Genomic DNA, 115343 nt, shown 5'->3' on the forward strand with positions numbered 1-115343 from the left:
CGCGACACGCGCCGGCGCGCCGCGGCCCCAGGCGCGCGCGGCCGGCGCGGCCGCGGGAACGATGCCTCGCGCGCCTTCGACTATTCGCCGCGCGCCTTGATGTAGGCCGCCAGTACCTGTTCGATCTGGCGCTTCTCCTGCAGGCTCAGGCGTGCATAAGTGGCGTACGACACCGTTTCGAAGGGCCAGGGCGGCGCTTCGGCGCGGCCGTCGGCGCTGGCGACGGTTTCGGCATGACCGGCGTCGAGCATCGGCCCCTCGCCGGTGCTGAGCCACATGGGATTGACCCTCAGCGCGCGGGTCAGCTTGATGAGCGCATCGCTGGAGGGTTGCAGGCGCTGGCCGCTTTCATAGTTGCCGATGGCGCTTTGCGACAGGTTGCTCGCGACTGCCAGGTCCTTCTGTGTCCATCCCTGAAGCATTCTTGCATTGCGCAGACGATGGCTAAACGTGTCCAATCGATCAACCTGAGACATTAATATGAATTTATTTATTTGATTAAAACATCTCAATACTGCCGTCAAATAAACGGATTACACCCCAATTCCGTGGCTAATCCGTAAATCGCGGCAAGCCCCGCGGCCCACGCCCGTCCCCACCGCCGCGCCATCGCGACCCGCTTCGCGGCACCGCAAAAAAAACCATTGCTATCATCGGCTTGCGTCCATGCCCGCGATGCGCGCCCGAGCTCTCCTCGCGCGCCCGATGGCCGCACGGCGGGGATAAATCCGGGCGAGTTTATGTGCTTTCCGGGATTGAAAATAGAAAATAATGTATCGGTAATACTTAATATCTTATTGTCGCAGCGGCACAAACGAACAGCGTTTCAAGCGCTTCGCGGCAATACGCTCCACCGCCACTGTTACCAGCAGAAACTACAGAAACTTATCTTCACAAAAAAACACGCCCGTGTTTAAATGAAACACGGGCGTGACTTCCATGCGGAATCGGATCCTCGGCGGCCAGGGCGCAACGCGCCCGAGCCAAGCGCCGCCCAGACCCCGACCGCCGCCGCGGCCCAGACGCGGATCAACACAGTTCAGACCTTCGCCCGCCACCAGACAACACCGCCAGATGCCGCCACATCATGGCGCAGCACAGGGAGAGGGGCATGACACGCAGGAATCACGCGGTCGCAGGCGCAGGCTGGCATCCATGAACAACACCCTCGATGTCATCTTTCTCGGCCGCGACGGCGCCCACCACATCGGGCTGGTCGAGGCCCTGTCGCATCTGGGCTTCAGCGTGCGGCGCTGCCACGACCTGGCCGACGTCTACGACCGCTATTCGCGCCGCCCCAGTCCGCTGGTCATCCTGGAAGCGCCCCTGCCGGACATCCACAACGCCGCCGTGCGGCTGCGCGCCATCGACCGCAGCCTGGGCATCGTCGCCATCGCGCCGTTCGGTTCCCAGGAAAACCGCATCCGCACCCTGCTGTGCGGCGCCGATGCCTGCCTGCCGCCGGAGGTGACGGGACTGGAGCTGGCGGCGGTGCTGCAGGCGCTGGTGCGGCGCGCCGTCGGCCTGGACCTGTCCGACCCGGTGGTCGAGCCGGCGCACGACGAACCGCAACAGGAAACCTGGCGGTTGGCCAACAAGGGCTGGACCCTGATCAGCCCCGTCGGCCGCAGCCTGGGGCTGACCACGGGCGAACGGGACTTCCTGACACGGCTGGTCAAGGCGCCCGACCGCAAGGTCAGCCGCGATGCCTTCTATCCAGACGGGGCCGAGGATGCCGACGGCGTCATCACGCGGCGCCGCTTCGTCGATGTGATGATCAGCCGCCTGCGGCGCAAGGCGACCGCCCACCACATGACGCTGCCGATCCGCGCCGTGCATGGCTGGGGCTACATGTTCGCGGCGGATATCGCGCTGGAACTGGATCCGCGGGAGGCTGGGGAGGAAGGTCGTCCGGAAGGACAGGAGGATTGGCGCCGCGACACGGTGGATGCGAACGCGCCATCTTATTGATACGCTATGGGGCGGCTGGCGCGAGGCGAAAAAAACGCGGCGCTGCCCCGAAGGTAAGACGCCGCGCTAAAACAACACGTGAGCCTGGAGTCATCAGCCGGCACTGATGCCTTCTACCTAGATCACGCGATTCCAACATTCGTGCCTCATACTACTCACGCACGGACTGGCCGTGAGCCCGGCCGGGGTCTCTAGTCCCCACCCAAGCTGCAGCGTGATAACGCCCGGGGATTTGTCCGCCCTGGCTGCTGGCGGGCTTATCGCCCGTATCAGCGGCGTTCCTTTCGGATAGCCGCGTGATGAAAGAAGTTTAGGACGTCGGGCCCGATTCAAGTAATTCTTTGTTGATAGCCTTCTATACATATTGGATATAGCAAGCTCCACGCGGGCGCCTATAGAATGCAGGCAAAGGATGCCCCCGCCATGTTCAATCCCCTGCCCGGTCTCGCGCGCCGCGTGCGCCGTGTGTTCTCCCTGGTTCCGCCCAACTGGTGCCTTGCCATCCTGGTGGCTCTGGATGGGTATGCCTTCATGCATCCGGTGCTGCGCGAAGTGCGCGCGCGCGAATATTCCTTCTGGCTGGCGCTGGACAACTGGCATGACGTGATGCAGGTGGTGGGCCTGCTGGAGATCCCGCGACTGGTGCTGGGCGTGGGCCTGCAGATCATCGCCATCGGGCTGATCCTGAAGGCGCGCATCGCGTGGGCCTTCTCGCTGGTGCTGCTGATCGGCATCGGCACCTTCGCCATCCTGGGCGAGGGCGGACGGGCCGGGCTGGGCATCTATACCTTGGTGCTGGTGGTCGCGCTGGTCGCCTACTGGCGCCGCTTCGACCGCGCCAGCGTGACCGCGGGTTCGCTCTTCGCCCTGGTCAGCATCGTGTCGCTGCTGATCTACGCGGTGTTCGGCACGCTGTACCTGGGCGAGGAATTCAACCCGCCCATCAAGGACGCGGCGACCGCGTTGTATTTCTCCATCGTCTCGATGTCGACGGTGGGCTATGGCGACATCACGCCGCACAGCAACGCGGCGCGGCTGTTCACCGCGTCGATTATCATTCTTGGCATCACCGTCTTCGCCACCTCCGTCAGCGCGATCGCCGGCCCGGTGATCGGCGGCAACCTGAAGCGGCTGGTCAAGGGCCGGTTTTCCAACGCCATGAGAAAAAACCACATCATCATCGCCGGCGCCACGCCACTGGCCCTGAGCGTCTACGACGGCCTGCGCCGCCGCGGCGACGAGGTCACGGTCATCGTGCCCGCCGGCGCGCCGCAGGAATACCCGGCGGCCACGGACCTGATCGAAGGCGATCCGTCCAGCGTCGAGGTGCTGCGCAGCGCGGGCGTGGCCCGCGCGCGCTATGTGCTGGCGCTGCGCGAGGACGACGCCGAAAACGCCTTCATCGTGCTGGCCGCCAAGGAGGCCACCGGCGAACAGGGCGCCAAGACCGTGGCCCTGGTCAACACCAGCAAGCACCTCGAAAAAATCCGCCGGGTGCAGCCCGACCTGGTGTTCTCGGTGCAATTGCTGGGCGCGGAATTGCTGACGCGCACCATCAACGGCGAACCCCTGGACAGCCAGTCCATCACTGACCTGTTCTTCGCCAAGGCCGCGCCGCAGGCCAAGGCCGGCTGATCCGGCCGGCGCGGCGCGCCGTTCCCCACGGCGTCAACCACAGCGGTAGACGTTGCCCGACAGCGTGACGTTAGTCTGCTCCAGGTGATCCTTGCCGCCGGTCTGGCCGGCACGCTGCGTCAACAGATACACCACGTTGCCACCCATCGCCGCGGCGCGGTTCTTCAAGTCGTCGCGCGCGCCCGTCTCAAGATCGGCGTTGGAGGTGATCGCCCCCGCCAGGAAATTGCCCTGGCTGCCGGTGACGTCGCCCAGGAATACGCACTCCTTGCCGGGTTCGTTGTGGGTGATGCGCACGCTGGCGGCGGCGCCTGGCGCCAGCGCGGTTGGCGCGCAGGCCGCCAGCGTGGCGACGCAGGCCAGGAGGGAAGCGAGGCGCAACGTATCGCGGGACAGCGCGGACAGAGTTTGCATGACAGCAGGCATCCATCAAAAGGACGTGGAAAGCCGGCGCCTGGCCGCAAACCGGGCGCTGGAACGGAAAGCCACAAAAGGGGAATGACGTCAGTCGGGCTCTGCATCGCCCGGCCCCGGGCCGGGTTGGTATTCGAGCAGGTCGCCGGGTTGGCATTGCAGCACTTCGCAGATGCGCTCCAGCGTATCGAAACGCATGCCCTTGACCTTGCCCGACTTGAGCAGCGACAGGTTCGGCTCGGTAATACCGATCTCCTGGGCCAGCTGGCGCGCTTTCATCTTGCGCTGCGCCAGCATCACGTCCAGCCGTACGATGATCGCCATCAGATGAAACCCCGATTCTCTTCCGCGACCCGGGCCGCCTCTTCCATGGCCCAGGCCAGCGAGAACAACAGGCCGCCGAGCAGGGCCAGCAGGATGTCGCTGACATCGATGTCGATGAGCATGTGGCGTCCGCCCGGCCCATTGGCCAGCGTCAGGGCCAGCACCAGCACCGTCTTGAGCACCGGCACGGCCGCGCTGAACACGGTGACCAACACGGCGATGCCGCGCAGGCGGCGCGCGCTGGCGACGGTCAGCACGTCGCCGCGACCGAAGTCGGCGAACATGGCATAGGCATGGGCGATGCCGCGCAAGGCCAGCCCCGCCAGCACGCCGAACAGCGCGAAACCCAGCACCCGGTAGCCCGGCCCCAACTGCAGGCGCGGCACGCTGGCCGGCGAGGCCAGCCCGATGTGCACGCCCTCGGACGCCGGCACCGCCGCCGTGACACCGAGGAAAGAATAGATGCCCCGGGCCAGTACGGCCTCGGAGGTGAAGAACCACATGGCGACCAGAGCGGTCACCAGCAGCACCGCGGCCGCGATCAGCAGGCCGCGCATCCAACGCGACAGGCGGCGGATGCGGTCGAGCCGTGCGCCGCCCTCGGCGGCAATGGCGGATTCATGGGTCGGCGAGGAAGTCAGCGCTGCGGCCAAGGGAGGCTCCGGAACACGTTGCTCGGATGATTAGGTTGCTGTAGTGTAGCAATAAATTATCGTTTTACAATAATTTTTTATCACGACAGATAAATCATGAAACTCACTCTCGCGGCGCTGGCGCTGCTCGCCGCGCTACTGCTGTTGGGGGTGGCGGTGGCTTGCGCCTGTGGCAATGGCGATGATGCGCGCGAGCACGCGTGCCGGTGCGACGCCCAGGCCGACGCGCCGCGCGCGGCCGGCCCGTGGTCGTTCAGCAATCGCTTCTCGCTGCTGACCCTGCCGCGCCTGACGGTGCCGTTCGTCCACGATGGCGCGGACTGCGCCTGCTGGCGCTAGCGCCTCAACCGGGCGGCGCGCCGCGCATGCGCGGCGCGCCCGCATTCTCGGCATACCAGCGCACGAAATCGGCCGACCGCATGGGTCGCGCGAACAGGTAGCCCTGGATGAAGGCCACACCGCGGCTGGTCAGGTAATCGAACTGCTGCGGCGTTTCCACCCCTTCGGCCACCACCGCCAGGCCCAGCCGGTGCGACAGCATGATGATCACGTCCAGCACCGGCGCCTCTTCGCCATCGGCCTGGATGGCCTGCACGAAGCCTTTGTCGATCTTGAGATAGTCGACCGGAAATTTCTGCAGGTACGACAGGGAGCAATGGCCCGTGCCGAAATCGTCGATGGCCACGAATACGCCCTGTCCGCGCAGCGCGTCGATGTTGGCGCGGGCCTGGCCGTTGTCGGTGATCAGGCTGCGCTCGGTGATTTCCAGCACCATCAACGACGGCCGGATGGCGGCGCGAAAGGCCTGCACGTCCGCCACCAGCGTCGGGCAGGACAGGTGCTCGGGCGCCACGTTCACGGCGATATGGAAGTCCGGCGGCGTCGCCCAGCCTTGCATGTCGCGCTGGATCAGCTTGAGCAGATGCTGCGTCAGCGGCACGATCATGTCCTCGGCCTCCGCCGCCGCGATGAAGATGTCGGGCCGCACCGCCCCCACGCCGGGCCGGTCCCAGCGCATCAGGGCCTCGGCGCCCTCGCAGCGGCCGGTGGCCTGGCCATACACCGGCTGGTACTCGACATGGAACTCGTCGGCCAGCATGGCGCGGCGCAGCTGTTCCTTGAACGATTGCCGGTTCACCTGCAGCCGGTAGGCGCCGAAGGCCAGCAATGCGCCGCACAGCATGGCGACGGGCAGATACGTGAGCAGCAGCTGCTGCCAGGCGCGCACCACGGTTTCGGCTGGCGCCATCACCCTGACGACCAGGTCGCCGTGGCCGGCCACCGGCTCGGCCGACTCGAACAAGCGCTCGACGGCGGCCGCTCCCCATGCGTCATTGCGGATGGGCGCGCCGCCGCCCAACGAGACCTCCAGCTGGTAAGCCCCCAGCGACGACACTGCGTTGAGCAGGTCTTGGACGTAGCGTCCGTCGACGACCACCACGCCGCCCCGGCCGTCCTCGCCGGCCATGCCCAGCAGCAGGGCCGACCGCTCCGGCGCCAGCGGTGTGCCGGCCACGCTGACGAACCATTGCGTCGGCGGCGTGCCGACAGGCCAGCGGTGGAACGCGCCGGTCTCGTAGTCCACCTCGCCCAGGGCCGACGAGCAATAGATGTGTTCTTGCTTGACCAGCAACAGCGAACGGAAATACGGATTGAGCGTGCCCCAGCGGTACAGGTCGGCGCGCGCGGTCTGGCAGGGCTGCGCCGACAGGGCCGTGACGCGCGGCAGGATATCGAGGGCGCGGGCCAGGATCTGCTCGGTCTGCACCCGCACGATCCGCCCCGCCGTGGCGGCCTCGGCGCGTTCGGTGCTCAACGCGTGCAGCCAGGTCCAGCCGATGCAGCCGAGCACGGGCAGCACCAGGGCCAGCGCCACCGGAAAATAGCGCCAGGACGGCACGCGGACCGTCATTCCTGAAGTGGGCACATCGTCCTCGCAGCGTCAGTCGTGGGGGTGACGCAAGGATACAGGGAGGCCGCACCCCGCGCATCATGACGGCGCCGTCGCTCGGCGGCCATGCCGGGCGGATTTCCGTGCGTGTCGCTACAGCAGATCGCAGATCAGCGCCACGTGCGCCTCGCGCCGCTGCGGCAGGTTGAGGCGTTCATCCGGTCCCAGCAGGATCGCCATGAAGATGGCGTGGACCACCGGCGACAACAGCAGCCAAGGGTGCCGCAGCGCAGCGCCATCACCGCACAGGCCGCGCGCGCGGGCCAGTTCCAGCAATTGCGCGATGTCGGCCTGGTGGGCGTCGGCGGTCTGTTCGCGCCAGCGGCGCGCCAGGTGCGGCACGCGCAGGCTTTCGGCCAGCAGCAGGCGCATGGCGGCGATCATGGCGGGGTTGGCGAGGCTGGCATAGAGATGATTGACGAGCCGCTCGGCCAGGTGGCGGGGGCTGGAGGAGCCTTCGACCAGGGCGCGGGCATCGAGACGGGGCGGACAGAGGTAGCGCGCCAGCAGCGCCTCGAAGACCTCTTCCTTGCTGGCGAAGTGCGCGTACAGGCCTCCCTTGGACAACCCCGCGCGCAAGGCGATGTCGTCCATGCGGGCGCCGGCATAGCCGGCGGCCGAGAACTCCTGCAGCGCGGCGTCGAGGATCTGCCCGACGCGCACGGTCGGAGGGAGACGCAGACGTTGCGTGCTCATCACCACTGCTCCCTGTGCGAATTGGCGCGCGGACGCACCGCCGGCCAACCGCTCCATTAAAAACCGACCGGTCAGTCGTTAGCTTGATCCTGATCAAGGATTGATCAGGCCAGCGGCGGCACAATGGTTTCGAAGTCGGATTTGTCCGACGCCAGGCCACAAGCCCGGTTGCGCGACGATCCGTCCCCACGCGAGGCAATCCCGCCCCCGTGCGCCCCGGAGCCCTCATGCCGATCACGCCCCCGCCAGCCCCCCAGCAGAATGCGGCGCACGCAGGCCGGTTCGATGACGACGCCTGGCGGCAGTGGCCCTTTGCGCTGTGGTGCCAGGGCTTCATGCAGGCCGAGCAGGCCTGGGACACGTTTGCCCGCGCCCTGCCCCTGGCCGACCCGCACCAGCGCGCGCTGGCGGCCTTCGCCGCGCGCCAGTGGCTGGAACCGCTCGCTCCCGACAACAATCCCTATACCAATCCCCTGGTGTGGCGCCGGACGCTGGAAGAAAGCGGCGCCAACCTGCTGCGCGGCGCCTGCCACGCCTGGGAGGACGGCCTGCGCCAGTGGGCCGGGCTGCCGCCCGCCGGCGCCGAACACTTCCGCCCTGGCCACGAGGTTGCCGCCACCCCCGGCAAGGTAATTCTGCGCAATCACCTGGCCGAGCTGATCCAGTACCGGCCCGCGACCGGCCGGGTGCGGCCCGAGCCGATCCTCATCGTGCCGGCCTGGATCATGAAGTACTACGTGCTCGATCTGTCGCCCCACAACTCGCTGATCCGCTATCTGGTCGGCCAGGGCTACACGGTGTTCTGCGTGTCATGGAAGAACCCCACGGCGGCCGATCGCGACCTGGGCCTGGAGGATTACCTGCGCCTGGGCGTGCGCGAGCCTCTGGCGGCGATCGAGGCCATCATGCCCGGCGCCAGGGTACATGCGACGGGCTACTGCCTGGGCGGCACCCTGCTCGCCATGGCCGCCAGCGCCATGGCGCGCGACGGCGACCGCCGCCTGGCCAGCCTGAGCCTGCTGGCGGCGCAGACCGACTTCAGCGAACCCGGCGAGCTGGGCCTGTTCATCGATGCCTTCCAGGTTGCGCTGATGGAGGCCGAAATGACGGCGCTGGGCTATTTCCCGGCGCGCCAGATGAGCGGCGCGTTCCAACTGTTGCGCGCACGCCAGTTGGTGTGGTCGCGCATGACCAGCGAATACCTGCTGGGCCAGCGCCGCCCCATGACCGACCTGCAGGCCTGGAACGCCGACGCCACCCGCATGCCCGCGCGCATGCACGGCCAGTACCTGCGCCACCTGTACCTGGACAACGACCTGGCCGCCGGCCGCTTCGCCGTGGATGGCCGACCGGTGCGACTGGCGGACCTGAGCCTGCCGATCTTCTGCGTCGGCACCGAGACGGACCATGTGGCGCCGTGGCGTTCGGTCTACAAGCTGCACGGCCTGTCGCCGGCCGCGCTGACGTTCGTGCTGACCAGCGGCGGCCACAACGCCGGCATCGTCAGCGAACCGGGCCATCCGCGGCGGCGCTTTCGCAGCCTGCTGCGCGCGGCGGGACAGCCCGCGCTGACCCCGGAGGCCTGGCTGGCGGCGGCCACGCCGCATGAAGGCTCGTGGTGGCCGCACTGGCGCGGCTGGCTCGACGCGCTGTCCGGCCAGCCGGTCCGCCCTCCCGCCCTGGGCGCCGCGCGCAAAGGCTATCCCGCGCTGGACGACGCGCCCGGCGCTTATGTGATGGAGAAATGAGCATGACCCGCCGCCCCCTTTCGCGATGGCGCGCCGCCCGGCTGGCGCCGGCCGCCCTGGCCGTGCTGCTGGCGCAGGGCTGCGTGTCGATGGCGCCACAATACGCGCGGCCCGCGGCGCCGGTGGCCGCCGCCTACCCCGACCAGGCCGCCACGCCCGGGGGCGCGGCGCTGAGCGCGGCCCGGGTCGACTGGCGCGGCTACTTCACCGATCCCGTGCTGCAAGGGCTGATCGGCGACGCCCTGGCCCACAACCGCGACCTGCGCGTGGCCCTGCTGCGCGTCGAGGAAGCGCGCGCGCTCTATGGCATTCAACGCGCCGACCAGTTTCCCACCATCGGCCTGCGCGCGGACGGCACCCGCGCCCGCACGCCGGGCGACCTGAACATCACCGGCCAGCCGCAAGTGGCCAGCCAATACCAGGCCGGCGTCGGCATGGCGGCATGGGAGCTGGACTTCTGGGGCCGCGTGCGCAGCCTCAAGGACGCCGCGCTGGAGAACTACCTGGCGTCCGACGCCGCCGCCGAAGCCGCCACGCTGACCCTGATCGCGCAGGTTGCCGACAGCTATCTGTCGCTGCGCGAACTGGATGAGCGACTGGCGCTGACGCGCGCGACGATCGCCTCGCGCGAGGAGTCGCTGCGCATATTCCGCCGGCGCTACGAAGTCGGCTCGATCTCGAAGCTGGACCTGACGCAGGTCGAGACGCTGTGGCAGCAGGCCCGGGCGCTGGGCGCCGATCTGGAACAGGCCCGCGCCACCCAGGCCCATGCGCTGGAGCTGCTGACCGGCCAGCCCCTGACGCTGCCGCTGCCGCGCGCCGGCCTGGACGACGACAGCGTCATGCGCGACCTGCCGGCGGGGCTGCCGTCGGACCTGCTGACCAACCGGCCCGACATCGTCGCCGCCGAACACCAGCTGCGCGCGGCCAACGCCAACATCGGCGCGGCCCGCGCCGCCTTCTTTCCGCGCATCACGCTGACCGGCGCATTCGGCACCGCCAGCGCCGAGCTGGATGGCCTGTTCGGCAGCGGCAGCCGCGCCTGGAATTTCGCGCCCAGCATTGACCTGCCGATCTTCGACGCCGGACGCCGCGGCGCCAATCTCGACCTGGCCGAAGTCCGGCGCGATCAGGCCGTGGCCAGCTACGAGCGCGCCATCCAGGGCGCCTTCAAGGACGTTGCCGACGCCTTGTCGGCGCGCCGGTGGCTGGCCGAACAGGTCCAGGTATTGCGCGCCACCGTGGACGCGCAGGCCGACCGCGCGCGCCTGGCCAAGCTGCGCTACGACCACGGCGCCTCGCCCTATCTGGAAGTCCTGGACGCGCAGCGCGACCTGCTGGCCGCGCAGCAGACGCTGGTGCAGACCCGCCGCGCGCTGCTGTCTGCCCGCGTCGGCCTGTATGCCGCGCTGGGCGGCGGCACGCAGGCGCGCGCCGCCGCCCAGCCCGCGACCCCGCCTGGCCCCCTGCCGCTCAACACAGGATCCGCATCATGAAGTTGCCCACCCGAAAACTGATTCCCCTGCTCGCGATCGTGGCCGTGGCGGCCGCCGGCTACTACGGCTGGCGCCTGCTGTCCGACACCGGCCCCGGCGCCGGCTTCGTCAGCGGCAATGGCCGCATCGAGGCCACCGAGGTCGACGTCGCCACCAAGCTGGCCGGACGGGTCCAGGACGTGCTGGTGGCCGAGGGCGATTTCGTCAGCGCCGGCCAGCCGCTGGCCCGCATGCAGATCGACACGCTGCAGGCCCAGCGCGAGGAAGCGCGCGCGCAGCACCAGCAGGCCATCAACAACGCCGCCAGCGCCAGCGCCCAGATCGCGCAGCGCGAGAGCGACAAGCTGGCGGCCGAGGCCGTGGTGGCGCAGCGCGAAAGCGAGCTGGACGCCGCGCGCCGACGCCTGGCGCGCTCCGAGACCCTGTCCAGGGAGGGCGCCTCGTCGATCCAGGAACTGGATGACGACCGCGCCCGCATGCGCAGCGCGCAGGCCGCCGTCAACGCCGCGCGCGCCCAGGTCAAGGCGGCGCAGGCGGCCATCGACGCCGCCAAGGCGGCGCAGGTGGGCGCCCAGTCGGCGGTCAACGCGGCGCTGGCCACCATCGCCCGCATCGAGGCCGACATCGCCGACAGCGAACTGCGCGCCCCGCGCGACGGCCGGGTGCAGTACCGCGTGGCGCAGGCCGGCGAAGTGCTGGGCGCGGGCGGCAAGGTGCTGAACATGGTCGACCTGGCCGATGTCTACATGACCTTCTTCCTGCCGGAACAGGCGGCCGGCCGCGTCGCGCTGGGCCAGGACGTGCGCATCGTGCTGGACGCGGCGCCGCAGTATGTGATTCCCGCCAAGGTGTCGTTCGTGGCCAGCACCGCGCAGTTCACCCCCAAGACCGTCGAGACCGCCACCGAGCGCCAGAAGCTGATGTTCCGCGTCAAGGCGCAGATCGATCCCGAACTGCTGCGCCAGCACCTGCAACAGGTCAAGACCGGCCTGCCCGGCGTGGCCTGGCTGAAACTGGATGCCGACGCGCAGTGGCCCGCCAACCTTGAAGTCAAGGTGCCGTGATGGCCGCGACCACGACGGCCTCCCCCGCTCCGGTGGTCAAGCTGTCGGGGGTATCGCTGCGCTACGGCAAGACGCTGGCGCTGGACGCCATTTCGCTGGACATCCCCGCCGGCCGCATGGTCGGCCTGATCGGCCCGGACGGCGTGGGCAAGTCGAGCCTGCTGGCGCTGATCGCGGGATCGCGCGCGGTGCAGGAAGGCGCCGTCGAGGTGCTGGGCGGCGACATGGCCGACAAGCGCCACCGCGATGACGTCTGCCCGCGCATCGCCTACATGCCGCAAGGCCTGGGCAAGAATCTCTACCCCACCCTGTCGGTGGAAGAGAACCTGCAATTCTTCGGCCGCCTGTTCGGCCATGGGGAGGCCGAGCGCCGCCGCCGCATCGACAGCCTGACGCGCAGCACTGGCATGGCCGCGTTCCTGTCGCGCCCGGCGGGCAAGCTGTCCGGCGGCATGAAGCAGAAGCTGGGCCTGTGCTGCGCGCTGATCCACGACCCCGACCTGTTGATCCTGGACGAACCCACCACCGGCGTCGACCCGCTGGCGCGGGCCCAGTTCTGGGACCTGATCAATCAGATCCGGCGCGAACGCCCGGGCATGAGCGTGATCGTCGCCACCGCCTACATGGACGAGGCGCAGCGCTTCGACTGGCTCATCGCCATGGACGACGGCCGGGTGCTGGCCACCGGCACGCCCGACGAACTGCGCCAGCGGACCGGGGCCGACTCGCTGGAGGCCGCCTTCATCGCGCTGCTGCCCGAAGAGAAGCGGCGCGGGCACAAGCCCGTCGAGATCACGCCGCTGGCGCTGGGCGATGACGCGCCCATCGCCATCGAGGCGCGCGACCTGACCATGCGCTTCGGTGATTTCGTCGCCGTGGACCATGTCAACTTCCGCATCCGCAAGGGCGAGATCTTCGGCTTTCTGGGCTCCAACGGCTGCGGCAAGTCCACCACCATGAAGATGCTGACCGGCCTGTTGCCGGCCAGCGAAGGCCAGGCCTGGCTGTTCGGCGCCGAGGTCGATCCGCGCAACCTCGACACGCGCCGCCGGGTCGGCTACATGTCGCAGGCGTTTTCGTTGTACGGCGAGCTGACCGTGCGCCAGAACCTGGTGCTGCACGCGCGCCTGTTCCACGTGCCCGAAGCGGACATCCCCGGCCGCGTGGACGAAATGGTGGCGCGCTTCGAGTTGGGCGAAGCGCTGGACGATCTGCCCGAGAAGCTGCCGATGGGCGTGCGCCAGCGCCTGTCGCTGGCGGTGGCCATGGTGCACAAGCCCGAGCTGCTGATCCTGGACGAGCCGACCTCGGGCGTGGACCCGGTGGCGCGCGACAACTTCTGGCGCCTGCTGATCGCACTGGCGCGGCAGGACCAGGTCACCATCTTCATCTCGACCCATTTCATGAACGAGGCGCAGCGCTGCGACCGCATGTCGCTGATGCACGCCGGCAAGGTACTGGTGAGCGCCGCCCCCGACGAAATCACCCGCATGCGCGGCGCGAAGACGCTGGAGGAAGCCTTCATCGCCTACCTGATCGACGCGGGCGCGGGCACGGCGCCCGACGCGTCGCCGGCAATCGAACCGGCGCCCGTCGCGCCAGTACCGGAACCGGTGCACGCGCCGCGCGGCTTCAGCCTGCAGCGCATGTTCAGCTACATGTGGCGCGAGGCGCTGGAACTGCGCCGCGATCCGGTGCGCGCCACGCTGGCGCTGGCCGGCTCGCTGCTGCTGATGTTCGTGATCGGCTTTGGCATCAGCCTGGACGTGGAAGACCTGCGCTACGCGGTGATGGACCGCGACCAGACCGCGCTGAGCCAGAACTACAGCCTGAACCTGGCCGGCTCGCGCTACTTCATCGAGCAGCCGCCGATCACCAGCTACCAGGACATGGATGCCCGCATGCGCAGCGGCGAACTGTCGCTGGCGATCGAGATTCCGCAGGGTTTCGCGCGCGACGCCGCGCGCGGCCGCGATGCCCAGATCGGCGTCTGGATCGACGGCGCCATGCCGCAGCGCGCCGAGACCATCCGCGGCTATGTGCTGGGCATGCACCAGGGCTGGCTGCAGCAGCAGGCGCGCGAACGGCTGGGGGCCGGCGCCACGCAGCAGGTCGGCATCGAGACGCGCTTTCGCTACAACCCCGACGTGCGCAGCCTGCCGGCCATGGTGCCAGCCGTGATCCCGCTGCTGTTGCTGATGATGCCGGCCATGCTGACCGCGCTGGCGGTGGTGCGCGAAAAGGAGCTGGGTTCGATCATCAACCTGTACGTCACGCCGGTGACGCGGCTGGAATTCCTGCTGGGCAAGCAGGCGCCCTACGTGGCGCTGGCGATGCTGAACTTCCTGCTGATGACGCTGCTGGCGGTGACGCTGTTCGGCGTGCCGATCACCGGCAGCTTCCTCACGCTGCTGGCGGCCGCGCTGATCTACAACGTGGTGGCCACCGCCATCGGCCTGCTGGCCTCGACCTTCACCCGCAGCCAGATCGCGGCGCTGTTCTTTACCATGATCGGCACGCTGGTGCCGGCGGTGCAGTTCGCCGGCCTGCTCAACCCGGTGTCGTCGCTGGAAGGCGGCGGCAAGCTGATCGGCCAGGTCTACCCCGCCACCCACATGCTCACCATCAGCCGCGGCGTGTTCAGCAAGGCGCTGGATTTCTCCAACCTGCAGGGGTCGTTCTGGCCCCTGATCGTCGCGATCCCCGTGATCCTGGGCGCGTCGGTGCTGCTTCTGAGAAAGCAGGAGACCTGAACCATGCCGCGACATGCCGCCAATATTTTCCGCCTGGGCGTCAAGGAACTGTGGAGCCTGGCGCGCGATCCCATGATGCTGGCGCTGATCTTCGTGTCGTTCACGCTGATGATCTACACGGCCGCCACCGCCGTGCCCGAGTCGCTGCACAACGCGGCCATCGCGGTCGTGGACGAGGACGTCTCGCCGCTGTCCGCGCGCATCACCTCGGCGTTCTACCCGCCGCACTTCACGCGACCGGCGATGGTCACCTCGGCCGAGGCCGACGCCGGCATGGACGCCGGGCGCTACACCTTCGTGGTCAACGTGCCGCCGAACTTCCAGCGCGACGTGCTGGCCGGCAGGCCGGCCGAGATCCAGTTGAACGTGGACGCCACCCGCATGAGCCAGGCGTTCACCGGCAGCAGTTACATCCAGCAGATCATTACCGACGAGATCAACGAATTCGTCAAGCGCTACCGCAAGCCGACCGAGCTGCCGGTGGACCTGGCGGTGCGCATGCGCTTCAACCCCAACCTGACACAGGCCTGGTTCGGCAGCCTGATGGAGATCATCAACAACGTCACGATGCTGTCCATCATCCTGACCGGCGCGGCGCTGATCCGCGAGCGCGAGCATGGCACCATCGAGCACCTGCTGGTCATGCCGGTTACGCCGACCGAGATCATGCTGGCGAAAGTCTGGTCCATGGGGCTGGTCGTCCTGGTGTCGGCTGCGCTATCGTTGACATTCGTCGTGCGTGGCCTGCTGCAGGTGCCGGTCGAGGGATCGGTGGCGCTGTTCCTGGCCGGGGTGGCGCTGCACCTGTTCGCGACCACCTCCATGGGCATCTTCATGGCCACCCTCGCGCGCAGCATGCCGCAATTCGGCATGCTGCTGGTGCTGGTGCTGCTGCCGCTGCAGATGCTGTCCGGCGGCACCACGCCGCGCGAGAGCATGCCGGACTTCGTGCAGAACATCATGCTGGCCGCGCCCACCACCCATTTCGTGGAACTCGGCCAGGCAATTCTCTTTCGTGGCGCCGGCCTTGGCGTCGTATGGCAACCGTTCCTGGCGCTGGCGCTGATCGGCAGCGTCCTGTTCGCCTTCTCGTTGACCCGTTTCCGCAAGACCCTCAGCCAGATGGCGTGAGGCCTGTGCATTCGTTGCCCCTTACCACTCTTTTAAAAGGACGCATCATGAAGAAGACCACCGCTTCCACGCCCCAGGACCTCGCTGGCGCCAATGCCGCCTACTGCCAGCGCCTGGGCGAACTGGCGCGCGAAAGCCAGCAGCGCTGGCTGCAGCTGGGCCAGCGCCTGGCCAGCGACGGCACCGGCCAGTACCTGTCGACCCTGGCGCCGCTCAAGCTTGACGGCAACTGGCAGAACATCGCGCCCGCGCTGGGCGAGGTCACGCGCAAGCAATGGCAGTGTCAACTCGAGGCCAGCCAGGCCATCACCCACGCCGCGCTGGAAGACCAGGCGGCGCTGGCCGCGGGCGTCAGCGAGGCGGTGAGCGGCTGGCTGCGCAACGCCTCGGCCGCGGCCAGCGGCGGCCTGGCGGAGTCGCCGCTGACGCGCATGTGGTCGTCGTATTGCGACCAGATGACCTCGGCCTGCTCGGCCATGCGGGAAGCCAGCCAGTTCGGAGCGCGCCATGGCGAATAAACGCACCGCGCTCGTGACTGGCGGCACCGGCTGCCTGGGACGCGCCATCGCCCGGGCCCTGCTCGACGCCGGCCATGACGTCATCGTTACCTGCCACTCCAACGAGGCGGCCACGCGCGAATGGCTCGACGAGGAGGCGGCCGCCGGCCGCCGCTACGACATGGCCAAGGTCGACGTGGCCGACTACGACTCGTGCCAGGCGTTGGCCCAGCGCCTGGCGGACGAGGGCCGCCAGATCGACATCCTGGTCAACAACGCCGGCATCACCCGCGACGCCAGCCTGCGCAAGATGAGCTACGCGGACTGGAACGACGTGCTGCGCAGCAATCTCGATTCGATGTTCAACATGACGCAACCGCTGTGCGGGCCGATGGCCGACCGCGGCTGGGGACGCATCGTCAACATCTCGTCGGTGAATGGCTCCAAGGGTGCCTTCGGGCAGACCAACTACGCCGCGTCCAAGGCCGGCATCCACGGCTTCACCAAATCGCTGGCGCTGGAACTGGCCAGGAAGGGCGTCACGGTCAACACGGTGTCGCCGGGCTACCTGGCCACGCGCATGGTCGAGGCCGTGCCGGAAGACGTGCTCAAGGAGAAGATCCTGCCGCAGATTCCGCTGGGCCGGCTGGGCCAGCCCGACGAAATCGCCGCGCTGGTGGCGTTCATCTGCAGCGATGCGGCGGCGTTCATGACGGGAAGCAATGTCGCCATGAACGGCGGACAGCACATGTATTGAAGCGGATCGCGCGCTGCGGCGCCGCCGGCGGTTCAGGCCACCGGCGGCGCCAGTTCCTCGACCAGGAAGTCCACCAGCGCCCGCACTTTCGCCACCATATGGCGCCGCGACGGATACACCACGTACACGTCCGTCTCCACCGGCGTCCAATCAGTCAGCACCTGGCGCAAGGCGCCGATCTCCAGGTCGGCCTGCACGTAGACCCGCGGCACCAGGCTCACGCCCAGGCCGGCGCGCAACGCGTCGCGCACCGCCAGGCTGGAATTGACCTTGTAGCGCCCGCGCACCTGCACGCGTTCGACCTGGCCGGCGCGCTGGAAGGTCCATTCGTCGGCATGCCCCGACAGGGTGAAGCGCACGCATTCCAGGCGTCTCAGGTCGGCGGGCGCCTGTGGCTCGCCATGTTGGCGCAGGTAGGCCGGCGCGCCGCACAGCACATGCTCCAGCGTCATCAGCTTGCGCGCCACCAGGCTGGATTCCTCCAGCCTGTCGCTGCCGCGGATGGCCACGTCGAAGCCTTCCCGGATCAGGTCGATGCGGCGATCCTCCAGGTGCAGGTCCAGCGACAGACGCGGATGGCGCGCCAGGAAACGCGGCATGGCGGTCGCCAGCAGCGTCAGGCTCAGGGACATGGGCGCGCTGACCCGCAGCGTGCCAGTGGGTTCCTGCTGCAGCGGCCCCATCGACATGTCGGCATCGTGCAGGTCATCGAGGATGCGCGCGACCTGCTCGTAGTACTGCCGCCCCGCCTCGGTCAGGCTCATGCGGCGGGTGGTACGGTTCAGCAGGCGCACCGCCACATGCGCCTCCAGTTCGGCGATGTTCTTGCTGACGGCGGCGGGCGACAGCCCGAGCTGGCGCGAGGCCGCGGCGAAGCCGCCTTGCTCGACCACTTGGCGAAAGACCTTGAGCGCGGTGAGGTGGTCCATGAACGGGCCGCTTATTGTTTACCAGCAGTGAATGATGTCACCATCAGAATGGATATTATCGTATCGACGCTAATCAATTAGCCTGTCGGTTTCGAAGTCGTCGGCCGGCCATCGTGGCGACCGACGGCCGCCAGGAACCCGCAATGAGCCGCAGCACCGACCTGCTTCTGACCGCCACTGCCCCCGCCATCTGGGGCAGCACCTACGTCGTCACCACCCTGATGCTGCCGCAGGGCTATCCCCTGACCGTGGCGATGCTGCGCGCCCTGCCGGCCGGCCTCCTGCTGCTGCTGGCGGTGCGCCAGATCCCGCACGGCATCTGGTGGCTGCGCAGCGCGACCCTGGGCGCGCTGAACTTCTCCATCTTCTGGGCGCTGCTGTTCGTGGCCGCCTACCGCCTGCCGGGCGGCGTGGCGGCGACGCTGGGCGCGATCCAGCCGCTCATCGTGATCCTGCTGGCGCGCGCCCTGCTGGGTACGCCCGTGCGCGGCCTGGCGGTGCTGGCGGCGCTGGCCGGCATCGGCGGCGTGGCGCTGCTGGTGCTGGGCCCCAAGGCGGCGCTGGATCCGGTGGGCGTGGTCGCAGGCCTGGCCAGCGCCGCGTCGATGGCGCTGGGCACCGTGCTGAGTCGCCGCTGGCAGCCGCCGGTGTCGGCGCTGGCCTTCACGTCCTGGCAATTGACCGCCGGCGGCGCGCTGCTCCTGCCCATCGCCTTGCTGGCCGAGCCGGCGCTGCCGCCGGTGACCACGCTGAATGTGCTGGGCATCGCCTATCTGGGGCTCATCGGCGCGGCGCTGACCTATGTGATCTGGTTCCGGGGATTGGCGCGGCTGGAACCCGCGGTGGTGTCGTCGCTGGGCTTCCTGAGCCCGGTATCGGCCGTTCTGCTGGGCTGGGCCTTGCTCGACCAGCGCCTGAGCGCGGCGCAAATGGCGGGGATGGTGATCGTGGTGGGCAGCGTGTGGCTGAGCCAGCGGGTGCAGCGGCGGGCGCTGGCAACGCGCTGACCCTATGCTCAACGCCTGCCAGCCTCACAATCGACATAGTGGTATCCATCGATAACAAACGCGCGAAATCCCGTGACGGGGCGCCCCGCGCCGTAGCATGATCGTGGCTCCTCTACTTCGGGAGATCCACCATGGGCAGCACACCAACCATCATCCTGGCGCATGGATTCTGGGGCGGCGCCGCCCACTGGAGCCGGGTCATCCTGGCCCTGGCCAAACTGGGACACAAGGATCTGCACGCGGTCGAACTGCCGCTCTCCTCGCTGGCCGACGACGCCGAACGCACCCGCAAGATGGTTGCGCAACAGGCGGGCCCGGTGCTGCTGGTGGGCCACTCCTACGGCGGCGCGGTCATCTCCGAAGCGGGCAACCAGCCCAACGTGACCGGGCTGGTCTACATTGCCGCGTTCGCGCCCGATGCCGGCGAAAGCCCTGGCGGCATCACCGAACAGCATCCGCCCGTCGCGGCACCCAACCTGGCGCCCGACAGCGATGGCTATCTATGGCTACGCGCCGATAAATTCCACGAGAGCTTCTGCCAGGACCTGGACGCCGACGACGCGCTGGTCATGGCGGTGACGCAGAAGGCGCCGCTGGCCAGCACCTTTGCCGACCAGGTCAGCGACCCCGCCTGGCGCCACAAGCCGTCGTGGTATCAGTTGTCCACCCAGGACCGCATGATCGCCCCGGCGAACCAGGAAAGGATGTCGGCCCGGATGCAGCCGCGCAAGGTGCTGAAGCTGGACGCCAGCCACGCGTCGCTGGCCTCCCGGGCACAGGAGGTCGCGGCGCTGATCGACGAGGCCGCGCGCGCCTGACCCCCGCCGGGGCCGGCATCCACCCTTGCCCCGCCATGACGGCAGGATCAGGCAGCACAGCGCTTTCGCTGTGCTGCTTTTTTTGTAACGACGGGATCTGGCCCTTTTCTTGCGAAGAGCCAGTTTTCCCTATGGCGAGAGGCACGCCGCTTGCGGAAGGCCGGCAAACTGATCCGCTTTTTCCTGACGCTTCTGAATCTGTACTGCGCAGCGCCACCGGCCTATCTTGGCGCTACAGGCACCAGCCTGTCCGCGCGCGCCGCCCGGTGGCGGCAGGAACGCGCGGGCCTTGAAGTCAGGAATCACCCGCCATGGATAGCGACGCGCTACTGCTTGCCCGAATACAGTTCGGATTCACCATTTCCTTCCACATCATCTTTCCGGCCATCACCATCGGCCTGGCCAGCTACCTGGCCGTGCTCGAAGGCTGCTGGCTGCGCACCCGCAACACCGTCTACCGCGACCTCTACCACTTCTGGACCAAGATCTTCGCCGTCAATTTCGGCATGGGCGTGGTGTCCGGACTGGTGATGGCGTACCAGTTCGGCACCAACTGGAGCTTCTTTTCCGATTTTGCCGGCAGCGTCACCGGGCCCCTGCTGGCCTACGAGGTGCTGACGGCCTTCTTCCTGGAAGCCGGCTTTCTCGGCGTGATGCTGTTCGGCTGGTCGCGCGTCGGCCCGGGGCTGCACTTCTTCTCGACCATCATGGTGGCGCTGGGCACGCTGGTGTCGGCCACCTGGATCCTGGCGTCCAACAGCTGGATGCAGACCCCCGCGGGCTACGAGATCCTGGACGGCCGCGTGGTGCCGACCGACTGGCTGGCGGTGATCTTCAATCCCTCGTTCCCCTACCGGCTGGCGCACATGGGCATCGCGGCGTTCCTGGCCACCGCGCTGATGGTGGGCGCGTCCGGCGCCTGGCACCTGCTGCGCGGCGACCGCAGCCCGGCGGTGAAAAAGATGTTCGCGATGGCGATGGCCATGCTGGCGATCTCGGCGCCGCTGCAGGCGGTGGTGGGCGACTTCCATGGCCTGAACACGCTCAAGCACCAGCCCGCCAAGATCGCCGCGATCGAAGGCCATTGGGAAAACGAGCCGGGCGCGGGCGTGCCGCTGACGCTGTTCGGCATTCCCGACATGGAGCGCGAAGAGACCCGCTACGCGCTCAACGTGCCGCGCCTGGGCAGCCTGATCCTCACGCATAGCTGGGATGGCCAGTTCCCCGGCCTGAAGTCGTATCCGCCCGAAGACCGCCCCAACGCCACCGTGGTGTTCTGGTCGTTCCGCGTGATGGCGGGGCTGGGCATGCTGATGATCCTGCTGGCCGGCTGGGCGCTGTGGGCGCGCTGGCGCGGACGGCTGTACCAGTCGCGCGCGCTGCAGCGTTTCGCGCTGTGGATGGGGCCGTCGGGGCTGGTGGCGATCCTGGCCGGCTGGTACGTGACCGAGATCGGCCGCCAGCCATGGGTCGTCTATGGCGTGATGCGCACCGCCGACGCCGCCACCCGCCACGGCCTGGGCGAATTGACGCTGACGCTGGCGCTGTTCGTGGCGGTGTACCTGTTCGTGTTCGGCGCCGGCGTGTCGTACATGCTGCGCCTGATCCGCATGGGCCCGACGCCGGCGCCCGGCCACGCGCCGCTGTCCGGCGGCCCGGGCGAACCGCGCCAGCCGTCGCGGCCGCTGTCGGCCGCCTCCACCTCGGCGGACGCCCCGTCCGCGCAACCTGGATTCAAAGGAGCCTGAGGCCATGGGCATCGACCTTGCATTGATATGGGCCGTCATCATCCTGTTCGGCGTGATGATGTACGTGGTGATGGACGGCTTCGACCTGGGCATCGGCATCCTCTTTCCGCTGATCGGCGACGCCGAGGAGCGCGACGCCATGGTCAACACCGTCGCCCCCGTGTGGGACGGCAACGAGACCTGGCTGGTGCTGGGCGGCGCGGGGCTGCTGGCCGCGTTTCCGCTGGCGTATTCGGTGATCCTGAGCGCGCTGCACCTGCCGCTGGTGTTCATGCTGCTGGGCCTGATCTTCCGCGGCGTGGCGTTCGAGTTCCGCTTCAAGGCCGACCCGCGCCACCGCGCGATGTGGGACCGCGCTTTCGTGCTCGGCTCGCTCTGCGCCACCTTCTTCCAGGGCGTGACGCTGGGCGCCTACATCGAAGGCATCCCGGTGGTCGACCGCGTCTACCAGGGCGGGCCGTGGGACTGGATCAGCCCGTTCTCGCTGTTCACCGGCGTCGGCCTGGTGGTGGCGTATGCGCTGCTGGGCTGCACCTGGCTCATCATGAAGACCGAGGGCCGCCTGCATCGCCACATGTGCGCGCTGGCGCGGCCGCTGACGCTGGCGCTGCTGGCGGTGATCGCCGCGCTCAGCGTGTGGACGCCGCTGGCGCAGCCGCATATCGCCCAGCGCTGGTTCAGCCTGCCCAACATGTTCTGGTTCCTGCCGGTGCCGCTGCTGGTGGCGGCCGCCGGCATCGACCTGATGCGCCGCGTGCGCGGCGCGCCCGCCGCGGGGCCGTTCGTGCTGGCGCTGTGCCTGGTGTTCCTGGGCTACAGCGGCCTGGGCATCAGCATCTGGCCGGCCGTGATCCCGCCGGACGTGTCGATCTGGACCGCGGCCGCGCCGCCGCAGAGCCTGGGCTTCGCCCTGGTCGGCGCGCTCGCCATCATTCCGATTATCCTGATGTACACCGCCTGGTCCTATTACGTGTTCCGCGGCAAGGTGCGCACCGGCGAGGCGTTTCACTGATGGCCGCGCCGACCTCCCTGCCCTCCTGGCGCAGCCGGCTGCTGTGGCTGCTGTTGATCTGGGCCGGCGGCGTGGCGTCGCTGGGCCTGGCCGCCGGCGCGCTGCGGCTGGTGATGCGCGCCATCGGCATGTCGACATGAACCGCCGTCTTCCACGGATCCCCCATGAAGCGCTATGAACGGCTGACCGAAGAAATCACCGCCTCGATCCTGTCGGGCCTGCTGCAGGCGGGCGACCGGCTGCCCTCGGTGCGCCAGACCAGCGCCAGCCGTGGCGTCAGCCCGTCGACGGTGTTCAAGGCCTATTACCTGCTGGAAGCGCGCGGCCTGATCCGCGCGCGCGACCGCTCGGGCTACTACGTGCTGCGCGCCTCGCAGGCCGCGCTGCCCGAGCCCGACGGCCTGTCCAGCGCCGCCGCCGGCCGCCATCCGGTCGATGTCAGCGATAACGTGCTGCAAGTGCTCAACGCCACCCTGCGGCGCGACATGCTGCCGTTCGGCTCGGCCTTTCCCAGCCCGTCGCTGCTGCCCTACGGCCGGCTGGCGCGCTACATGGCGACCACGGTGCAGCAACTGGACCCGTGGGGGTCGATCGACGATCTCAGCCCCGGCGACCCCGCGCTGCGCCGCGCCATCGCGCTGCGTTACCTGGCCGACGGACTGACGGTGCCGGTGGACGACATCATCATCACCAACGGCGCGCTCGACGCGCTCAACCTGTGCCTGAGCGCGGTCACGCGGCCCGGCGACGCGGTGATCGTCGAATCGCCGACGTTCTACGCCGCCCTGCAGTCGCTCGAACGCAACCAGCTGCACGCCATCGAGGTGGCCACGCATCCGCGCGAAGGCATCGACCTGCAGGCGCTGGAGCGGGCCATCGTGCAGCACCAGCCGCGCGCCTGCTGGCTGATGACGACCTTCCAGAATCCGCTGGGCAGCCTGATGCCCGAGGCCAAGAAGGAAGCGCTGGTCAAGCTGCTGGCGCGCCACGGCGTGGCGCTGATCGAGGACGACGTCTACGGCGAACTGTACTTCGGCGCCACGCGGCCGCGTCCCGCCAAGGCCTTCGACACCGAGGGCATGGTGATGCACTGCTCGTCGTTCTCGAAGACGCTGGCGCCGGGCTATCGCGTCGGCTGGGTCGCGGCCGGGCGCTACACCCGCGCCATCATGCGCAACAAGCTCACCACCAGCCTGGCCACCGCCGCGCCGACGCAGGCGGCGATTGCCGCCTATCTGGCGCAGGGCGGCTACGACCGCCACCTGCGCCAGTTCCGCCAGACGCTGGCCTTGCAGCAGGGCGAGATGCTGCAGGCGGTGGCGCGCTACTTCCCCAAGGGCACGCGCGCCACACGGCCGCTGGGCGGCTACTTCACCTGGGTCGAGCTTCCGGCGCGCGTCGACACCCTGCGCTTGCACCGCGCCGCGCTCGACCATGGCATCAGCATCGCGCCGGGACCGTTGTTCTCCAGCTCAGGCGCGTTCGGCAACTTCCTGCGGCTGAACTGCGGCCATCCCTGGAACGAGGCGATGGAGCAAGGCATGGCGACGCTGGGCAAGCTGATGGCGACATGACGGGCGCGTGCGGGCGGCGTTGCGAGCCCATGCCGATGGCCTGCCGCTCCCATTCGGAACCCGTGACGCCCACCGCCCGCTTTCAGTGACTGATCATCCACGGCCGCGCGCCGGCGAAGGTCTTGCCGCCGTCGGCCGTCTGGCGGGTCCGGCCGGCGGCCTTGGCGCCGGCGCAGCAACCGCAACCCATGCCGTGACCGCCACGGGTGCTGCGCGGCTCGTGGGCGGCGCGTTCGTTGGCGGCGCGGGCGCGGTTCATGGCCGAGGACAGCGCCGAGACCGCCGGCGCACCGCTGACGAAGCGCTCGCAGGCACCGCCGCATTCGGGGCAAGGCGCGGGGTCGCGCCATTGCGACAAAGGTCTCAGCACGGAGAACTCGCCGCAATCCTGGCAGCGGTAGTCATAGAGCGGCATGGCGGCTCCTCACAGGTCTTTGGCGATGGGCATGTCCATGCCGCGCGTTATCTGCGGCACGTCGCCCAGCGCGTTGGGCTGGATGTCGATCTCGAAGATCTCCGTGGGCAGCCACAACGTGGCGCAGGCGTTGGGAATGTCCACCACGCCGCTGATGTGCCCCTGCACCGGCGCCGTGCCCAGGATCGAATACGCCTGCGCCCCCGAATAGCCGAACTTCTTCAGGTATTCGATGGCGTTCAGGCAGGCCTGGCGATAGGCGATGTGCACGTCCAGATAGTGCTGCTTGCCGCCTTCATCGACCGAAATGCCCTCGAAGATCAGGTAGTCCTTGTAGTTGGGCGTGATGGGGCTGGGCTTGAAGATGGGATTGCGGATGCCGTACTTGGCCATGCCGCCCTTGATGAGCGACACCCGCATATGCACCCAGCCGGCCATTTCGATGGCGCCGCAGAAGGTAATCTCGCCGTCGCCCTGCGAAAAATGCAGGTCGCCGACCGACAGGCCGCCGCCCTTGACGTAGACGGGAAAGAACACCCGGGACCCTCGCGACAGGTCCTTGATGTCGCAATTGCCGCCATGCTCGCGCGGCGGCACGGTGCGCGCGCCGGTGGCGGCCGCGCGATCGCGCTCGGCTCCCTTGAGCTTGCCCATGTGCGCCGTCTTGGGCGCCGGCGGATTGGCCAGGGGCGGCACACGCTCGGGGTCGCTGTCGATCAGCTTCTGCTCGCGCGCATTCCACTTGTCCAGAAGCGCCTGGTCGGGCAGGCAGCCGATCAGGCCCGGATGGATCAGGCCGGCGAAGCGCACGCCCGGGATATGGCGCGAGGTGGTGAACATGCCTTCGAAATCCCAGATCGACTTTTGCGCCGACGGGAAGTGCTCGGTCAGAAAGCCGCCACCGTTGTTCTTGCTGAAAAAGCCATTGAAGCCCCACAGGCTCTCCGGCTTGGCGCCGATATCGAGCAAGTCCACCACCAGCAGGTCGCCGGGTTCAGCGCCTTCGACGCCGACGGGGCCGGACAGGAAGTGCACCGTGGACAGGTCCACATCACGCACATCGGAGGCATCGTCATCGTTCTTGATCGCGCCGCCGGTCCAGTCGTAGGTTTCGAGCACGAAGTCATCGCCCGGCCTGACCCACGTCGCCATGGGGATGTCGGGATGCCAGCGATTGTGCACGCCTTCGTTTTCGTAGGGGGATTGGGCCAGGTCGACCTTGATCAGGGTGTCAGGCATGTCATGCTCCTTTGAGATGGACAATGAATTCAGACAGACAGGTATTTGCTGATCGTCTGCTCATCAACGCGCGCGCGCGGGTCTTCGTGCACGAAGCGGCCCTTGTCGATCACGATGAGGCGGTCGGCGATCTGCATGGTGAAACTCAAGACCTGCTCGGACACCACGATGGCCAGGTTGCGCAGCTTGCGGATCTCCAGCAGGCTGCGGGCGATGTCCTTGATGATGGACGGCTGAATGCCCTCGGTGGGTTCGTCCAGCAGCAGCACGCGCGGGTTGGTGACCAGGGCGCGGGCGATGGCGAGCTGCTGTTGCTGGCCGCCCGACAGATCGCCGCCGCGCCGGCCGCGCATTTCGTGCAGCACCGGAAACAGGGCGTAGATGTCTTCCGGGATGGTGTTGCGCAGCGCCCGCCCGCGCATGCCGGTGCGGATGTTCTCCTCCACGGTCAGCGTCGGAAAGATCATGCGGCCCTGCGGCACGTAGGCCACCCCGTTGCGCACGCGCTGATGGCTCTCCAGGCGCTCGAGCGCCTTGCCCTCCAGCGAGATCGAGCCCTGCATGGCGGGCAGCAGGCCCATCATGGTCTTGAATAGCGTGGTCTTGCCCATGCCGTTGCGGCCCATGACGGCGACGATTTCACCGGCCGCCACCGCAAGGTCGACGCCATGGATGACTTTGCTTTGGCCATAGCCTGACACCAGGCCAGCGATATTGAACATGTTGCCTCCCGGCTTCAATGACCCAGATAGACCTCAACCACCCGCGGATCGGACTGCACCTTGTCCATGCTGCCCTCGGCCAGCACACGGCCCTGGTGCAGCACCGTGACCTTGTGCGCGATGTTCTTGACGAATTCCATGTCATGCTCGATCACGATGAGCGATCGGTTGCGGCTGATCCGATTGAGCAGTTCGGCGGTGCGCTCGCGTTCGGAGACGCTCATGCCGGCCACCGGTTCGTCCAGCATCATCAGCTCGGGCTCCTGCATCAACAGCATGCCGATCTCCAGCCATTGCTTCTGGCCGTGCGAGAGCAACTCCGCCGAGCGGTCGAGCTGGTCCGCCAGGAAGATCTCTTCGGCCACCTGCTCGACCCGTTCAAGCACCGCCGGACTGCGCCTGAATGTCAACGCGCCGAGCACGCTGCGCCCGGCCGGGTACGACACTTCCAGGTTTTCGCGCACGGACAGGGTTTCGTAGATGGAGGGGGTCTGGAACTTGCGGCCCACGCCGGCGCGCACGATTTCGTACTCGGCCAGGCCGGTCAGCTCCGTGTCCTTGAAGCGGATCGAGCCGCTGGTGGCCTTGGTGCGGCCGCAGATCAGATCCAGCAGCGTGGTCTTGCCGGCGCCATTGGGGCCGATGACCACGCGCAGCTCTCCCTGGTCGACATACAGGTTGAGGTCATTGACGGCGACAAAGCCATTGAACGAGACGGTCAGGCCTTCGATGTACAGGGCGAACGCTGAGGGGTTCATGCTGCCTCCGTGGCGCCATCCGCCTCGCGCCGCGAGGTTCTGCGCGCCAGGCGTTTCTGGATGTATTGGTTGTACAGGCCGGCCAGCCCGTTGGGGAACGCCATCACGACGGCAATGAACAGGCCGCCCATCAGGAACAGCCAGAGCTGCGGAAAACTCTCGGAGAAATAGCTTTTGCCGAAGTTGACCAGCAGCGTGCCGTAGACCGCGCCCAGCAGGGACAGGCGGCCGCCGACCGCGGCGAAGATGACCATTTCAATGGAAGGCACGATGCCCACGAACGACGGCGACATGAAGCCTACCTGCAAGGTGAACATGGCTCCGCCGATGGCCGAGAAGACGGCGGCCACGCAGAAGACGAACACCTTGAAGCTGGCGACGTCATAGCCCGAGAAGCGCACGCGCTCTTCCTTGTCGCGCATCGCCATCAGGAGCTTGCCCAGCTTGGAGGACAGCAGGTAGCGGCCGAACAGGATGCAGGCAAACAACAGCGCGCCGTTGATGAAGTACAGCGCCAGCCGGGCGCTGTCCGTGCGGATGTCCCAGCCCAGCAGCGTCTTCAGGTCGGTGATGCCATTGACGCCGCCGGTCCACCCCTGCTGGCCGATGATGAGCACCGAGAGAATCAGGGCCACGGCCTGCGTCACGATGGCGAAATAGGTGTCGCCCACGCGGCGCTTGAACATCGCCGCGCCCAGGATCAACGCCAGCAGGCAAGGCAACACCGGCACCGCCAACAAGGTGAACCAGAAGCTCTTGAAGGGCACCCAGAACCAGGGAAGCGAGGTTAGCTGGTTCCAGTCCATGAAGTCCGGGATGCCGGGCGTGGACTGGATTTTGGTGGCGTCCGGCGTGGAAGCTTCCAGCTTCAGGAACATGGCCATGCAATAGCCGCCCAGGCCGAAGAACACGCCCTGGCCCAGGCTCAGGATGCCGCCATAGCCCCAGCACAGCACCAGCCCCAGCGCGACAAAGGCATAGGACAGGTATTTGCCGATGAGATTGAGCCGGAAGACGTCCAGGGCCAGCGGAAACACCACGAAAAGCAGCAGCGCCAGGATCGCCAGCCCGGCCAGCCCTTCGCGCCCGCCCACGACATTGCGGAAGAATTTCTGCATGATGCGCCCCTACCTGCGTACCTTGATGCTGAACAGGCCTTGCGGGCGCAGCATCAGAATGATCACGATGGCCGACAGGGTCAGCACTTTCGCCATTGAGCCGGTCATGAAGAACTCCGAGATCGATTGCGTCTGCGCGATGACGAAGGCCGATGCGATGGTGCCGAAAAGGCTGGCCGCGCCGCCGAACACCACGGTCAGGAAGGTGTCGACGATGTAGAGCGAGCCGCTGGTGGGCCCGGTGGAGCCGATGGTGGTGAAGGCCGCGCCGGCAATGCCGGCGATGCCGCAGCCCAGCGAGAACGTCACGCGGTCCACGCGCTTGGTGTCGATGCCGACCGCGCCGCTCATGGCCCGGTTCTGCACCGTGGCGCGCACATGCAGGCCCCAGGTCGAGCGGAACAGCGCCAGCAGCAGCGCGCCGGTCAGCAGGATGCTGATGGACATGACAAACAGGCCGTTGATAGGGATGTCCACGCCGTCCAGCGGTTGCCAGGAGCCCATCAGCCAGTCGGGCAGCGTGGGGCTGACTTCACGCGGACCGAACAGCGAGCGCAGCGTCTGCTGCAGCACCAGGGACAAGCCCCAGGTCGCCAGCAGCGTGTCCAGCGGCCGGCGGTAGAGATGGCGGATCATCAACCACTCGACCAGCCAGCCCAGGCCGAAGGTCACGGCAAAGGCCAGCAGGATGGCGATGAAGAAATAGGCCGGCATCAGGCCGGGCGCGTATTGCTGCACCAGCTCGGAACAGAGGTAAGTGCAATAGGCGCCCACCGCCAGGAACTCGCCATGGGCCATGTTGATGACGCCCATCTGGCCGAAGATGATCGCCAGGCCCAAGGCCATCAGCAGCAACACGCTGAAGACCGATAGACCGTTGAAGCCCTGCATCAGCAGGATGGCCCCGAGATCGGAGAAGGATTCCATGGATGGCTCCCGGCAGTGGCAAGGGCGCCGCGCGCGGCGCCCGGATCGAGGGGATTACTGATAACCCTTGGGGAAGGGATCGGGCTTGATCAGTTCCGGGGTTTCGAAGATCACGTCGAACTGGCCGTCCTTGCGGATCTGGCCGATGCGGGTCTTGCTCCACAGGTGATGATTGGGATCGATCTTGACGTAGCCTTCTGGCGCTTCCTTGAACTCCAGCCCGGCCGAGGCGGCGACCACCTTGTCGACATCGAAGCTGCCGGCTTTCTCCACCGCCATCTTCCACAGCCAGGGGCCCAGATACGCCGCCTGGGTCACGTCGCCGATCACGGCATTGGCGCCGTACCTGGCCTTGAATGCCTCGACGAATTTCTTGTTGTTGGCGTTGTCCAGGCTCTGGAAATACTTCATGCAGGACCAGAAGCCCTCGGCGTTTTCCCCGCCGATGCCCAGCAGTTCATCTTCGGTCACCGAGATGGTCAGGAGCTTTTGCTTGCCGCTGGTGACGCCGGCCGCCTTGAGTTGCTTGTAGAACGACACATTGCTGCCGCCCACCACCACGGCGAAGACAACGTCGGGCTTTTTCAGTTTGATCTTGTTGATCAGCGAACCGAACTGCGTGTGGCCCAGCGGGTAGTATTCCTCGCCCACCACTTCGCCCTTGAGCACGTTCTCGATATGCTTGCGGGCGATCTTGTTGGAGGTGCGCGGCCAGATGTAGTCGGAGCCGATCAGGTAGAAGGAGCGCGCCTTCTTCTCGCGCGCCAGCCAGTCCAGGCTGGACAGGATCTGCTGCGTGGCCTCCTGGCCGGTGTAGAAGACGTTCTTGGACTGCTCCAGGCCTTCATAGAAGGTCGGGTAGTAGAGCAGGCCGTTTTCCTTCTCGAACACCGGCAGCACCGCCTTGCGCGAGGCCGAAGTCCAGCAGCCGAACACGGTGGCGACCTTGTCGCTGACCAGCAGTTTTCGCGCCTTCTCGGCAAAGGTCGGCCAATCGGAGGCGCCGTCTTCCTGGATGATCTTGATCTTGCGGCCCAGAATGCCGCCCATGGCATTGATCTGCTCGATGGCCAGGCGCTCGGATTGAATCGACCCCGTTTCGCTGATGGCCATGGTGCCGGTCGCCGAGTGCAACTGGCCCACCGTGACTTCGGTGTCGGTAATGGCCAGGCCGGTGCTGTTGATGGCCGAGGTGGCCGGGGCGGCCGCGCGCGACAGGGCCGGTATGCCCAACAACGGCAGGGAGGCAAAAGCCAGGGCCAGGCGCCGGCGCGAGGGCAGTTCCGGCGCGGTGTCAAAAGGGGGTTTGCCAGACATCGATGGCTCCTCAATGGATCACGACCAGGGAAACCGAGCATGCGCGGCGCATGCCACGGCCCGGCGGGTGAAGGCATACTAGGAGCCCATGACGCAGCGCAACATACGTTGATTGACGTACAGGCAGGCCCGCCCCCGGGCGTTACAACGGCAACTACGTTCAATGACGTATCCCCTACCCCCCCGGAGCCCGACTTGTCCGCCAGCGCGCCCCAACGCATCGTCAAGATCCGCCGTGACTACAACACCTGGGTCGCCAATGAGACGCTGGAAGACTACGCCCTGCGTTTCACGCCGGTGTCGTTTCGCAAATGGTCGGAGTTCCGCGTCGCCAATACCGCCCTGGGCGCGGTGTCTTTCCTGGCGCTGGAAGCCATCGGCGGCGCGCTGGCGCTGAACTATGGGTTCATCAATGCCTTCTGGGCCATCATCGCCGTGGCCCTGGTCACCTTTCTGACCGGCCTGCCGATCGCCTATTACGCGGCGCGCCATGGCCTGGACATGGACCTGCTGACACGGGGGGCCGGCTTCGGCTATATCGGCTCGACCATCACCTCGCTGATCTACGCCTCATTCACCTTCATCTTCTTTGCGCTGGAGGCGGCCATCATGGCGCTGGCCATCGAGCTGGCCACCGGCCTGCCGCTGTCCATCGGCTACCTCCTGTGCGCCGTGGTCATCCTGCCCATGGTGGCCTACGGCATCACCTTCATCAGCCGGTTGCAGTCATGGACGCAGCCGATATGGCTGGTGCTGCTGCTCCTGCCCTATGCCTTCGTCGCCTTCCGCGACCCGGGCACGTTGCAGGAGTTCCTGCGGTTTCCGGGCCATGACGGCCGGGGCGGCGGTTTCAATCTGCTGATGTTCGGCTCGGCGGTGGCGGTGGCCGCTTCGCTGGTGACGCAGATCGGCGAACAGGTCGACTTCCTGCGCTTTCTGCCCGAACGCACGGCGGCCAACCGCCGGCGCTGGTGGCTCGCCCTGGTCTGCGCGGGCCCGGGCTGGATCCTGCCGGGCGCGGCCAAGATTCTGGGCGGCGCCTTCCTGGCCTGGCTGGCGCTGTCCCGGGGCGCGCCAGCCGACAAGGCTGGCGACCCGACCCACATGTATCTGGCGGCCTACACCTATGTCGTCAGCGATCCCGGCCTGGCGCTGGCGCTGGTCACCGCTTTTGTGGTGGTGTCGCAGGTCAAGATCAATGTGACCAACGCCTATGCCGGCTCGCTGGCCTGGTCCAACTTCTTTGCCCGCATCACGCACAGCCATCCGGGCCGGGTGGTGTGGCTGGTGTTCAACGTGCTGATCGCCGTGGTCCTGATGGAGATGGGCGTGTTTGGCGCGCTGGAGCATGTGCTGGCGGTGTTCTCGCACGTTGCGCTGGCCTGGATCGGCGCGCTGGTGGCCGACCTGGTGATCAACAAGCCCCTGGGACTGTCGCCGAAGCGGATCGAGTTCCGCCGCGCCTATTTGTACGACATCAATCCGGTCGGCGTGGGCAGCATGCTGATCGCCATGACGCTGGGCCTGCTGGCTTTCGCCGGCGTGTTCCCCGGCACGGCGGGCGCGCTGGCGCAGGCATTGTCGCCTTTTGTGGCGTTGCTGGCGGCGTTCGTCTGCGCGCCTGTCATCGCCTGGCGCACGCGGGGACGCTACAACCTGGCGCGCAAGCCGGTCGACGTGGCGGGCTCGGATCATGTCTGCGTGATCTGCGCCAACCGTTTTGAACAGCCCGACATGGCGCATTGCCCGGCCTACAACGGGCCCATCTGTTCCTTGTGCTGCACGCTGGATGCCCGCTGCCAGGATCGCTGCAAGCAGCAGGGACGGCTGAAGGATCAGGTGCGGGCGGTCCTGGGCCGACTGTTGCCGGCGCGGGTCACGCCGCTGCTGCATAGCCGCCTGGGCCACTACCTCTTGATCGTGGCGGGGATGGGGACGCTGCTGGCGGGCATCCTGGGCCTGATCTACTACCAGGAGTACGCCAGCCACATACGGGCCGGCCTGGACCCCTCGGGCTTGCGGCCCACCTTCTTAAAACTCTACGCCGCGTTGTTGCTGATCGGCGGCGTGTTGGCCTGGTGGCTGGTGCTGGCCCATGAAAGCCGGCGCGTGGCGCAAGAGGAATCGGATCGCCAGACGCATTTGCTGCTGCGCGAGATCGAGGCGCACAAACAGACCGACGCGCAGTTGCAGCAGGCCAAGGAAGCGGCTGAAAGCGCCAATCTGGCCAAGAGCCGCTTCATGGGCGGTCTGAGCCATGAATTGCGCGCGCCGCTGAACAGCATGATGGGCTATGCGCAGATTCTGCAGCGCGACCCGGGCTTGCCGCCCGCGCGGCGCGAGGCCATCGACGTGATTCATCGCAGCGGCAAGCATTTGATCGGCCTGATCGATGGCCTGCTGGACATCGCGCGCATCGAGGCGGGCAGGCTGCGGCTGGAGAACAGCGAACTGCGCCTGCCGGAGTTTCTGGAGCAGATCGTGCAGATGTTCCGGCCGCAGAGCGCCCTCAAAGGGCTGGCCTTCCGCTATGAGGCGACGGAACTGCCTTCCATCGTGCATATCGACGAGAAGCGGCTGCGGCAGATCCTGATCAACCTGCTGAGCAACGCGCTGAAATTCACCTCGGCCGGGCAGGTGTCGATGCGCGTGAAGTCTGCCGCGGACATGGTGCTGTTCGAAGTGCAGGACAGCGGCCGAGGCATACCGGCCGAGGATCTGGAACGCATCTTTCTGCCCTTCGAGCGCAGTTGGGCGGCGGCGGAAGAGGCGGAATCCGGCACGGGCCTGGGCCTGACCATCTGCCGCATGCTGACCGGCATCATGGGCGGCGAGCTGACGGTGCGCAGCGCCGTCGGCCGCGGCAGTGTGTTCACGCTCAAGCTGTTTCTGCCGGAAGTGCGCTCGCCGCGCAGCGACGCCCGGCCGTCGGGACTGGTGGTGGGGTATCGCGGCGAGCGGCTGCGGATCCTGACGGTGGACGACCAGCCGTCACAGCGGCGGCTGGTGCGCGACCTGCTCGAGCCCCTGGGCTTCGAGGTGCACGAAGCGCCGCATGGCGCAGCCTGCCTGGCCTGCGTGCATACGCTGCGGCCGGCCCTGATATTGATGGACGTCTCGATGCCGGAGATGACCGGATGGGAGGCGCTGCGGCGCTTGCGGGATGAAGGCGTGGCCGTGCCGATTGTGATGCTGTCGGCCAATATCCTGGGGCTGGATCCGAAAGATCCGACGCAGAGCGGGCATGACGCGTTCATTGCCAAGCCCGTGATATACGAGGACTTGCTGAGCCAGTTGGGCCGTCTGCTCAAGCTGGACTGGCAGGTGGCGCAGGTGGAAGCGGCCCTGCCGGCAGGGGATCTGCACCGGGTGGCGCTGGAGCGCGAGGATGCCGAAGCGCTGCTGGAGCTGGGGGCCATGGGCTACATCAAGGGCATCCAGGCGAAGCTGGAAGAAATACAGGGCCGCCGGGCCGAAGCGCGGGATTTGACGGCGCATCTGCGGATGCTGGCCGGCGAATTTCAACTGAGCGAATTCAATCAAATGCTTAAACACCATGTACAGCGTCACCATGCCCACGCCCGATAAGAACCTCGTCATGCTGGTCGATGACGCCCCGGACAATCTGAAAATGCTCTCCACCGCATTGGATGAAGCGGGGTATCAGGTGCTGGTGGCAACCGACGGCCAGTCGGCCATAGAACGGGTGGATTTCGTGGTGCCGGACATCGTGCTGCTCGATGCGGTGATGCCGGGAATGGACGGGTTCGAGACCTGCGCGCGCCTGAAAGCGCATCCGGCGGCCGGGGAGGTGCCGGTGGTGTTCATGACGGGCCTGACCGAGCCCGAGCACGTGTTGAAGGGGTTTCGGGTGGGCGGCGTGGATTACGTGACCAAGCCGCTGGATCCGGATGTGGTGGTGGCCAGGCTGCAGACGCATTTGCGCAATGCGCGCAGCCTGTCGGCGGCCTTTGACGCGATCGATGCGGCGGCGCGAGCGGTGGTGGCGCTGGACGCTCGCGGGCTGCCGATCTGGAAGACCGGCAAGGCGCGGCTCTGGCTGGCGGCGTATTTCGGTTGCGCCGAGGATGCGACGGAGCTGCCGGCGCCCCTGGCGGATTGGGTGGCGGACAATCTGGCGGCCGGGCCGGCGGCTGAACCCCTGGTGATCACCCGCGCGGGGGGACGCCTGACCCTGAGTCTGTCGGCATCGCGCCGTAGCGGCGAGACCTTGCTGCTATTGCAGGAGACGGCGCCGTTGGCCGCGGCCTACGGCCTGACGCCGCGCGAGGCCGATGTGCTGCGCTGGTTGGCCAAGGGCAAGACCAATCGGGATATCGCCGAGATCCTGGGCATGGCGCCACGGACGGTGAACAAACACCTGGAGCACCTCTACGTCAAGCTTGGCGTGGAAACGCGCGCGGCGGCGGCGGCGCTGGCGGTGCGGCGGGGCGAGTTCTTTTGAACCGCTCCGCGCCTGGGCCGGGCAAGCCGGTGGCGACATGAAATACGCGATATTGATACAGATGGAAACCCCGGCCCGCCGGACATCGCCTTAGAGTGCCAAGCCTTCAAAGTTCAGGACGGTGCCGCGTCGCGGCCCGCTGCTCGCATGACGGCTTCCTTTCCTCGCATCCTGCCGCGCTACGCGCTGGGCTGCTACCTCGGCGCGGCTGCGCTGCTCTACCTGTTCGCCGCGCAACTGCTGGCCACCGTCGACATCTGGCTGCTGCCGCGCCGGCTGCTGGTCGAGATGCTGCGTTATCGCGCCATGTGGCTGATCTTCTTCCTGACCCTGCCGACCGTGGGCTACCTGTTGTGGCGCGGCTCGGACCTGGTCGCCTGGTGGCGCGCGCCCGCCACGCTGACGCTGGATGAGCGGGCGCTGCATCTGGGCGCGCTCACGGCGCCCTACGCCGACATCGTTTCGATGCGCCATCGGCACAACCGTGATCACCTGCTGCTGACGCTGGGCAATGGCCGGCGCGTGCGGCTGCGGCTGGCCATCTGGGACCATGCCGACGCATTGCTCGACCTGCTGGACGCGCGCGTGGGCAGCCATCTCGAAGCCGACGTCCGGCGCCGCATCGATGCCGGCGCCACGGTCTCCTTCGGCGCGCTGGGCATGAACGCGGCCGGCCTGGTCCACAAGGGCCGGCCGATTCCGTGGGCCAGCATCGACACCATCCGCACGCAATCGGACAGCGAAGGCATGGAGACCGACGAGACGCTGATCATCGTCGCGCGCGGCAAGACCCACAAGGTCGACCGCTCCGGCATCGACAACGAGCCGGTGCTGCTGGCCTGCCTGCGGCATTACCTGCCCGCCTGATTCCAACGCCCGCCCGCATGGCGGCCATTCACCCTTAGCCCTTCAACCCAGACATGGAAATCTACAGCTCCGCCTCGCACCAAGCCCAGACCCTGGCCGATCGCCCGGTCTACCACTCGCGCAACCGCCTCATCGCCGGCGCCGTCATCTGGACAGTGGCCGCGGTGGCATTCGGCGCGCTGGCCGCGCGCGCCCGCGGCAATCTGGGCGGCATGGCGTTCTTCGCCGCCATCGCGGCCATCGGCGTGTGGCTGGTGATCCGCTGCCTGATGCGCGCCTTCGGCGCCCCCAAGCCCGTCATCACCTTCACCCGCGAAGGCCTGCGCGTGACCGACGGCACGCTCATCCCGTGGCACGCCATCAACGAGAACACCTACGTCAACCAGACCTATGTCGGCATTCCGATCGGCCGCCAGATCCAGCTTAAGACCTCGCTGCCGGATCGCAAGCGCGTGCTGATCCCGGCCATGGCGCTGGCGATCAGCGGCGACGAATACCTGGCCCTGTGCGACGCCTACCAGGCGGGTTGAAGCCTCACCGCCGAGGCGGGGCGCCGCCGCGCAACGCGCTCAGTTCGCGGTGGCGCCGGAATCCTTCACGGCCTGAGCCCAGGCCGCGATCTCCCGCTCGATGAACGCGCCGAATGCGGCCGTATGCAGGGTCGATGCCTGCGCCCCCTCTTCCATCAGGCGCTGCCGGACCGTTGGCGCGGCCAAGGCCCCGCCCAAGGCTTCGTTCAAGCGCGCCACCACCGCGTCCGGCGTGCCCGCCGGCGCCACCACGCCGTGCCACGACAGCGCCTGGAACCCCGCCAGGCCCGACTCCGCCATGGTCGGAATCTCGGGCAATGCCGGCGAGCGCTGCGGCGAGGTCACCGCCAGCGCGCGCAGCGTGCCCGCCTTGACGTGCGGCAGCACGCCCGGAATGGTGGTGAACATGAAGTCGATCTGACCGCCGATCAGGTCGGTGATGGCCGGACTGCCGCCCTTGTACGGCACATGCGTGAACTGCAGGCCAGCGGCCCGTTTGAACATCTCGCCGGCCAGGTGGCCCGGCGTTCCCGCCCCGGCAGAACCCATGTTGCTGCGATCGCCCTGCGCCTTGACGTAGGCGATCAGCTCGGACACGGTCGCGGCCTTCACGTGGGGACCGACCACCAGCACGTTGGGCACGGTGGCCAGCAGCGTGACCGGCGCGAAGTCCTTGACCGCGTCATACGAGATGCGCGAATACAGCGACGGGTTGATGCCGTGCGTGCTGGCGGTCGCCAGCAGCAGCGTATAGCCGTCGGGCGCGGCCGATGCCACCTGCTTGGCGGCGATGGTGCCGTTGGCGCCGCCCTTGTTGTCGATCACGATGGTCTGCCCCAGCGTCTTCGCCGCCTCGGCCGCCACCGTGCGGGCCAGGATGTCGGAGGTGCCGCCGGCCGAATGCGGCACGACCAGCGTGATGGGCTTGGCGGGAAAGGTCTGCGCGTGCGCGGCCGGCAGCGCCGGCAGCAGACAGGCGGCGGCGAATGCCGCGCGGGCAAGGCGATGAGGGATCATGCAAGTCTCCTGGGGAATATTGGGATCGCGGCGTCTTCGAGGACGCCGTCATGCGCGGAGCGGCCGGCGGACGGCCGCTCCACGGCTCAATCGGCGCCTAACTGCAGCTTGTCGGGCTGCCGCTTCTCGATCGACCACTTCAACAGCGCGGCCGAGCGATAGATGCCATGGGCGAACTTGCCGTAGGGCAGGGTCAGGAACAGCGCCATCACCACGCCCAGGTGCACTGCCAGCAGCAGGGCCATGGCGCCGGTATCGCGGCCGGCCAGCAGCGCCAGGCCGGTGGCGCTGGTCAGCAGCAGCAACGCGATGAAACCCCGGTCCATCGGTTTCTGCGCCGCGTCGCCCTGCAGCGGATGGCGCTTCAGGTTCAGCCACAGCAGCCCCGCCGGCCCGATCAACAGGCCGATGCCGCCCGCCGTGCCCAGCAGCACCGGCGCGCTCCAGAACGGATAAGGCGCCTGCTGCCCCAGCAGGTAGTGATACAGCGTGGCCACGCAGGTCGCGGCAAAGCACAGCATGAAGCCGTAGAACGTGAAATGGTGGAAGCGCCGGCGCCACAGGGTGAAGGCATCATCGGCGTTGTTGCAGCCCTTGCCGTGGCCGCCGTCCAGGTAGCGCAGGCGCAGCGCATCGTGCGCGGCCTCGGCCACCGCCGCGCCGCTGGCCGCGCCCGGGCTGACGTCGCGCCAGAAGCGCGCCGCGCCGATGGCCAGCGCCAGCATGGCGAAGCCGAACACCGCGCCGAACATCAGCGCCAGCGTGTTGTGCGGGAACACCGCATAGAAATTGCCCGCCATGGGCGCGTGGAACAGCCCGCCCGTCAGCATCACCGTCAAGGCCAGAAACAATGCCAGTCCCGCCGCCGTGGCCAGCGACAGCGCCAGCCCGTTGCGCCGGTACAGTTTGCCCAGCACGGCCGGAAACGCGTACTCGGTGTAGGTCTGCAGCCGCACCTTGGCCATGGCCCGCGGCACGTTCACCGCGAACTCATGCGGCGGCGCGTACTGACAGGCGTGCAGACAGGCGCCGCAGTTGTGGCACAGGTTGGCCAGGTAGTTCAGGTCGGCCTTGCCGAATTCCAGCCGCCGGGTCATGGCCGGGAAGACGGCGCAAAAGCCTTCGCAGTAGCGGCAGGCATTGCAGATCTGCATGACGCGCGCCACTTCGGCTTCGTCGGTGCTGAGCGCGGCGCCACGGCCATGCCAGCGCACCGGCTGTTCGACCATTGCCGGCGCGGCCTGCGGGAACGATTGGGCCTCGCGGGCCAGGGCTTCAAGCTGCCGCATGCTGTGCTCCTGCGTGATGCGATTGGCGCGCGGCGGCCGCGGCGCGCGTGCCGGCAATCCGGCCGAACGCGGTGCCGATGGACATGCCGACGCCCGCCGTGTAACCCTTGCCCAGCACGTTGCCCGCCATCATCTCGCCGGCCACGAACAGGTTGTCGCTGGGCACGCCGTTGAAACGGACCGCGGCGGTCTCGTCCACCTTCAGGCCCAGATAGGTGAAGGTGATGCCGGGCCGCAGCGCGTAGCCGTAGAACGGCGCGGTGTCGATGGGCCGGGCCCAGTGGGTCTTGGCGGGCGCCAGGCCCTCGGTGCGGCAGTCGTCCAGCGTCGTGTGGTCGAAGGTGCCGGTTCTACAGGCCTGGTTGTATGCGCGGATGGTGTGCTCGAACGCCACCGGGTCCAGTCCCAGCCGCCGCCCCAGCTCCGGCACGGAATCGGCGGTGACGCCGGGAAACACCGGCGGCATGAAACGGCCCACGGCCTTGGCGTCGATGATCGAGTAGGCGATCTGCCCCGGCTGCATGGCCGTCAGGCGGCCCCAGATGGCGTAGCGCTTGGGCCAGAAATCCTCGCCCTCGTCGTAGAAGCGTTGCGCGTCGCGGTTGACCACCACGCCCAGCGAGACGCAGTCGATGCGGGTGCAGATGCCGCCGTCGTACAGCGGCGCGCGCGCGTCGATGGCCACGCAATGCGACTGTGACGGATCGCCGATGCGGTCGGCGCCGGCGTCCAGCATGAACTTGAGCAGCACGCCCTGGTTGTAGCGGGTGCCGCGGATGAGGAAATTGTCGGCCGGCCATTCGCCGCGCTCGTTGCGGCCCCAGGCCTCGCGCAGCCAGTCGCGGTTGGACTCGAAACCGCCCGCCGCCAGCACGCAGGCGCGCGCCTCGATGCGCTCGGCGCCGATGCGGGCGGCCTTGAAGCGGCCGTCCCGCAGTTCCAGCGCGTCCACCGGCGCGTCGTAGCGGATGCGCACGCCCAAGGCCTCGGCGCTGCGGTAATAGGCATTGACCAGCGCCTTGCCGCCGCCCATGAAGAAGGCATTGGTGCGGGCCACGTGCAGCGCGCCCGACAGCGGCGGCTGGAAATTGACGCCATGGCGCCGCATCCAGTCGCGACAGGTGGCGGATTCGCGGATCACCAGCCGCGCCAGTTTCTCGTCGGTCTGGCCGCCGGTGACCTTGAGCAGGTCCTGCCAGTATTCCTCTTCCGGATAGGCGTCCACCAGCACGTCCTGCGGCGCGTCGTGCATGCAGCGCAGGTTGCGCGTGTGCTGCGAGTTGCCGCCGCGCCATTCGCGCGGCGCGGCTTCCAGCAGCAACACGCTGGCGCCCGCCTCGCGCGCCATCAGGGCCGCGCACAGCGCCGCGTTGCCTCCGCCTATCACCAATACATCGACCATGTCATCGTTCCCGGATCAAGGAACGGACTGTAGGCCGACGCCGCGCGCCGCGATATCAGCGCGCCGTCAACGGGTCTTCATGATTCGTGAAGGGCGGTATTGCGCCGGTGCGTGGCATCGCGCATGGGCGGAAAGCGCCGCCCGCTCATGACGCATGCAGCGCGGTCACCGCCCATTTGCCGTCGCGCGCCAGGGTGCGCGAGACGTCGGCCAGCACCAACCTCGCGGCCAGCGCCGCCGGCGACAATTCGTCGTCCGACAGGCTGGCCAGCAGGTTGGGCCGGAACAGGTCGGCGTCGTCGATCCGTGCCATGGCCAACTGCCCCGGCGCGATGCGGGCGGTGGCGGAACTGGGCTGGATGGTGGCGGCATAGCCCAGTTGCACCACCTCCATCAACAACGCCAGGCCATCGACTTCGGCCACCACCCGGGGCGTCAACCCGCGCTGCTGGAATCCCCGGCTGACCAGGGCACGCAGCCCGTGGCGGCCGCTGGGCAGCACCAGCGGCAGGCCCGCGATCTCCTCCAGGCGGGTGGCGGGGCCGGCGGGCAGGCCCGTCATGCCGCGCCCGGCGCACAGGTACAGGGGCTCGTCCAGCAACGGCGTCACGCTCCAGCGGCGCGCCGCTTCGGCATGGAACACGATGGCCAGGTCGAGCTGGCGGCCGTTGAGCATGTCGGCCAGGTGGCCCGACAACGCCTCGACCAGGTGCAGGCGGATGTCCGGATAGCGCGCGTTCATGGCCTGCACGAACGGCGCCCCCAGGATGGAGGCGGTCGTGGACGACAGGCCGACGCTGACGTGGCCGGCCAGGCGCGCCTGCTGCGCGGCTTGGACGGCGTCGTCGGCATGGCGCAACGCCAGCTGGGCCTGGCGGAAAAACGCCAGCCCGGCATCGGTGGGCACCACGCCGCTGGCGCTGCGTTGCAGCAGCCGGGTGGCCAGCTCGCCTTCGAGCCGGCTGATCTGCTGGCTGAGCGCCGACGTCACCATGCCCAGCGACATGGCCGCGCGGCCGATGCTGCCGGCTTCGACGACGCGAACGAAATAACGAAGCTGGCGCAGTTCCATGGCGGGCCCGGGACGATCACGAGGGAAGACTCGCCGATTGTAGGGCGTGGAGCGCGCCATCACCCGGCCCGGATCCGGGCCGCCCCGGACGGGGCAGGCCCGCGCGTCCGGCTCGGTTGCTCAATAGCGCGCGTCCTTGGGCTTCTTGCCGTCCGGCCAGTCCTTGTCCTTGGGCGGGAAGTCCGGCCGCGGCATGTGGGTGAAGTACTCGGCCACGTCGACCGCGTCCTGGTCCGACAGCACCTTGCCCTCGCCCCAGTTGCCATGAGTGTTCACGCCCATCGGCATGCTGTTGCGGATGAAGGCCGCCGCCTTGTAGGTGCGGGCCAGTCCGGCGCCGATGTTGAACGATTCCTCGCCCCACAACGGCGGGAACACGATATTGCCGGCGCCGTCGCGCTTGCCTTCGCCATTGGCGCCGTGGCAGGCGGCGCACTGCGCCGCGTACAGGGTCTTGCCGCGCGCCGCGTCGGGCACCAGCTTGGTGTCGATGGGCCAGGCATTCTTGATCTGCACCTGGGCACCGTGCGGCACGTCCTGCGCCAGCCACTTCATGTAGGCCAGCATCGCCAGCATTTCCGGCGACTCCTTGTCCAGCGGCTTGCCGTTCATCGAGCGTTGGAAACAGCCGTTGATGCGGTCCGCCAGCGTCACTTCGCGGCCCGCGCGCGGATTGAACTGCGGGAACGAATTGACCGAATTGATGTAGGGCGCGCCCAGCGGCTTCTTGCCCTGCTGAACATGGCAGCTGCTGCAATTGAGGCTGGCGCCGGTGTTATCCGGCAGCAGCCGGCGGGTCTCGTTGAGCAGGCGCTGGCCATACCGGATCTGCTCGGCGTTGGGCGCCTTGTCGATCAGGGTGTCGGACGGAATGGTGTAGTCGGCCAGCCGCTTGCCGTCTTTGTCGAGCACGGCGAAGGTTCTGGTTTCGCCGGCCGGCGCCGGCGGCGCCGCCAGCGCGGCCAGGCCGCCCCCGGCCAGCAGCGCCGCCGCGGCGGCGATCTTGTACAGCTTATTCATGCTTGCCTCCCGACACGATGTTCGGCTTCTTGCTGGCCAGGAAACCACGGATGTGCGCGACCTCGTCGCTGGCGATCGGCGGCGCCTGGTTGGTCCAGGCCGTGCGGATGAAATTGATGACGTCGGTGATGTCCTGGTCGCTCAGGTGGTTGAAGCGCGGCATCGCGAAGGCCATGGCATCATGGTCGTTGGCGGGCATCTTGCCGCCTTCCAGCGTGATCTGGATGATGGACTGCGGGTTCTGCGCGAAGATCGCGGAGTTGCCCGCCAGCGCCGGGAAGATGCGCGGCATGCCCTGGCCATCGGCGCGGTGGCAGATGACGCAATGCTCCATGTAGATCACCGCGCCGCGCGAGTCGTAGCGGCCGGCCAGCAGCGACGCGGTGGTGTTGTCCGCCTTGGCCGGGAACGCCGGCGCCTTGCCGGGCACCGGCGGCAGCTGCTTCAGGTAAGCGGCGATGCTGGCCAGGTCGTCATCGGTGAAATAGCGCGTGCTGTGCTCGACCACGTCGGCCATGGCGCCGAACACCGCGACCCTGTCGGTGCGGCCGGTCTTCAGGAACAGGGCGATGTCGTCCGCGCTCCAGGACGCCAGGCCGCGGGCTTCGCCGCGCAGGCTCTTGGCGCGCCAGCCGTCGATCACGGCGCCGGACAGGAAGGCGTCGCCGTCCGCCATGGACAGCGCCTTTTCCTGGTAGGCCAGGCCGCGCGGCGTGTGGCAGGCGCCGCAATGGCCCGGACCTTCCACCAGGTACGCGCCGCGCCGGACCTGCTCGTCCGCGCCTGCCGGCGCGGCGAAGTCGCGCTTGCCGGCGAACACCAGCTGCCACCAGGCCATGGGCCAGCGCATGTTCAAGGGCCACGGAATGGTGGAGTCGGCGCTGGGCTTGTCCACGGGCTCGACCTGCGACATGAAATACGCGTAGAGCGCCTGGATGTCCGCGTCGGGCATGATGGCGTACGACGGATACGGCATGGCCGGGTAGAGCGTGGCGCCATCCTTGCGGATGCCGTATTGCACCGCGTTCTTGAAGTCGGCGTAGCTGTAGGCGCCGATGCCGGTGCGCTTGTCGGGCGTGATGTTGGAGGAGTAGATGGTGCCCACCGGCGTCTGCATCGCCAGGCCGCCCGAGAACGGCTTGTCGCCCGGCGCGCTATGACAGGCGATACAGTCGGCGGTGCGCGCGATGTAGGCGCCGGCTTCGGCCAGCCGGCGGTCCTGCGGATCGACGACCGCCGTGCTGTCCGACTTGCGGACGGCGGTCAACAGGTGGGCGCCGCCGATACCGCCGCCCAGGCCCGCCAGCGCCAATAGCGCCACCGCCTTGATCCCGAAGTGCTTCATTCCATCCCTCCGTTGCTGCCGGCCAGCGCGCACGTCGGGGTGTTCGTACTGCGTGGTCCAGCTTATGGAGGCAGCTTACGCTTTTTGGTAATAAGCATATGACCGAAAAGAATGAAAGTATCGGCGTTGTTTGATGCGGCGCAAACCGGCCCGATCCCTCAGACTAATTAACAGGGGAACGATCTCCTGAATACGCGGATCGGGCCGCTCCGGCGGGCCGCGATGAGCCGCCGGACCGGCACCAATTGAGGGCCGTCAGGCCGGGATCGCCAGGCCCTTCACCACGGCCGGACGCGCCACGAAGGTTTCCAGCACGCGGGCCACGTTCCTGAACTGCGGAAAGTCGACCAGATCGCCCGCGCCGTAGAAGCCGATAAGGTTGCGCACCCACGGCAGGATGGCGATATCGGCAATGGTGTATTGCTCGCCCATGACCCAGTCGCGCCCTTCCAGGCGCTTGTCCAGCACGCCCAACAGGCGCTCGGATTCGGCCACGTAGCGGTCGCGGGGACGCTTGTCCTCGTAGTCCTTGCCGGCGAACTTGTGGAAGAAGCCCAACTGGCCGAACATCGGGCCGATGCCGCCCATCTGGAACATCACCCATTGCAGGGTCTCGTAGCGGCCGGCGGTGTCGGCCGGGATGAACTGGCCGGTCTTGCTGGCCAGGTACACCAGGATGGCGCCGGACTCGAACAGCGCCAGCGGCTTGCCGTCCGGGCCGTTGGGGTCGAGGATGGCCGGGATCTTGTTGTTCGGGCTGAGCGACAGGAATTCCGGCGAGAACTGGTCCTGCGAGTCGAAACTGACCCGATGCGGCTCATAGGGCAGGCCCAGCTCTTCCAGCAGGATCGACACCTTGACGCCGTTGGGCGTGGGCAGCGAATACAACTGGATGCGGTCGGGATGCTGGGCCGGCCATTTCCGGGTGATGGCGAACGCGTCGAGGGAGGACATGCGGGGGAGCTCCTGGAGATCCGGTGGCGGTAAGGGATGACGATTGTGACAGGCGCGGCGCCTGGCTGGCGCCCCGCGCGCGTCGGGCAAATGTAGCGCAAATCGCCCGCCGGAAAGCGCCCCCCGGCCACCGCGCGGGCGATGGCGGCGCAACGCACTGTTCCACGGGAAAAACCGCGCGCACGCCCGGGCGCATTTCCGCCGGGCGCGAGCCGATTTCCGCTGGCCGCGGCTCAGCGCGCCGTGTCGGCGCGCGCCCAGGCCGATTGGCCGCCTCGCGCCTGGCGCAGAAAGGCCGTGGCGGTGATGACATCGGTATCGTTGCGCCGGTCTTCGGCCATGTAAGGCACCTGCTTGCGGAAATCCCGCCACAGGCTGGCGGTGCCCTGCCCCAGCGCCGCCGCCGGGCCTTGCGGATAGCGCAGGTCGACCGCCTGGGCGCCGTGCATCAGTTCCACCGCCAGCAGCCGGGTCAGGGCCGCGATCTGGCCGGTCACGCGCAGCCCGGTCAGCGGCGCGTTGGTGCCGACGTCCTCGATATTGCCGGCCTGCGGCTGCACGTCGGTCACGACCGGCCCGGCCAGGGCGCGCACGTCCGCCGCCAGCGACGACACGGTCTTCTGGATCGGGCCGTAGCCGATGGCGCCATTGCCCGGACTGAGAAAGCGCGGCAATCGCGTGAAGGCCGGGTCCGTCAGCCGCAAGGTGCGTTGCGCCGACAGTTGCGCCACCTGCGACAGCGCCACGCCGGCGCCTTGCAGCGGCAGGACCCAGGCGCTGGGATCGAACCCGGCGCTGGGCATGACCGCGCCGCGCACCGGCCCCTCGGTCACGTAATACTGGGTTTCATAGTCGGGCGCGCCGGCCGCCGGCGCGGCGTCCAGCACCACCGTCGGGTTGTCGTCGGAACTGTTGATCTGCACCTGCAGCTGCCGGTCCAGTAGCGCCAGCAGGTCGCGCGCCGCGCCGTGCACCTGGCTCACCGTGCGAAAACTCAGCGGGTCCTGCAAGGGTCGCTGCGGATCGCGCTTCCACAACGCGCTGCCGCGCAGCAGGTCCAGCATGCGCTCGGCGGTCTGGCGCTGGCCGGCGTAAGGCCGTTGCGATTGCGCGGGCGCCAGCAAGGGCGCCAGGTTGCCGTCCAGGCCTTCGAGCGACAGCGCCGCCACCGCGTCGGCCTGCGCCAGCAGCGCGCGCGCATCGTGCGCGGCCAGCACCGCCAGCGCGGCGCCGTAGGCGTTCGAGCTGACCATCGACAGCGCGTCCTTGCCGAACGGACGCACCGCCGTCAGGCCGGCCTCGCGCAGGGCCTGCCCGGCGCTCATGCGATGGCCGCCACGCCAGGCCTCGCCCTCGCCCATCATCACCAGGCCGATCTGCGGCAGGATGGTGATATCGGCCTGGCCGACCGAGCCTTCGCCCAGCATCACCGGCGTCACGTCGCGGTTGAGAAACGCGGCGTATTGCTCCAGCACCGCCGGTTGCATGCCGGCGCCACCGAACAGCGCCGTGTTCAGGCGGATCAGCATGGCGGCGCGGGTCACGTCGCGCGGCGCCTCGGCGCCGTAGGCCGCGCTGTGCGAATGCAGCAGGTTGCGGTTGAACTGTTCGGACAGGCGCCGCACCTCGGGCGAGATCTCGCCGCCCTGGAAGATGGTCTGGTCCTTGTTCAGGCCAACGCCCCGGTTCAGGCCATAGACCGGCTTGTCCAGGCGCGCGTAGGCCAGCAGCAGGTCGTAGGCGCGCGCCGCGCGCTGGGCAGCGGCCGGCGCGATGGCAACGGCGCAATCCTGCCGCGCCACCGCCAGCACCTGCGCCGCGGTCAGCGATTTGCCGTCCAGCGTCACGCTGCAATCGGCTGCCGCCTGCGCGGCCGCGCCCAGCAGCAGCGACGCCAGCAGCGCCATCCGGCCGCACGCGCGCGCCGCGCGTCGGTGGGTATCAACACGCAAAGACTTCATCTCGCCTCCGACGATGCTTAGGGTTGCTTCAGGGGAATACGCATCAAATCCTGGCCCAGCACCACCGGCCCCTTGAAGGTCTCGCGGGCATGCAGCCAATGCTCGGCCGGCGCGTCGCCGGGCACCAGGTGCGACAGCACCAGCTTGCGCACACCGGCCCGCGTGGCTGCCTCGCCCGCCTGCTGCGGCGTGGTGTGCGCCTCCAGCAGCTGCCGCGCCAGCGCCTGCTGGCGCGCGTCCCATGGCTTGGGGCCGACGATGTGGTCGACCCAGGCGGGATCGATCGCCTCGTGCACCAGGATGTCGGCGCCGCGCGCCAGCTTGACCAGGTTGGGACTGAACGCGGTGTCGCCGGAGAACACCACCGATCCCGACGCGGTGTCGAAGCGGTAGGCGAAGTTGGGATACACCAGCCCGTGCGGCACCAGGATGGCGCTGACCGTCACGCGTTCGTCGCGCCAGACCTCGAAGGGCTCCATCGGCGGCGCGGGATCGGCGTTCGGGTCTTTCACCACCCCGGCCGGCACGACGATGTCGTGGGCCAGGAAGAAACCGCGCACATCGGGCACGCCCTCGCTGCGCACGCGGATGTTCAGGTCGGCGGCCATGCCCGCCACCACCGAGTCCACAAGGTCCGCCGTGCCGGCTCCGGGGTTCTCGGCATGGATCACCGGATCGCCCGCCAGGCCCGGCGCCAGCGGCGGCAAAGCGCCGCGGCGGCCCGGCCCGTAGATCTGCAACGACGCCTTGGCGCGGCGGCGCGCGCTGGGGTCGTACATCAGCAGGCTGGCCAGGTCGATGATGTGATCGGTGTGCAGGTGCGTGAGAAACACGGCCTGCTCAGCGCCGGGCTTGATGCCGGCGCGGCGCAATTGCCGGTAGGCGCCCGAGCCCAGGTCCACCAGGTAGGCCTTGCCGTCCACCACCAGCGCCGATGAGATGCCGTGGGGCGCGTCGTTGCCGTACCAGGTCGGGCCGCCGGCCACGCCCAACAGCACCAGTTCGGCGCCATCCGCCGCCTGCGCGGCGGGCGCGGCCAGCATCGCCGCCACGCCCAGCGCAGCGGCGGCGCGGCCGAACCAGCGGCGCAGGCCGCCGGCGGCCAACCGGCGCGCCGGCAAGCTTGCTGGCGCCACATTCGCGAACCGCATGTGGGCCTCAGACATGATTCTTCTGCGGCAGCACGGTCAACGCCACCAACGCCACCACGCAGACGCCCATCACATACAGCGCCGGCGCGAAGGCCACGCCGGTGGTGTACGTGATCCAGGTCAGGATGGCCGGCGCGAAGCCGCCCAGCACCGTCACCGCGGTGTTGTAGGCCAGGGACATGCCGGACGAGCGCACCGCCGTCGGGAACACCTCCGACAGCGCCGACGGCGCGGTGCCGACGTACAACGCCACCAGCAGGCAGAACGACGACTGCACCACGATCAGCGCGAACTGAGTGTGGTTGGCCTGCAACCACATCATCAGCGGATACACCGCGATCAGCAGCAACAGCGCCGAGGCCCGCAACACGGTGCGACGGCCATAGCGGTCGGACAGGGTGCCCGAGAAGAAGCAGCCGCCGATCAGGAACAGGTTGCCGATCAGCGCGCCCAGGAAGGCCTGCGAGCTGGTGAAACCCATGCTCTTTTGCACGTAGATCGGCATGAAGATGATCAGCGCGTACGGGCCGATAGCCCACAGCACCGACATGCACAGGCCGGTGAACAGCTCGCGCGGATAGTCGCGCAGCACGCTCAAGAGCGGCGCCTTGACGGGCTTGCCGCTGGCGGCCTGGCGCTGCTGCTCTTCGCGGAAATGCGGCGTCTCGTCCAGCGTGCGGCGCATCCACAGCCCCACCGGCGCGATCGACAGGCCGACGATGAACGGAATGCGCCAACCCCATTCGCCCACCTGGTCTTCCGTCAGCAACGTGGTCACCAGCGTGGCGACCAGCGCGCCCAGCAGGTTGGAGATGCCCATGCTGGCCTGCAGCCACGAGGCATACTGGCCGCGCTTGCCGGCCGGCGCGTGCTCGACCAGGAAGGCGGTGGCGCCGCCCACTTCGCCGCCGGCCGAGAAGCCCTGCAGCATGCGGCCGCACACGATCAGCAGCGGCGCGCCCACGCCGATGGCGGCGTACGGCGGCGCGATGGCGATCAGCAGCGTGCCCAGCGCCATCAGCATGATGGTCAGCGTCAGCGCGGCCTTGCGGCCGGCGCGGTCGCCGTACGCCCCCAGCATCAGCGCGCCCAGAGGCCGCACCACGAAGCCCAGCCCGAAGGCCAGGAACGAGGCCATCAGCTGCACCGTCGGATCTTCGTTGTGGAAGAAGTTCTGCCCGATGTACACCGCGAACAGCGCGTAGACCGAAAAGTCGTACCACTCCAGGGCGTTGCCGATGGAAGCGGCGATGACCGCCTTCTTGGCGCCCTTGTGCTCGTCGGCGCCCGCGTGGGCGGCATTGCCCCCCACCATCCCCGCGCCCGGGTTGATTGCGATGTTTTTCATTGACGTTCCCGTTGATTCGCCCCGTATCCGGGGCTGTTATGTATTGCCTTTCAAACCTGCGTCGCCGTCGTGTCGATACGGTCGATACCCTTCCTGCCCACTTCGTCCAGCGCCTCTTCGTAGCCGGCGTCGGCATAGCGCAGCACGCCGCTGGCGGTGTCGTTGGTCAGCGACAGCGACAGGCGCTGCGCCGCCGCGTCGGTGCCATCGGCCACCACCGTCACGCCGGCGCTGGTCATATAGCCGCTGTAGCCGCCGCCGCCCGAGTGGATCGCCACCAGGTCGGCGCTGGACGAACAGTTGATCATCGCGTTCAGCAGCGGCCAGTCGGCGATGGCGTCGGAGCCGTCGCGCATGTTCTCGGTCATGATGTTCGGATGCGCCATGGCGCCTGCGTCCAGGTGGTCGCGGGTGAAGGCCACCGGCGCGGCCAGGATGCCGGCGCGCACCATGCGGTTCACCTCCAGCGCCAGCTCGGTGCGCTCGCCATGGCCAAGCCAGGCGATGCGCGCGGGCAGGCCCTCGAACGGCACCGATTCGCGCGCCAGCCGGATCCAGTTGGACACGATCAGGTTGTCGGGGAAGCGCCGCAGCAGGAAATCGTCGATCTTGCGGATGTCATCGGGGTCGTTGGACAGCGCGATCCAGCGGAACGGGCCGATGGCGCGCGCGAACAGCGGGCGCAGGAAGGCCTCGGTGAACACCGGGATCTCGAAGGCGCGCTCGACGCCGCCCTGCTTCGCATGGGTGCGGATCAGGTTGCCGTTGTCGAACACCACCGCGCCGCGGTCCTTGAAACCCAGCATCGCGGTGACGTGGCGCACGATCGAGCGGCGGCTGGCGTCCATCAGGCCGGCCATGTCGTCGCGGCGCATGCGCGCGACCTGTTCCAGCGTGTGGCCGGCCGGCACGTAGCCGTAGACCAGGTCATGCGCCGAGGTCTGGTCGGTGACGATGTCGGGTACGATGCCGCGCGCCAGGATCTCGGGATACACGTCGGCGGCGTTGCCGAGCAGGCCCACCGACAGCGGACGGCGCGCCGCCTGCGCGTCGCGGATCAGCGCCAGCGCCTCGTCCAGCGAGTCGGCGCGGCACTCCAGGAAGCCGGCCTTGATGCGTTTCTCGATGCGTTCCGGATCGATCTCGACCGTCAGGATGGCGGCGTTGGCCATGCGGCCCGCCAGCGGCTGGGCGCCGCCCATGCCGCCCATGCCCGCCGTCAGGATGAAGCGGCCGCGCAGGTCGTTGTCGAAATGGCGCTCGGCGATGCGCGAGAAGATCTCGTAAGTGCCCTGGATCACGCCCTGCGAGCCGATGTACTGCCAGTCGCCGGCGGTCAGGCCGCCCCAGCAGATCAGGTTGTCGTCCTGCATGCGGTAGAAATTCTCGGCATGCGCCCACTGCCCCACCATGTTGCAGTTGGCCATGATCACGATCGGCGCCTGCGGATGGGTGCGCAGCACGCCGATGGGCTTGCCGGACTGCACGATCAGGGTCTGGTCCTCTTCCAGCGTCATCAGCGCGCGCACGATGGCGTCGTGCGACGGCCAGTCGCGCGCGGCACGGCCCAGCGCCGCGTAGACCACCAGGTTGGCGGGATCCTCGCCCACCGCCAGCACGTTCTCCAGGAGGCGCAGCAGCGCTTCCTGGCGCCAGCCCTTGCAACGCAGCGTGGCGCCGCCCGGCACCTTGAATTCACGTTTCATCGCTGCCCCCTCAACGATCCAACCCGCGACCCAGCGCGTAGCCGGTGAAATCCATGCCCAGCGCCTTTTCGACGATCGGGTAGACCGAGGCGTCGGTGACGCTGGAGGACAGCGGGATGTGCTGCTTGGACACGTGCAGGATGGACACCTGCAGGCCCTCGCGCAGCTTGCCGGCGCTGACCGGATTACCGTCGGCGTCCAGCGTGGTGATCACGTCCGGATAGCAGGCGATGCGCTCGCCCTGCCCGTCGGTCACCGCCATGTGTTCGTTCATGACGTGGATGACGCGCTTGCCCGCGCCCTCGCCGATCTCGACCGTGCCGATGTCGAAGGCTTCCTCGGTGTACTTGAGCGTGTTGCGCGCCACCTTGCCGGAGCCAATGATCTCGCCCTGCGTGGCCTTGCAGATGGCGTCGATCACGGCGCTGCCGCCCTTGGGCTGCGCCGCCAGGATGGCTTCGCCCAGCGCCAGCGCGCGGCTGATGCCGCCCAGCGCGGCGTGGCGCCGCACGTAGGACGCGCGGATCGGATTGCGGCAGCTGGCGATGAAGCCGCCGGCCATGTCGGCTGCGCGGCGCAGCACCGGCGAGACCTTGCCGGTGGCGCCGTGCACTGTCAATTCCATATAGGCGTTGTTGGCGCGGTTGCCGCCCACGGCGCACTGGATCATCGGCTCGGGGCTGCCGGCCAGGCCCAGCGAGCCCATGTCGCCGGTGGGATGGGCGCGGATGTCGCCCACCGCGTCCACCACCTTGGTGCCCAGCACCGCCGACGGCAGCCAGCCGTTGAGCGTGCTGGACATGCCGTTCTGGCCGATGATGAGGCCATACAGGCGCTCGCCCAGCGCGTCCTGCAAGCGCTCGGCCGCCTTGACGTAGTCGATGCCCAGCATCTGCCAGTCGGTCAGCCCGCCCGGCGCGCCGATGGCGGCGGCGGTGGCGATCCAGGCGTCATCGGGCACTTCGTCCATCGACACCAACTCGGGCCGGCCGATGGTCACGGCCAGCGATCCCAGTTCGCGGCCATGCTCGGCCCAGCCGCCCCCGCCACAGGCAAACACCGAACCGCCCCTGACCGCGGCTTCGACATCCTGCATCGTCAAGATTCTTCCCATTGCTGCGCCCTTCCTTTCCCGATTGCGTTTAGCGGCTCCAGCGGCGTTTTGCGCTGGACGGACGAGGGCATCATAGGAACCAATCCTGTTAATGTCGTATTACCTTTTATGCCTTGTTCATAACATTGGGTTAATAGCGGGGTGCGCCCCCAGAGAGGGGCAATCCGGGGGCAGAACGGACCTAGGGATATCCCCAGGCGCCAACAGGGGAAAAGATCAGGCGCCGGCGGGCTGGTCCACCCTCACCAGCACGTCGATGAAGGCCTGCGCCAGCCGCGACAGCGGCTGCAATTGCAGGTGGAACACGTTGACCGGCGCGTTGACCGTGTCGGCGATCGGCACCGTCACCACATCCGACCAGATCGGCCCGGCCACGGTGATCTCGTCCGCCAGCGCCACGCCGGCGCCGGCCTGCACCAGGGCACAGGCCACGTGCGCCTGCTGCACCTCGATGCGCGGCTCGGGCTGCGCGTCCTCGGCGCCGAACAGCTTGTGCACCAGCATGCCGAAGGGAATGTCTGCGCTGTAGCCGATCAGCGGCTCGCGCGCCAGCTCGGCGGCGGTGACCTGGCGGCGTCCGGCCAGCGGATGGCCGGCGGGCAGCACCGCCACGATGCGGTTCTCATATAGCGGCCGGGTCGCCAGGCTGGGATGGTTCACCGGCATGTAGGCCACGCCCAGCTCGACCTGCTGGGTCAGCAGCGACTGTTCCATCGCCGCCGGAATCTGCGTCTGCAGCACGATGCGGATTTCCGGATGCAGCTGGCGAAAACGGGCGATGGCGCGCGGCAGCAGCGACTGGCCCAGGCTCGGGCTACAGGCCAGGCGCAATTGGCCCTCGCGGTTCTCGGCCAGGTTGTCGGCCACCTCGTTGACGCGCTGCACATTCTGGTAGAGCGCGGTCACTTCGACGAACAGCCGACGCGCCTCCGGCGTGGGGTAGAGCCGCCCCTTGATGCGCTCGAACAGCATCAGGCCCAGGCGCTGCTCGGTGTAGGCGATCAGCCGGCTGACGGCCGGCTGCGACACGAACAGCAGCTTGGAAGCGCCGCTGATCGAGCCGCTCAACATGATGGCGCGGAAGACCTCGATCTGGCGCAGATTCAATTTCATATGCTTAACCTGATGTTAATTCCCATGCACATATAAGCATAAGACGTTTTGAATCGCGCTTACTACACTGCCCTACAGTTCTTCATTGGATGGAAGGGGTCATGAGCGATTTCGATTGGGTGGTGCGCGGCAATATCGTCGATCCGCACGGCATCGTGGAAAACGGCTGGCTGGCCGTGCGGGACGGCAGGATCGCCGCGCGCGGCATCGGCGCGCCCCCCGCGGCGCGTGACAGCGTCGACGCCAGCGGGCAGTGGATCATCCCCGGCGTAGTCGACGGCCAGGTGCATTCCGGCAGCCAGGCCAACCAGGAAGGCCTGGGCTGGGCCTCGCGCGCCGCCGCCGCCGGCGGCGTCACGGTCATGGTCGACATGCCCTACGACGATCCCGAGCCGGTCGCCTCGCGCCCGCACCTGGACGCCAAGATCGCCGAGGTCGAGCGCGACTGCCACGTGGACGTGGGGCTGTTCGGCACCCTGAACAAGGAACACGGCCTGGCGGCCGCCGCCGGCCTGATCGAAGGCGGCGTCTGTGCCTTCAAGTTCTCCACCTTCGAAGCCACCCCGGGCCGCTTCCCGCGCATCGAGGAAGACGACCTGTACGAGGCCTTCCGCCTGATCGCGCCGTCCGGCCTGGTGTGCGGCGTGCACAACCAGATGCAGGAGATGACGCGCAAGAACATCGCCCGCCTGATCGAGGCCGACGACACCGGCTGGGACGCCTTCATGCGCGCCCACACGCCGCTGATCGAGAACCTGGCCACCGCGCTGATCTACGAGATCGGCGCCGAGACCGGCGCCCGCGCCCACGCGGTGCACGTGTCGACCTCGCGCGGCTTCGAGATCTGCAACATGTACCGCCGCAACGGCCACCGCGCCAGCATCGAGACCTGCGTGCAGTACCTGATGCTGAACCACGAGGAGCACACGCGCCGCTTCGGCGCCAAGACCAAGCACTACCCGCCGATCCGTCCCAAGGCCGAGGTCGACCTGCTGTGGACCCACATCGCCAACGACGAATGCACCTTCGTGTCGTCGGATCACGTCAGCTGGGGCCTGGAGCGCAAGCAGAACCCCAACGTCTTCAAGAACTCGTCCGGCGGCCCGGGCCTGGAAACGCTGCTGCCGGCCTTCTGGACCGGTTGCGAGGAACACGGCATCTCGCCGTCGATGGTGGTGCGCCAGCTGTGCGACAACCCCGCGCGCCACTTCCTGCTGGACGACCGCAAGGGCACGCTGGAGGTCGGCAAGGACGCCGACATCGTCATCCTGACGCCGGAACGCCATGCCTACGATCCGTCCACCAGCCTGTCGGCGGTGCAATGGAGTTCGTTCGAGGGCCGCGAGTTCACCGTGCGCGTGGCCGGCACCTGGTGCCGCGGCCAGCAGGTCTATGATGGCCGCCGCATCGTCAACAACCCGGGCGACGGCCGCTTCCTGCGTCCGCGCAAGGTGTGAACGACATGGCCGTGTCCTTGCCCCCATTGAACGCCGAACGCCTCTGGTCGCGCGTCGAAACCCTGTCGCGCTACACCCTGCCCGACCAACCCTGGACCCGGCGCGCCTTTTCGCCGCTGTTCCTGCAAGCGCGCGAGTGGCTGCGCGGTGAATTCGAGGCCGCTGGCCTGGCCACCCGCCTGGACGCCGGCGGCAACCTCATCGGCACGCGCGCCGGCCGCAACGCGCACCGCAAGCCCATTGCCACCGGCTCGCACTGCGACACCGTGATGAGCGGCGGCCGCTTTGACGGCATCATCGGGGTCCTGGCCGGCATCGAGGTCGCCCACACGATGCGGAAACACGGCATCGAACTGGAGCACCCGTTCGAGGTCATCGACTTCCTGTCGGAAGAACCCAGCGACTACGGCATCTCCTGCGTCGGCAGCCGCGCCCTGAGCGGCCAGTTGAGCGCCGACATGCTGGCCGCGCGCAACGCCGACGGCGAGACGCTGGCGCAGGGCATCGCCCGCATCGGCGGCGATCCGACCGCGCTGACCCAGCCCCTGCGCGGCCCGGACGGCACCGCCGCCTTCGTCGAACTGCACATCGAGCAAGGCCCCGTGCTGGAAAGCCGCCAGTTGCCCATCGGCGTGGTCACCAACATCGTCGGCATCCGCCGCGTGCTGATCACGGTGGAAGGCCAGCCCGATCACGCCGGCACCACGCCCATGGACATCCGCCGCGACGCCCTGGTCGGCGCGGCCCGCATCATCGACGCCGCCAGCCGCCAGGCCAGCGCCGCCAGCGGCAAGCCGCACTACGTGGTCGCCACCGTCGGCAAGCTCGCCATGACGCCCAACGCCGCCAACGCCGTGCCCGGCCGCGTCGAGCTGACGCTGGAAATGCGCAGCGACAGCAACGCGGTGCTGGACGCCTTCCCCGAAACCCTGATGGCCGGCGTGGCCGCCGACCTGAAGGCGCTGCGCCTGACCGCCGGCTTCGTCCAGTTGAGCCGGGCCCAACCCACCGACTGCACGCCGCTGGTGATGGACGCGGTGCAGGCCGCCGCCGACCAGCTCGGCTACGCCAGCATGCGCCTGCCCAGCGGCGCCGGCCACGACGCCGTCTACATGGCGCCCACCGGCCCCATCGGCATGATCTTCATCCCCTGCCTGAACGGGCGCAGCCACTGCCCCGAGGAGTGGATCGAGCCGGCGCAGTTGCTGCACGGCACCCGCGTGCTGTATCAGACCGTGCTGGAACTGGATCGCAGGTTGCGCGGCTAGCGCGGCGATCCAGCCGCCCCGCGCAGCACGCCGCGCACGGCCGCGGCGGCCAGCGCCAGCGGCAGCGCGATATCCCACTGGCCCAGGAACAACTCGAAGGTCGCCTCCCAGCGCGCCCAGGTGGCGCCGAATACCTGTGGGTCCGGCGGCCCGAGATAGATGGCGAGCAATGCGGCCACCGCGACGAGCACGGCGCGTCCAAGCGCCGGGAGACGGCTGCGCGCCAATCGCTCCGCCAGCGCCAGGGCCGCCGTCGCGGCCAGCCCAGCGAATGCCGCGTGCAGGAAGAAATCGACGCGCTCGTACATATAGGGCGCCTCGGGAATTTCCAACCCATAGCTGCCCGTGCGCAATTTGGCGGTCAGGCAGGCGCCGAACAAAGACGCGGTGGCGAAGAACAACAGGAAATCGCACAGGCGCGACAGGAATCTGGACATGCGTGATGGTCGGGAGACAGCGGGCAGCCCACAGCATGCCACAGAGCCGCCCCGCGTCGCCCACGCATGCGCCGGCCGGGCTACATTACCCGGCATCCCGACCACCCGCGCCACCGCCATGTCCGCCCTCCGCCTGTTCTGCCTGCTTGCGCTGCTCTGCCTGCCGCCCGGTTTGGCGTCGGCCGTCACGCTCACGGACCAGCGTTACGGTCCGGACGCCGCGCAAATGGCCGACGTCTATCTGCCCGCCGCGCCCGCCGCGCCCGGCGCGCCGCTTGCCCCGATCCTGGTGCTGGTGCATGGCGGCTCCTGGCTGCAGGGCGACAAGTCAGAACCCGATTTCATCCGGGACAAGCTGGCGCGCTGGCTGCCGCTGGGCTTCGTGGTCGTCTCCGTCAATACCCGCCTGCTGCCCGACGCGGGACCGCGGGAACAGGCCGGCGACCTGGGCCTGGCCCTCGCCTGGATCCAGCGCCAGGCCGCCGCCTGGCGGGCCGATCCGGCGCGCATCCTGCTCATGGGCCACTCCTCGGGCGGCCATCTGCTGGCACTGCTGGCAGCCGACGCCCCGCTGCGCGAACGCACCGGCGCCCGGCCCTGGCTGGCCAACATCATCCTGGACGGCACGCCCTTCGACCTGCCGCGCGTCATGGCCGCCGAGCACGCGCCGTTCTATGACAAGGCATTCGGCAGCGATCCGGCCTATTGGCGCGCCGCCTCGCCCGCCGCGCAACTGAGCGGCCCCAATCCGCCGACGCTGCTGGTCTGCTCGTCCTTGCGGCCGCAGTCGTGCCAGCGTTCGCGCGACTATGCGCAGCGGTTGATCGAGCACGGCGGCCAGGCGCAGGTGCTGCCGGTGGCGCGCAATCACGGGCAAATCAATACCGATGTCGGCGGCGACAACGAACAGACCCGGGCGATCATCGCATTCATCGATGCGCAATTGCGGCGCCAGCCCGCCCGCGCGGACACCCATGGACAATAGACGGGCAAACCCGCAACGCTGGCGCATCGGCGCCTGGCTGGCCTTGGGCGACGGCGTGCTGCTGGCCGGCGGCGCGGCGCTGTGCGCGCTGCCGCTGCTGGCCTGGGCGCTGCTGCCGGGCGCGGCCGCCCTGGCGGGCGTGGCGCTCACGCTGCCCGCGCTCGTGTCCGGCGTCATCATGCTCAGGACGCCGTTCAGCGCCGCCCCCGACACCCGCGAGGAAGGCCTGCCGCTGCGGCCTGACGACGCGCCCGGCCTGTTCGAAGCGCTCGACGGCATTCGCGACGCGATGGCCGCGCCGCCGCTGGATGCGATCTATCTCGACGGCGAATTCAACGCCGCCATCCGCCAGCACCGCAGGCTGGGCGGCAAGACCCGCAACGTCCTGTGGCTGGGGCTGCCGCTGCTCGACATGCTGTCGCCATCGGCCTGCCGCGCCATCCTGGCGCATGAATACGCCCACATCGCGCAACGTCATGGCCGCTACGCCAGCCGCGTGTATTTCGCGCGCCTGCAATGGCAGGAAGTCGCCCGCCGGCTGGACCGGCGCCGGCGCCTGTCCAGCGCGCCGCTGCGGCTGTTCGTGGCCTGGTACGTGCCGCGCTTCCTGGCGGTCAGCCTGGACTTCGCCCGGCAGTGCGAAGTCCAGGCCGATGCCGAAGCCGCGCGCGTCTGCGGCCAGCCCGCCATGGCCGAGGCGCTGTCGGCCATGGCGCTGCAATGGCGGGCGTTGCGCGACGCCTGGCCGGCGCTGCTCGCCGCCAGCGATCCGCCGCGGCCCTACGCGGCGTTGGCGGCGCGGGACGCGCTGGCCGCGCCTGCCGACGAAGCCGAAGCCCGCGTCTGGCTGCACGCCGCCCTCTGCGCCACGACCGGCGACGGCGATACACACCCGTCACTGGCGGATCGCCTGGCCGCGCTGGCGGCCGATCCGGCCCGGCCGTTGCCGTGGCGCCGCGCCGCCCCCACCGCCGCGCAGGCCTGGTTGTCCGGCCAGCGCGCGTCCCTGGCGGCCCGGCTCGACGCGTGCTGCGCGGCGCAATCGGCTGACGAGGCCGCGCAGGTCCGCCAGGAGCGGGAAGCGCTCACCGCCCAGTACCACGACCTGCTGCGCAAACGCCGCATCCGCGCCTTGTCGGCCGACGAGACCGCGCGCTGCGCCTGGTTGCGGGGCACCCTGGACGACGACGTCGCGGGCGCCGCCCTGCTGGCCGAAGACGGGCTGCGGCTGGCGCCCGGCCATCCCGCCCTGCTGGCCCAATTGGCGCGCTGCCGCCAGCGCGAGGGGCATCCACGGGAAGCCGCGGACCTCTGGCTTCGCGTCGCGGACCACGCCGGCCCGGAACAACTGCCCAGCCTGCGCCAGCTCAGCCTGGCGGCCCTGCGCGCGGGCGACCACGCACTGGCCGAGGACTACCGCCGCCGGGCCGACGCCCTGCAGCAATCCCCCCCGCGCGCGGACGCGGCGGACGGCTACCATCCGCACGACCTGTCGCCCGCCGAGCTCGGCAAGCTGGCCGACACGCTCGACCCGTTGCTGCGCATCGCCACCGGCGCCTGGCTGCTGCGCCCGGCCGCCGGCGGCCGCTATCGGCTGCTGGTGCTGGCGCGCGATGCCGCCCTGCTGCGCCTCATCGGCCGCCTCACCGGCGAACCCAGCTACCTGCGGCGCGACTGCGAACAACTGCTGGGCCGGCTGCTGCCGCGCCTGCGCCTGGACGTGGAGGCCGACATCATGGCCGCCGGCGATCCCCGGCTGGCGTGGTGCGTCGAGCAGGCGCGCGTGCGCCGTCCCGCCTGACGTCCACCTGAAGCCCGACTGACACGCGGGGCGCTTTGCAACTTTCCGCCCGGCGCGCGGTCGATTCACCACACCACACCACGCCCTCCGGCAGGCCGGCGGTCGCCACCTCCCCCCGGCAGGCGCGTGAACGGCAATCGGCCCGACCAGGCAAAGGCACCCGCGATGCGTTCTCTTTCCTCCCCCTTCCGTGGCGGCGCCCTGCCCGCCGCCGCGCGCTGGCGCTACGCCGCCTGCCTGCCGCTGATGCTGCTGTGCGCCCAGGCGCTGGCCGCGCCGCGGCAGTGCGACACGCCGCCGCCCGGCCCGCGCGATCTGGAAGGCACCGGCTACTACACCGACGCCGCCCACTCGAAGATCGACCCCGCGCTGCAGGCCCGCAACCAGGCCCAGACCCAGCCCCTGAACGACTACGCCCGGCGCATCGCCGACCTGTCGGACGCCTACCTGGCCGACGGCGATACCGCCGCCGGCCGCTGCGCGCTGACCTGGCTGGCGGCGTGGGCCGGCGACGGCGCCATGCTCGGCCGCATGATCCACGGCAACAACGACCAGGCCGACTACCTGCGCCAATGGACCCACGGCGCCGCCGCGCTGGCCTATCTGAAGACGCTGCCGCTGGCCACGCCGGCGCAACGCGGCATCATCGGGCCCTGGCTCGAACAGCTGTCGCGCGCCAACCTCGCTTACTGGGACGACCCCCGGCACAAACGTAACAACCACTACTACTGGACCGGCGTCGGCATCCTGGCCACCGCCATCGCCAACAACGACGCCGGCCTGCGCCACAGCGCGCAGGCGATCTACCGTAAAGGCGTCGATGACATCCAGGCCGACGGCAGCCTGCCCATGGAAATGGCGCGCGGCGCCCGCGCGCTGCACTATCACGACTACGCCGCCGCGCCGCTGGTGATGATGGCGCAGCTCGCCAATGAAAGCGGCCAGGACTGGTATGCGTACCGCGAAGGCGCGCTGGGCCGGCTGGCGCGGCGCGTGGCCGACGGCTACCGCGACAGCGCCTGGTTCGCCCAACAGGCCGGCGTGGCGCAGCAGGACCGCCAACCGCATGGCTTCAGCGGCTGGATCGAGTTCTACCGCCTGCACGCGCCCGACACGCCGGCCTTCGCCGCCCTGCATGCCGCCGGCCCCTTCGACGATCCCCGCCTGGGCGGCAACCTGACCCTGATGGCCGCCCAGGGCATCGTGCCGCGGCACTGATATCGACCCGCCCGGTGGAGGATGCCGCCGGGCCGCGTCAGGCGTAAACTCAATTCATACCCATATGCTGCATGCGGCCGCCGAGGGGCAGCCGCCGGAGATCACCATGCGTACCACCGCCACTCGCGCACTCGCCTTGCTGGCCGCCTTGCTGATACTGGGCGGCTGTTCCTCCCTGGGCCCCGGCGGCCCGCCGCACCCGGGCGCGGCCAACCCCTACAGCAGCGGCGGCTTCCGCGACGCCGGCCCGAACTATCCCGACACCGGTCCCTGAGCGCCCTGGCCGGCGGCCACGCCCAACGCGGCCGCCGGATCGTTCGCCAGCCTGAACCAGCGTTGCACGCGCTGCCAATGCGCGTCGCCGTAAAGCCGGCGAAAGCGCAGATTCTCTTCGGTCTGCGGGTCCGCCATCGCCGCCAGGCGCTGCGCGATGAAGGTCGGGGTCAGCGCAATGCCGCAGTCGACCGTGATGCAGCGATGCCATTGCGCGTAGGTGTCAGGGATCACGCTCATTGCTCCGGGTCATCGGATGAAGGCGCGCGCCTATTTGTGCTTGGCCCCGCCCTGGCGTGCCTTGAAGCGCGGATTGGATTTGCAGATCACATAGATGCGTCCGCGGCGCTTGACCACCTGGCAGTCGCGGTGGCGGGTCTTGGCGTCTTTGAGGGAGGAAAGGACTTTCATGCGGACTCCGGCAATGGGCAAAGGGAAAACCGACCGCGCGCAGCGCGGGTCAACGCAAATGATATGTAATAACATTGCTTTTGTCACGCAAAGCCGGGCAGTGACGCTTGCGCCAGGATCAGACGGAAGGTAAATTGTTGACAATCAATCGCTAACGCGCGATTTGAACCGGTTTTTCACCGGAAAAATCATCAGATTGTTGACACAATGAGCAAAGTGCTGACGCTTCCCGGCGCCACCTCCGGCGATAGCGAGACCCTGGCGGAACACATCTTCCGCAAGATCCAGTCCGCCATCGTCAAGGGCGAGATCGCCCCCGGCAGCAAGATCTCCGAACCGGAACTGGCGCGCATCCACGGCGTCAGCCGCGGCCCGCTGCGCGAGGCCCTGCACCGGCTCGAAGGCCAACGGCTGCTGGTGCGCGTGCCGCACGCCGGCGCCCGCGTGGTCTCGCTCAGCCCGCAGGAACTGGCCGAACTCTACGAAATCCGCGAATCGCTCGAAGGCATGGCCTGCCGCCTGGCGGCCGAGCGCATGGCGCCGGCCGAAGTCGAGCAGGTGCGCCAGGTGCTGCACGCCCACGAAAAGGACGAGGCCTTCCAGGCCGGCACCGGCTATTACCAGCAGGAGGGCGACTACGATTTCCACTACCGCATCGTCAAAGGCAGCGGCAACCAGATGCTGTTCCGCATGCTGTGCGACGAGCTCTACCAGCTGGCGCGGATGTACCGTATCCAGTACTCGACCACTCCCAACCGCCCGCGGCAGTCGTATGCCGAGCATCACCGCATTCTCGACGCCATCGCCGACCGCGATGGCGAGCTGGCTGAACTCCTGATGCGCCGCCACATCCGCGCATCCCGTCTCAACATTGAAAAACAGATCGCTCAGGGCAACCTGAAGCGCACCGAGGCATGAACAAATCCTATCGCAAGCCCCTGCAAGGCACCCGCCTGGACTATTTCGACGCGCGCGCCGCCGTGGACGCCATCGCCCCCGGCGCCTACGACCGCCTGCCCTACACCTCGCGCGTGCACGCCGAGAACCTGGTGCGCCGCTGCGATCCGGCGCTGCTGACCGACGCCCTCAAGCAGCTGATCGAACGCCGCCGCGACCTCGACTTCCCGTGGTATCCAGCGCGGGTGGTCTGTCATGACATCCTCGGCCAGACCGCGCTGGTCGACCTGGCCGGCCTGCGCGACGCCATCGCCGACAAGGGCGGCGACCCCGCCAAGGTCAACCCGGTGGTGCCGGTGCAGCTGATCGTCGACCACTCGCTGGCCGTGGAATACGGCGGCAACGACCCCGACGCCTTCGCCATGAACCGCGCGGTGGAAGACCGCCGCAACGAAGACCGCTTCCACTTCATCGACTGGACCAAGCAGGCCTTCCGCAACATCGAAGTGGTGCCCCCGGGCAACGGCATCATGCACCAGATCAACCTGGAACGGATGTCGCCGGTGATCTACACGCAGGATGGCGTGGCCTTCCCCGACACGCTGGTCGGCACCGACAGCCACACCCCGCACGTGGACGCGCTGGGCGTCATCGCCATCGGCGTGGGTGGCCTGGAAGCCGAGAACGTGATGCTGGGCCGCGCCTCGTGGATGCGCCTGCCCGACATCATCGGCGTCGAACTGACCGGCCGCGCCGGCCCCGGCATCACCGCCACCGACGTGGTGCTGACGCTGACCGAATTCCTGCGCAAGGAAAAAGTCGTGGGCGCCTACCTGGAGTTCCACGGCGAAGGCGCCGCCAGCCTGACGCTGGGCGACCGCGCCACCATCTCGAACATGGCGCCCGAGTACGGCGCCACCGCCGCGATGTTCGCCATCGACCAGCAGACCATCGACTACCTGCGCCTGACCGGCCGCGAGGACGAGCAGATCGCGCTGGTGGAAACCTACGCCAAGACCGCCGGCCTGTGGGCCGACAGCCTCAAGACCGCCGAATACGAGCGCGTGCTGCGCTTTGACCTGTCGACCGTGGTGCGCACCCTGGCCGGCCCGTCCAACCCGCACCGCCGCCTGCCGGTTTCCGACCTGGCCGAGCGCGGCATCGCCGGCACGGTCGAGAACCAGCCGGGCCTGATGCCCGACGGCGCCGTCATCATCGCCGCCATCACCAGCTGCACCAACACCAGCAATCCGCGCAACGTCATCGCCGCCGGCCTGCTGGCGCGCAACGCCAACCGCGCCGGCCTGACGCGCAAGCCGTGGGTCAAGAGCTCGCTGGCGCCCGGCTCCAAGGCCGTGGCCCTGTACCTGGACGAAGCCGGCCTGACCGAAGACCTGGAGAAACTCGGCTTCGGCGTCGTGGCGTTTGCCTGTACCACCTGCAACGGCATGTCGGGCGCGCTCGATCCCGTGATCCAGCAGGAGATCATCGACCGCGATCTGTACGCCACCGCCGTGCTGTCCGGCAACCGCAATTTCGACGGCCGCATCCACCCCTACGCCAAGCAGGCCTTCCTGGCCTCGCCGCCGCTGGTGGTGGCCTACGCCATCGCCGGCACTATCCGCTTCGACATCGAGCGCGACGTGCTTGGCACCGACGCCAGCGGCCGCGAGATCCGCCTGAAGGATATCTGGCCGAGCGACGAAGAGATCGACGCCATGGTCAAGGCCGCCGTCAAGCCGGAACAGTTCCGCAAGGTCTACGCGCCCATGTTCGGCCTGCGCAACGAGCGCGACGCCGCGGTCGAGCCGCTGTACGCGTGGCGCCCGCAGAGCACCTACATCCGCCGTCCGCCGTACTGGGAAGGCGCGCTGGCCGGCGAGCGCACGCTGCGCGGCATGCGACCGCTGGCCGTGCTGGGCGACAACATCACCACCGACCACCTGTCGCCGTCCAACGCCATCCTGATGGACAGCGCCGCCGGCGAATACCTGCACAAGATGGGCCTGCCGGAAGAGGACTTCAACTCCTACGCCACCCACCGCGGCGACCACCTGACCGCGCAGCGCGCCACCTTCGCCAATCCCAAGCTGTTCAACGAGATGGTGAAGGACGCCGACGGCAACGTGAAGCAGGGCTCCCTGGCCCGCGTCGAACCGGAAGGCAAGGAAATGCGCATGTGGGAAGCCATCGAGACCTACATGGACCGCAAGCAGCCGCTGATCATCGTGGCCGGCGCCGACTACGGCCAGGGCTCGTCGCGCGACTGGGCCGCCAAGGGCGTGCGCCTGGCCGGCGTCGAGGCCATTGCCGCCGAAGGTTTCGAGCGCATCCACCGCACCAACCTGATCGGCATGGGCGTGCTGCCGCTGGAATTCAAGCCCGGCGTGAACCGCAAGACGCTGGGCCTGGACGGCACCGAGACCTACGACGTGGTGGGCGAGCGCAAGCCGCGCGCCGACCTGACGCTGGTGATCCACCGCCGCGACGGCGAGACCCTGGAAGTGCCGATGACCTGTCGCCTCGACACCGCCGAGGAAGTGTCCATCTATGAAGCCGGCGGCGTGCTGCAACGCTTCGCGCAGGACTTCCTGGAAGCCGAATCGGCCGCCGGTTCGGCCAAGAAGGCCAGCTGACACCCTACAGCATGGCGGGCGCCGCGGCGCCCGCCTTCCCCATCCAAGACATCAGGACTGCCCCATGGCCCATGCCCCCCAGATCAAGATTCCCGCCACCTACATGCGCGGCGGCACCAGCAAAGGCGTGTTCTTCAAGCTCGACGACCTGCCCGAATCCGCCCGCGTGCCGGGCCCGGCCCGCGACGCGCTGCTGATGCGCGTGATCGGCAGCCCCGACCCCTATGGCAAGCAGATCGACGGCATGGGCGCGGCCACCTCCAGCACCAGCAAGACCGTCATCATCGGCAAGAGCAGCCGCCCCGAACATGACGTCGACTACCTGTTCGGCCAGGTCTCGATCGACCAGGCCTTCGTCGACTGGAGCGGCAACTGCGGCAACCTGTCGGCCGCCGTCGGCCCCTTCGCCATCACCAATGGCCTGGTGGACCCGGCCCGCGTGCCGCGCAACGGCATCGCCGTGGTGCGCATCTGGCAGGCCAACATCCAGAAGACCATCATCGCCCACGTGCCGATCACCGACGGCGCGGTGCAGGAAACCGGCGACTTCGAGCTGGACGGCGTGACCTTCCCGGCCGCCGAGCTGCAACTGGAATTCATGAACCCGGCCGAGGAAGGCGACGGCGGCTCGATGTTCCCCACCGGCAACCTGGTGGACGACCTGGAAGTGCCCGGCATCGGCACCTTCAAGGCCACCATGATCAACTCCGGCATCCCCACCATCTTCCTGGACGCCGAGGCGCTGGGCTACACCGGCACCGAGCTGCAGGACGACATCAACGGCGACGCCGCCGCGCTGGCGCGCTTCGAGACCATCCGCGCCCACGGCGCGCTGCGCATGGGCCTGATCCAGAAACTGGAAGAAGCCGCCGCGCGCCAGCACACGCCCAAGGTGGCCTTCGTGGCCCGCCCCAAGGCCTACACATCCTCCAGCGGCAAGCAGATCGGCGCCGGCGACATCGACGTGCTGGTGCGCGCCCTGTCCATGGGCAAGCTGCACCACGCCATGATGGGCACCGCCTCGGTCGCCATCGCCACCGCCGCGGCCGTGCCGGGCACGCTGGTCAACCTGGCGGCCGGCGGCGGCCAGCGCGACCAGGTCAACTTCGGCCACCCCTCGGGCACGCTGCGCGTCGGCGCCCAGGCCCAGCTGATCGACGGCGAATGGACCGTCACCAAGGCCATCATGAGCCGCAGCGCGCGCGTGCTGATGGAAGGCCGGGTGCACGTGCCGCCCACCGGGTTCTGAGGCCCGGGCCGCGCCGCCGCCCGGGCAGCCCCCCGGCGGTGGCGCGCCGTTTCGGCCGATGCCGGGCGCTTGGATATCGATGTTGATAATGGTTACTATTAACGTCTGATCTACCCGGCCATGACCCAAAGCAGTCCCCATGCGTCTTTCGAGGATCTCTACGCGCAGCACCAGTCGTGGCTGCGCGACTGGTTGCGCCGCAAGACCGGCTGCCCCTACGACGCCGCCGACCTGACCCACGACACCTACATGAAGGTGCTGTTGCGCAACGAAGACGCGCGCGACTTGCGCGAGCCGCGCGCCTACCTCGTCACCATCGCGCATGGCTTGCTGGTCAATCTGTTCCGTCGGCGCGACATCGAGCGCGCCTATCTCGATTGCCTGGCGGCCCGCGAGGAAACCTCCTGGCCCTCGCCTGAACGCCGGGCGCTGGCGCTGGAAGCGCTGGTACGAATCGATCGGCTGCTCGATGGCCTCCCGCCCAAGGCGCGGCGCGCGTTCCTGCTGCTGCAACTCGAAGGCCTGAAGCACGGCGAGATCGCAGAACGCCTGCAGGTATCGGTCAGCTCCGTGCGGCAATACCTGGCGCTCGCCATGCGCCATTGCCTGGCGTCGTGCTGAACCGTCGCGCGGCCGCCGGCCTGCCCGATGCCGTCCTCCAGGCCGCCAGCGTCTGGTTCGTGCGCCTGGGCGCGGAAGACGCCGGCGCGGACGATCGGCGGCAATGGCAGGAATGGCTGCGGTCCGATCCCCTGCACCAACAGGCCTGGGAACGGGTCGAAGCCCTGGGGCGGGAATTCGGCCACATCGAACCGCGCGCCGGCCTGACGGCGCTGGACAGGCCACGCTCAGCGGGCCGGCGCAAGCTGCTCAAGACCTTGTCGCTGGCATTCGTGGCGGGCGGCGGGGCCCTGGCCGCCCAGGAGCTGCCGTGGGATGCCTGGGGCGCCGACGCGCGCACCGCCACCGGCGAACGGCGGCGGCTGGAGCTGGCCGATGGCAGCATCCTCACCATGAACACCGACAGCGCCGTGGACCTGGCATTCGACGGCGCAAAGCGCGAACTGATCCTGCGGCGTGGCGAAATCCACATCGAGACGCGCCCGGATCCGCTGCGTCCTGCCCGGCCCTTCCTCGTCAGCACGCCCGTCGGCCGCGCCACCGCGCTTGGCACCCGGTTCGACGTCAACCTGATGGGCGATCACGCCCAGGTCGCGGTCGAACAGGGCGCGGTGCGCCTGGAACCACGCCTCGCGACCCATGCCTCGGTCGTCGTGCCGGCCGGCATGGCAGCCACTTTCGACGCCGGTTCGGCGACAGCGCCCACGGCCTTCCCGCCACAGCAACAGGGATGGGTCGACGGCATGCTGTATGCGAACGGCATGCGGCTGGACGCGTTGGTGGCGGCGCTGGCGCGCTATCGGCCCGGCCGCCTGGCCTGCGACCCGGCGGTCGGGTCCCTGCGCATCTCCGGCGCCTATCCGGTGGACGATACCGACCGCGCGCTGGCCGCGATTGAACGCGTGCTGCCGGTTCGCGCCGACCGCCTCACCCGCCATTGGGTCACGGTGAGGGCGCGCTGACACCGACGGGATTGTCACTTTTCCGATCTCGATTGGCATACAGGTGAAGCCTCATTTCTCTTCACCGGAAATCCATCGACATGCACGCTCCCACACGGCGCCCCCTCGCCCCTCGACAAGACGGTCCACGCCTGGCCGGCCTGGTGCTCGCCCTGCTTTCCGCCCTGGCTGGAACCATGCTCTGCCCGGCCGCCGCCCTGGCCCAACCCGCCCTCCAGGCCGACAGCCGCGCCGTCGACATCCCGGCCGGTCCGCTGGGACCGGCCTTGGCCGCCTATGCCCAGCGCATGCGGGTACTGCTGTCGTTCCGTCCCGCCCAGACCGACGGCCTGTCGACGCCCGGCCTGAGCGGCAGCTACGCCGTCGAGGAAGGCTTCGCCCGCCTGCTGTCCGGCACCGCCCTGCGCGTGCGGCGCCTGCCCGACGACAGCTACGCGTTGGAGGCGGCCGCCGCCGAGGGCATCAGCCAACTCGCCGCTGTCACCGTACTGGGCGCGGGCGCCACCACCGAAGGCACCGGCGCCTACACCGCCGACTGGATGCGCTCGGCCAACGGCCTGGTGCTGGCGCAGCGCGACACGCCCCAATCGACCAGTATCGTCACGCGCCAGCAGCTCGACGATCAGGCCATGGGCAGCGTGCGGGACGTGATGGAGAACGCCACCGGCATGAACGTCCAGCAAAGCGAGACAGACCGGCTAAGCTACTACTCGCGCGGTTTCCAGATGGACACCATGCAGTTCGACGGCGTGGTCAAGCCGCTGGACGGCACCTACCAGTTCGGCGAAGGCAATCTGGACCCCGTCATCTACGACCACGTCGAGATCATCCGCGGCGCCACCGGACTGATGAGCGGCACCGGCAACCCGGGCGGTTCAGTGAACTTCATCCGCAAGCGGCCCACGCGCGAATTCCAGGGCAGCCTGCGAGCCATGGGCGGCAGCTACGACACCTATCGCGGTGAAATCGACCTGTCGTCGCCCCTGACCGCGTCCGGCGCGATCCGCGCGCGCATCGTCGGAGCCAAGGAAAGACGCGGCGACACACTGGATTTCTACAGCAAGAAGCGCGACGTGGCCTATGGCATCGTCGAGGCGGATCTCGCGCCGGCCACCACCCTCAGCGCCGGCGCCTCGACGCAGCGCTCGCGTCCCAAGGGCGTGATGTGGGGCGGCCTGCCGATCTTCGACACCAACGGCGATCAGGTCGACTGGAAGAAGGGCCAGACGGTCGGCGCCAAATGGACCACCTGGGACACCGACTCGACCGAGTACTTCGCCCAGCTGGAGCACGGCTTCGCCAACGGCTGGAACGGCCGGCTGTCGTACTCGCGACTGGACAACGACTTCGACGCGTCGCTGCTTTTCGCGGCCGACTTCCCGGTGGACGCGGACACCGGCTACCTCTCGGGCACGCCGACGCTGCGCAAATACCGTGGCCACAGCAAGCAGGACGTCTATGGTGGATCGTTGACCGGCGACTTCGGCCTGCTCGGCGCGACGCACGAATTCAACCTGGGCTTTTCGCATTCCAGGACGCGCAGCCGGACCAAGGGCTGGAACTCTTCAGACCAGGCCACCTACCCGGTCCCCAACATCCATGACTGGCATGGCGACTGGCCCGAACCGGTCTGGGACCTGGCGGTATCCGACCAGCAATTGCGCACCACCCAGACCGGCATCTTCGGCACCGCCCGCTTCAATCTCGGCAGTCGCCTGCACCTGCTGACCGGCGCGCGCTGGACGCGCTGGGAAGCCGATGAATACCGCTGGAACCAGTGGTCGCCCGATTCCGCCCCCATCACGCTGTCGCAATCGCAGCGCTACTCCGAGATAACGCCCTACCTGGGCGTCACGTACGACCTCGACGACACCTACACGGCCTATGTGAGCTACACCAACATCTTCCAGCCGCAGATGTACAAGACGCGGGACTGGAACATGACCGGTCCGGCGTATGGCCACAATTACGAAGCCGGCATCAAGGCTTCGTATCTGGAGGGCCGCCTGAATGGCTCGTTCGCCGTGTTCCAGACCAACCAGAAGGACGTGGCCGAATACGCCGGCTTCGACGCCGCCCGCAATGAGTCCTGGTACGAGATGCTGGACGGCACGCGCACCCGCGGATTCGAATTGGAACTGGCCGGCGAGGTATCGCCCGGCTGGAACCTGTTCCTGGGTTACACCTACCGGGTATCCAAGGACAACGCCGGCAGGAAGGTCCAGACCACGCAGCCCGAACAGATGCTCAAGGCCAGCACCACGTACCGCCTGCCCGGCGCGCTGCGCGATCTGGTCATCGGCGGCGGCATGCGCTGGCAGAGCCGCACGCGCGCCGTGGGCTATTACGGTGAACAATCCGCCGCCGTGGAGCAACAGCCCTATGCGCTGTTCGACCTGATGGCCCAGTACGATCTCGGCAGGCAGACCCAGCTGCAGCTGAACGTTCGCAACCTCGCGGACAAGCGCTACTACCGCGCCATGGGCTTCTACAACTCGGTCTACTACGGCGAAGGCCGCACCACCCTGGTCACCCTGACGCACCGGTTCTGACTCCGACATCCTGGCATGGGCCGCGGTATCCTCGGCCGCAGCCCATGCCCTGATCGACGGAGCCGCACATGCCACGCCCGCGACGCTTACCGGCCCTTGTCCTTCGGCGCGCTGGCCACCAGCGCATCGAAGTCCTTGTCCAGGCTGGCCAGGGAATCGGCGATGTGCGCCCGGCGTTCCTTGATCCACTTGTCCTGCGAGGCCAGCTGTTCGCGCGCCTCCTTGACCATGCGTTCCATTTCCGCCGGCTGCGGCCCGCCGCTGGTGGCGCGGTTCTTGACGATGGCGACCGGGTCCAGCGTCGACCGGAACTCGGCCTCGCTCATCGGCAGTTCGTTCGGGTACTTGGAACCCTTCATCGCCTCGGCGTAGATGCGGCGCGCCTGGTCATACGGGAAGTCCAGCGGCTTGATGTTGTTGGTCTTGGCGTAGCTCACCACCTCGGAGGCGAAGTGGTGGCCGTCGCGGAACGGCAGCTTGTACTTGCGCATCAGCACGTCGGCCAGTTCCTGCGAGGCGGTCCAGTCGCTGTTCAGTTCCTCCAGCGCGCGATCGGGGCTGATCACCATGGCCTTGAGCACGCGGTCCCAACGTTTGAGCGCCGCGATGCCGGCATCGACCATCGCCGAGTTCTGCTTGACGTCCTTGGGGTCGCTCATGCCGGGCGTGATGTTGTGCGTCTGGATCACCGGCCCCATCGCCAGCGTCACCGCGGTCGACGCGTCGCTGCGCGTGTCGTTGAGCAAGCCGGGATTGCGCTTTTGCGGCATGGCGCTGGACACGTAGGTGTTGCCGCCGCCCTCCTCCAGCAGGATCCACGGGCGCGACTGGGCGTACTGCGTCATCACGTCCTCGACGAAGTTGCCGGTGCGCAGCGCGATGCTGGTGACGATCGACGCCACTTCCACCGGCTGGTCCATCGACGAGATCTGCGAGGCGTCATAGGCGTTGTCCACCAGCGCGGTGAAGCCCAGGTACTGCGCCATACGCTTGCGGTCCAGCGGCCAGCTGGTGCCGTTGAGCACGGTGGTGCCCATGGGCGAGCGGTCGATGCGCGCGTAGGCTTCGCGGATGCGTTGGGCGTCGCGCGCCAGGCCGGCGGCCTGTCCCAGCAGGTAGTGGCCATAGCTGTTCGGCTGGGCCGCCACGCCGTTGGTGTAGTTGGGCACAATGGTGGCGCTGTGCTTGGCGGCCAGCTCCACCAGCGTGGTCGACGTGGCATTGAGCTGGTCCGCCAGTTCCAGCAGCTTGTCGCGCAGGATGGCGCTGCGGTAGGTGGCGTGCATGTCCTGGCTGGAACGGCCGGCGTGCAACAGCGTCACGTCCTCGCCCGCGGCCTTGATCAGCAGCGGCTCGAAGGTGATGACGCTGGCCGGCCGCTTGGCGCCGGGCTGGTTGCCGTCATTGATCACCTTGGCCACGCCCGCCGCCAGCCGCGGCGCCATGGACTTGTCGAGCAGGCCCTGCTCGGTATTGATCACGGCCGTGGCCTTGTTGATCTCGCCGAGCCAGAAGAAGGGATCGCGCGGCGGCTTGGCGGCGGCGGATGCCTGCTGGCCCCAGGCGGCCTGGGCGCCAAGGGACAAAACGAAGGCGGCGCCCAGCGCGGGCAGGAAATGTCTCATGGTGTTCTCGTTATGAGTTATCAGGGAGGGGAAAACAAGCCCCTGTATCAAACACCATTTCCACGCGCCATGTGCCACAAAATGCAAGCCGGCGCGCGACAGGCCGGGCGCGGCGGCGGCCGTCTCCGGGTTGACCCGGATGCCCTGGCGGCAAGCTGAACGCTATGCCGCCGCCCAGCGCAACACGAAACGCGCGCCGCCCAGCGGACTGTCCGCCACGCAGATGCTGCCGTGGTGGCCGGCCGCGACACGCTGCACGATCGCCAGGCCCAGCCCCGCCCCGCCCGTGCCGCGGTCGCGGCTCTCATCGAGCCGGATGAAAGGCTCGAAGATCCGCTCGCGGTCGGCCACCGGGATGCCCGGCCCGTCGTCGTCGACGATCAGTTCGAAATGCCCGGTCGGACTGTGCGTCAGCACGATGTCGATGCGGCCGTGGGCGTAGCGCACAGCGTTCTGCACCAGGTTCAGCAAGGCCCGGCTCATGTAGCGCGGATGCAGGCAGACGTGCGGTGGATGGCCATCGGCCACCCGGCACTCCACGTTGCGCGCCTGCGCCTGGTGCGCGACCTGCGCCAGCGCCTCGCCCAGCCAATCGCGCGTGTCGACCGTTTCCAGCCGCACGGTCTCTTCGGTGGGGCGTTCCAGCCGCGCGTACACCAGCAGTTCCGCCACCATGCTTTCCAGTTCGGAGATGTCCGCGCGCATGTCGCGCAACACGTGTTGATGCGTCGGCGGCAGGCCGCCACGGCCCAGCATGTCCACCTCGAACGAGAGCCGCGCCAGCGGCGTGCGCAGTTCGTGCGATACCGCGTTCGTCAGGCTGCGCTGGTTCTCGATCAAGGCGGCGATACGCTCGGCCATCTGGTTGAAGCTCTCGCCGACATGGCGGATGCCGGCGATGCGCGACAGCCTCACGCGCTGGCTCAGTTCCCCCTGGCCCATGCGCAGCGCGGCATTGCGCAGCGCATCCATGTCGCGCCACATGGGCAATGCCCATAGCCCCAGCAGGCCGACCGCCACCACCACGCCCAGGCAGAGCCACACGGACAAGGCGACCACGGTGTCGAACACGTTGGGCAGCCGCAATTCCAGCCATTGCGCGGGCTCGCCCGGCAACGGCACCAGGTGCGTATCGAAATCGTCCCGCATCACGACGCCAAAGGCCTGCCGTTGCTCGCGCTCGTCCTCGGTCAGGTGGACCTGCTCCGCGGGCAGCACCCGCAGCGCGATGCCGTAATGCGGCTGCACCTGCTCGCGCAGCAGGGTGTCGCGCTGCGCCGGCGGCACCGCGTCCAGCCGCTCATGCAACTCGTGGAACTGCCCGCGCAGCGACTGGAAGGCGACCTCTTGCACCATCGGCTTGAGCAGCGTCCCCAGTCCCTTGTCCACGAACAGATAGGCCAGTCCGAGACTGACCAGGACCACGATGACGACGCGAACGAGGAATTTGAGCATCAATAGCCTTGGGACCGGCGGCCCACGGTGGCGGGCCCCTAGCGAGGCAGAGCGGGCATACAGAGGGGGCCAACTCCAACAATAGGAGCGCCCGACAGCCCGGAGATAGGCTACGCCAGACGCGGCGCATGCGCCTCCGAGATCATAAGAAATAAGGCAATCAGCGTTTCGCCGTCTTTTGTGCGGGATTTGTGAAGAAGCGTGAAACGTGGATCCCTTGCAATTTCAGACCCACCCACCATGTCGACTATGCGTCTGCGTAGTCCAATGGAAATTGGGTGCCCGGAGATGACCATATCGCTCTCAGGTAAGTCTTTCGGTGCCTACCATCAAGTCCTTCGGTACATCGCGCGCCGGGCTCAACGAGTCACGCTATCATGCAAGAATATCTCCGCTTTTCCCCGCGGTATTGAGAGAATACGGAGTAACCAGTGACCTTCCGCAACCTACCACTTCCCAAGACCGCCTTCCGACACTTTGCGCAAATTGCGCTCCAGCTACCTAGCATTGGGTAAAACTAATGCAATCATTGTTCTAGGATAGAGAGGCTTTCATGTCTCAGATAGTCTTCATTCGAAGAGTAGTACTCCGCAACTACAAGAGCATCGGGAATTGTGATGTACATCTACAGCCCTTGACCTTTCTTGTGGGACAAAATGGTGCGGGCAAAAGTAACTTTCTAGACGCTCTTCATTTCGTCCGAGATGCCCTCTCTGGCTCGCTGGATAGTGCTATTAACGAGCGGGGCGGACTGAATGAGGTCCGCCGGCGTTCAAGCGGCCATCCAACCCACTTCGGCATTCGACTGGAATTTTGCCTCCGTGATGGGCGTGACGGTTGGTACGCGTTCGACATCGGAGCAATGGCCAGCGGAGGCTATGAAGTACAACACGAAGAGTGCGTTATCAGTGGAATAGGCAAAGGTCCATTTTTCCGAATTAGCAAAGGCCGGTTGCGCGACAGCAGCGAAACAGCCTTTCCGTCAATCACTGCGGATCGATTGGCTTTGGTAGCGGCGTCCGGCTTTACCGTGTTCAGACCGGTGTTCGACGCCTTGACCGCAATGGGGTTCTATAACCTCAATCCAAAACTAATGCGTGAGCTCCAAAAACCTCAAGACGGCCGATTATTGAAACCTGTCGGAGAGAATATAGCGAGTGTAATTGGACACCTGGAACGCGTAGCTCCGGAAAAAGTGAATCTCATTAAGGAATACCTACAATCTGTGGTGCCGATGGTCCACGGCATGGAGCGTAAGGTGATCGGCCCCATGGAGACACTTGAGTTTCGTCAGGAAATGGCGGGAGCAAGACATCCATGGAAGTTTCTAGCTCAGAATATGTCTGATGGAACTTTGCGTGCGTTGGGCGTAATGACAGCTCTGCTACAGAGCAATGTGGACTATTCGCCTACCTTGATTGGTATTGAGGAACCGGAAACCGCGTTGCACCCAGCAGCTAGCGCATCGCTACGAGAAATTTTGGTCCACGCATCGAAACACACGCAAGTGTTGGTGACAAGCCATAGTCCGGACCTATTGGACGACCGGAGTATCGAGGCCGATTCCATTCTGACGGTTGTATCCGAGGGTGGTGAGACAAAGGTCGTTCCATTAGACGAAGCATCAAGGCAAGTACTCAGGGACCATCTTTTCTCTGCCGGGGAACTGCTACGAATGAATCAACTGGCGCCAGACCGAACCGTTATTGAGCAACAAATGGCAGTTCAGGCTGATCTGTTCGGAGAGATACAGTCATGACATCAATTGCATCGATAGTGGAGGGGGATGGAGAGGTTGTCGCCCTGCCTCTGCTGTTGCGACGATTAGCTTCGGAATGGAACGATGGTGCTATGGTGAATGCGCTCCAGCCAATTCGAGTTCGACGCGACAAGTTTTTAAACAAGGAGGACGAATTCCGAAGGCAACTGCTTCTAGCTGCAGCCAAGTGCGGGAATGACGGTTGGATACTGATCGTTCTAGATGCAGACGATGATTGCCCAGTAGCGCTCGCACAGGAGATTCGCGCCAGAGCAAAACAGTATGTCCCCCATCGGCGGCTTTCGGTAGTGTTAGCAAATCGGGAGTTTGAGGCTTGGTTCATCGCTGCTGCCAGATCTTTGCATGGCATCCGCGGGTTCTCGCTCTTCGGCGACGAATGCCCTCAAGCCGAAATCCCCCGAAATGCCAAAGGCTGGATGAAGGAGCACATCCAGGGGGGCAGATACAGTGAAATCCTGGACCAGCCTGCATTTACTGCGAAATTTGATCTGCAACAGGCTTACCAAAATAGCCGATCATTTCGAAAGTTGTGCAAAGAATGGGAGTTGAACACCACTGAAAAATAGCGGTAGCGAATTCTAGAGCGGAAGTTACATCATCACCAGCGGGCACTGCCCGCCATAGTGATGTTCCCGCACTAATCTTATCCGCTGCCGGCAAGGCACTAACAATCAGCGAGGAATAAGAAAGATGCCCTCAACGCTGGGGGCAACCAGATCTGCCCCACCGCGTGCCGCCACGCCAACGGTGGAGTACCCCAGGCAGCTTTAGTCCCGGCTTGCGGCTGGAGCGCGACGGGCGAGTGCTACTCCGCGCGAACAGAACGTGAAGCAGGGCGGCCTCGAATACCTGGGCTGCACGACCATCGCAACCTGCGGGGAACTCGACCAGCGCGCATGCCCGCAACTTCAAGCGTGCGTACGTCGTGCCACTTCCTCTGGCGCTGCCGGCGCCTTGATCAGGAATTCCTTAAGGCTGGCCACGTTGCTCTTCTTGAAGATGCGGTTCTTGTAGGTCACCACCGTGGTCGGCGACAGGCCCAGTTCGCGGCCCACTTCCTTGGCGGTGCGGCCCTGGCGCAGCAGGTCCGCCACCTGGACCTCGCGTTCGGACAGGCCCTCCGACCAGATCGGCGCCGGCGCGGCCTCGCGCCGGCACAGCTGGTGATGGCGCCGCGCCAGCGCAATCAGCAGCGGGGCGCGTCCGCGCATCACGTCGGTCACGCCCGGCGGATGCGAGCGCGAAAAATACAGGTTGATGTAGCTGGCGCCTTCGCTGCGCGCGCCGATCAGCGAGATCTTGCTGGCGAAGCCGGGCCGCTCGAACAGCAGTTCCCGGTACTCGGCATCCAGGATGCGCTCGGGCGCCGCGGCCTGGATGATCAGGTCCGGATGATGCTCGGGCCGACAGGCCAGGTCGCGCAGCAGCGCGTAGTTGGGATCGCGGCGGTAGAACTGGTCGTCGACATAGACCGTGGTGGTCCACTCGATCAGCGACTGGTTCAAGAGGCTGGCGGCCGACGAATACTGCACCGAGCCGTCGTGCCCGTAGAAGACGTGCGACACATGGTCGGCGGCCACGGTTTCGCGCAGCGCCATCAACAGCGCCGCGTGGAACATCGGTCCGCCCAGGTCCATGACGGCGGACGCCGCCCACTGGTCCGTCCCCCCGTCCACGGCCAAGGGTTTGCTTGTCTCATCCATGGTTGTCGTCCCCCGTTCGGGCGTGTTTTTCCCGATTCTAAGGGCTTCCCGGCGATCCCGGTGTCCTCTCTCGTGAGGACATGACGCGCTCCGCCCGCGCTCCTAGAGTGGTGCCTGTGACATGCCTCGCAGAACCCTTGGAGCACTAGGGAAAACGATGACAGAGCTTCCCCTCTACCCCTACCTCAGGCCGGACGAGATGGATCGTCCGCGCGCTGCCCCCCACCCCGTCGCGATCGTAGGCGCCGGGCTGACCGGCCTGACGCTGGCGCTGGATCTGGCGCGGCGCGGCATTCCCGTGGTGGTGCTGGACGACGACAATACCGTCGGCGTGCGCGGCCTGGCCTCGCGCGGCATGGTCTGGGCGCAACGCACGCTGGACATCTTCGACCGCCTCGGCATGGCCGGCGCCGTGGTCGACAAGGGCGTGCGCTGGAACGTCGGCCGCGTGCTGTGCCGCGACATGGCGGTGGCCTCGTTCACGCTGCAGGACCAGCCTGACATGCGCCACAACGGTTTCGTCAACCTGCAGCAGTATTACCTGGAAGCCTTCCTGGTCGAGGCGCTGCGGCGTGAACCGCTGGCCGACCTGCGCTGGCTCAACCAGGTGGTCGGGATCGAACCCTGTGCCGACGGCCCGGCCACGCTGCGCGTGCGCACGCCGGACGGCGCCTACGCCACCCGCGCCCAATGGGTGGTGGCCTGCGACGGCGCCAACAGCGCGGTGCGCGGCCTGCTGGGCCTGCGTCCGCTAGTCTATGACCGCACCGAGGACCGCTGGATCATCATCGACATCGTGCTGCGCGGCACCGCCTGGCCCGAGGAACGCTGGACCTGGCTCGACGCCCGCAGCAATCACGGCCGCGCGGTATGGCGCCACAAGATGGCCGACGACACCTGGCGCCTGGACTTCCAGTTGCGCCCGGACGAAGACCCCGAAGCCGCCGCCACCGAGGCCGCCATGCGCCAGCGCGTCTGGGACCTGCTGGGCGAACGGGTCGATTTCGACATCGCCTGGCACGGCGTCTGGGCCTACCGCCATGAATGCCTAGACCGCCTGCGCCACGGGCGGGTACTGTTCGCCGGCGACTCGGCCCACCTGGTGGCGCCGTTCGGCGCGCGCGGCGGCAATGGCGGCATCCAGGACGCCGACAACCTGGGCTGGAAACTGGCGCTGCTGCTGCAGGGCCGCGCCGACGCCGGGGTGCTCGACAGCTACGACGCCGAGCGCAAGCACGCCGCCATGGAGAACATCCGCCAGGCCCGCCGCTCTTCGCGCTTCGTCTATCCCGGCGCCGCCCGCTCGGCCGCGCTGTGGCGCGACGCCATCATCGCGCTGGCGCCGCGCCACACGCTGGCGGCGCGCATGATCAACACCGGCCGGCTCTGCATGCCGGCGGTCTATCCCGCATCGGCCTGGGTGCGCGGCGACCACGCCCACGCCGGCCGCGCCCTGCCCAACGTGCTGCTGCGGCAGGACGACGGCCTGTCCCTGCACGCGCTGCTCGGGCCCTGGTTCACCGTGCTGGTATTCGCCGACGCGTTGCCCCCGGACGTGCGCGACGATGCGCTGCTGCGCTGGGTCGCGGTGGGGCCGCTGTGCGATGCGCGCGGGCGCGACGCCCTGGCGCACCAGCTCGGCCAACCGATGGACGGCAGCGCCTGGCTGCTGCGGCCGGACCAGCACGTCATGGCCGCGGGCGGGCCGCAGGCCCTGGCGCCCGCCACGCTCGCGGCCTGGGTCAACGACGCGCTGCGACCGGCTGGCGCCGATGGCATCGATTCCCAACCCGAGGCCGCCGGCCTCCCCCACGCAAACGGAGACGCGCGCCATGCCGCAATCCCAGCAACAGCTTGACGACCTGCTCGAACGCCTGATCGCGCTGACCGACCAGTGCGACGCCGCCGACCAGCGCGACAGCCTGGCGCGGCTGTCGCTGCTGCTGATCGAAGCGGTGGACGACGCGGCCCGCGTCCGGGCCGCCGTCGACGAAGTCCTCGCGGCGCGCGGCGAACCCGCCCCCCTGCACATCCCCTGACCCACGGAGACCGCGCCATGACGCAGCTTACCGATTCCCCCGCCCCCGCGGCCGCCTGCCCGTCCATCCAGGGCCTGCACCATTTCGCCTGGCGTTGCCGCGATGCCGAGGAAACCCGCCGCTTCTACGAAGACATCCTGGGCCTGCCGCTGGTGCACGTGGTCAAGGAAGAACGGGTGCCGTCCACCGGTGAACACTGCCCCTTCGTGCACCTGTTCTTCGAATTCGCCGACCACTCGCACATTGCCTTCTTCGACCTGGGCGACAACGCGCTGAGCCAGCCCGATCCCGCCACGCCGCGCTGGGTCAACCACTTCGCCATGGAAATCCGCGGCGAGGCCGAACTGGAGCGCATGCGCCAGCGCCTGCTGGCGCATGGCGTGGAGGTGGTCGGCCCGACCGACCATCACTTCATCCGCTCGATCTATTTCTTCGACCCCAACGGCATCCGGCTGGAACTGACGGCGCGCCTGCCCGTGGCCGACTACGTGGCGCGCAAGCGCCGCAGCGCCCACGAGGAACTGGCCGCCTGGAACCGCGACAAGGCCGCCGGCCTCAAGCCCGGCGCCACCGGCACCACCAGCCATGCGCGCCACCATGGCGGCGCGGACTGACCCCGAATCCCTTCATTCATCCAGACAAGGAACACGATGAGCAAGCCTTTCGCATCCCAGGCCGACGTGGCGGAGAAGAAGACCTCCTTCGAGCGCCTGTCCGAAAACGCCTACGCCTACATCGCCGACGGCGATCCCAACTCCGGCGTCATCATCGGCGACGACAGCGTGATGGTGGTCGACGCCACCGCCACGCCGGCCATGGCGCGGAACCTGATCCGCGCCATCCGCGGCGTCACCGACAAGCCCATCCGCCACGTCGCGCTGACGCACTACCACGCGGTGCGCGTGCTGGGCGCGTCGGCCTTCGCCGTCGAAGGCGCCGTCAACACCTACGCCAGCCGCGGCACCTACGAGCTGATCGCCGAACGCGGCCAGGCCGACATGGATTCCGAGATCGGCCGCTTCCCGCGCCTGTTCCAGTCCGCCGAGACCATTCCCGGGCTGACCTGGCCCACCACCGTGTTCGAGCGCGAGCTGACCCTGTTCATGGGCAAGCTGGAAGTGCGCATGATGCATCTGGGCGCCGGCCACACGCGCGGCGACTCCATCGTCTGGATTCCCTCGCAAGGCATCTGTTTCGCCGGCGACCTGGTCGAATTCAACGCCGGCGTCTACACCGGCGACGCCTACCTGTCGGACTGGCCGGCCACGCTCGACCGGTTGCAGGCCCTGGCGCCGAAACAGATGGTGCCCGGCCGCGGCCCCGCGCTCACCAGCGCCGGCGCCTGCCGCGAAGCCATCGGCTACACCCGCCGCTGGGTCGAGACGCTGTACGGCTGCGCTCGCCAGGGCGTGAGCGAAGGCAAGGGCCTCAAGCAGGTCTACGAAGACACCCGCCGCGTGATGGACCCCGAGTTCGGCCACGTCGTGATCTACGAACACGCCATTCCCTTCGACATCTCGCGCGCCTTCGACGAAGCCAGCGGCATCACCGACCCGCGCGTCTGGACCGCCCAGCGCGACCGCGAGATGTGGGCCGAACTGACCGCCTGACCCCTTTCGATATCGCGCGCCGCGTGTCTCGGCGCGCCTGACCACGGAATTGCCACCCATGAAACTCGCCACCCTGAACAACGGCAGCCGCGACGGCCAGCTGGTCGTCGTCAACCGTGACCTGACCCGCATGCGGGCGGTGCCGCACATTGCCGCCACCTTGCAGCAGGCGCTCGATGACTGGGCCCGCTGCGCGCCCTTGCTGCAAGCAGAATACGACGACCTGCGCGCCAGCGACGGCCAGCCGTTCGATCCGGCACGCTGCGCCGCGCCGCTGCCGCGCGCCTACCAATGGCTGGACGCGTCGGCCTATCTCAATCACGTCGACCTGACCCGCCGCGCCCGTGGCGGAGAAATGCCGCCGTCGTTTCTCACCGATCCCGTGATGTACCAGGGTGCCTCGGATGACTTCATGGGCGCGCGCGACCCCATCACCGCCACCAGTGAAGACCTGGGCGTCGACCTGGAGGCCGAGATCGTGGTGATCACCGACGACGTACCGCAAGGCGTGGACCCCGCGACCGCCCTGGAACACGTGGTGCTGCTGGGCCTGGTGAACGACGTCACCCTGCGCAACGTGGTGCTGCCTGAACTGGCCAAGGGCTTCGGCTTTCTGCAGGGCAAGCCGGCGTCGGCGCTGTCGCCCGTCTTCGTCACGCCCGATGAGCTTGCGCCCTACTGGCGCGACGGCAAGCTGCACCGCGCGATGCAAGTGTGGCTCAACGACCGGTTGATCGGCCAGCCCCAGGCCGGCGAGGAAATGCAATTCCACTTCGGTGAACTCATCGCCCACGCCGCGCGCACGCGCCGGCTGGGTGCCGGCACGATCCTGGGCAGCGGCACCATTTCCAACGCCAGCGACGCGGTCGGCGTGTGCTGCCTGGTCGAAGCGCGGGTGCGCGAACAGCTGCGCGACGGCCAGATGCGCACGCCCTTCCTCAAGCACGGCGACCGCGTCCGCATCGCCATGCGCGACGAGGCCGGCAACAGCCTGTTCGGCGACATCGACCAGCAGGTGCGGATTCCCGGCACCCGCCCGCTGCCCGCCGCCCGGCCGGCGCCGCAAGCCGCCACGGCCTGAAGGGGACTGCGCCATGGCCGAGACATCCTCCCTCACACTGCACAGCTATTGGCGCAGCTCCGCGGCCTACCGCGTGCGCATCGCGCTGGCGCTCAAGGGCCTGCCCTATCGCCAGGTGCCCTGGCAGATGGCCCAGGGCGAACACCTGCAGCCGGCCTACCGCGCGCTGGCGCCGTTCAGCCTGGTGCCGATGCTGGAGATCGACGGGCTGCGCCTGCAGCAGTCGCTCGCCATCATCGAGTACCTGGACGCCCGCCATCCCGCACCCGCGCTGCTGCCGGCCGACCCGGCCGGTCGCGCCCAGGCGCGGGCGCTGGCGCTGCTGGTGGCCTGCGAAGTGCATCCGTTGAACAACCTGCGCGCGCTCAAGCGCCTGCGCGCCCAATTCGGCGCCGACGACGACCAGGTGCACGACTGGTACCGCCACTGGTGCGAAGAGGGTTTCCGCGCCTTCGAGGCCGCCCTGCCCGCCAGGCGCGGCCACTATGCCCTGGGCGATGCGCCGACGCTGGTGGAATGCTGCCTGGTGCCGCAGGTCTACAACGCCTTGCGCTACGGCGTCGACCTGGCGCCATTCACCCAGGTGCGCGCCATCGTCCAGGCCTGCGCCGCGTTGCCCGCCTTCGACGCCGCCCGTCCCGAGAACCAGCCCGATGCGCCGCGGCCGGCGCAAGCCGCCGCCTGACGCGACGGCCGGAGCGGGTCCTCATCCGCTCCGGCCAGCCCTCGAACAAAAACACAGCGGCACGGTCCGCCCCCCCCCAAAGGAGACATGCATGCAGACAGATTTCCCCGGACAGGGCGCCGTCGCGCCCGCGTCCGCCGGCGAACGCCGGCCATCCGCGGCGCTGGTCAGCGCCGAAGACCGCAAGGTGCTCGCCGCCACGCTGGTCGGCTCGGCCATCGAGTGGTACGACTACTTCATCTACGTGCAGGCCGCGGGCCTGGTGCTGGGCACGCTGTTCTTCGCCCCCTTCGTGCAGGACAATCCCGAACTGTCGCTGATCCTGTCGTTCGCCACCGTGGGCGTGGCTTTCCTGTTCCGCCCGCTGGGCGCCATCGTCTGTGGCCACCTTGGCGACCGCTATGGCCGCAAGCGCGTGCTGGCCGCCACCCTGATCCTCATGGGCGTATCCACCGCCCTGATCGGCGTGCTGCCGACCTACGCCCAGATCGGGCTGTGGGCGCCAGTGATGCTGGTGGGCTTGCGCGTGCTGCAAGGCTTCTCGGCCGGCGGCGAGTGGGGTGGCGCGGCGCTCATGGCGGTCGAGCACGCGCCGACAGACCGGCGCTCGCTGTTCGGCGCCTTTCCGCAGATCGGCGTGCCGCTGGGCATGATCGTCGCCACGGGCGCGCTGTGGTGCATCACCACCCTGGTCGGCGCGGAGAACTTCATGGCCTGGGGCTGGCGCATCTCCTTCCTGCTGTCGATCGCGCTGATCATCGTCGGCGTCTTCATCCGCCGCGCGGTCGAGGAATCGCCGGTATTCCTGCGCATGCAATCGCGCCGCAGCCATTCCTCGGCGCCGCTGGGCGCGCTGCTGCGCAAGCACCCGCGCCAGATCGCGCTGACCACGCTGATCTTCGTGGGCAACAGCACCGCCGGCTACCTGCTGGTGGGCTTCTTCATCAGCTATGGCAGCCGCGCCCTGCGCATGCCGCCGCAACAGGTGCTGATGATCTGCACCCTGGCCGCCGCCTGCTGGCTCGGCACCACGCTGCTGGGCGGCTGGCTCGGCGACCGCATCGGCCGCGTGCGCACCTTCCAGCTCGGCTACCTGCTGCTGGCGCTGTGGGCCATTCCGATGTGGACCTTCATCGAGTCGGGCGATCCGCTGCAATTCGCCCTGGCGCTGGCCGCGCTGTCGTTGCCGCTGGGCTTGACCTATGGCCCGCAAGCCGCGCTCTACGCGGAGATGTTCCCCGCCGACGTGCGCTATTCCGGCGTGTCGGCCGGCTATGCGCTGGGTTCTATCCTGGGCGGCGCCTTCGCCGCCATGATCGCGCAGTCCATCATCTCCGCCACCGGCCATTCGTGGCTGGTGGGCGTGTACGTCGTCGTCATGGCCGCGGTCTCGTTCATCGCCGTCACGCTGGTCAAGGACCGGCCCGGCGTCACCCTGCACGCCGAATGACACCCGCCGTCCGGATCCGCGCGGATTCCGGACGGCGCTCCTCCCGCGCAATCGTCCCCGCCCATGACCCGCATCCGACAGCAAGACCTGATCGACTCCATCGCCGGCGCGCTGCAGTACATCAGCCATTACCACTCGCCCGACTACATCGCGCACCTGGCCCGCGCCCATGAACGCGAAGCCAGCGCCCCGGCGCGCGACGCCATGGCGCAGATCCTGGCCAGTTCGCGCCTGGCCGCCATAGGCCGGCGCCCCATCTGCCAGGACACCGGCATCGTCAACGTCTTCCTCAAGGTCGGCATGGACGTGCAATGGGCGGACTTCACCGGCAGCATGGAAGACGCGGTCAACGCCGCTGTGCGGCGCGCCTGGCTGGACCCGGACAATCCGCTGCGCGCCTCGGTCATCGCCGATCCGCTGTTCGCGCGCGCCAACACCCGGGACAACACGCCGGCCGTCACCAGCGTCGAGATCGTGCCGGGCGACCGCCTGGAAATCACCGTCGCGGCCAAGGGCGGCGGCTCGGAAAACAAGGCGCGCCTGGCCATGCTGAACCCCGGCGATAGCGTGGTGGACTGGGTGCTGGCGCAAGTGCCGGCCATGGGCGCCGGCTGGTGTCCGCCCGGCATGCTGGGCATCGGCGTCGGCGGCACCGCCGAAAAGGCCGTGCTGCTGGCCAAGCAAAGCCTGATGCAGCCGCTGGACATGCACACGTTGCAGGCACGCGCCGCCAGCGGCGCAGCGCTTGCCCCTGAAGAGGCGCTGCGCCTGGAACTGTACGAACGCATCAACGCGCTGGGCATCGGCGCGCAGGGCCTGGGCGGCCTGACGACGGTGCTGGACGTGAAACTCAAGACCTACCCGACCCACGCCGCCGCCAAGCCGGTCGCGCTGATCCCCAACTGCGCCGCCACCCGCCACGTCCGTTTCGTGCTGGACGGCAGCGGGCCGGCGCACCTGGAACCGCCCTCGCTCGACCTGTGGCCCGACCTGGGTCCGTCGGCGCAGGCCGCCACGGCCCGGCGCGTGGACCTGGACACGCTCACCCGCGACGAGGTCACCCGCTGGCGCGCCGGCGAGACCCTGCTGCTGAACGGCCGCATGCTCACCGGCCGCGACGCCGCCCACCAGCGCATCCGCGAGCTGCTGGCGCGGGGCCAGCCGCTACCGGCGGATTTCCGCGGCCGCGTGATCTACTACGTAGGGCCGGTGGATGCCGTGCGCGACGAGGCCGTCGGCCCGGCGGGCCCCACCACCGCCACCCGCATGGACGGCTACACGGACATGATGCTGGAACACACCGGCCTCATCGCCATGGTCGGCAAGGCCGAACGCGGCCCCGACGCGGTCGCCGCGATCCAGCGCCATCGCGCCGCCTACCTGATCGCCATGGGCGGCGCGGCCTACCTGGTGTCCAAGGCGATCCGCCGTGCCCGCGTGGTCGCGTTCGAGGATCTCGGCATGGAGGCGATCTACGAATTCGACGTGGTCGACATGCCGGTGACGGTGGCGGTGGACGCGGACGGCGGCAACCTGCATGTATCGGGGCCCGCGCAATGGCGCCGCGATATCGGCACGCCGATCCGCATCGAGGCGCCCGGATTCAGTGTCCGGGCATAGCCGGCGTGCCCCGCTGCCTCCTCGCTACCCCAGGTATTCGACGTTGCCGCACACCGAGATGCTCTGGCCGCTGATCATCGCGCCCTCGTCCGAACACAGGAACGCCACCTGGTTGGCGATGTCCTCGGGCTGGGTCATCCTGCGCAGCGACACCTTTTCCACCAACTGCGCGCGCATGGCGTCGTTGCTGACGCCGCCGGCCGCCGCGCGCGCGGCGATGATGCGCTCGACCCGGTCGCCCGCCACCACGCCCGGCAGCACCGAATTGACGCGGATGCCGGACGGTCCCAGTTCCATCGCCCAGGTCTGCGTCAGCCCCGCCAACCCGAACTTGCTGGCGCTGTAGGGGCTGCGCAGCGAAAAGCCCAGCCGGCCCGCGACCGACGAGATGTTGATGATGGCCCCGCCGCCCGCCTCGCGCAGCAGCGGCACCGCGCTGCGCGCGCACAGGAACGTGCCGGTCAGGTTGACGTCCAGCGTGGCCTGCCACGCCGCCAGGTCCGTGTCTTCAAGCCGGCTGGTGGGGCCCGAGACGCCGGCGTTGTTCACCAGCGCATCCAGTTTGCCCCAGCGCTCGGCCAACTCCGCGAACATGGCCAGCACCTGGGCTTCGTCGGCCACGTCCGTGACGCTGCCGCTCAAGCCGGCGTGCGCCTGCACGGCGGCCTGCACCGCTTCCGCGGCCACATCGCAGATGTGCACTTGCGCGTCAGCGGCCAGGAACTTGCGCGCGATGGCCAGGCCGATGCCCCCCGCGCCGGCGGTGATCAGGACCCGCTTGCCCTTCAACGATTCAATCATCAGGCTACATCCCTGGAAAAATGCCGCGCCGCTCTCACAGCGCGAATTCCGGCCGCACCCCGCCCCGCAGCGGCAGGCCCATGATCTCGCGCGCCTCGGCGGGCGTCGCGGGCTCCATGTCCAGTTCGCGGATGATGCGCACGATGCGCTCGGTCAGTTGCACGTTGGTCGCCAGCTCGCCATGGCGGTAATACAGGTTGTCCTCCAGCCCCACCCGCGCATGCCCGCCCAGCAGCAGCGCGCTGATGTTGGCTTCCAGCTGCGACGGCCCGATGCCGCTGACGCAGAAGATGCTGTTCCTGGGCAGCAGGTCCACCATCATCTGCAAATGGCGCGGCGAGAACGGCATCGCGTTCTGGAAGTTGCGGTGCACATTCATCACCAGGTTGATGAAATGCGGTTCCTCGTCCAGCCCCTCGTTGATCAACGTGGTCGCGTCCTGCAGGATGTGGGTCGGGCTGAACACCTCCCACTCCGGCTTGATGCCGCGCGCCTTCATGCCGGCCGCCAGCTCGCGGGCTCGCGTCAAGGGCGTGTTCATCAGGTATTCGCGGTCGCCGAAGGCCAGGTTGAGCGTGGTGGCGTCCAGCGTGCACATCTCGGCGCCGGCGTCCATGCCCTTGAGCCGCTCTTCCCACAGGATCTCCCAGGTGCCCGGCGTGGTTTCCCTGACCATGTCGCCGTGCACGCCGCCGCCCGTGGAATTGTTCAGCACGATGTCGCAGCGCTCGCGGATGCGCTGGTTCATGTCGCGGTAGATGGCCGCGTCGCAGGTGGCCTGGTCGTCGGGGCGGCGCGCGTGCAGCGCGACCACGCTGGCCCCGGCGTTGTAGCAGCGGTAGACGTCCTCGGCGATCTCGGCCGGCTGGGTCGGCAGATGCGGGTTCTGGCTCTTGAACGCCATGCCCCCGGTGGGAGCAATGGTCACGATCACTTTGCGTTTTGCCATGGCGATTCTCTTATTTCCAAAGGGCGCAGCGGGTCTCGGCCTTGGTGGTGAAGGCCTCGTTGCCATCGATGGTCTGGACCACCTTGAAGTAGTCCCAGGGCGCCTTCGATTCCTCCGGCGTCTTGACCTGCAGCAGATACATGTCGTGCACCACGCGGCCATCCGGACGCACCACGCCGTTCTTGATGTACACGTCGTCGAGCTTGTTCTCGCGCAGATACGCCAGCACCTTGTCGGCGTCGTCCGTGCCGGTGGCCTTGACCGCGCGCAGGTACTGGATGGCGGCCGAATAGTCGGCCGCCTGCAGCGACGACGGCATGGCGTTGCGGCGCTCGTAGAACTTCCGCGCCCAGGCCCGCGTCTCGTCCGACGCGTTCCAGTACCAACTGTCGGTCAGGTACATGCCCTTGGCCGTTTCCAGGCCCATGGCGTGGATGTCGTTGATGAACATGATCATGCCGGCCAGCCGCATCGTCTTGGTCAGGCCGAATTCGTTGGCCGCCTTGATCGCATTGGTGGCGTCCGCGCCGGCATTAGCCAGCGCCAGGATCTCGGCCTTGCTGGCCTGCGCCTGCAACAGGAACGACGAGAAATCGCTGGTCGACAGCGGATGCTTGACCGACCCGACCACCTTGCCGCCGCCGGCCTCGACCACCTTGGTGGTATCGGCCTGCAACGCATGGCCAAAGGCGTAGTCCGCCGTCAGGATGTACCAGCTCTTGCCGCCCGCCTTCACCACCGCCGCGCCCGTGCCGCGCGCCTGCGCCACGGTGTCGTAGGCATAGTTCAGCGTGTATGGGGTGCACTGCTCGTTGGTCAGGGCCGGCGCGCCCGCGCCCACCACGATGATGGGCTTCTTCTTGTCGGCGGCCACCTTCGACATGGCCAGCGCCGTGCTCGAATTGGTGCCGCCGATCAGCATGTCCAGGCCGCGCTGGTCGAACCATTCGCGCGCCTTGGCCGAGGCAATGTCGGCCTTGTTCTGGTGGTCCGCCGTCAGCAGTTCGATCTTCTTGCCATTGATCTCGCCGCCCATCTCCTCGATGGCCATCTTGATGGCTTCGGCCCCGCCCGGGCCGTCCGGCCCCGAATAAACGCCCGACATGTCGGTGATGAAGCCGATCCGGATCACGTCGTCGGAAATCTGCGCCCGGGCCGCGCCCGCGTGCAGCAGCGCGCCGGCGATGGCGCCGGCCAGGACAGCGCGCGAAAACCTGCGTGGCATTGACAACATACCTGTCTCCTCTTATGGTTTTTTGGCTCTGGGGCCCCGAATATTCTCGGACTGGCCCCGCCAGCGAACAGTCATCATGTTGACAAAGCGCCCTAGGGTTTACCTGGGCGCCCTCACCACGGCGGAACGGGGACAACCATGCGCGCACCGGCAGCCGGAACCGGCCATGAACCTGCCAGCCCGAAGCGGCGAGCCAAGCAAGACCCGGTGGACCGGATGCTGGCCGTCGTGCCCTGGTACAACGGCCTGCCGCGCCTGGAACGCGACGTGGTCCGGGCCGAGCTGCGGGTGGTGTCATTGCAGGCCGGCGAACGCCTGTTCCGCGAGGGTTCGAAATCGCTGGGCTGGTATGGCGTGGTGGACGGCCTGGTGAAATGGTCCTCGCGCGGCTCGGACGGCCGGTCGCTGTCGCTGGCCGGCTTCAGCACCGGCAGCTGGTTCGGCGAGGCCACCATGATCCGCCGCGAGCCGTTCGAATACGAGGTGGTGGCGCTGCGCCCGAGCCAGGTCGTGATCCTGCCGCGCGACACCTGCGAGCGCCTGTGGAACAACAATATCGCGTTCACCAAGGCGCTGATGACCCACCTGGCGCAGCGCGTCAATTGGCTCATGGCCTGCTATACCGGCAACGTGCTGCTGGACGTGGACACCACGGTGGCCCGCGCCGTCGCCGCGCAACTGAACGCCGAGCAGCATTCCGGCACCAACGGCCGCCTCAAGATCTCGCAGGAAGAGATTGCCGGCCTGTGCGGCGTGTCGCGCCAGCGCTGCAATGCCGCCCTGACGAAGCTGGCGCGGGCGGGGGTGCTGCGCACGCATTATGGCGGCATGACGATCCTGGATCGGGAGGGCCTGTACCGGCACGCGAAGCTCAACCGCGAGCCTGCTGATCACCCGGCCGACATGCCCGCATAGCCCGCCGGTCGACCCGGGCGGTCAACGCCACGCGTTTCCGCCGTTCACCTGTCCGCGGTATCTTCTCGCCTTCCATTGCTGCTCATCCCGCACCCCATGATCCCCACCCCGACGGCCCCGGCCGGTCCCCTGCTCACGCCCCGCCTGTCGCTGCGGCAAGCGACTCGCCAGCATGCCCCGGCCCTGCTGGCGTACCACCTTGCCAACCGGGCCCACCTGCGGCCCTGGGAGCCCGCCCGGTCCGACGCGTTCTACACCGCCGCGTCGACCGAAGAACGGCTGGCCGCGATGGAAACCCGTGCCGCCGCCGGGCAGGCGGTGCACCTGCTGCTGTTCGACAGGACCGACGACAGCCTGGTCGGCACCTGCAACTTCACCAACATCGTGCGGGGGGCCTTCCAGGCCTGCCATCTGGGCTTCTCTGTCGCGCAAGACCGCGAAGGCCAGGGCCTGATGCGGGAATGCCTCCTCGCGGCGACCCATTTCATGTTTGCCGAGCACGGGCTGCACCGCATCATGGCGAACCATCGCCCCGAGAACACCCGCAGCGCGCGCCTGCTGAGCAGCCTGGGGTTCGAGCGCGAAGGCACGGCCCGGGCCTATCTGAAAATCGACGGAAGCTGGGCGGACCACGTGCTGACGTCGCTGATCAATCCCGCCGACGCCTGACCGGCCGTCACGACGCGCCGCCGCGTCCCGGGCAAGGCCGCGTCTACGCGGCTTGCCGCGTGGTGGCGCGGTTGCGGCGCAGTTCCACTACCTGCTCCGCCCCCGCCGCGCGGGCACGCAACTGGCCGCAGCCGCCGTCCACATCCTGTCCGGCGCTGTTCCTGATCTTGGTCAGCACGCCACGGCGATGCAGCGTGCGCACGATCTCGCGGATGCGTTCGGCCTCGGGCCGCTGGTAGTCGTCGCCTTCCATGCTGTTGAACGGGATCACGTTGAGCACGCCGAACTTGCCCTTGAGCAGGCGCGGGATGGCGTCGAGTTCGTCGTCGCCGTCATTGACGCCCTTGAGCAGCGTCCACTGATACTGGATCGGGTAGCCGGTATCGCGGGCGTAGCGCTCGCCCATTTCCACCAGGTCCCGCGGCGCGATCTTCGGCGCGCGCGGCAGCAGGTGCTCGCGCAGCTCGGCGCGGGTCGTATGCAGCGACAGCGCCAGGGCTGGCTTGACGGCCTGTCGCGGCAGCGCGTCGAACACGCGCGGATCGCCCACGGTGGAGAACACCAGGTTCTTGTGGCCGATATTGCCTTCGGTGCCCAGCAGATTGATGGCTTCCAGCACGTTGTCCAGGTTGTGCGCCGGTTCGCCCATGCCCATGAAGACCACTTTCTTCACCGCGCGCAGCCGCCGCGCCAGCACCACCTGCGCCAGGATCTCCATGCTGGCCACCTGGCGGATCAGGCCGCTCTTGCCGGTCATGCAGAACCGGCAGCCGACCGCACAGCCGACCTGGGTGGACACGCACAGCCCGTCTCGCGGCAGCAGCACGCTTTCCACCATCTGGCCGTCGGCCAGGTCGACCAGCAGCCGCGAGCCATCGTGGCCGGCGTGTTCGGAACGGACGCGGGCCAGGCCGTCCAGTTCCGCCGCCAGGCCGGGCAGCGCCTCGCGCAGCGCCAGCGGCAGATAGTTGTCGAAGCGCCGCCGCCACGTGTCGCTGTCGAACGACTGACCGGTCAGCCAGGCGCGCATGACCCGCCCGCGATGGGCAGGCTGGGCGCCTAGGGCGGCGAGACGTTGGTGGAAATCGGCGTAGCGCATGGGGAGCGGATTTTAGCGCGCCCGGCAGGGGCGCCCGGCAAGCTCGATATGCCGGGCAGGGCGAGCCGGACAGGCCCGATCTACCCGGCGATGGCCTGGGCCAGCTTCTGGATGGACAGCGGCGCGCAGCCCTCGGCGTCATTGCTGACCGTCACGTAGGCCGGCTGCCCCGCGCCCGTAATGCCACGGATCGTGCGCGCCAGCGCCGTGCGCGTGGGAAGATCCTCGCTGAGCAGGGCATTGAACGGATCATGCTTCTTCTGCGCGTCCGCATAACCGTATGCGCCGAACACGCGGTTCAGGTTCCAGCGGCAGACCAGCGGCCCCGGCCAGAGCGCGCGCAGCATCGGCAGTTGCGCGTCGATCGGCGGCATCTTGCCATGCAGCCCCAGGCAGAACGTGGCCCCATGCGCCTTGAGCGTGTCGACCAGCGCCTGACCCAGCAGTTCCGGGTCGCGCACTTCCACGGCGACGATCACGGCATCATGCGCGGACAATGCCTCCCGCACGGCGGCCAGCATGCGCCCCAGTTTCTCGAACAGCGATGCCGAACGGCTCAACATGCCCAGAGGCAACGGACTCAGCTGGAACACCAGCACGCCGAGCTTGGCCCCCAGGCCTTCGAGCGCCGGGCGCACGAATTCCTGGACAGCCACCGACGGATCGAGGAAAAGCGGATTGGCCTGCCGCGTCCTGCCTGCTTCGCCACGCACCTGGGCGTCGGTAACGCTGGCGGGGCATTTGACGACGAAACGGAAATCCTCATCGACCTGCCCCGCATAAGCGGCGTACTGGCTCGCCGTCAACGGCTGCCAGAACGTGCGGTCCACGCAGACCGTGCGCAAAAGCGGATGCTGGTGGTAGGCGCCCAGGCCGTGCCTGGACAGCGTGCTCGAATCGTATTCGCCGTCCCAGACCAGCCCTTCCCAGCCGGGATACGACCAGGTGGAGACGCCAAAGCGCAATTGGGCGGGCAACTGCCGGGCGAGCGCGCGCCATTCCTGCCCCGCGGGCGCGGGAAGCACTTTAGCCATGCCCCGGAGGGCGGAAAGCTCGGGGATGTCAGGAGGCGTTGCCTGCCGCGGGGCCTCGGCCGGAGGGACGGGCAGCGCGTCGCCGAAAAGATCTTCTTGCATTACTTGTCGTTCTGGCGCGGGTGATGGGCTATAGGGTACTTGAATCACGCCTGGCACTTTGGATGTAATTATTTTGGCCATTATCATCAAAAAAGAATGAAATATTTTCATTCCCATATTGCTGGCAAAGCCGTCAGCAGCTCCCTGGCTCCTTGAAAACACCTCATAAATGCTAATATTTTGGCATCCAATACCTTAAATAGCTAAAATATTAGCCATGGCAAAGAAGACCGCCCCTCTCCTGCCAGGAACCAGCAAGCTCCTCGTCGAATTTGGTGAGCGGCTCAAGCTTGCGCGCCTGCGCCGCAAGCTGTCCGCCAAACAAGTCGCCGAGCGAGCGGGGATGTCTCCCATGACCCTGCGTTCCCTGGAGGCCGGCGGGTCGGGAGTCACCATCGGGGCTTACCTGTCCGTCATGCAAGTCCTGGGGCTGGCAGACGATCTCGCCAAGCTTGCGGGCGCCGACGAACTCGGCCGACAACTTCAGGACGCTCGCTTGATCAGGAATGCTTCTGTGCATCGCCAACACAGGACCACCCCGGAGACGGTCGGCCGCCCGTCACCGAACGCCCGAGCGCCGGGCAACGCCTCCTCGACCCAGACCAATAGCGCGAAGACGAAGGTCCGCAAGCCGGCGGCTGCAAGCGCGGGGAAGCCGGTGGAAGGCAAACCAGGGAAAAGCGTCGACATCGCTAGTACGGACAGCCTGGCCTCTTTGCTTCGGAAACCGAAACGTAAAGGGAATGCGCCGTCATGAGCATGATCGCCGTATATGCGGATTGGGATGGACTGCCCGGCCCCCAACGACTCGGCTTCTTGCACAGCCGCAAGACCCGGGCGACTGAGCGATTCGAATTCGAATATGACGAAGCCGCGCTCACCTCCCCGCTTTTCCACGGGCTGCAATTGGACCCGGGCATTCACGCCTTCGGCGGACCACAGTACCCCGTCGCGCCAAGAGACCAATTCGGGGTCTTCAAAGATTCCAGCCCCGACCGTTGGGGACGCCTTTTGATGGATCGAAGATTCGAGCGTGACAAACGCCAAGGTCTGGTGCCGGCGGGGGCCCGTCTATACGAGTCGGATTACCTGCTTGGCGTGCATGATGTGTACCGCGTGGGCGCGCTGCGGTACCGACTCGAGGACACTGGAGATTTCCTCGACAATCGCATCAACCTTGCGGCCCCGCCATTTACAGAAATCCGCGCGCTGGAGCAGGCCAGCCGTGCGCTTGAGCGAGACCCCGACAACGTCGCGGTCCGGGGACAGGACTGGCTGCGCATGCTCATCGCGCCGGGCGGCTCGCTCGGCGGCGCCAGGCCCAAGGCGAGCGTCGTGGACGACGCCGGTCGTCTTTACATTGCCAAGTTTCCGAGCACACGAGATACCCATGACGTCGGCGGATGGGAAATGGTGGTCAACGCCTTGGCCAGCGGTTGCGGCCTCAATGTCGCGGCGGCTCAAGCCCGGAAGTTTGCCAGCGATCATCACTGCTTCATTGTGCGCCGCTTCGATCGCACCGAGGCAAGCCATCGCCTGCATTTCGCCTCTGCGATGACCCTGACTGGCCACAGCGATGGCGACGACGCCTCGACGGGGGCCAGTTACCTGGAACTGGCGGAGGCGCTCATGAACCAGGGCGCGCAACCCAATCAAGATCTGCGAGAACTATGGTCGCGTATCGTCTTCAACATCCTCGTATCCAACACTGACGATCACCTTCGCAACCATGGCTTCATCCTGGTGCCGGGCCTGGGCTGGAAACTCTCCCCGGCGTACGACATGAACCCCGTCCCTTACGCCGACGGTCTCAAGCTGAACATTACCGATGCGGATAATGCCCTGGACCTGGAATTGACTCGACAGATTGCCAGCTACTTCCGCCTGCCCCTTCATGAAGCGGACGAGATCATCAACGATTTCCGGGACATTGTCGGCCAATGGCGAACCCTGGCCCAAGGACTGGGCCTATCCGCATGGGAACAGGACCGAATGGCAGAGGCCTTCCGCCTTGCCGCATGAGGCGCGATTGACGCGGATATCACGCCGCGCACACCGGCTGGCGCGGCGGCCCATGCGAGCATGGCACACGGCCCGTTGCGAGTCAGACAAGGAACTGGCGAATTGGAGCGGGTGAAGGGAACATCATCGTGTTCCCAACTCGTTGATTGATAACGAGTTTTCCGCACTCGGCGAACCGAGATGGACATAATTATGGACTGAAAAACCACGCTTGGTCAACGCGCGCTCCGAGCAAGTCCAGTGCGAGCCATGGACAGCCAGCAGTAGCCAATGTACCCGAGCGCTCAACGTCACGAGGCCGGTTCATCTCCCTTTGGCAGGAACTCCTCGCGGGCGCGCTGCAGAAACCGCTTCATGGGCTCAGAGGGTTCGGCGCTGCGGCGCAGCAGGTAGGTGGACAGCATGGGCGGCGTGCCGGCCAAGGGGCGAACGGTTATGTCGGGGCGGTTCAGGGTCTGCACCTGCGAGGCAATGGCGAAACCTAGGCCATAACCGGCACCGACCAGAGTCAGCATCACGCCTAGGCTCGTCACCTGATCTACCAGCTTGAGCGGCTTGGACGCACCTTGAAGCACCGCCTGGATCTGGTGGTGGCAGCCCGATCCCGCGTCCGGATGGCACAGTACCAACGGAAACTTCAAGGCTTCATCCAATGGCACTTCCGCGTGCGCCAACAAGGGGTGGCGCACGGGCACGATCACCGACAGAGGATCGGTCCACACGGGCTCGGCGACAAGGCCTTCGCTCACCGCGTCCGACAGCGCAAAACCGATGTCCAGCAGATCGTTGTGCAGGCCCTTGAGCTGCTGCGCGAAAGGCAGCTCGAAGACGCGAATCTCCAGTTCGGGCTCTTCCTCGCGGCTGCGCGCCAGCAAGGTGGCAATGTGGGGCTGCGCCAAGCTGTCGCAGATGGCGATGCGCAGATAACCCTGATAGCCCTGCGCCGCCGCCTTTGCGGCACTCACCGCCTGCTCCACGGTGGCCAGCACGCGCCGGCACTCACCGAGGAACACTTGACCGGCCCAGGTCAGTCGCGTCTGGTGCGCGCTGCGGTCGAACAACTGCACGCCGAGCGTGGCTTCGAGATTTCGCATTGCGCGCGACACAGGCGATTGTTCTAGGCCAAGGCGCTCGGCCGCTCGCGCGAAATGCAGTTCTTCCGCGACCGCAACGAAATAGCGCAGTAGTCTGAGTTCCAATGCGGCCTCCTGTTTGCCTCGTTCCTGGCCTGCGTCCACCTCATGCGGATTGCGCCTCGCTTTCTCCTTCGATGATTGGCAAGAGGTTCCGGCGTTGCATGCTTGCCTATTCGGATAGGCAGATCGCATCCGAAAATTACGGAGGTTGAGGCGGAACGCTACCTGGCCGAAGACCTGAGAACCTCAATCGCCGCGACGCTGCACTACCGCCTGATCCACAGGTTCAGTTCAATCAATTCCCGGGTTGCAGCTCCACACGCACCTCGCGCGATTTGCCGGCCCGCTCCACTGACAAGACCACCACATCGCCGACCTTCCTGTCGTCTAGCCGCGCGAGCAGCTTGGCCACATCGTCCGTCGCCTGGCCATCAACATCGATGATGCGGTCGCCCGGCACGATGCCTTGCGGCGTGACTTCGACACCCGCGAGGCCGGCCTTGTGCGCTGCCGAACCAGGGGTAACACGCAACACGAACACGCCCTTGCTTCCAGTCAGCGCCAGCAGGCGCTGATTGAGCTGTTCGTCCACCTCAATGCCCAGCGCCGGACGGATGTACTTACCGGTCTTGATGAGTTGCGGGACTACGCGCATGACGGTGTCCACCGGCACGGCGAAACCAATCCCGGCCGAGGCGCCGGAGGGGCTATAGATCGCCGTGTTGATGCCGATGAGCCTTCCTGCCGAATCGAGCAGCGGCCCACCGGAGTTGCCAGGGTTGATGGCGGCGTCGGTCTGGATCAGGTGATCGATGGCCGGGCCGCCCGCTTCTCCGGGTAACGAGCGGTCGAGCGCGGAGACGATGCCGGTGGTGAGCGTCCAGTCCAGGCCGAAGGGGTTGCCGATAGCGAACACCTTCTGACCCACCTTGAGGTCGGCACTGGTGCCGACCGGCACGGCCGGCGGGCGCTTGAAACCGACGCCGATCTTGAGCACAGCGATGTCGTGCGCGGGGCTCGTCCCCACCAGTGCGGCCTGGTAGTCGCGGCCGTCGGCCAGTTTGACGGTGGCTTCGGACGCGCCCTGGATGACGTGGAAGTTAGTGACGACGTGGCCGGCGTCGTCCCAGATGAAGCCCGAGCCAGTGCCGCGCGGCACGGAGAAGACGTTGCGCGTCCAGACATCGCGTACCAATTGTGCGGTAGTGATGTAGACCACCGAGGCGCGCGATTTCTCGAACAGTTCGATGGTGGCTTTCTCGTCCGCCGCCAGATCGCCACGCGCCGTCACAGTGCGTTCTGCCGCCTCGCGCGGACTGAACCAGGCCTCGATGGCGGGCAGGAACTGCCACAGCAGCATGAGCGCGGCAATACAGGCGGTGATGAAGAGCCAGCGCCGGACGAAGTGGTCCGGCGCGGGACGTTGGTACGGGTCGGGGTAGGCCATGAGAAGTCTCCTGTTGATAGGCAATCAGCGCCACAGCCCGCTCGGGCGCCAGCGCGGTGGGCGCGGCGTCAAAGCGGATTCCGGCAAGAAATGGGGCGCGTGGAGTGGCAACGCTGATGCTGGCCCAGGCGCCAACGTCAGTAGGCGTGAGATGCGTTCTTGCGTGGCCGGATGCGTGCGCAACCAGGAGGGTTCGGGATTGCCCCATCCCGGCCACAACCAGGCGCGCCAGGAGCGGCTGACCCGCTCGATTTTCGCCAGCGCGGACGCAAGCCCCTGCGGGTCGCCAGTCAGTTCCGCAGCGAGGCGGTCAGCGTCGAACTCACGCACGCGAGACAAGCCGAGCTGTGCGAGCAGGGCCAGCTGGGGCGATGCGGCCAATAACAATAAACCAGGCCAATAGACCTCCGCCGCGCCAACCAGCAGCGCGGGCAGGCTCAGCAGGATCGCGATCTGTCCCATAAGGGCCAGTAGGCTCGTGAAGCGACTGACGGAATCCGCCAGCCCCATGACGCGCAGATCCTCACTGGCGATGTGCGCGATCTCGTGCGCGAGCACACCCGCCAGCTCGCGTGGGCTCAGGCGGCGCAGCAGGCCATCGGTGAGGGCGATCGATGCCTCCTGCTTCGATCCGGTGGCGAAGGCGTTGACGACGGCACTGGGCACGTAGTGCGGCACCGGCGTTGCGGGCAAACCGGCACGGACGGACAGCTCGTGCAACAGGGCCCAAATTTCCGGGGCTTCGTGTGGGTGCAGCGCCCGGGCGCGGTATAGGCGCAAGGTCAAGGCGGATGCGGCTGCCGGTTCCAGCAGCAGCGTGCCTGCAACGGCAAACAGCGCGAGCCACAGGTCGCTTTCCCCGAACAGCAGGCTTCCTGCGGCGGCTGCGATCCCGACCAGGGTCAGGACCAACAGCCCGGTCTGCAGGCGGTTGAGCCAGCGGTGTTGCAACAACGCCGCGCGCGGGTCACTGGGATGATGACGGGTCATGCTCAGATGTCTCGGCGGCGCGGTCGTCGCGCTCGCGCAGCAGCCAGTAAGTGGCACCAAGCGCCAGCGTGGCGCCTGCAAGCGCGGCGATCTTGCCAGGGCTCGCCTCGGGGTCGAGGATCACGAACTTGCGCGCCAGCGCGATCAGGCCGATGAGGATCACGGTCTTGACCTGGATGATGCTGTCCCGACGCAGCGCCACGCGCACGATGGAATGCTTGAACTCCATCGCGATCAAGAGCGTCATGATCATGCCGAACACACTCTGGAATACCTTGTGATCCAGGGGATTGAAGGCATCGAGAACCAGCAGCGTGAAGACGATGGAGATGAGCTGGAACAGCGACACCACGATGATGACGGCAATCACCGCCGACAGCACGAGCGCGACGACCTGCTCGAAGCGCTCGTAAAAACTCATGATGGCCAATTGGTCGCGCAAGACCTGAAATGGGTTAAGGCGTGTTGATTTCATGACGATGAACTCCCTGGAAAACGGCTGCTGTCGAGACGGCGGCGCATTGCGCTGATGTGTCCTTCAATCAGCTCGGTCGACATGCCAAGCGTCGACATCACCTGTTCCGCCAGCCCAATAGCTGCGGCAAAGGATTGCTGGTACACGCGCACGTTGGGCATGGCGCGAAATGCATCGGCCGCGGTCGTACTTCTGCATGACACCCACAAGGTCAGCGCCGGACGGCGCTCGGCAATCGCCTGGGCGATGCGCAACGCTTGCTGGGCATGGGCGAACGTCAGCACCACCATGTGCGCATGCGTCAAGCCGGCAGCCAGCAAGGTATCGGGCCGACTGGCATCGCCATGGAACACCGGCGCGCCGGCGGCACGCGCGGCCTCGACCTTCTGCGCGTCCGCCTCCAGCAGCAGATGCGCCACGCCGGCGTGGCGAAGAATCTCGCTGACTGTCAGGCCAAGCTCGCCCGCGCCGCAAACGATGACATGGTCTCGATATCGCGCCGTCTGCGCGGCGATCTCGACTTCTTCAGCCTGGGGTGGCTGAATGACGCCGCCGGTGCGGCTCAAGAACCGGGCAAGTACATCGTGATGGCGGATCAGTAGCGGTGCCAGGGCCATGCTGAGCACCAGCGCAACTAGCATGGGTTGTACGACGGTCGCGGGGATCAGATGCTGCTGCAAGACCATGCCCAACAACAGCAGGGCGAACTCGCCGCCATGCCCCAACGCTATGCCCGTGCGCCAGGCATCGAGGGCGGACAAGCGCGTCGCCCGCAAGGCCAGGGTGTTGAGCCCGATCTTGACCGGTACCAGCACTGCCAGCCACGCCAACACCGTCAGCGGTGCCGAAAGAATCTGTGCTCCGTCCAGCTGCAGGCCGACAGTCACGAAGAACACCCCCGACAACACATCGCGAAACGGTTTGAGGTGGTTTTCCATGTGGTGCCGGACGTCGCTCTCGCCCAGCACCATCCCGGCCAGAAACGCGCCCAGGGCGGCGGATACGCCGACGGCGTGCGCAGCGGCGGCCGCGGCCACGACCACACACAAGGAGGCGAGCATGAACGCTTCCTCATGACCTTGGCGAGCCACCCAGCCCAGCAGGCCATGCAACAGACAGCGCGAAGCAACCGCCGCTGCTGCGAACAACACCAGCACGCCCAACACTTCGAGCAGCATGCTCTCGACCTTCGGCGACTCGCCGCGCGCCCAGATCGCCAGCAAGGCCAACAGGGGCACGCTGGCCAGATCCTGAAAGACCAGCACGGCGATGGCGCTGCGGCCATGGCGTGTGGTGAGTTCACCCTGGTCGGCCAACTGCCGGCTGACCAGCGCCGTGGAAGACATGGCCGCCGCAGCGCCGAGCAGCGCAGCGCTCTGAGCTGGCTGCCCCAACCCCATCAGCATCAGGGTCAGAGGTGCGGCCACAACGACCATCTGCAAACTGCCAGCCACCAGTACGGTCTTGCGAGTGAGCCAAAAGTGCCCGAGGGAGAATTCCAGTCCGACCATGAACAGCAGTAGCGCCACTCCCAGCTCGGACAGAAAATCAAGCGCTTCTCCCGGCGCGACTACACTGCTGACCGAAGGGCCCAGCAAGGCGCCGACGGCGAGGTAACCCAGCAAGGCGGGTACTCTGAACGCCGCCGTCGCCACCGCCGCGAGGCTGCATGCCGCCAGCAGGATCAGGGTGGCGCCGAACAAGTCCTGCATCGGTCAGCGCCCCACCTGTGCAGATGCCCAGCGCACGATGTCCTGCGCGCCCAAGGCGCCGGCCTGACGCCCGATCTCCCGCCCACCCTGGAACAGGGCGAGCGTCGGAATGCTGCGGATGCCGAACTGCGCGGCCAGGTGGGGTTCTGCCTCGGTATTGACCTTGGCCAGCCTGACCCTGGGTTCGAGCTGGCGCGCCGCTTGCTGGAACTGCGGGGCCATCATCTTGCACGGCCCGCACCAAGGTGCCCAGAAATCGACCAACAGTGGCAGGTCGCTGCGCTCCACGTGGCGCGAGAACGTCGCCGTGGTCAACTCGATGGGTTCGCCCGTGAACAAGGGCTGCTGGCAGCGGCCGCAGTTGGGATGTTCCGATAGCTTCGCAGTCGGTACGCGGTTGATGGACTGGCAATGCGGACAGACGAGGTGAAGATCATTCTTCATGGTTCGCCTCCTTGGACCACAGTGAGGCTGCCGCGCTTCGGGTCACAGACAATGCCGACCAATCAACGCCTTGGAGCCAATCGTTCCCGTCTATGCTTACTCCGGCCTCTTCCAAATGAGCAGCGATGAACGCTTCGGCCTGCATCAGCCACCTTTGGACAGTATCTTCCTGACTAGGAATCAGCAGGATTTCAGAGACGCTGCTGGCATCCAGCCCGTCCACACGGATAAGCAGAAAAATGCGCCGCCACAAACGCGGCATGTCCTTCAGCAGGTCGAATGCAAAAGCGAACTCGCTCGACCGATCAACTAGCTCCTCCTGTTCCGCGATCGTTGCGGCATCGGGATGCTGACTGTCAGCGATGATATCGGCCAGCCTGAGTGTGTCATCGGGCTGATAAAATTCGAAGACTTCCTCTTCCACCATGGCCTCGGCGACGTCCTGGGCATCCGCTTCGACCGGCGCGTCCAGAGAAACGAATTCGCCAAATTGCCGGCTGTTTGCCACTTCGTGATCCAGGACGGCGAACAGATGCTTCAGAAGACCGAAGTAAGCCGCTTTTTCTTCCGGCACGGATTGCCATTCCACCTCAGCTTGGACAATCGCTTCATCCACCACGTCGCGCAGCGTCGGATAATCGCGCGGTAAATCGCCGACGGCACGCAGATAAGCCAGCTCACGCCTTGCGACAGCCTCAAGTTTCGACAGTAGAGGCATTCGGGTCACTTTGGCCTCATGGGCGGCTGACGCGGGTTTTGCGGCAATTCGCACCTTGAGCTCGCGCAAGCGCTCGCGTCGTGCTTTGCGCTTGATTTGGTCCTGAGCATGCAGCCGGTCAAAATGCTTCTTGGCCTGACGGAACAACGACTGTGCGAGCATCTGCGCGAGGGGCGTCAGCTCGTCATGTGATGCAGTAACGCTGACAATCTTTTTGCCGGGCAGGTGCATATAGCCACTGGCCAGAAATTGCCGCTTGGTCTTGTCGCGATCAAGGACGATTTGAAGTCGCACTGAATCTTTAGTGTGTTTGTCGAGCAATGGCTTGAGGGCGTGCTCGATCACATTTCCCAAAGCTCTCTGCCATGGTTCATGAAACTCTTTGTCGATAGCTCGATAGCTATATTGCATCTGCATATATGACTCCTTTGATGTCATTTCTATGGAGGCACGAACCGAAAATGCTCATATCCATAGAATTTAGTTTGACCCGCTCTTATCCCTGGCGCGTTTTGCGAAGACGCCAACTCAAGAACAAAAGCGTGACACCATAGACTGCCGCATAGAAGCCCAACAGCCAGCCTGCGGCCAGGAATGACTCGACCGGACGGGAAAAAAATATCCACAAGACGATAGCGCCAAGGACAATCGAGAGCAGTCCACTGAAGGCAAGCCAGATTTCACCCTTGATTTCTTGACGCAGCCGAACGGCGGCGGATATCTCCAGCACACCGGTGAAAATCGCCCAGAACCCCACGCTAGCCCATAAAAAAGAAGCCATGACCATCGTGGCGACCCAAGGAGCAACCAGGACGACGACGCCGGTAAGTATGCCGACAATGCCGCTGAACAGCAGCCAGCCCCAGCGCTCTTTTTTCTGGATATGGCGCACCGCTGCAACCAAGTTGAAAGCGCCATTGACCAAGGAAAATGCGCCGAACACTAAGGTCATGGCCAACAGAGCCGATTGTGGCATCCAGAACGCAAGGGCTGCGAAAATCAATGCCAAGACACCGCGCAACGCAAAAATCCACCAATTTTCGGTCAATGAACACAGTGTTTTGGTGGGCTCATCCGCACTGGAATCGGTGATGGTATCTGTATTCATGCTATATCTCCTAAAGATCTAATGGGGTGAAAAAGCAAACACTCCTGAGCCAAGAGAGGGGCGCGACGCGCCCCTCTTACGCCCTATCCAGCGGTTTCAGAACAACTTGGACAGCTTTGCCTTGATTTCATCGAGCCAGCCTTTTCCGCCGCCTCCCCCAGCCGTCTTTTGCTTGACTTTCTTGAGTTCGGCATACAGGGGCTCAAAGTCCTTCTTCTTTCCATAGCCCAGCAGTTCTGCCATTTCCAACTGCTGCCGCGCTTCGTTCAATAATGTCTCCAGGCGCTCATTGGACGCTTCGCTCCGCTGACCATCTTCTACCAAGGTCTCGGCGCGCTTCAGGAGCAGCCTGGCGCGCAGGGCGGGCAGCGGATGCACGCTGCGCGTCTCGACCAGCGTGCTGAGCGCTGCCTGCAGCGCGGCTTTGGCTTCTTCAATCTTGCCCTGATCGATCAGCGGCACGACTGACTTCACGGCTGCGGGATAGGACGCCAGAGGGATGTTGGTGACCGCGATCACGATTTCACTGGCCAGCAAAGCCAGCACGTGACGTGCCTGTTGCACCTCGCCATGTTTGAGGGCATCCAGCGCCTCGTCGGTCATCGCCTCAATGGTTTCCGTGTTGGCGAACAAGTCGTGCACGATGGTGCGCACATCAACGGGGGCCAGGGCAAGCGTGGGTTCGCGCGCGACGATCAGCTCCAGCTTTCCCGTCACTTCGGCCAGCGTTGCCAATGCGCGTGCAGCGTCCTTGCCGTCAAGTGCGGCCAGCGCTGATTTGGTCAGCGCCAAGGCCGAGACGGCCTCATCGAGGACTTGTTTACGTTTGTCTGCCGCCTGCGAGTCCGTTTCCTTCTGAACCTCAGGCTGTACCTCCGTGACGACTTCAGGCTTGGCCTGTGGACTGACAGGAAGGCTGCTTACCGCGGCCTGTTCGTTTATTTCTTTGTTCGTCGCATTGGGATTCGATGTTTGCTCATTCATGATGATATGCCTCGTATGAGTTAGTGAAAATAGGCGAATCTATTGGGGCTGACTGCGAACATCGCGAGACTGACCGACCGAACAGTCGGCCCCTTCATCACCTCAAAACAGCTTTTGGAGGCGCGTCTTCAACTCGTCGAACCATCCCTTGCCGCTTTTGCCACCAGCCGACTTTTGCTCAATGGACTTCACCTGATCGAAGATGGGTTTGAAATCCGCCTTCTTGCCATAACCCAGGATCTGCGCCATTTCGATCTCCGTGCGCACGGACGACAGCAAGGTGCTGAGCTCCTCGTTCTGCTTGGCATCGCGCTTGTCGGTCTCGGCCAGCTTTTCAGCTTTTGCCATCGCGGCTTCAGCCCGTAGCACGGGCAGAGGAAAGGCGACCGAGGTCACCACCAGCGTGTTCAGTGCGCGGGCGAGTTCCGCCTTGGCGTCGTCGATCTTGCCGCTGTCGATGAGCCGTGCGGCCGACTTGATCGCTGCCGGGTACGTTGCCATCGGCAGGTTGTCGGTTTCGATCACGATTTCGCTGGCCAGATTGGCGACGATGGGCCGGGCCTTTTGCACCTCGCCATCACCCAACAACTCCCGAGACAACTTGACCGCTTTCTTCACCGTTTCCACGTTGGCGTGGATATCGCGGGTGATGACGCGTACATGGACCGGCGCCAAAGCAAGTTTGGCGTCGCGTGCCAATACCAGTTCCAGCTTTCCGCTGGCCAGTTCCAGCGCAGCGAGCGCCTCCTTGGTCTTCTTTGCATCAAGAAGTGTCAAAGCCTCCTGGGTCTTGGTGAGCGCCGTGATGGCGTCCTGAGTGAGCTCAGCACGCTTTTTTTCGGCTTCCCGGGCGGCCTTGTCATCTACCTGTGGCTGCGCCGCCTTGGAAGCGGCAGAGGGGGCTGCAGCACCTGGGCTAGAACCTGCCGCCGATTGGGCCTGGGCTGGTCCGCTCAGTCCGACGACGACCGCCAGGGCAAGTGCGGAGAAGGTTGATTGGGGCTGTTTGATATTCATGATATTGGGCTCCTAAGTAAAGTTAGTTGACTGAGATTTCAATCTGTTTCGGTTTGGCTTGCTCGGCCTTGACAAGCCGCACTTCCAGTGCGCCGTCTTTCATCGAAGCCGTCACCTTGGTCGGATCAATGTTGTCAGGCAAGACAAAGCTGCGCACAAAGCGGCCATAAGCACGTTCGATGCGGTGGAACTTCTTGCCCTGCTCCTCTTTTTCCAGTTTGCGCTCGCCGCTGATGGTGAGCACGCCGTTTTCCGCGCTGACGCGCACGGCATCCTTGGGGACCTCCGGCAGATCCAGCTTGAGGAGGAATACGTTCTCATCCTCGCTGATGTCCACCATTGGTTCCCAGTCCGCCGTGGTCATGGCTTCGTTGCCAGTACGGGCGCCCTGTCGCTGGGGGGGGCCGTCCCAACATCGTCGCCAGGCGGTTTTGCAATTCATCCAGTTCCCGGAAGGGGTCCCACGGAGTCAATGCAGACATATCGGTTCTCCTTGAACAATGCCGGCGAATTGGATGACGCAACGAACAGAGCCGCCGGCTCACTCTGAATAGCGCCTACTACTTTTGGTTTCCATCAAGAACAAGTCCTTGGGTCAATTGAAGGATGTCGTTCTCGTCGAGCGTTTCCCGCGCCAGCGGTTCGCGCGCACAACGCTCCAGCACCGCGCGGTTGGTGTCGAGGATCCGGTAGGCGCGCTCGAACACGCCCATCACGATGTCGCGGATGGCCTGATCGATGCGCGCCTGGGTCGATTCGGCCACCCGGCAGCCGCCGTGGGCCAGCTCGGGGACGTCGAGAAAACGCGGCCGCTGCGCCTCAAACGCGATGTAGCCGAGCCCCTCGTCCATGCCAAAGCGGGTGATCATGTCGCGCGCGATGTCGGTGGCTCGCGCCAGATCGTCTGCGGCACCGGTCGACAGTTCGCCAAACACCAACTTCTCTGCGGCGCGCCCGCCCAACAGTACGGCGATCTTGTGCTCCAGATCGGCGCGCGTCATCAGGAACCGGTCCTCGGTGGGGCGTTGCAGCGTGTAGCCCAGTACGCCGATGCCGCGCGGAATGATCGATATCTTGTGTACCGGGTCTGTGCCTGGTAGCGCCAGCGCCACCAAGGCATGGCCCATCTCGTGATAGGCCACCGTCTCGCGCTCCTTCGGGTTGAGGACACGGTTGCGCTTCTCCAAGCCGGCGACGATGCGTTCGATCGCTGCAGTGAAGTCCTGCAGCTCGACCGCACGGGCTTTGCGCCGGGTGGCAGCCAGCGCCGCTTCGTTAACCAGGTTGGCTAGGTCGGCACCAGAAAAGCCCGTGGTCAGTGCGGCTACCTGTTCGAGGTCTACATCCTGGGCCAGCGTCACCTTCTTGACATGAACCTTCAGGATGTCCAGCCGTCCCTTCTTGTCGGGCCGGTCCACCAGCACCTGACGGTCGAAGCGACCGGCGCGCAGCAGCGCCTGGTCGAGGATTTCGGGGCGGTTGGTGGCGGCGAGGATGATCAGCCCGACCGAGCTGTCGAAGCCGTCCATCTCCGTGAGCAGCTGGTTGAGGGTCTGCTCGCGCTCGTCGTGGCCGCCGATGGGGCCGCCGACGCCGCGCGCGCGGCCCAGCGCATCGAGCTCGTCGATGAAGATGATGGCCGGCGCCTGCCCGCGGGCCTGCTCGAACAGGTCGCGCACGCGCGCTGCACCCACGCCGACGAACATCTCGACGAACTCCGAGCCTGAGATGGAAAAGAACGGTACCCCGGCCTCGCCCGCCACGGCCTTGGCCAGCAGGGTCTTGCCCGTGCCGGGCGGGCCAACCAGCAACACACCTTTCGGGATGCGCGCCCCGAGCCGTCCATACTCCTGCGGATTCTTGAGGAAATCGACGATCTCAACCAACTCCGCCTTGGCTTCATCGACGCCAGCGACATCGGCAAAGGTCACGCCAGTGTTCTTCTCCATGAATACCTTGGCACGGCTCTTGCCGATGCTCAGGAAGCCGCCCATGCCCTGCTTCTCGGCGAAGCGGCGGAACAGGAAGAACCAGACGCCGAAGAAGGCCACCGCCGGCAGAATCCAGGAGAGCACATCACGTAGCCAGGTGCTTTCCACCACCCGCGCGTAAGGCACGTCGTACTTGGACAGCCGCTCGGCCAGGTCGGGTTCGACGCGAGTGGCCACGATGGTGGTCTTGCCCCGGCTGTCCGGCGATTTCAGGCGCCCGGTGACCGTGCGGTCCGACACCAGCACTTCGGCGACGCGCCCCTCGGCCAGCGCCTTCTCGAATTCGCTGTAGGGCACGGGCTCGACGGTCTTGGCCGCCTGCCAGTAGTTCTGCAGCGTCAGCAGCAACAGGCCGGCGACGATCCAGTAGCCAATGTTCCATTGATCTTTCTTTTCCATGGGCAATGTTCCTCGCAAGTCGTGTCGCTAGAGAATGGGGGTGAACAGACGGGCCACCCCGTCGCGCAAGCGGATGGCCAGCGGGCGGGCGCGCAACGCCATGGCCGATATCTCGTTCGATGCATCACGGGCGGCATCAAAAAGGGATTCCAGCCGCGTAGACAACGCGGTGTCGTACACCTCCACATTGAACTCGAAGTTGAGGCGCAGGCTGCGCGCATCCCAATTGGCCGAACCCAGGCAGCACCACGCTCCGTCTATCAGCATCAGCTTGCTGTGGTCGAACGGGCCCGGCCGTTCGAAGATGCGTACACCGTGCTCCAGCACCTGCCAGTAGAGGGCGCGCGCGGCCCATTGCACCGTGGGATGGTCGCCGTTTGCGGGCGTCAGCACCTCGACGCGCACGCCGCGCAACGCGGCCGTGCTCAGCGCCGCGATCATCGGCTGATCGGGCACGAAATACGGTGTCCAGATGCGCACCGAATGCTTCGCGGCGCTCAAAGCGCCCATGAAGGTCCAGCGCATCCGGTCCAGGGCCTCATCGGGACCGGCCTCGATGCCGCGCGCCCAACTGGTTCCCGGCTCATCAGCCGTTACGGGCGGTTCGCCCCAGTAACCCTTGCTGAGCCGCTCGCCCGTGGTATCGCACCAATCGTCGGTGAAGCACCGCATCAGATGCGCAACCACCGGCCCGCGCAGACGAAAGTGCAAATCGTGACAGGCCTGGCCCGGCGCATCGGGCCGCCAATACGGGCTGAAGATGTTCATGCCGCCGGTGAAACCCGTCTCGCCATCGATCACCAGCAGCTTGCGGTGATTGCGCAGATGCGCGGCATGCAGGCGCGCGGGAATCAATGTCGGGTTGAACGTCGCCGCCGGAACGCCGGCGCGCTGCAAGGCGCGGTAGGCGCTGCGGGGCGTCCAGCGGGCATACACGTCGTCGATCAGCACCCGCACTTGCACGCCGCGCTCATGAGCCCGGCGCAGCGCATCGACGAACTGCGCCCCAATGCCTTGGCTGTCGAAGATGTACGAGGCCAAGGCGACGCTGTACCGCGCCGATTCGATGGCGGCGAGCATGGCCGGGTAGGCCTGCTCGCCATCGACAAGCGGCTCGATGCGGTTGCCGCCGGTCAGCGACTGGCCGGTGGCGCGTCCCACCAGGTGGGCCAGACCGGCAAGTGGCGGCGATACAGCCCCGGGCATCGTGGGCGAGAGGTCTTGCCGAACAGCAGGATCTGCCCCCGGAAACAGCCGCCGCGCCCGCCGCTCGTAACGGTTGATGCCGAACAGCCCATACAGCAGCGAACCGCCCAGCGGCAACAGCGCGATCAGCAGCACCCACAGCGTGGCCGATCGAGGGTCACGCTTGTAGATGACCGCGTGCCCCGCTGTGGGGATAGCGACCGCCAGCGACACGAGGGTGGCTGCCCATGTCAGCCCGTTGGGGTCGGACACGACAGCCTCCCATCGCTCAAGATTCGCCGCCCGCTGACTTCTTCTTGCGCGCAGGCTTGCTCTCGTCGCTAGGCGGCGTCTCGGCCGCGTTCGCGGCATCGGGCTTCTCAGGCTCGGCCGGCTTCGCGGGTGGCTCCTGGCGCTCGAAGACCACCCGTTCGGCCTTGTCGTCCCAGCGGGCGCTGGCGTGATCGCCCTTGCCGATACTGCCACCCAGCATCTCGCGCGCCAGTGTCGTCTCCAGCTCGCTGCGGATCAGCCGCTTGAGCTCGCGCGCGCCGAACTCGGGTTTGTAGCCTTCCTCCGCGAAGTGGTCGATCAAGGTCTGATCGAAGGTCAGCGTCACGCCCTGGCTGGCGGCGTTGCGGGCCACACGATCGAGCTGCAGGCCGACGATATGGCGGATCTCCTCCTTGCCCAGCGCATGGAAGACGATGATCTCGTCGATGCGGTTGAGGAACTCGGGGCGGAAGTGTCCGCGCAGCACGTCCATCACCTCGGACTTGGTCTTCTCGTATTCCTCGCCGGCGGCGCCACGGGCCTTCAGCCGACGCTGGATGATGTCCGAGCCCAAGTTCGAGGTGGCGATGATGATGGTATTGGTGAAATCCACCACCCGGCCCTTGCCATCGGTGAGCCGCCCGTCGTCGAACACCTGCAGCAGGATATTGTAGACGTCGGGGTGAGCCTTCTCGATCTCGTCCAGCAGCAACACGCTGTAGGGCTTGCGACGCACCTTCTCGGTCAGCTGGCCGCCCTCGTCATAGCCGACATAACCCGGAGGCGCGCCCACCAGGCGTGCCACGGTATGGCGTTCACCGTACTCGGACATGTCGATGCGCAGCAGCGCACCTTCATCGCCATAGATGGACTCGGCCAGCGCCTTGGCGAGTTCGGTCTTGCCCACACCCGTCGGCCCGAGGAACAGGAAGGTGGCCACTGGCTTGCCGCCTTCGCGCAGGCCCGCGCGCGACAACCGCACGGCATCGGCCACCGCGCGCACAGCTTCGTCCTGGCCCACCAGGCGCTCGTGCAGCCGCTGCTCCAGATGCAGCAGCTTCTCGCGTTCTTCCACCGTCAGCTCGTTGACCGGAATGCCGGTCAGGCGCGAGACGATCTGCGCGACATGCTCGGCCTTGACTTCGGCGCTGCCCGAGGCGCGCTCGCGTTCCCATTCCTCGACAAGCTTCTTGAGTTCGGCCTCTTTGGCCTCGATGTGCTTGCCCAGCTCGGCGGCCTTGTCGTATTGCTTGCGCGAGGCCATGTAGTCCTGCTCACGCCGCAACTGGTGCAGTTCGGACTCCAGCTCCTGCACCGCCACCGGGCGGGCCGTGGCCGACAGCTTCACGCGTGCGGCAGCCTGGTCGAGCAGGTCGATGGCCTTGTCCGGCAAAAAGCGCGCGGTGATGTAGCGGTCCGACAACTCGGCGGCGGCGATGATCGCATCCTCGGTGATGCTGACCTTGTGGTGCGCCTCGAAGGTGTCGCGCAGGCCGCGCAGGATCATCATGGTCTGCGCTATCGTCGGCTCGGGCACCATCACCGGCTGGAAGCGACGCTCCAGCGCGGCGTCCTTCTCGATGTACTTCTGATACTCGTTGAGCGTGGTGGCGCCGATCAGGTTCAGTTCGCCGCGCGCCATCATCGGCTTGAACACGTTGGCCACGTCCAGCCCGCCTTCGCCGCCACCCTGGCCTGCACCGACGATGGTGTGCACCTCGTCGATGAAGAGAATCAGCTCGCCCTGGTGCTCGGTCACTTCCTTGAGCACCTTCTGCACGCGCTCCTCGAACTCGCCGCGGTACTTGGCGCCTGCCACCATGGCGTTGATGTTGAGTTCGACCAGACGCTTGTCGCGCAGCGTCTCGGGCACTTCGCCGGCGACCATGCGCTGCGCCAGCCCTTCGACGATGGCGGTCTTGCCGACGCCGGGCTCGCCGATCAGCACCGGGTTGTTCTTCTTGCGCCGGGCCAGCACTTCGATGGTCGTCTCGATCTCCTGCGCGCGGCCGATGACCGGATCGAGCTTGCCCTCGCGCGCCATCTTGGTGAGGTCGCGCGAATACTTGTCGAGTTCCGGCGTGTTGGTCGGCGTCTCGGCGCGGCCATCCTCGGCCCCTTTGCCGACCACCTTGCTTACCTGCTGGCGCAGCGCTTGCGGCGTGAGGCCGTAACGGCGCAGCAGGTTGGCCGCCAAACCTTCGCCTTCCTCGGCGAGCCCGATCAGGAAATGCTCCGGCCCGACATAAGAGTGGCCGAGTTCGTTGGAGGCCACGAAAGCACGGCTGAGCGCGTCCTTGACCCGGGGCGACACGCCGATCTCGCCCTCGAACGGCTTATCGCCGCGCTTGGCTTCGGATTCGATCTGGCGCTTGAGGTCATCGACCTTGATCTTGAACTGCCCCAGGATGGTCTTGACCACGTCGCTGTCGGATAGCGCCAGCAGCAGGTGTTCGGTATCGACTTCGGCGCGCCCGAACTCTGCAGCGTGTCGGGCGGCCTCCTGCAATAGGGCCTCGGACTGTTCGCTGATACGGCTGGCGAGCCCACTGCCGCGACGGCGCGCGGTGCCCGTACCGGCCGGGGCGGGTTCGCCGAACGAGGCATCGACGACCTCGTCGGTATCGGCCGCCATGGACGGTGCGTCGTCACCGATGCGGAAGAAGTCGCTGCCAAGGAAGTCTTCGAACAGCCCGCTGCGCGAGCCGAACAAGGCTTCCAGCGGTGAGACGGTGCGCTTTTGCTGGCGCACCAGTTGGCGATAGTGATCGTCACACAACAGCATGGTGCTGTGGCGACCATTGAGATTGGCTTCCACCCGCACCGTGGCGGGCTGGCCGCAGACTTGGCATTGTTTTCTGGCCATGCTGATGCTCCTGTAAAGATTGATCTGACGAGGCACCGCCGATCACGGTGCCTCATCTCTTTGTGGTTTTTGAGAAAAGCGAGCCGACCAGCGTCAGCCGTTGATCGGGATCGAGCGGCCCTGCTTGGGCGCACTGGCCTCGCGCTTTTCCATCGTGATCGTGAGCACGCCGTTCTTGAAAGCGGCCTTGATCGTGTTCTGGTTGGCATCGGCCGGCAGGTTCAGAGCGCGCTGAAAGCTGCCGTAGGAGCGCTCCACCCGGTGGAAACCACCGTCTTTGGTTTCCTGCTCCTGGCGCTTTTCACCGCGCACCAGCAACACATCGTTATCGAGCGTGATCTGAATGTCCTTTTCCTCGACGCCGGGAACCTCCAAAGAAATCTTGTACTGCTTGTCTGTTTCCTGGATGTCCAGCGCCGGCTTCAGCATGCCCGGCCAGTCCGCCGGCCAGCGCGGCAAGGCCAGCGCCGGGAAACCGAAGCCCCGGAACGCATCATCGAACAGGCGATCGATTTCGCGATGCAATTGCAGGATGGGGCTGACCGGCCCGCCTGCCGCCGGCAGGTCATTGCGCTGCACCGGCAGTGAGGCGGTGCTCTGTTGTTCTTCCTGCTCCTTTTTGAACCAGTTCCAGGGAGCCAATTTCTTGAAATCAATGTCCATGTCACACCTCCAGCAGAAAAATTGAAGAATCTCGCTCACTCCGTTTGCCTGCGGCTATGGATAGCGCGCCCAGGCAACACGGGATGTTTCGCTGACTTCGGCTGCTCATCTGTACGTATCACCTCCTTCTTTCTGCCTGCTTGGGTCTGATCATTGATCCATCGATCGATTTCACTTTGACGAAACCGCCACGTCCCGCCGACCTTGAAGGCCGGAATCTCCCCGTGCGAGGCGAGCCGGTAAAGCGTCCGCTTGCCGACTTTCAAGTAGGCAGCCAACTCGTCGAGTGTGAAGATCGCCTGCTGGCGCGCTGTCATACCACCCCCACTAGTTCCGTCGTCACGCGGCCTCGCTCGAGGAAGTTCTTGCAAGACTTTGCTGAATGTTGCACCTAACATGCAGAAAGTCAACAGCCAACATCCAGCGATCTGCTGGCCGATTGATGTGAATTAATCGTAAGCAGCGAGGAAACAAATGTTGGCTGCCGCCGCGATGGTGCTCCCCAAGTCGTCAATCTGTAGCCATGTGAAGGGGAAGTCCATGAACGAGATTGCGCGAGTCGGGGTGGATCTGGCTAAGCGGGTTATCTAGGTGCATGCGGTGGATGCGCGCGTGGTGGTTGCCAAGGCGCTGGCCGCTGACAAGTTTGCGGCCCGGTGCGCGCAGTTGCCTCCCGGCTGCCTGGTGGCCCTGGAGGCCTGCGGCGGTGCGCATCACTGGGCACGCAAGCTGCGCGGCTATGGGCTGGATGCGCGGCTGATCGCAGGCCACTTCGTCACGCCCTACCGCATGGCCGGCAAGGGACGCAAGAACGATTCGGCCGATGGGCAACCCGCCCGCACATGCGCTTCGTGCCGGTGAAGACGCCGGCGCAGACGCTGCTGACCACCCATCAGCTGCGCAAACCTCCCGATTCACTCACGCAGCCGATTCCTGCTTGCCTAGGGACGACCATGTAAGCCGCAGATGGTCGGAGTCCTTTGCGACCAGCACCTACGTGAGCAGCCCGGAGGTGGGGATGCCCTTGGCGATGATCTCCGCCGGGACTGGCGCCTGGGTCAGCGTTCGGCACCTGTGCGCAGGTCCACTTGCCGCGGATGTGGCACTCTACCGTGAATACGCCCGGTGTGTTGTCCAGCTTCTCGCTGATGCGCTTGAGCGCACAGCCGCACGCGCAGCGAGTGTTCTCGGGCTCGTGGTGGCAGTCCACGCGCGGCAGGTCCGCCGGCAAGGCGGTGCGCTTAGGCATCGCGCCAGGCGTAGCCGGCGGCTTCTTCTTGCCCAGCAGTTCCTGGAGCTGCGCCTCAGCCGCGGCAAGGTCGGCGTCCAGAGCCTCGTCGAACAGCGCGCGTTGTTCGGCATCGAGCTGCTCGCTCTTCTTGCCGAACTTCAGGCGTCGCAGCTGGGCGATCTCGAACGAGAGCTTCGCCGTAGGCGCTGACATGGGCGAAAAGCATCCGAGCATCACCCCCCAGGATGGCTCTCATCTCGATACAGAGGTGAATCCTCCGCACTATTCGGCTCCCTACGATGATATGGACTGATCACATCGGTAGGGAGAAAGCATGAACTTACGCCATCTTCGCTGCTTCATCGCCGTAGCCGAGGAACTGCACTTCGGCCGGGCTGCTCGACGGCTGCACATCGAACAGTCTCCACTGTCGCGCACGATCCGCCAGATGGAGGCGGATTTAGGGGTGCCGCTGCTCAACCGCTTGCCACGCAGTGTTCGTCTCACACCGGCGGGACAGGTCTTCCTCGAAGAAGCCCGGCGCGTACTGCTGGCCTTCGAGCAAGCGCAGACCAAGGCACGCGCCGCAGCGAACCAGCGGAACACGCTGCGCATCGCACTATCTGGTGACATGGGGCAGGCCCGCTTGTCGGCGTTGCTTGCGCTTTGCCGCGAGGAGGCACCACAGGTCGGCATTCGGATATTTGAAACGCCACTGGCGCAGTTGGTGACCGGACTGCGCAACGACTTGTATGACGCAGGTTTTGCATTGGCTGGTGAAATGGACGCCGGCATCGTCGCCATGCCGGTGTGGCGAGACCCGCTGGTGGTGGCTTTGCCCGCCAGGCATCCGCTGCTGGCTTTCAAGGAAGTGCCGCTGGAGGAAGTGGCGAGCTATCCGCTGGTGCTGTGCGATCCCCAGGTATGCGAAGGTTGCAGCCGGCAGCGCGAACGGCTGCTCCGCACGGTGGATGCGCAGCCGACGGTAGCCGAGTACGTCAAGACCCATTCCCTGATGCTGGCCCTCGTGGCCGCCGGCTACGGCGTGGGCTTTTCGAGCGCGGCGCATCTGGCGGGTTGCCATCAGGCCGATGTCGTCGTGCGGCCGCTGGCCGACGAGACCGCTTCGCTGACGACCTATCTACTGCGACCCGAAGGCGAAATCATGGAGCCGCTGCGGCAGTTCATCGACCGCGTGGAGCGTGTCGGACGCCCGCAAGGCACCGATCAACGCCCGATGTGACGCGGGGATTTTGGACGGTACGATTCCCTTTCGGTCTGGACCTTGACCCGCATTGCATCGGCGGCCGACCTTTTGCGTCACGGGCATGGATGGCGAATCGGGCCTATCCACCCGGCATCAAGCAAGGCACCTTCAAGCTGTCGAGGTCACAGCAGTGACGCAGAACGCATGAGCCCTTGCTGGATGCAAACCGGCTCAGCCGGAAGTCGCATTGGCGCTTTACCCCGCCCGTATTCCTACGAAAACTTTGCCCTGGTTTTCCGGTAAAGCGCGGCATCCCTTCCTGATCGAACTTGGATGCGCGGCTTTTCAGACCGTTGCGCCGGTAACAAGATTTTTCGCAGGTGCATTATGGTTGAGGTGTAGCGGGCACCGCAAGGAGGTTTGCCCCCTGCGTAACGCTCGGCGACATCGCCGCACCCAACGTCCACCACGATGCCGACCGGCTCGCGCTTTATCGGGTTCTTTGGGCAATCGCTGCGCCCATGTGGGCCGCGCGCGCTTGCCATGTGTCGATCCGACGATGGGAAGAGCGCGTTATGCCGAAATCGAGCAGCCACGCCTTTGGCGCAAAGACGTACTACCGACCGATCGAGGCGGCCGTCCGCTGGTGCGGTCTCCTGCGCTTCGAGCAGCGTATTCTGGAAGCGCTGGAGCAGCGTGCCATGCCGGAGCCCGGCGAATTCCCGCGCTGGCCGCTGCTGCGCCTGTATGCCGAGCGCATCTTCGACGCGCTGACGCATGGCGAATTGCCCGGTGGCAAGGCCGGCATCGTGCTGGACTCGCAGCGGCCGGCGCTCGACGACCCCGAGTTGACCGTGCGCCACGTGGACTTGAAAGCGTGGATGTCGCAGTTCTACCCCGGCGATCGGCCGGGGTTTTTGTTTGACGGCATCGAACGCGCGGTGCATCCGGCGGTGAGCGTGGACACGCTCAACATTCTGCTGGCCGATCGCGAAGCAGCGAAGTCGCAACTTGCCGAACTTGCCCTGGTGCATGAAACGCTGCGCACCGCGCACGAAGCACTGGCGAAGGAACATGCCACGCGCGCGGCCAACGACGAACAGGCGCGCGAGCCTGGCCTGCGCAGCGAGACGACTTACCTCAACATCATCGGCGGACTGCTGACGCTGCTGCTGGGCAATTCGCCGTCAGGCGCGGCCTATTCGTCGTTCCGCAGCATGGATGCCGTGGTCAGCGCGCTGATCGCACACCATGAGGGGCGGCCGGGTCTCAGCGAGCGGACGCTGTGGAGCAAGCTCGCGCAGGCGCGGCGCCACCTGGAGGCGTCGCGCTGACGACGCGGCCAGCATGATGCCGATGCGGCGCACTGCAATTGCAGTCGCTGCTTCTGCAATTGCAGTGATTTCGGCGACCGCGGTGTATTGAATACGAGGCACTTTCCGAACAGCGCCAGTGAGCGTCAAGGAGTGTCTCTCATGTCTTCGCAGACCACCGCGCCGGCAGTGCCGGCCGAGCACCGCATCCTGCGTCGCGCCGAAGTCGAGGCCAAAACCGGCTTCAAGCGCGCGCACATCTACAGCCTGATGAAAGAAGGCAAGTTCCCCAAGGCGCTGCGCTTGGGCGTGCGCGCCGTGGGCTGGGACTCGGCGGAGGTCGAGCAGTGGATCGCCGATCGCCTCGATGAGCGCGCCTGACGCTTTTCCTCGGTACATGCCATTCAACCGGGAGAGGCCCATGCAGGTGGTGTCCATCATTTCGACCAAGGGCGGCGTCGGCAAGACCACGACGGCGGCCAACCTGGGCGGCTTCGCAGCCGACACCGGGCTGCG

General features: G+C 66.9%; 103 protein-coding genes and 3 pseudogenes (1 of these 106 running past the window's edge). 51 read left to right on the forward strand and 55 right to left on the reverse strand.

Annotation, left to right across the window (positions count from 1 at the left end):
* Positions 1-80: 80 nt before the first annotated feature.
* A complete protein-coding gene (locus tag HV742_RS08310) occupies positions 81-476 on the reverse strand; it encodes a helix-turn-helix domain-containing protein (protein ID WP_081330259.1) in 396 nt (131 codons plus the stop codon).
* 679 nt (positions 477-1155) lie between these two features.
* Here HV742_RS08310 and HV742_RS08315 point away from each other — a divergent pair.
* Together HV742_RS08315 and kch are read left to right on the forward strand one after the other, a co-directional pair.
* Positions 1156-1971 carry a winged helix-turn-helix domain-containing protein gene (locus HV742_RS08315; RefSeq protein ID WP_049076269.1) on the forward strand — a complete coding sequence of 272 codons (816 nt, stop codon included), beginning with the start codon at positions 1156-1158 and terminating at the stop codon, positions 1969-1971.
* 423 nt (positions 1972-2394) lie between these two features.
* The gene (kch, locus tag HV742_RS08320) at positions 2395-3606 is read left to right on the forward strand and encodes a voltage-gated potassium channel protein (RefSeq protein WP_175144803.1); all 1212 of its coding nucleotides are present in this window, start codon (positions 2395-2397) and stop codon (positions 3604-3606) included.
* 33 nt (positions 3607-3639) lie between these two features.
* On the opposite strand, the gene HV742_RS08325 is transcribed toward kch, so the two are convergent.
* From HV742_RS08325 to HV742_RS08335, 3 genes are all read right to left on the reverse strand, one after another.
* Positions 3640-4020, reverse strand: a complete 381-nt coding sequence (locus HV742_RS08325; protein ID WP_254601007.1) for a DUF4156 domain-containing protein — start codon at positions 4018-4020, stop codon at positions 3640-3642.
* Positions 4021-4110: 90 nt separating this feature from the next.
* Positions 4111-4344 (reverse strand): helix-turn-helix domain-containing protein, encoded by a 234-nt coding sequence (locus tag HV742_RS08330; protein ID WP_175144804.1) that lies wholly within the window; start codon positions 4342-4344, stop codon positions 4111-4113.
* The gene (locus HV742_RS08335) at positions 4344-4997 is read right to left on the reverse strand and encodes a hypothetical protein (RefSeq protein WP_175144805.1); all 654 of its coding nucleotides are present in this window, start codon (positions 4995-4997) and stop codon (positions 4344-4346) included. Before HV742_RS08335 ends, HV742_RS08330 begins: the two co-directional genes overlap by 1 nt.
* 96 nt (positions 4998-5093) lie before the next feature.
* Between HV742_RS08335 and HV742_RS08340 the strand changes: the two genes are divergently transcribed.
* Entirely contained in the window at positions 5094-5336 is a 243-nt protein-coding gene (locus HV742_RS08340) for a hypothetical protein (protein ID WP_049076277.1), read from the forward strand.
* A gap of 4 nt (positions 5337-5340) precedes the next feature.
* Here HV742_RS08340 and HV742_RS08345 read toward each other — a convergent pair whose 3' ends face one another.
* Together HV742_RS08345 and HV742_RS08350 are read right to left on the reverse strand one after the other, a co-directional pair.
* Positions 5341-6909, reverse strand: coding sequence for an EAL domain-containing protein (locus HV742_RS08345; RefSeq protein WP_100507561.1), 1569 nt, complete (start codon positions 6907-6909; stop codon positions 5341-5343).
* A gap of 132 nt (positions 6910-7041) precedes the next feature.
* Positions 7042-7644: a TetR/AcrR family transcriptional regulator gene (locus tag HV742_RS08350; RefSeq protein WP_049076280.1), complete on the reverse strand. Its 603-nt coding sequence runs from the start codon at positions 7642-7644 to the stop codon at positions 7042-7044.
* 227 nt (positions 7645-7871) lie between these two features.
* Here HV742_RS08350 and HV742_RS08355 point away from each other — a divergent pair, with 227 nt between their 5' ends.
* Genes HV742_RS08355 through phbB form a run of 7 tightly spaced genes read left to right on the forward strand, consistent with a single transcriptional unit; the run spans position 7872 to position 17090 of the window.
* Positions 7872-9392, forward strand: a complete 1521-nt coding sequence (locus tag HV742_RS08355; RefSeq protein ID WP_175144806.1) for a PHA/PHB synthase family protein — start codon at positions 7872-7874, stop codon at positions 9390-9392.
* A gap of 2 nt (positions 9393-9394) precedes the next feature.
* Positions 9395-10888 carry an efflux transporter outer membrane subunit gene (locus HV742_RS08360; RefSeq protein ID WP_175144807.1) on the forward strand — a complete coding sequence of 498 codons (1494 nt, stop codon included), beginning with the start codon at positions 9395-9397 and terminating at the stop codon, positions 10886-10888.
* Positions 10885-11952, forward strand: coding sequence for an HlyD family secretion protein (locus HV742_RS08365; RefSeq protein WP_063582118.1), 1068 nt, complete (start codon positions 10885-10887; stop codon positions 11950-11952). The genes HV742_RS08360 and HV742_RS08365 overlap by 4 nt, the downstream gene beginning before the upstream one ends.
* Positions 11952-14705 (forward strand): ribosome-associated ATPase/putative transporter RbbA, encoded by a 2754-nt coding sequence (gene rbbA, locus HV742_RS08370; protein WP_175144808.1) that lies wholly within the window; start codon positions 11952-11954, stop codon positions 14703-14705. Before HV742_RS08365 ends, rbbA begins: the two co-directional genes overlap by 1 nt.
* A 3-nt stretch (positions 14706-14708) precedes the next feature.
* Positions 14709-15836 (forward strand): ABC transporter permease, encoded by a 1128-nt coding sequence (locus tag HV742_RS08375; RefSeq protein WP_063585029.1) that lies wholly within the window; start codon positions 14709-14711, stop codon positions 15834-15836.
* Between the two features lie 44 nt (positions 15837-15880).
* On the forward strand, positions 15881-16354 hold the full coding sequence (locus HV742_RS08380) for a hypothetical protein (protein WP_374700495.1): 474 nt from the start codon (positions 15881-15883) through the stop codon (positions 16352-16354).
* On the forward strand, positions 16344-17090 hold the full coding sequence (gene phbB, locus HV742_RS08385; RefSeq protein WP_175144809.1) for an acetoacetyl-CoA reductase: 747 nt from the start codon (positions 16344-16346) through the stop codon (positions 17088-17090). The genes HV742_RS08380 and phbB overlap by 11 nt, the downstream gene beginning before the upstream one ends.
* A gap of 32 nt (positions 17091-17122) precedes the next feature.
* On the opposite strand, the gene HV742_RS08390 is transcribed toward phbB, so the two are convergent.
* Positions 17123-18019, reverse strand: a complete 897-nt coding sequence (locus HV742_RS08390) for a LysR family transcriptional regulator (RefSeq protein ID WP_175144810.1) — start codon at positions 18017-18019, stop codon at positions 17123-17125.
* Positions 18020-18162: 143 nt separating this feature from the next.
* Here HV742_RS08390 and HV742_RS08395 point away from each other — a divergent pair, with 143 nt between their 5' ends.
* From HV742_RS08395 to HV742_RS08420, 6 genes are all read left to right on the forward strand, one after another.
* Complete coding sequence (locus HV742_RS08395; RefSeq protein WP_054516005.1) at positions 18163-19026, forward strand: EamA family transporter; 864 nt, start codon at positions 18163-18165, stop codon at positions 19024-19026.
* Between the two features lie 131 nt (positions 19027-19157).
* Positions 19158-19844, forward strand: coding sequence for an alpha/beta hydrolase (locus tag HV742_RS08400; protein ID WP_175144811.1), 687 nt, complete (start codon positions 19158-19160; stop codon positions 19842-19844).
* Positions 19845-20155: 311 nt separating this feature from the next.
* Positions 20156-21592, forward strand: coding sequence for a cytochrome ubiquinol oxidase subunit I (locus HV742_RS08405; protein WP_054414937.1), 1437 nt, complete (start codon positions 20156-20158; stop codon positions 21590-21592).
* A gap of 4 nt (positions 21593-21596) precedes the next feature.
* Entirely contained in the window at positions 21597-22604 is a 1008-nt protein-coding gene (gene cydB, locus HV742_RS08410; protein ID WP_175144812.1) for a cytochrome d ubiquinol oxidase subunit II, read from the forward strand.
* The gene (locus HV742_RS08415; RefSeq protein WP_080977493.1) at positions 22604-22744 is read left to right on the forward strand and encodes a DUF2474 family protein; all 141 of its coding nucleotides are present in this window, start codon (positions 22604-22606) and stop codon (positions 22742-22744) included. The genes cydB and HV742_RS08415 overlap by 1 nt, the downstream gene beginning before the upstream one ends.
* 24 nt (positions 22745-22768) lie before the next feature.
* Positions 22769-24178, forward strand: a complete 1410-nt coding sequence (locus HV742_RS08420) for an aminotransferase-like domain-containing protein (RefSeq protein ID WP_063585034.1) — start codon at positions 22769-22771, stop codon at positions 24176-24178.
* A gap of 82 nt (positions 24179-24260) precedes the next feature.
* On the opposite strand, the gene HV742_RS08425 is transcribed toward HV742_RS08420, so the two are convergent.
* The 7 genes from HV742_RS08425 to urtA are packed head-to-tail and all read right to left on the reverse strand — an operon-like array spanning position 24261 to position 30674.
* Positions 24261-24593: a zinc ribbon domain-containing protein gene (locus tag HV742_RS08425; RefSeq protein WP_059272612.1), complete on the reverse strand. Its 333-nt coding sequence runs from the start codon at positions 24591-24593 to the stop codon at positions 24261-24263.
* Positions 24594-24602: 9 nt separating this feature from the next.
* Complete coding sequence (fmdA, locus tag HV742_RS08430; RefSeq protein WP_059272613.1) at positions 24603-25832, reverse strand: formamidase; 1230 nt, start codon at positions 25830-25832, stop codon at positions 24603-24605.
* Between the two features lie 29 nt (positions 25833-25861).
* Entirely contained in the window at positions 25862-26554 is a 693-nt protein-coding gene (gene urtE, locus HV742_RS08435) for an urea ABC transporter ATP-binding subunit UrtE (protein WP_059272614.1), read from the reverse strand.
* Positions 26555-26568: 14 nt separating this feature from the next.
* Complete coding sequence (urtD, locus tag HV742_RS08440; protein ID WP_064524741.1) at positions 26569-27312, reverse strand: urea ABC transporter ATP-binding protein UrtD; 744 nt, start codon at positions 27310-27312, stop codon at positions 26569-26571.
* A complete protein-coding gene (gene urtC, locus HV742_RS08445; protein WP_054500611.1) occupies positions 27309-28430 on the reverse strand; it encodes an urea ABC transporter permease subunit UrtC in 1122 nt (373 codons plus the stop codon). Before urtC ends, urtD begins: the two co-directional genes overlap by 4 nt.
* 9 nt (positions 28431-28439) lie before the next feature.
* On the reverse strand, positions 28440-29357 hold the full coding sequence (gene urtB / locus HV742_RS08450; protein WP_175144813.1) for an urea ABC transporter permease subunit UrtB: 918 nt from the start codon (positions 29355-29357) through the stop codon (positions 28440-28442).
* Between the two features lie 54 nt (positions 29358-29411).
* Positions 29412-30674, reverse strand: a complete 1263-nt coding sequence (gene urtA, locus HV742_RS08455) for an urea ABC transporter substrate-binding protein (protein WP_054500609.1) — start codon at positions 30672-30674, stop codon at positions 29412-29414.
* Positions 30675-30869: 195 nt separating this feature from the next.
* Here urtA and HV742_RS08460 point away from each other — a divergent pair, with 195 nt between their 5' ends.
* The 4 genes from HV742_RS08460 (at position 30870) to HV742_RS08475 (ending at position 36536) form a co-directional block, all read left to right on the forward strand.
* Entirely contained in the window at positions 30870-34262 is a 3393-nt protein-coding gene (locus HV742_RS08460; RefSeq protein WP_175144814.1) for a hybrid sensor histidine kinase/response regulator, read from the forward strand.
* Positions 34246-35139, forward strand: coding sequence for a response regulator transcription factor (locus tag HV742_RS08465; protein WP_254601008.1), 894 nt, complete (start codon positions 34246-34248; stop codon positions 35137-35139). Before HV742_RS08460 ends, HV742_RS08465 begins: the two co-directional genes overlap by 17 nt.
* Positions 35140-35286: 147 nt before the next feature.
* Positions 35287-36006, forward strand: a complete 720-nt coding sequence (locus tag HV742_RS08470; protein ID WP_175144815.1) for a hypothetical protein — start codon at positions 35287-35289, stop codon at positions 36004-36006.
* A 53-nt stretch (positions 36007-36059) separates the two neighbouring features.
* On the forward strand, positions 36060-36536 hold the full coding sequence (locus tag HV742_RS08475) for a hypothetical protein (protein ID WP_059272618.1): 477 nt from the start codon (positions 36060-36062) through the stop codon (positions 36534-36536).
* A 39-nt stretch (positions 36537-36575) separates the two neighbouring features.
* Here HV742_RS08475 and HV742_RS08480 read toward each other — a convergent pair whose 3' ends face one another.
* The 13 genes from HV742_RS08480 to HV742_RS08540 all read right to left on the reverse strand — a co-directional run bounded on the left by HV742_RS08480 (position 36576) and on the right by HV742_RS08540 (position 53028).
* Positions 36576-37553, reverse strand: coding sequence for a Bug family tripartite tricarboxylate transporter substrate binding protein (locus HV742_RS08480; RefSeq protein ID WP_175144816.1), 978 nt, complete (start codon positions 37551-37553; stop codon positions 36576-36578).
* An 86-nt stretch (positions 37554-37639) separates the two neighbouring features.
* Complete coding sequence (gene tcuB, locus HV742_RS08485) at positions 37640-38842, reverse strand: tricarballylate utilization 4Fe-4S protein TcuB (RefSeq protein ID WP_059273109.1); 1203 nt, start codon at positions 38840-38842, stop codon at positions 37640-37642.
* A complete protein-coding gene (gene tcuA / locus HV742_RS08490) occupies positions 38829-40244 on the reverse strand; it encodes an FAD-dependent tricarballylate dehydrogenase TcuA (protein ID WP_068952004.1) in 1416 nt (471 codons plus the stop codon). Before tcuA ends, tcuB begins: the two co-directional genes overlap by 14 nt.
* Positions 40245-40389: 145 nt before the next feature.
* Entirely contained in the window at positions 40390-41316 is a 927-nt protein-coding gene (locus tag HV742_RS08495; RefSeq protein WP_175144817.1) for a LysR family transcriptional regulator, read from the reverse strand.
* 120 nt (positions 41317-41436) lie between these two features.
* A complete protein-coding gene (locus tag HV742_RS08500; RefSeq protein WP_175144818.1) occupies positions 41437-42336 on the reverse strand; it encodes a c-type cytochrome in 900 nt (299 codons plus the stop codon).
* Positions 42329-43681 carry a c-type cytochrome gene (locus HV742_RS08505; RefSeq protein WP_175144819.1) on the reverse strand — a complete coding sequence of 451 codons (1353 nt, stop codon included), beginning with the start codon at positions 43679-43681 and terminating at the stop codon, positions 42329-42331. The genes HV742_RS08500 and HV742_RS08505 overlap by 8 nt, the downstream gene beginning before the upstream one ends.
* A 255-nt stretch (positions 43682-43936) precedes the next feature.
* On the reverse strand, positions 43937-44635 hold the full coding sequence (locus HV742_RS08510) for a glutathione S-transferase N-terminal domain-containing protein (RefSeq protein ID WP_175144820.1): 699 nt from the start codon (positions 44633-44635) through the stop codon (positions 43937-43939).
* Positions 44636-44868: 233 nt separating this feature from the next.
* Complete coding sequence (locus tag HV742_RS08515) at positions 44869-46542, reverse strand: HAL/PAL/TAL family ammonia-lyase (RefSeq protein WP_175144906.1); 1674 nt, start codon at positions 46540-46542, stop codon at positions 44869-44871.
* 71 nt (positions 46543-46613) lie between these two features.
* Positions 46614-47762, reverse strand: coding sequence for an MBL fold metallo-hydrolase (locus HV742_RS08520; RefSeq protein ID WP_254601010.1), 1149 nt, complete (start codon positions 47760-47762; stop codon positions 46614-46616).
* A complete protein-coding gene (locus HV742_RS08525) occupies positions 47755-49095 on the reverse strand; it encodes an MFS transporter (RefSeq protein WP_437340587.1) in 1341 nt (446 codons plus the stop codon). The genes HV742_RS08520 and HV742_RS08525 overlap by 8 nt, the downstream gene beginning before the upstream one ends.
* Before the next feature lie 50 nt (positions 49096-49145).
* A complete protein-coding gene (gene ertB / locus HV742_RS08530; RefSeq protein WP_054442637.1) occupies positions 49146-50801 on the reverse strand; it encodes a thiourocanate hydratase in 1656 nt (551 codons plus the stop codon).
* Positions 50802-50811: 10 nt separating this feature from the next.
* Complete coding sequence (ertC, locus tag HV742_RS08535) at positions 50812-51915, reverse strand: thiohydantoin desulfurase (protein WP_175144821.1); 1104 nt, start codon at positions 51913-51915, stop codon at positions 50812-50814.
* Between the two features lie 216 nt (positions 51916-52131).
* A complete protein-coding gene (locus tag HV742_RS08540) occupies positions 52132-53028 on the reverse strand; it encodes a LysR family transcriptional regulator (protein WP_175144822.1) in 897 nt (298 codons plus the stop codon).
* A gap of 101 nt (positions 53029-53129) precedes the next feature.
* Here HV742_RS08540 and ertD point away from each other — a divergent pair, with 101 nt between their 5' ends.
* Together ertD and ertE are read left to right on the forward strand one after the other, a co-directional pair.
* Positions 53130-54485 (forward strand): hydantoin-5-propionate amidohydrolase, encoded by a 1356-nt coding sequence (gene ertD, locus HV742_RS08545; RefSeq protein WP_175144823.1) that lies wholly within the window; start codon positions 53130-53132, stop codon positions 54483-54485.
* A gap of 5 nt (positions 54486-54490) precedes the next feature.
* Positions 54491-55753: an N-carbamyl-l-glutamate amidohydrolase ErtE gene (gene ertE, locus HV742_RS08550; protein WP_175144824.1), complete on the forward strand. Its 1263-nt coding sequence runs from the start codon at positions 54491-54493 to the stop codon at positions 55751-55753.
* Here the strand turns inward: ertE and HV742_RS08555 are convergent.
* The gene (locus HV742_RS08555; protein WP_175144825.1) at positions 55750-56190 is read right to left on the reverse strand and encodes a hypothetical protein; all 441 of its coding nucleotides are present in this window, start codon (positions 56188-56190) and stop codon (positions 55750-55752) included. The genes ertE and HV742_RS08555 overlap by 4 nt on opposite strands.
* 118 nt (positions 56191-56308) lie before the next feature.
* On the opposite strand from HV742_RS08555, the gene HV742_RS08560 reads away from it, so the two are divergent.
* From HV742_RS08560 to HV742_RS08575, 4 genes are all read left to right on the forward strand, one after another.
* Complete coding sequence (locus HV742_RS08560) at positions 56309-57175, forward strand: alpha/beta hydrolase (protein ID WP_175144826.1); 867 nt, start codon at positions 56309-56311, stop codon at positions 57173-57175.
* Positions 57165-58976 (forward strand): M48 family metallopeptidase, encoded by a 1812-nt coding sequence (locus HV742_RS08565; RefSeq protein ID WP_175144827.1) that lies wholly within the window; start codon positions 57165-57167, stop codon positions 58974-58976. The genes HV742_RS08560 and HV742_RS08565 overlap by 11 nt, the downstream gene beginning before the upstream one ends.
* 165 nt (positions 58977-59141) lie before the next feature.
* On the forward strand, positions 59142-60194 hold the full coding sequence (locus HV742_RS08570) for an alginate lyase family protein (RefSeq protein WP_175144828.1): 1053 nt from the start codon (positions 59142-59144) through the stop codon (positions 60192-60194).
* 106 nt (positions 60195-60300) lie between these two features.
* Positions 60301-60468, forward strand: coding sequence for a hypothetical protein (locus HV742_RS08575; RefSeq protein ID WP_175144829.1), 168 nt, complete (start codon positions 60301-60303; stop codon positions 60466-60468).
* On the opposite strand, the gene HV742_RS08580 is transcribed toward HV742_RS08575, so the two are convergent.
* The gene (locus tag HV742_RS08580) at positions 60447-60707 is read right to left on the reverse strand and encodes a hypothetical protein (protein WP_211485780.1); all 261 of its coding nucleotides are present in this window, start codon (positions 60705-60707) and stop codon (positions 60447-60449) included. The genes HV742_RS08575 and HV742_RS08580 overlap by 22 nt on opposite strands.
* A gap of 30 nt (positions 60708-60737) precedes the next feature.
* Complete coding sequence (ykgO, locus tag HV742_RS08585; RefSeq protein ID WP_006385796.1) at positions 60738-60878, reverse strand: type B 50S ribosomal protein L36; 141 nt, start codon at positions 60876-60878, stop codon at positions 60738-60740.
* A 207-nt stretch (positions 60879-61085) separates the two neighbouring features.
* On the opposite strand from ykgO, the gene HV742_RS08590 reads away from it, so the two are divergent.
* The 6 genes from HV742_RS08590 (at position 61086) to HV742_RS08615 (ending at position 69795) form a co-directional block, all read left to right on the forward strand.
* Entirely contained in the window at positions 61086-61796 is a 711-nt protein-coding gene (locus HV742_RS08590; protein ID WP_175144830.1) for a GntR family transcriptional regulator, read from the forward strand.
* Positions 61793-64411, forward strand: coding sequence for a Fe/S-dependent 2-methylisocitrate dehydratase AcnD (gene acnD, locus HV742_RS08595; protein ID WP_175144831.1), 2619 nt, complete (start codon positions 61793-61795; stop codon positions 64409-64411). Before HV742_RS08590 ends, acnD begins: the two co-directional genes overlap by 4 nt.
* 64 nt (positions 64412-64475) lie before the next feature.
* On the forward strand, positions 64476-65660 hold the full coding sequence (gene prpF / locus HV742_RS08600) for a 2-methylaconitate cis-trans isomerase PrpF (protein ID WP_049076332.1): 1185 nt from the start codon (positions 64476-64478) through the stop codon (positions 65658-65660).
* 120 nt (positions 65661-65780) lie between these two features.
* Positions 65781-66281: a sigma-70 family RNA polymerase sigma factor gene (locus HV742_RS08605; protein WP_006385792.1), complete on the forward strand. Its 501-nt coding sequence runs from the start codon at positions 65781-65783 to the stop codon at positions 66279-66281.
* Positions 66275-67243 (forward strand): FecR domain-containing protein, encoded by a 969-nt coding sequence (locus tag HV742_RS08610; RefSeq protein WP_175144832.1) that lies wholly within the window; start codon positions 66275-66277, stop codon positions 67241-67243. Before HV742_RS08605 ends, HV742_RS08610 begins: the two co-directional genes overlap by 7 nt.
* A gap of 80 nt (positions 67244-67323) precedes the next feature.
* Positions 67324-69795 carry a TonB-dependent siderophore receptor gene (locus HV742_RS08615; protein ID WP_254601012.1) on the forward strand — a complete coding sequence of 824 codons (2472 nt, stop codon included), beginning with the start codon at positions 67324-67326 and terminating at the stop codon, positions 69793-69795.
* A gap of 86 nt (positions 69796-69881) precedes the next feature.
* Here the strand turns inward: HV742_RS08615 and HV742_RS08620 are convergent, their stop codons facing one another.
* Both HV742_RS08620 and HV742_RS08625 read right to left on the reverse strand, forming a co-directional pair.
* Positions 69882-71420: an argininosuccinate lyase gene (locus HV742_RS08620; protein WP_175144833.1), complete on the reverse strand. Its 1539-nt coding sequence runs from the start codon at positions 71418-71420 to the stop codon at positions 69882-69884.
* A 162-nt stretch (positions 71421-71582) separates the two neighbouring features.
* Positions 71583-72875, reverse strand: coding sequence for an ATP-binding protein (locus HV742_RS08625; protein ID WP_175144834.1), 1293 nt, complete (start codon positions 72873-72875; stop codon positions 71583-71585).
* A gap of 553 nt (positions 72876-73428) precedes the next feature.
* Here HV742_RS08625 and HV742_RS08630 point away from each other — a divergent pair.
* Positions 73429-74634 carry an AAA family ATPase gene (locus HV742_RS08630; RefSeq protein ID WP_149895529.1) on the forward strand — a complete coding sequence of 402 codons (1206 nt, stop codon included), beginning with the start codon at positions 73429-73431 and terminating at the stop codon, positions 74632-74634.
* Positions 74631-75221: a DUF4276 family protein gene (locus HV742_RS08635; protein WP_149895530.1), complete on the forward strand. Its 591-nt coding sequence runs from the start codon at positions 74631-74633 to the stop codon at positions 75219-75221. Before HV742_RS08630 ends, HV742_RS08635 begins: the two co-directional genes overlap by 4 nt.
* 342 nt (positions 75222-75563) lie before the next feature.
* Here the strand turns inward: HV742_RS08635 and HV742_RS08640 are convergent, their stop codons facing one another.
* The gene (locus HV742_RS08640) at positions 75564-76358 is read right to left on the reverse strand and encodes a helix-turn-helix transcriptional regulator (protein WP_254601014.1); all 795 of its coding nucleotides are present in this window, start codon (positions 76356-76358) and stop codon (positions 75564-75566) included.
* 157 nt (positions 76359-76515) lie between these two features.
* Between HV742_RS08640 and HV742_RS08645 the strand changes: the two genes are divergently transcribed.
* From HV742_RS08645 to HV742_RS08680, 8 genes are all read left to right on the forward strand, one after another.
* Positions 76516-78216: an FAD-dependent oxidoreductase gene (locus HV742_RS08645; RefSeq protein ID WP_175144835.1), complete on the forward strand. Its 1701-nt coding sequence runs from the start codon at positions 76516-76518 to the stop codon at positions 78214-78216.
* On the forward strand, positions 78191-78397 hold the full coding sequence (locus HV742_RS08650; protein WP_006385785.1) for a hypothetical protein: 207 nt from the start codon (positions 78191-78193) through the stop codon (positions 78395-78397). The genes HV742_RS08645 and HV742_RS08650 overlap by 26 nt, the downstream gene beginning before the upstream one ends.
* Before the next feature lie 17 nt (positions 78398-78414).
* Positions 78415-79011 (forward strand): VOC family protein, encoded by a 597-nt coding sequence (locus HV742_RS08655; protein ID WP_024070476.1) that lies wholly within the window; start codon positions 78415-78417, stop codon positions 79009-79011.
* A 36-nt stretch (positions 79012-79047) separates the two neighbouring features.
* Positions 79048-80007, forward strand: a complete 960-nt coding sequence (locus tag HV742_RS08660) for an MBL fold metallo-hydrolase (protein ID WP_175144836.1) — start codon at positions 79048-79050, stop codon at positions 80005-80007.
* A gap of 58 nt (positions 80008-80065) precedes the next feature.
* The gene (locus HV742_RS08665) at positions 80066-81088 is read left to right on the forward strand and encodes a fumarylacetoacetate hydrolase family protein (protein WP_020926226.1); all 1023 of its coding nucleotides are present in this window, start codon (positions 80066-80068) and stop codon (positions 81086-81088) included.
* Positions 81089-81101: 13 nt separating this feature from the next.
* Positions 81102-81773, forward strand: coding sequence for a maleylacetoacetate isomerase (maiA, locus tag HV742_RS08670; RefSeq protein WP_175144837.1), 672 nt, complete (start codon positions 81102-81104; stop codon positions 81771-81773).
* Positions 81774-81864: 91 nt separating this feature from the next.
* Positions 81865-83223 (forward strand): MFS transporter, encoded by a 1359-nt coding sequence (locus HV742_RS08675; RefSeq protein WP_175144838.1) that lies wholly within the window; start codon positions 81865-81867, stop codon positions 83221-83223.
* 63 nt (positions 83224-83286) lie between these two features.
* Positions 83287-84843: a fumarate hydratase gene (locus tag HV742_RS08680; protein WP_175144839.1), complete on the forward strand. Its 1557-nt coding sequence runs from the start codon at positions 83287-83289 to the stop codon at positions 84841-84843.
* A gap of 24 nt (positions 84844-84867) precedes the next feature.
* On the opposite strand, the gene HV742_RS08685 is transcribed toward HV742_RS08680, so the two are convergent.
* From HV742_RS08685 to HV742_RS08695, 3 genes are read right to left on the reverse strand one after another with little or no spacing between them, the layout of a single operon-like run.
* Entirely contained in the window at positions 84868-85644 is a 777-nt protein-coding gene (locus HV742_RS08685) for an SDR family oxidoreductase (RefSeq protein ID WP_175144840.1), read from the reverse strand.
* 34 nt (positions 85645-85678) lie between these two features.
* Positions 85679-86593, reverse strand: coding sequence for a beta-keto acid cleavage family enzyme (locus HV742_RS08690; RefSeq protein ID WP_175144841.1), 915 nt, complete (start codon positions 86591-86593; stop codon positions 85679-85681).
* A 10-nt stretch (positions 86594-86603) separates the two neighbouring features.
* Entirely contained in the window at positions 86604-87827 is a 1224-nt protein-coding gene (locus tag HV742_RS08695; protein WP_100507583.1) for an ABC transporter substrate-binding protein, read from the reverse strand.
* Positions 87828-87965: 138 nt separating this feature from the next.
* Here HV742_RS08695 and HV742_RS08700 point away from each other — a divergent pair, with 138 nt between their 5' ends.
* Together HV742_RS08700 and HV742_RS08705 are read left to right on the forward strand one after the other, a co-directional pair.
* Positions 87966-88742: a Crp/Fnr family transcriptional regulator gene (locus HV742_RS08700; RefSeq protein WP_231891503.1), complete on the forward strand. Its 777-nt coding sequence runs from the start codon at positions 87966-87968 to the stop codon at positions 88740-88742.
* Positions 88743-88838: 96 nt separating this feature from the next.
* Positions 88839-89411 (forward strand): GNAT family N-acetyltransferase, encoded by a 573-nt coding sequence (locus HV742_RS08705; protein WP_175144842.1) that lies wholly within the window; start codon positions 88839-88841, stop codon positions 89409-89411.
* A 43-nt stretch (positions 89412-89454) separates the two neighbouring features.
* Here HV742_RS08705 and HV742_RS08710 read toward each other — a convergent pair whose 3' ends face one another.
* Positions 89455-90510 (reverse strand): RNA methyltransferase, encoded by a 1056-nt coding sequence (locus tag HV742_RS08710; RefSeq protein ID WP_175144843.1) that lies wholly within the window; start codon positions 90508-90510, stop codon positions 89455-89457.
* An 80-nt stretch (positions 90511-90590) separates the two neighbouring features.
* Positions 90591-91646 (reverse strand): DUF72 domain-containing protein, encoded by a 1056-nt coding sequence (locus HV742_RS08715; RefSeq protein WP_175144844.1) that lies wholly within the window; start codon positions 91644-91646, stop codon positions 90591-90593.
* Positions 91647-91863: 217 nt separating this feature from the next.
* Here HV742_RS08715 and HV742_RS32235 point away from each other — a divergent pair, with 217 nt between their 5' ends.
* Both HV742_RS32235 and HV742_RS08725 read left to right on the forward strand, forming a co-directional pair.
* On the forward strand, positions 91864-92403 hold the full coding sequence (locus tag HV742_RS32235) for a helix-turn-helix domain-containing protein (RefSeq protein WP_068979763.1): 540 nt from the start codon (positions 91864-91866) through the stop codon (positions 92401-92403).
* Positions 92400-93668 carry a type II toxin-antitoxin system HipA family toxin gene (locus HV742_RS08725; RefSeq protein WP_175144845.1) on the forward strand — a complete coding sequence of 423 codons (1269 nt, stop codon included), beginning with the start codon at positions 92400-92402 and terminating at the stop codon, positions 93666-93668. Before HV742_RS32235 ends, HV742_RS08725 begins: the two co-directional genes overlap by 4 nt.
* 290 nt (positions 93669-93958) lie before the next feature.
* Here the strand turns inward: HV742_RS08725 and HV742_RS08730 are convergent, their stop codons facing one another.
* From HV742_RS08730 to HV742_RS08805, 16 genes and pseudogenes are all read right to left on the reverse strand, one after another.
* Complete coding sequence (locus tag HV742_RS08730; RefSeq protein WP_059889550.1) at positions 93959-94867, reverse strand: LysR family transcriptional regulator; 909 nt, start codon at positions 94865-94867, stop codon at positions 93959-93961.
* A gap of 232 nt (positions 94868-95099) precedes the next feature.
* Positions 95100-96251: a S1C family serine protease gene (locus tag HV742_RS08735; protein ID WP_004265443.1), complete on the reverse strand. Its 1152-nt coding sequence runs from the start codon at positions 96249-96251 to the stop codon at positions 95100-95102.
* 24 nt (positions 96252-96275) lie between these two features.
* Entirely contained in the window at positions 96276-97241 is a 966-nt protein-coding gene (locus HV742_RS08740) for a zinc metalloprotease HtpX (protein WP_016451627.1), read from the reverse strand.
* Positions 97219-97716, reverse strand: a complete 498-nt coding sequence (psiE-GI, locus tag HV742_RS08745; protein WP_031329106.1) for a heat resistance protein PsiE-GI — start codon at positions 97714-97716, stop codon at positions 97219-97221. The genes HV742_RS08740 and psiE-GI overlap by 23 nt, the downstream gene beginning before the upstream one ends.
* Entirely contained in the window at positions 97713-99428 is a 1716-nt protein-coding gene (kefB-GI, locus tag HV742_RS08750) for a heat resistance system K+/H+ antiporter KefB-GI (protein WP_059889426.1), read from the reverse strand. The genes psiE-GI and kefB-GI overlap by 4 nt, the downstream gene beginning before the upstream one ends.
* 3 nt (positions 99429-99431) lie before the next feature.
* The gene (gene trx-GI / locus HV742_RS08755) at positions 99432-99872 is read right to left on the reverse strand and encodes a heat resistance system thioredoxin Trx-GI (protein ID WP_012761376.1); all 441 of its coding nucleotides are present in this window, start codon (positions 99870-99872) and stop codon (positions 99432-99434) included.
* Positions 99862-101007, reverse strand: a complete 1146-nt coding sequence (locus HV742_RS08760; RefSeq protein ID WP_059889429.1) for a hypothetical protein — start codon at positions 101005-101007, stop codon at positions 99862-99864. Before HV742_RS08760 ends, trx-GI begins: the two co-directional genes overlap by 11 nt.
* A 79-nt stretch (positions 101008-101086) precedes the next feature.
* Positions 101087-101698 (reverse strand): heat resistance membrane protein HdeD-GI, encoded by a 612-nt coding sequence (hdeD-GI, locus tag HV742_RS08765; RefSeq protein ID WP_003285392.1) that lies wholly within the window; start codon positions 101696-101698, stop codon positions 101087-101089.
* A gap of 96 nt (positions 101699-101794) precedes the next feature.
* Positions 101795-102682, reverse strand: a complete 888-nt coding sequence (yfdX2, locus tag HV742_RS08770; protein WP_059889432.1) for a heat resistance protein YfdX2 — start codon at positions 102680-102682, stop codon at positions 101795-101797.
* 102 nt (positions 102683-102784) lie between these two features.
* Positions 102785-103699 carry a heat resistance protein YfdX1 gene (gene yfdX1, locus HV742_RS08775; RefSeq protein ID WP_059889434.1) on the reverse strand — a complete coding sequence of 305 codons (915 nt, stop codon included), beginning with the start codon at positions 103697-103699 and terminating at the stop codon, positions 102785-102787.
* A 22-nt stretch (positions 103700-103721) separates the two neighbouring features.
* Positions 103722-104181 (reverse strand): annotated as a pseudogene (hsp20-GI, locus tag HV742_RS08780) (small heat shock protein sHSP20-GI).
* A 78-nt stretch (positions 104182-104259) separates the two neighbouring features.
* Positions 104260-106089 carry an ATP-dependent zinc metalloprotease FtsH gene (ftsH, locus tag HV742_RS08785; RefSeq protein WP_175144846.1) on the reverse strand — a complete coding sequence of 610 codons (1830 nt, stop codon included), beginning with the start codon at positions 106087-106089 and terminating at the stop codon, positions 104260-104262.
* 27 nt (positions 106090-106116) lie between these two features.
* Positions 106117-107547, reverse strand: coding sequence for a cardiolipin synthase (cls, locus tag HV742_RS08790; RefSeq protein WP_059889439.1), 1431 nt, complete (start codon positions 107545-107547; stop codon positions 106117-106119).
* A 16-nt stretch (positions 107548-107563) separates the two neighbouring features.
* A complete protein-coding gene (clpK, locus tag HV742_RS08795) occupies positions 107564-110413 on the reverse strand; it encodes a heat shock survival AAA family ATPase ClpK (RefSeq protein WP_175144847.1) in 2850 nt (949 codons plus the stop codon).
* Positions 110414-110506: 93 nt separating this feature from the next.
* The gene (locus HV742_RS08800; protein WP_059889443.1) at positions 110507-111076 is read right to left on the reverse strand and encodes an Hsp20/alpha crystallin family protein; all 570 of its coding nucleotides are present in this window, start codon (positions 111074-111076) and stop codon (positions 110507-110509) included.
* A gap of 35 nt (positions 111077-111111) precedes the next feature.
* Positions 111112-111393, reverse strand: coding sequence for a helix-turn-helix domain-containing protein (locus HV742_RS08805; RefSeq protein WP_059889445.1), 282 nt, complete (start codon positions 111391-111393; stop codon positions 111112-111114).
* Between the two features lie 274 nt (positions 111394-111667).
* On the opposite strand from HV742_RS08805, the pseudogene HV742_RS08810 reads away from it, so the two are divergent.
* A pseudogene (locus HV742_RS08810) lies at positions 111668-111981 on the forward strand (IS110 family transposase); the annotation flags it as partial.
* Between the two features lie 91 nt (positions 111982-112072).
* Here HV742_RS08810 and HV742_RS08815 read toward each other — a convergent pair.
* Positions 112073-112502 (reverse strand): annotated as a pseudogene (locus HV742_RS08815) (transposase domain-containing protein); the annotation flags it as partial.
* Between the two features lie 139 nt (positions 112503-112641).
* Here HV742_RS08815 and HV742_RS08820 point away from each other — a divergent pair.
* From HV742_RS08820 to HV742_RS08835, 4 genes are all read left to right on the forward strand, one after another.
* Positions 112642-113550 carry a LysR family transcriptional regulator gene (locus HV742_RS08820; RefSeq protein ID WP_012761385.1) on the forward strand — a complete coding sequence of 303 codons (909 nt, stop codon included), beginning with the start codon at positions 112642-112644 and terminating at the stop codon, positions 113548-113550.
* A 539-nt stretch (positions 113551-114089) separates the two neighbouring features.
* Positions 114090-114848, forward strand: a complete 759-nt coding sequence (locus tag HV742_RS08825) for a hypothetical protein (protein ID WP_003454930.1) — start codon at positions 114090-114092, stop codon at positions 114846-114848.
* Between the two features lie 141 nt (positions 114849-114989).
* On the forward strand, positions 114990-115208 hold the full coding sequence (locus tag HV742_RS08830; RefSeq protein WP_003454927.1) for an AlpA family transcriptional regulator: 219 nt from the start codon (positions 114990-114992) through the stop codon (positions 115206-115208).
* A gap of 40 nt (positions 115209-115248) precedes the next feature.
* A protein-coding gene (locus HV742_RS08835) for a ParA family protein (RefSeq protein ID WP_003454923.1) crosses the window boundary here: on the forward strand, positions 115249-115343 show its start. It continues 772 nt past the right edge of the window; only the first 95 of its 867 coding nucleotides appear in the window; its start codon is at positions 115249-115251; its stop codon lies beyond the right edge, outside the window.

The sequence above is a fragment of the Achromobacter ruhlandii genome (genome assembly GCF_902859695.1).
GTDB lineage: Bacteria > Pseudomonadota > Gammaproteobacteria > Burkholderiales > Burkholderiaceae_B > Achromobacter > Achromobacter ruhlandii.

Bases quoted from the DNA above. Each gene is read 5' to 3' on its own strand.
- HV742_RS08310 (WP_081330259.1), bottom strand. From the start codon at position 476: ATGTCTCAGGTTGATCGATTGGACACGTTTAGCCATCGTCTGCGCAAT.
- HV742_RS08315 (WP_049076269.1), top strand. From the start codon at position 1,156: ATGAACAACACCCTCGATGTCATCTTTCTCGGCCGCGACGGCGCCCAC.
- kch (WP_175144803.1), top strand. From the start codon at position 2,395: ATGTTCAATCCCCTGCCCGGTCTCGCGCGCCGCGTGCGCCGTGTGTTC.
- HV742_RS08325 (WP_254601007.1), bottom strand. From the start codon at position 4,020: ATGCAAACTCTGTCCGCGCTGTCCCGCGATACGTTGCGCCTCGCTTCC.
- HV742_RS08330 (WP_175144804.1), bottom strand. From the start codon at position 4,344: ATGGCGATCATCGTACGGCTGGACGTGATGCTGGCGCAGCGCAAGATG.
- HV742_RS08340 (WP_049076277.1), top strand. From the start codon at position 5,094: ATGAAACTCACTCTCGCGGCGCTGGCGCTGCTCGCCGCGCTACTGCTG.
- HV742_RS08345 (WP_100507561.1), bottom strand. From the start codon at position 6,909: ATGACGGTCCGCGTGCCGTCCTGGCGCTATTTTCCGGTGGCGCTGGCC.
- HV742_RS08350 (WP_049076280.1), bottom strand. From the start codon at position 7,644: ATGAGCACGCAACGTCTGCGTCTCCCTCCGACCGTGCGCGTCGGGCAG.
- HV742_RS08355 (WP_175144806.1), top strand. From the start codon at position 7,872: ATGCCGATCACGCCCCCGCCAGCCCCCCAGCAGAATGCGGCGCACGCA.
- HV742_RS08360 (WP_175144807.1), top strand. From the start codon at position 9,395: ATGACCCGCCGCCCCCTTTCGCGATGGCGCGCCGCCCGGCTGGCGCCG.
- HV742_RS08365 (WP_063582118.1), top strand. From the start codon at position 10,885: ATGAAGTTGCCCACCCGAAAACTGATTCCCCTGCTCGCGATCGTGGCC.
- rbbA (WP_175144808.1), top strand. From the start codon at position 11,952: ATGGCCGCGACCACGACGGCCTCCCCCGCTCCGGTGGTCAAGCTGTCG.
- HV742_RS08375 (WP_063585029.1), top strand. From the start codon at position 14,709: ATGCCGCGACATGCCGCCAATATTTTCCGCCTGGGCGTCAAGGAACTG.
- phbB (WP_175144809.1), top strand. From the start codon at position 16,344: ATGGCGAATAAACGCACCGCGCTCGTGACTGGCGGCACCGGCTGCCTG.
- HV742_RS08390 (WP_175144810.1), bottom strand. From the start codon at position 18,019: ATGGACCACCTCACCGCGCTCAAGGTCTTTCGCCAAGTGGTCGAGCAA.
- HV742_RS08395 (WP_054516005.1), top strand. From the start codon at position 18,163: ATGAGCCGCAGCACCGACCTGCTTCTGACCGCCACTGCCCCCGCCATC.
- HV742_RS08400 (WP_175144811.1), top strand. From the start codon at position 19,158: ATGGGCAGCACACCAACCATCATCCTGGCGCATGGATTCTGGGGCGGC.
- HV742_RS08405 (WP_054414937.1), top strand. From the start codon at position 20,156: ATGGATAGCGACGCGCTACTGCTTGCCCGAATACAGTTCGGATTCACC.
- cydB (WP_175144812.1), top strand. From the start codon at position 21,597: ATGGGCATCGACCTTGCATTGATATGGGCCGTCATCATCCTGTTCGGC.
- HV742_RS08415 (WP_080977493.1), top strand. From the start codon at position 22,604: ATGGCCGCGCCGACCTCCCTGCCCTCCTGGCGCAGCCGGCTGCTGTGG.
- HV742_RS08420 (WP_063585034.1), top strand. From the start codon at position 22,769: ATGAAGCGCTATGAACGGCTGACCGAAGAAATCACCGCCTCGATCCTG.
- HV742_RS08425 (WP_059272612.1), bottom strand. From the start codon at position 24,593: ATGCCGCTCTATGACTACCGCTGCCAGGATTGCGGCGAGTTCTCCGTG.
- fmdA (WP_059272613.1), bottom strand. From the start codon at position 25,832: ATGCCTGACACCCTGATCAAGGTCGACCTGGCCCAATCCCCCTACGAA.
- urtE (WP_059272614.1), bottom strand. From the start codon at position 26,554: ATGTTCAATATCGCTGGCCTGGTGTCAGGCTATGGCCAAAGCAAAGTC.
- urtD (WP_064524741.1), bottom strand. From the start codon at position 27,312: ATGAACCCCTCAGCGTTCGCCCTGTACATCGAAGGCCTGACCGTCTCG.
- urtC (WP_054500611.1), bottom strand. From the start codon at position 28,430: ATGCAGAAATTCTTCCGCAATGTCGTGGGCGGGCGCGAAGGGCTGGCC.
- urtB (WP_175144813.1), bottom strand. From the start codon at position 29,357: ATGGAATCCTTCTCCGATCTCGGGGCCATCCTGCTGATGCAGGGCTTC.
- urtA (WP_054500609.1), bottom strand. From the start codon at position 30,674: ATGTCTGGCAAACCCCCTTTTGACACCGCGCCGGAACTGCCCTCGCGC.
- HV742_RS08465 (WP_254601008.1), top strand. From the start codon at position 34,246: ATGCCCACGCCCGATAAGAACCTCGTCATGCTGGTCGATGACGCCCCG.
- HV742_RS08470 (WP_175144815.1), top strand. From the start codon at position 35,287: ATGACGGCTTCCTTTCCTCGCATCCTGCCGCGCTACGCGCTGGGCTGC.
- HV742_RS08475 (WP_059272618.1), top strand. From the start codon at position 36,060: ATGGAAATCTACAGCTCCGCCTCGCACCAAGCCCAGACCCTGGCCGAT.
- HV742_RS08480 (WP_175144816.1), bottom strand. From the start codon at position 37,553: ATGATCCCTCATCGCCTTGCCCGCGCGGCATTCGCCGCCGCCTGTCTG.
- tcuB (WP_059273109.1), bottom strand. From the start codon at position 38,842: ATGCGGCAGCTTGAAGCCCTGGCCCGCGAGGCCCAATCGTTCCCGCAG.
- tcuA (WP_068952004.1), bottom strand. From the start codon at position 40,244: ATGGTCGATGTATTGGTGATAGGCGGAGGCAACGCGGCGCTGTGCGCG.
- HV742_RS08495 (WP_175144817.1), bottom strand. From the start codon at position 41,316: ATGGAACTGCGCCAGCTTCGTTATTTCGTTCGCGTCGTCGAAGCCGGC.
- HV742_RS08500 (WP_175144818.1), bottom strand. From the start codon at position 42,336: ATGAATAAGCTGTACAAGATCGCCGCCGCGGCGGCGCTGCTGGCCGGG.
- HV742_RS08505 (WP_175144819.1), bottom strand. From the start codon at position 43,681: ATGAAGCACTTCGGGATCAAGGCGGTGGCGCTATTGGCGCTGGCGGGC.
- HV742_RS08510 (WP_175144820.1), bottom strand. From the start codon at position 44,635: ATGTCCTCCCTCGACGCGTTCGCCATCACCCGGAAATGGCCGGCCCAG.
- HV742_RS08515 (WP_175144906.1), bottom strand. From the start codon at position 46,542: ATGGCGCTGCTGGCGTCGCTGCTGCTGGGCGCGGCCGCGCAGGCGGCA.
- HV742_RS08520 (WP_254601010.1), bottom strand. From the start codon at position 47,762: ATGTCTGAGGCCCACATGCGGTTCGCGAATGTGGCGCCAGCAAGCTTG.
- HV742_RS08525 (WP_437340587.1), bottom strand. From the start codon at position 49,095: ATGAAAAACATCGCAATCAACCCGGGCGCGGGGATGGTGGGGGGCAAT.
- ertB (WP_054442637.1), bottom strand. From the start codon at position 50,801: ATGAAACGTGAATTCAAGGTGCCGGGCGGCGCCACGCTGCGTTGCAAG.
- ertC (WP_175144821.1), bottom strand. From the start codon at position 51,915: ATGGGAAGAATCTTGACGATGCAGGATGTCGAAGCCGCGGTCAGGGGC.
- HV742_RS08540 (WP_175144822.1), bottom strand. From the start codon at position 53,028: ATGAAATTGAATCTGCGCCAGATCGAGGTCTTCCGCGCCATCATGTTG.
- ertD (WP_175144823.1), top strand. From the start codon at position 53,130: ATGAGCGATTTCGATTGGGTGGTGCGCGGCAATATCGTCGATCCGCAC.
- ertE (WP_175144824.1), top strand. From the start codon at position 54,491: ATGGCCGTGTCCTTGCCCCCATTGAACGCCGAACGCCTCTGGTCGCGC.
- HV742_RS08555 (WP_175144825.1), bottom strand. From the start codon at position 56,190: ATGTCCAGATTCCTGTCGCGCCTGTGCGATTTCCTGTTGTTCTTCGCC.
- HV742_RS08560 (WP_175144826.1), top strand. From the start codon at position 56,309: ATGTCCGCCCTCCGCCTGTTCTGCCTGCTTGCGCTGCTCTGCCTGCCG.
- HV742_RS08565 (WP_175144827.1), top strand. From the start codon at position 57,165: ATGGACAATAGACGGGCAAACCCGCAACGCTGGCGCATCGGCGCCTGG.
- HV742_RS08570 (WP_175144828.1), top strand. From the start codon at position 59,142: ATGCGTTCTCTTTCCTCCCCCTTCCGTGGCGGCGCCCTGCCCGCCGCC.
- HV742_RS08575 (WP_175144829.1), top strand. From the start codon at position 60,301: ATGCGTACCACCGCCACTCGCGCACTCGCCTTGCTGGCCGCCTTGCTG.
- HV742_RS08580 (WP_211485780.1), bottom strand. From the start codon at position 60,707: ATGAGCGTGATCCCTGACACCTACGCGCAATGGCATCGCTGCATCACG.
- ykgO (WP_006385796.1), bottom strand. From the start codon at position 60,878: ATGAAAGTCCTTTCCTCCCTCAAAGACGCCAAGACCCGCCACCGCGAC.
- HV742_RS08590 (WP_175144830.1), top strand. From the start codon at position 61,086: ATGAGCAAAGTGCTGACGCTTCCCGGCGCCACCTCCGGCGATAGCGAG.
- acnD (WP_175144831.1), top strand. From the start codon at position 61,793: ATGAACAAATCCTATCGCAAGCCCCTGCAAGGCACCCGCCTGGACTAT.
- prpF (WP_049076332.1), top strand. From the start codon at position 64,476: ATGGCCCATGCCCCCCAGATCAAGATTCCCGCCACCTACATGCGCGGC.
- HV742_RS08605 (WP_006385792.1), top strand. From the start codon at position 65,781: ATGACCCAAAGCAGTCCCCATGCGTCTTTCGAGGATCTCTACGCGCAG.
- HV742_RS08615 (WP_254601012.1), top strand. From the start codon at position 67,324: ATGCACGCTCCCACACGGCGCCCCCTCGCCCCTCGACAAGACGGTCCA.
- HV742_RS08620 (WP_175144833.1), bottom strand. From the start codon at position 71,420: ATGAGACATTTCCTGCCCGCGCTGGGCGCCGCCTTCGTTTTGTCCCTT.
- HV742_RS08625 (WP_175144834.1), bottom strand. From the start codon at position 72,875: ATGCTCAAATTCCTCGTTCGCGTCGTCATCGTGGTCCTGGTCAGTCTC.
- HV742_RS08630 (WP_149895529.1), top strand. From the start codon at position 73,429: ATGTCTCAGATAGTCTTCATTCGAAGAGTAGTACTCCGCAACTACAAG.
- HV742_RS08635 (WP_149895530.1), top strand. From the start codon at position 74,631: ATGACATCAATTGCATCGATAGTGGAGGGGGATGGAGAGGTTGTCGCC.
- HV742_RS08640 (WP_254601014.1), bottom strand. From the start codon at position 76,358: ATGGATGAGACAAGCAAACCCTTGGCCGTGGACGGGGGGACGGACCAG.
- HV742_RS08645 (WP_175144835.1), top strand. From the start codon at position 76,516: ATGACAGAGCTTCCCCTCTACCCCTACCTCAGGCCGGACGAGATGGAT.
- HV742_RS08650 (WP_006385785.1), top strand. From the start codon at position 78,191: ATGCCGCAATCCCAGCAACAGCTTGACGACCTGCTCGAACGCCTGATC.
- HV742_RS08655 (WP_024070476.1), top strand. From the start codon at position 78,415: ATGACGCAGCTTACCGATTCCCCCGCCCCCGCGGCCGCCTGCCCGTCC.
- HV742_RS08660 (WP_175144836.1), top strand. From the start codon at position 79,048: ATGAGCAAGCCTTTCGCATCCCAGGCCGACGTGGCGGAGAAGAAGACC.
- HV742_RS08665 (WP_020926226.1), top strand. From the start codon at position 80,066: ATGAAACTCGCCACCCTGAACAACGGCAGCCGCGACGGCCAGCTGGTC.
- maiA (WP_175144837.1), top strand. From the start codon at position 81,102: ATGGCCGAGACATCCTCCCTCACACTGCACAGCTATTGGCGCAGCTCC.
- HV742_RS08675 (WP_175144838.1), top strand. From the start codon at position 81,865: ATGCAGACAGATTTCCCCGGACAGGGCGCCGTCGCGCCCGCGTCCGCC.
- HV742_RS08680 (WP_175144839.1), top strand. From the start codon at position 83,287: ATGACCCGCATCCGACAGCAAGACCTGATCGACTCCATCGCCGGCGCG.
- HV742_RS08685 (WP_175144840.1), bottom strand. From the start codon at position 85,644: ATGATTGAATCGTTGAAGGGCAAGCGGGTCCTGATCACCGCCGGCGCG.
- HV742_RS08690 (WP_175144841.1), bottom strand. From the start codon at position 86,593: ATGGCAAAACGCAAAGTGATCGTGACCATTGCTCCCACCGGGGGCATG.
- HV742_RS08695 (WP_100507583.1), bottom strand. From the start codon at position 87,827: ATGTTGTCAATGCCACGCAGGTTTTCGCGCGCTGTCCTGGCCGGCGCC.
- HV742_RS08700 (WP_231891503.1), top strand. From the start codon at position 87,966: ATGCGCGCACCGGCAGCCGGAACCGGCCATGAACCTGCCAGCCCGAAG.
- HV742_RS08705 (WP_175144842.1), top strand. From the start codon at position 88,839: ATGATCCCCACCCCGACGGCCCCGGCCGGTCCCCTGCTCACGCCCCGC.
- HV742_RS08710 (WP_175144843.1), bottom strand. From the start codon at position 90,510: ATGCGCTACGCCGATTTCCACCAACGTCTCGCCGCCCTAGGCGCCCAG.
- HV742_RS08715 (WP_175144844.1), bottom strand. From the start codon at position 91,646: ATGCAAGAAGATCTTTTCGGCGACGCGCTGCCCGTCCCTCCGGCCGAG.
- HV742_RS32235 (WP_068979763.1), top strand. From the start codon at position 91,864: ATGGCAAAGAAGACCGCCCCTCTCCTGCCAGGAACCAGCAAGCTCCTC.
- HV742_RS08725 (WP_175144845.1), top strand. From the start codon at position 92,400: ATGAGCATGATCGCCGTATATGCGGATTGGGATGGACTGCCCGGCCCC.
- HV742_RS08735 (WP_004265443.1), bottom strand. From the start codon at position 96,251: ATGGCCTACCCCGACCCGTACCAACGTCCCGCGCCGGACCACTTCGTC.
- HV742_RS08740 (WP_016451627.1), bottom strand. From the start codon at position 97,241: ATGACCCGTCATCATCCCAGTGACCCGCGCGCGGCGTTGTTGCAACAC.
- psiE-GI (WP_031329106.1), bottom strand. From the start codon at position 97,716: ATGAAATCAACACGCCTTAACCCATTTCAGGTCTTGCGCGACCAATTG.
- kefB-GI (WP_059889426.1), bottom strand. From the start codon at position 99,428: ATGCAGGACTTGTTCGGCGCCACCCTGATCCTGCTGGCGGCATGCAGC.
- trx-GI (WP_012761376.1), bottom strand. From the start codon at position 99,872: ATGAAGAATGATCTTCACCTCGTCTGTCCGCATTGCCAGTCCATCAAC.
- HV742_RS08760 (WP_059889429.1), bottom strand. From the start codon at position 101,007: ATGCAGATGCAATATAGCTATCGAGCTATCGACAAAGAGTTTCATGAA.
- hdeD-GI (WP_003285392.1), bottom strand. From the start codon at position 101,698: ATGAATACAGATACCATCACCGATTCCAGTGCGGATGAGCCCACCAAA.
- yfdX2 (WP_059889432.1), bottom strand. From the start codon at position 102,682: ATGAATGAGCAAACATCGAATCCCAATGCGACGAACAAAGAAATAAAC.
- yfdX1 (WP_059889434.1), bottom strand. From the start codon at position 103,699: ATGAATATCAAACAGCCCCAATCAACCTTCTCCGCACTTGCCCTGGCG.
- ftsH (WP_175144846.1), bottom strand. From the start codon at position 106,089: ATGGAAAAGAAAGATCAATGGAACATTGGCTACTGGATCGTCGCCGGC.
- clpK (WP_175144847.1), bottom strand. From the start codon at position 110,413: ATGGCCAGAAAACAATGCCAAGTCTGCGGCCAGCCCGCCACGGTGCGG.
- HV742_RS08800 (WP_059889443.1), bottom strand. From the start codon at position 111,076: ATGGACATTGATTTCAAGAAATTGGCTCCCTGGAACTGGTTCAAAAAG.
- HV742_RS08805 (WP_059889445.1), bottom strand. From the start codon at position 111,393: ATGACAGCGCGCCAGCAGGCGATCTTCACACTCGACGAGTTGGCTGCC.
- HV742_RS08820 (WP_012761385.1), top strand. From the start codon at position 112,642: ATGAACTTACGCCATCTTCGCTGCTTCATCGCCGTAGCCGAGGAACTG.
- HV742_RS08825 (WP_003454930.1), top strand. From the start codon at position 114,090: ATGCCGAAATCGAGCAGCCACGCCTTTGGCGCAAAGACGTACTACCGA.
- HV742_RS08830 (WP_003454927.1), top strand. From the start codon at position 114,990: ATGTCTTCGCAGACCACCGCGCCGGCAGTGCCGGCCGAGCACCGCATC.